The sequence below is a fragment of the Hymenobacter sp. BT188 genome, from assembly GCF_014333585.1.
Classification (GTDB): Bacteria; Bacteroidota; Bacteroidia; order Cytophagales; family Hymenobacteraceae; genus Hymenobacter.
Genome location: NZ_JACSCW010000003.1, coordinates 345136 through 460478 on the forward strand (window position 1 = coordinate 345136; position 115343 = coordinate 460478).

Genomic DNA, 115343 nt, shown 5'->3' on the forward strand with positions numbered 1-115343 from the left:
TTGGCTTTGAGATGAAGAATAGCGAACGACATAGCTGCAAAAGACCGAGAAATGGTGCATGAAGTTACGGGCTGCACCACCCAACACTGCTACCTACCCCGACCCTATACCTATTGCGAGTGCTGCGCCCCGGCTTCTGGGGGCAATTTTATTCGTCCACCACATATTCCTATTCCAAAGTCGCCATGAATGCTCCCCAACCTGCATCGCGAGGCTTGAGCCCCGCCTACTTTACCGCCGACCGAGAAGTAGCTACTTCCATTAAGGAGCTGGAAACCTTCATTCAGGACAATCCCGGCTGGTCTATTTCCGACATCACGGACCAGCAGGGCCATCAATACGTGGACTTGGTGATGGAGGGCGGTGGCATGCTGGGCATTGCGCTGGTCGGCTATGTGTATGCGCTGGAGAAGGCTGGAATTCGGTTTTTGCGGCTGGGAGGCACCTCGGCAGGTTCCATTAATGCGCTGCTAATGGCGGCAGCCGGACCACGCGACGAAGCCAGTACCGATTGGATTATCCGGCAGCTGGCCAACAAGAACTTTTATGACTTTGTGGATGGTGATATCGACGCCAAACGCTTTATTGCCGACCTGTTTGCCCGTGCCAAAACCCGCCTCGGCAATGGCCCTGGCGCGTGGTTGCGCAACCGTGTCGATTTAGCGAAGCTGGGCGCCAGCGGCTTGCAGGTAATCGACAATCTGCGCGACCACAAAGGACTGAACCCCGGCGACCATTTTCTGGACTGGATAGCCGAGTTGCTGGATGAAAAGCAAGTGTCCAGTATTGCGGCCCTTAAAGCGCTGCGCCGAAAATTGCCCCCCGGTGGCTTGTGGCAGCGTGCCGAGAACGGCGGGCCTAGTAGTGAGTATAATCCGCCGTCGTTGGAGCGCATAGCCATTGTAGCCGCTGATATTAGCACGCAAACCAAGGCGATATTTCCGGAGATGGCCGAGCTGTACTGGCATCATCCGGACCAGACCCACCCCGCCAATCTGGTGCGGGCGTCCATGTCGATTCCGTTTTTCTTCGAGCCGTTTGAGATCAAAAATATACCCGGCTCCAAGCCCGCCCAAACCTCAGCGGCCGAGCTCGACCGATACCAGCAAGCCTGGCGGAGCCATGGCTATATGGGCCCTATTCCGAAGCAGGTGCTGTTCATCGACGGGGGCATCATGTCCAACTTCCCGATCAACCTCTTTCATAATACCCACAGCATGCCCGAAGCGCCTACCTTCGGGGTGAAGCTGGGGCTTGACCGCAATGATGTGCAGCCTACCAAGTCGTTTTTGCAGCTGCTAGGGGCCATTTTTGATACCGCACGTACCCAATACGACTTCGACTTCATTCACCTGAACGCCGACTATAGGCACTTGGTGTATTGCCTCGATGTGAAGGGCTTTAATTGGCTCGACTTCGATATGAAACCCGAAGAAATGCGGGCTCTCTTTCGGATTGGCGTGCGCGGAGCCGTAGCTTTTTTGCAGGATTTTCAGTGGGATGACTACAAAGAGCTGCGGCGCAAAAAGCTGGAAGTGGTGGAACAGTCGGAGAAAATGGAGAGCAAGCATCACCACACGCCGTCTTCGCTTGCGGTGCCCGTGGCCATCTAAAGCTTAGCCCGCTCCGGCGTTGCAAACGCGTATGATGTGCGGGCTCTAGGCGGGCGCGTTATATGCGTCGTACACGTTCCAGGCCCATATCAGGAACGGCACAATCAGCGTCCAGGCCAGCAAGAAGCCGACTACACCACCAAGTGCCCAGATAAGAAACGCCTTTAGAATCTGGCCTTTAATGAGTTGGCCTAAGCCGGGAATGAAGAAGGAAAAGATTGCGGGTACGCCGTAGGTCGGTTTCATGGGAAAAAAGGAGAGGGTGAAAGACGAAAGATAAACAGCGCTTACTTATCAGCAACAGTCTCAATTGAACGCCCGCCACTCATGCGCGTCTGCCCAAACGGACACTGGTCCAGCACCACGCAGCGCTGGCAGGCGGGCGCGGTGAAGTAGCAGCATTTCTGCCCATGAAACATTAGGGCTTCGTGGTGGTCGTACACCTCCTGCGCCGACCAGTCGGGGGGCAAAAGTTCGGATAGTAAAGCATGCGCCGCCTCCGTTCCCACTTTGGGACCGATAAGCGCCAGCCGCTGCGCTACGCGGTGATGGTGGCTGTCGACGGGCATAGCCGGTAAGCGCAAGGTGCTGAAGAGCAGCGTGGCGGCGCTGGTTTTGGGTCCCACCCCCGGAATGGACTCCAGCCACGCCCGCGCTTCCGTAACTGGCACTTCAGCTAAGAAATCTAGGTCGCAGGGTCCGTCGCAGCGCGTACTGACTTCGCGGAGCACCGCTTGAATCCGGGGGGCTTTTTGCTCGGGCCAAGTGCATGGGCTGATGGCCGCCTGTACTTCCTCCGTGGGAGCATCGCGCACTTCTTCCCAGGTCGGAAACTGGGCCACCAACTGCTGGTAAGCCTTATGCGACTCCTGGTTGCGGGTACGATGCGAAAGCAAGGCGCTGATCAGCTCGCTGAGCGGGTCTTTGGAGCTGAAAAAGCGGAAGGGCGCCCCATATTCGGCGCACAGGCGCTCGTGTACCAGTAAGGCTTTCGTCTGGCGAGCGGCAAAGTCGGGGGGCAAATTGGGGGCGAGGGTTTCCACAAGTACTGCCTACGCAAGCCATACCAGCCGAGGTTGCCGCCGCTTAGTTATTCCCCCGATTATAAAGCGAAATAGCCTGGCGAATATTGCGCTGCTGCTTGCCCTGCATAATAAGCGGCACAATGAACAGCGGCATGCCCGCATATACCAGCGGCGACACGCTGGGCCGCCCACTCGAGGCATTGTTAAACGAGGCAAACAAGCCTACTGCTACCAGTCCTCCCGCCGCCACGTAGCTTAGCGTACTGTAGGTCTGGTACTTGCGCGCCTGCTCCAGCAAGCCCCGACTAGCGGCGAAGTCAGACGTAGCAATGCTGAGGTTGCGCAGATTAAGGTCTTCAATCGGACCGTTGTCTTTGCTGAAGTACTCGGTTTTGGTAGTGCGATACATTGGGCCGCCAAAGCCACCCATACCGCCGTAGCCGTAGCGCCCGAAGCCGTAGGGGCTATAGCCATAAGGCGAGTTGCCGGCGTATTGGGTATTGGTAATGGAATACAGACTGATGCGGCCCACCCGGTCGCGGCGCAGCGTGGTCTCGCGGGTAGAGCGGCCCGGCAGTACCGTGCGCACATAGTGGCCGGTTTCGTCGTCGTAGTAGCTGACGGTGTTCAGGTCGAAGCGCTGCTGTCCATCCAACAGCAAAAAAGGCTTCCCGAAGATGGGCTGCTTGGTTTCGACATCATACGCCTGAAATACGCGGCCATCCTTGAGGCCCACCGCAAAGCGTGTGGTTTCGACGGGCGGCGCAACATGGCGGCGCCGCTGCTGTTCGGCCCGCACCGAGTCGGGGAGTACCGGGGGCCTGTTGACCGTAGAGGGAGGATTGGTGCGAGTGGGCGCGGTGGTTGGCGCCGTGGGCTGCGGAAGCGTGTTCAACTCGCGCGGGGCATCCTGCGCCAGCGCAGGCACCGAACACAATACTAAGAAGGGGAAAGCCAGAAGAAAAAAGCGGCTGGACATGCAGGCAAAAGGCGGTAAGGTGAACAGCAGGATAGGCTCACAAAACTATAGAAGAAGTCGGTTTAGTATGCCGAAAAGCCCCCACCAAACATATTCATTCCCCGGCCAGCATAGCCGAAGCTACCTGCTAAAATGCGCGTTGAATGAATGCTGGGGGGCTTTTATACACAAGAGTCACAAAAGCGCCCCGGCGTTGCGTTGTGGTACCGCACAACTACCATTTATTTTAACCCGACGCTGCTGTGCACCTCATTGCTATGACACAGCTTGCACTCCACATCCAGAGTCCTGCGCCGTCAGTTTTACTTCAGCAGCTTTTCCAGCAAGCTCAGGCTATCAACCATATCGGTAGACGTTTCGAAGTCGATGGGCTTCAAGATATAGCCGGCTACGCCCAAGTTCTGGGCAGTTAGCCTGTCCACGTCCATGGCTGAGGTGGTAGTGATGAATACGGGAATATCGCGCAGCTTGGGCTGACTGCGCAGCTCCTCCAGAAACTCGTGCCCATTCATTTTGGGCATGTTCAAATCCAGCAAAATCACCTCCGGCAACGGCTCCATTGTCTCCTGTCCATTGCGTCCGAGCAGCATATCCAGCGCTTCGATGCCGTTAAAGGCGGTGTAGAGCTTGTGTTGCACACTGAATTTGGCGAAGGACTTCTCCACAATCATTGTATCAAAGAAGTCGTCTTCGACAAGAAGAATAGAACGCATAACTGCTTGCTAAACAAATACTAAAATAGAACAGTAGCTGGTGTGATTACCTGAGAAACAGGTGCCAGCGCTTTGGGCCACGTAAATACAAAGGTAGCACCCTGACCCGGTACCGATTGTACACGAATGCTGCCTTTATGTTCTTCGATGATCTTGCGCACAATACTGAGCCCGATTCCGGTGCTCTCCGCCGTATTCCGGTCGCGCAGGGTCTGGAAGATCTGGAAGATTTTTTCGTGGTACTCCGGCGCAATGCCGGGACCATCGTCGGTTACGCTGACCTCATATTCCTTTTTCAACTCCTGAACTCCGATACTCAGGTGACCTTGGCCGCTGTGGTGGTGCTTAACGGCGTTGCTGAGCAGGTTCGTAAACACCTGTTGCAGACTAAGCCGGTCGGTGAGGAAGGGAGGGAGGCTGGGGGGCAAATCGACAGTAAATCCGTGCGGCACGACCATTTCGGCCACTTCCGCTACCAGCTCGCGTACATCTACTTCCTCTGGTAGCGGCTGGGTCCGGCCGGCGCGGGCATAGGCCAGCAGGCCGTTGATGAGGTCATCGAGGCGGGTGAGGCGGCCCTTCAACATATTCAGATACTCGTGCATCTGCGCCGACAACTCGTGCGACAATTCCTCTTCCATCCATTTAACCAGGGCCCCAATACCGCGCAATGGCGCTTTCAGGTCGTGGGAAGCTACGTAGGCAAACTGGTCCAGCTCCAGATTACGCTTATTTAAGGCCTCAAAGGTATTATCGAGAGTTTGGGTCATGCGGTTGAGAGAGCCAGCCAGCTTGCCGAGGCTATCCTGCTCTTTATCACGGATTTTTACTTTGTAATCACCGAGAACCACCTGTTCAGCCAAGTTTTCAATAAGCTGAATGCGCTGAGTTGTGGTACGATTCACGTCGGCCAGTTCAGCCTGTAGGCTTTCTTTCTCCTTAAGCTCTTGCACGATGCGGCTAAATAGCCAGAGTACTATCAAAATAGCCAACACCGCCGACCCGATAATGGCCATCGGAGCCATACGCTCCCATATGTCGCGGTCGCGTGTACGCTCGCGAAGCAATAGGTCCTCTGAGTTTTTAATTCGCGCAATGATTGCCCGAATCTCCTCCAACTGGCGGCGGTCGCTACGTACTAGGTCGCGGGCAGCGTAGATGGTAGGTGGGCGTTGGCGCCAGCTATCCAGCAACAGAATTTCTTGGGTTAGAAGCGTGCCAAGCGTATCTAAGCGCCGCTGGTGGGAAGGATTGTCAAAAGTAAGATGACGTAGGCTTTGATAGCTGGCGTGCACACTCGTGGTCAAACCATCATAATTGTTCAGGTAAGACTTGTCGGTCAGCAGTAAGTAGCCACGAATGGCAGCTTGGGCATCGCGAATCTGCGTGCGCAATTCGGTGGCGTGCTGCAATACTTTGTATGTATGCTCCACCCGATTAGTGTAATACGCCACCTGCTGAATGCTTATATAAGCCAGCAAGGAGGTGAGCAACAGCACGATGAGCGCAATGCCAAAGCCCAGCCTGATTTTAGTATTCAGATTTAGCCGCACTTGATGTCAATTAAAACGAGGAGGGAAGAAGCACCGGTGACGATGGTAAAAGGTAAAGTTCGCACTTTTATAGGCGTGGCGGTCAAACGCGATGCGAATGGCTCGCCCGCTTTTGCGTCTACCTTTGTGTGCCGCCCGGCTTTATAGCATTGCTTTTATCTCTTCGGAAAAATGCCCCCCGACCCGATTACCAGCCCCCAGAATCCGCGCATCAAGAACCTGTTGCGCTTGCAGCAAAAGCCCGCTGAGCGTCGGCAGCAAAACCTGACCATCATTGAGGGCTACCGCGAGCTGACTATTGCCCAGCAAGCCGGCGTGGAGGTAACCACTTTGTTTGTGTGTCCGGAGCTGGCTGAGCCGGAGCGACAGCGGGAACTAGAGACATTATTTGCCCCCCGACCCGAGTATTTTACCGTGTCGAAAGCGGTGTTTGAGAAAGTGGCTTACCGCGAAGGCTCCGATGGCATACTTGCCCTGGCCCGTCCGCCGCGCCGCGCCCTCTCCGACCTGAAATTGCCCCCCAGCCCGCTCCTGATTATTCTGGAGGCAGTGGAAAAGCCCGGCAACCTGGGCGCCGTACTCCGCACCGCCGACGCGGCCCGTGTAGATGTCGTCATCGTGTGCGATCCGCGCACCGACCTGTACAATCCCAACGTGATTCGGGCCAGCATTGGGTGCGTGTTTACTAACCAAGTGGTAGCCGCCCCCACCGCCGAAGTAGTTGCCTGGCTGCGCCAACATGGTATTCGCAGCTACGCCACTACGCCCGCCGCCACAGAGTTGTATACCAACATGGATTTTAGCGGTCCCAGCGCCATTGTAATGGGCACTGAAGCCACCGGCCTCAGCGACGAATGGCTTGCGGCCGCCGATGCCCAAATCAAGATTCCGATGGCCGGCTATATCGACTCGCTAAACGTGAGCACCTGCACGGCCATCATGACGTTTGAGGCCGTACGCCAGCGTGGGGGGCAAAATTAAGGCTTACATAGCCGTTAGCGAATAACTTCAACCCAACCTTTCAGCGTGAGCGCACACTGAGGCTGACGTACCTGGTAATAATAGACGCCGGCGGGTTGGCCTTCGGCTTGCCACTCGTTGCGGTAAGCCGCGCTCTGGTATACCTCCTGTCCCCAACGGTTAAAAATGCGCAGCTCCGGGATACCAAGCTCCGAGGGAAGCACAAAAGTGTCGTTGCGCCGGTCGCCGTTGGGCGTAATGACGTTGAATATATTCCGCTCGCCAGCGGGCTGGATGGTAAAGGCAATTGTAGTAGGGCAGGGGGCATTTGTGGTCACATTTACCCGATAGATACCGGCAGTCTTCACGATGATTGACCGCGTCGTTTCCCCCGTCGACCACTCATACTTGTTGCTCGCAATACCAGCGTCCAGCGTGAGTTGGGCGCGGCAGTCCAGGGAGTCGACGCGTTCCACTAGCACCGGCGGGTCCTGCACGACAATGCTGCGTCGGATGGTTTCCTGCTTGTTGCCGCACACATTTGTGAGGCTCACCGTGAGCTGCACTTGGTAGGTGCCCGCGCGGGGAAAGCGGTGCAGCGGCTTTTCCGAAGTTTCCAGCGGGCTGCCATCCCCAAAATTCCACTGGTAACGCATTGCCCCCACACCAGTGCTCACAAACTCCACGGGAGTAGTCACGCAGACTGCGGTAGGTGCCTGAAAGTCCGCCACGAGCGCCGGCGCTGGTGGGTCGACGACAACTATGGTTTCGCTAACGCTGCGTTGAGTGCCGCAAGGGCTGGCTTGCTCAGCCGTAAGCCGCACCACATATCGGCCGGGCATGGTAAATCGATGCTGGGGGGCAATTCCAGTCTCTACGCTGCCGTCGCCAAAGTTCCACTCGTAGCGAACAGGGCCGGTACTGGTGCTGGTATTCTGGAACTGAACCGTGTAAGGGGCGCAACCCGCCGGCACAGCCGCCACCGCTGCTACCAAAGGTGCCGCCGGGCCGCTAACACTTACTGTTGTTGTGGTCGTGAGGCGTTGCGGACCACAGCCGCCCGTGCGCGTTACCGTCAGCCGAACCTGATACGTGCCTGGGCGCTCGAAACGGTGGGCTGGCGTGGCCGAGGTTTCCAGCGGGCTACCGTCGCCAAAGTCCCACTCGTAGGTTTCGGCGCCACTGCCGGCATTGCTGAACTGAACGGTGTAGGGCGCGCAACCTGTCGGTACCGGCGGTAGCGCGGCCGTCAGCGTTGGCAGCGAAGCCCCCGTAGGCAGCATATTAAACTTGAATGCCGCTCCGCTATTGGTGCTTATAGTTTTAGTGGGAGAGTAAGTGCCCGGCGTCGTGGTGAAGCTTGTAGTAGTGGTGCATTCAATATGATACAGCACTCCCTGCTTCGTAATCTCATTGGAGGCCGCCGCGTGTAAGTGCGTTCCTCCATTAACAGGCCCACCGAAATAAGTGCCGTACTCCAGGCGCCGAGCTCCAGGGCTCAAAACAGCTAAATAAATGCTGCGCTGTGCACTGGAAAAAGCATCTGGGGTGACGGGGGAACTGTTGGTGCTGCCGTAAGCACAGAAGTAGATGCGGTTGCAGGCGTCGAGGTTGAAGGCCGTTATCAGCGTAGAAGAAACTATGGAGCCGCTGATGGCGGTGGAAATCTGTGTGGAGAAAATAGTGCTGGTCAGAGCGGGATTAAAGCAGTGTATAAAAACCTTTTCCGTATTCAGAGCCTGCAAAGTGTAAGCGCCATCCGTAACGGGGTAGCTCCCGGCAGTAGCACCCGCCACGAGTACCTGTCCATCAGCATCAAAGTCGATAAAGCGGGCCAGATCGGTGGCCACTGTACCCAGGAAAGTGCCCCCCAGCAAGTTATTACCCGTAGCACTAAGGTGTAGCAGAAAGCCATCCAGCTGTCCTCCCCGATACGTACGGTTCAGCCCAGTGCCCACCGAAAAATCGGCGCTAGCGGTCTGACCACAGACGTAGATACTACCATCGGGAGCTACTTTGATATCGTGTACCTGATCTTCGCCGGTGCCACCTAAGTAAGTAGACCATTGCAGCGTCGACAATGCTTCATTGAGGCACGTCACAAACCCATCATTACCAGACTGAAAACCAGATGTACTGCTATTCTTAAGGGTAGACTGCAACGCATTACGTACGGGAAAATTAAGGGAGTTCGTATTCCCGCCTATCAGTACGTCGCCGGTGGGAGTGCTGGTAACGGTTGCCGGCCGAGACGAAAGCGAGCCCCCTTCATAGCCTGAGCCACCTAAATAGGTGGAAGCCAAAAGGGAAGAGCCATCGGCACTCAACCGGGAAATAACGTAGTCCTGGCCGCCATTGAACGTGTTGTCATACGTGGTGGCAGTAACCGGGTAATTGGTGGAGCCTGAAAGAGCCAGCACAATCAGCTCGTTTTTGGCCGTGATAGTCATGTCCAACGGATACTCTGTGCTGTTGCCTCCCAAATAAGTAGCAAACAGCACGGTTCGGCCCGTCGGGTCCAGCTTGGAAATACCCATGTTCTGGCCTCGTTGCTGACTTTGGTAAGCGCCAATGGTCACCGGATACGTCGAATCTTGCGTGTAGCCCGCTGTGTACATATTGCCGTACTCATCGCCCGCCGCCGAGTTGGCCGACAAAAACGTGGAGTTGGTGGTATAAGTACTGAATACGAGGGCCGGATCAATAATCAGCGGCAATTTGGTGTCGTACTTTTCTGTCAGCTCAAAGCGCACTTCTTTGTCATACAAGCGGAAACGACAGGCTACAGGGCGCCGCTGCCCATTGGCCAGCACCTGATACGCTACGGGTGCTTGCTCCGCTTGCACGCCCAATTGAGTATGGAGCTGAAGCTGCCCGTCATGCAATTCCATTTTGTCGAGACCTTCGTAGCGCATCCGAATCTGGCTGGGGTCGGCGCCGGCTGCTACTTCGTAATCGTATTTCAGTTGCCCATCCACGGAGTGCCACACCATGTCTACGCCGGCGTACACTTGCTCGTACCGCACTACGGCAAATAGCGGCACCTTGGAAGCCCATTTCTTAGGATCGGAGCCCAGGAAGTAATTATGATAGGTCGACTGTCGCTCTTGACCCAGCGTCTTAGGCTTCAGTTGAGCACCTACCAGCCGCATCCGAAAGGCGTGGCCTTGCACTGCTTTGGCCGTGCTGATAGCTGAGTGGCCGTACTCGGCTGGCAGAGCCTGGAGGTTGTAGGTAAACTGGCTGTTTTCTAAAAATAAATGCCCCCCAGGCACTGCTGTAGCAAATTGTACCTGAGAGGGCCATTGTCCGGCGTTGGCAACAAACTGAAATGCCGATGTTGCGGGAGCGTTAGCAAAGCTGGTCAGAATAGTGAAAACGCTCAGTAAAGCTGTAAAAGTCAGCCGCATAAATTAGAATAAACAACGGGTAAAGAAGACGCTTCCGGCCACGTCAATAATTTGAAGCCAGACCTGTGAAATCTAGGGCTAAATAAGGCTATAATTTAGACAGTTAGCGTCGCAAGCGAAGCAAATATGTCAATTTTATATACTAGCTGTTAATGTGCCCAATTCGGGCATAAGCTGCGTAGCGGAAGGCGTTATAATGGTAGATAATTAAACGCCTGCGTACGCCACAAAAAAGCCCCCCAGCTTCGCTAAGGATGGTCTTCGATGGTGACTTCCGTTAGCCGAAGCGTATGGTCGAGGGTATAGCGCACCGTGCGTTGGCCGCCGGAAGGTAGTGTTGGTGAGTCGGTGAGTCGGTAAACGGGAAAAGTGCGCATCAAATAGTTGTCAGCTATCCTAAACAGATCAAAACCTTGGTAGCCATCTGCCGCTTCTGGAGGCAAAGTAGGTAGTTGGAAGCGCTCCCACTCCTGTTCCGCAAACTCAAATCCATATACTTGTCCGAGAGGGTTGGCACCAACGCCGCGCACAAATATCAAGATTTCAGGTAGCTCATTCTGATTCAAATCAGTAATTACAGCCTCCGTAACTACACCCGACACTGAATCACGAATTTCGGCTATTTTTCTCTCTGCACGGCGAGCAGTTAGGTTCAGAGTGCCTGGGGTAGTTGACGTGATGTCAGCCGTAAAATTATCGTTACTCAGTGTTTTATTGAAGGTAGGTTGTGCCGCCGGGCTCGGTACCAGAGGAGTCGTCACGTTCTCACTCTGGCGAGGTTCCCCTCGTTGCTCTTGCACTGCGGAGCTGCAACCCGATACAATAAGTAAAAATAGGCTAGCAGTAAAGGGTACGTAGTTCATACTGCAAGCTACTATTGTATGATTATATATTATTCGGCCTAACTTAAAAGTTATATCGCAGAGAATCTACTGGGAGGCAAAATGACCTGCTTTTATACCCGTTTGAACTCCTGCACCCACACATCCAAAGTATCGGCGGCATACAGGAGTGGCTCACCACTAGGCGTTGGCAAGCCATGGCTTTCGACTAAGTTGGAATCCCATTCTCTCAGGCTGGCTTCCCGTAGCGTCCACGGCTCATGGAATAATTTTCCGCGCCAAAGATCGTTGCCGCGCACCGCTTGCATCAGATTCGGGCCGGCAGTATAGAGATGGTAACGCTCAGTGAGGAAGTGCTGCAAAGTGCCCGGCTGCGACGTGGGCAAAGTTTCACCCAACTTCCACGTGGCCGCAAAAGTTGCAGGGGCAATGCCTTGGTGCGTTCGTTTAGCTGTGGCGCGCAACGTGTCACCCGTTTGTGTCAGGCTCATGCGGGCGTGCAGATAGGGAAGCTGGAAAAACGTGCGCGCCGCCCACACGCCCAGCGCCAGCGACGCATCCAGGGACAAAAACCAGACGCCCGGCACACCATCAAGGCGCGCATAGGTTCGGACATTCAGCTCATGCAGATGATGGAGTCCCGGCACCGCCGGCAAGCCCAGTGGCCGAATATGGCTCATAGTAAACGGCACCACGCCCAGCCACGCTTGTCCCTCGAACAAGTCCAGTTCTAGTCGCGCCGGTAAGTAAGGACGCAGCAGCGCTGGATCTAGCGCCCAATGCGCGAAGAGCAATTGGCTCCACCGCTGCTGCATCAGGGGCAAACCTGGGGGGCTTTTTATCACTGGTTTTGAGAAGGTAGTGGAAGATATAGCAGCGGGTATGGTCTCATAACAAGCGGAGTGAGCAAAGTGCCTAGTATGACTCCCTAAAATGACAGAAGGGCGCAACCACTGGCTGCGCCCTTCTTAGGGAGAGATAATTATTCGTACTAGTCTACTTTCTTGGCAGAGCGCAAACGCTCATTCTCGTCCAACAGAATCTTACGCATCCGTACTGACTTTGGCGTTACCTCTAGATACTCATCTTTCTGGATGTATTCCATTGCCTCTTCCAGCGAGAACTGACGCTTCGGAACAATCTTAGCGTTTTCGTCCGAGCCAGAAGCACGCATGTTCGTGAGCTTCTTGCCTTTCTGGATGTTGATGGTCAAGTCGTTGGGGCGGGTGTGCTCGCCGATAACCTGGCCAGCATATACTTCCTCACCTGGATCAACGAAGAACTCACCGCGGTCCTGCATCTTGTCGATGGTGTACGCGGTGCCAGCACCCGTATCCATCGAAATCAGCGAACCAGCAATACGACCAGGAATTACACCTTTATAAGGCTCGTAGCTCTGGAAGCGGTGGTTCATGATAGCCTCACCAGCTGTAGCAGTCAGTACGTTGTTACGCAGACCAATCAGGCCACGGGCCGGAATGTTAAACTCCAAGTGCTGTAAGTCGCCTTTCGGCTCCATGATGGTCAGGTCGCCCTTACGCATCGTCACTAGCTCGATAACCTTACCAGCAGTTTCTTCTGGTACGTCAACTACCAAGTGCTCGATTGGCTCTAAGCGGTTGCCGTTGTCATCCTCTTTGAACAGCACCTGGGGCTGACCCACCTGCAATTCAAAGCCTTCGCGACGCATCGTTTCAATCAGTACCGACAGGTGAAGAATACCACGGCCGTACACCAAGAATGTATCTTCCTTATCAGTTTCCTTTACGCGTAGCGCAAGGTTTTTCTCAGTCTCTTTAAACAGACGATCACGCAGGTGACGCGAGGTCACGAACTTACCTTCCTTACCGAAGAACGGCGAGTTGTTGATGGTGAACAACATGTTCATCGTCGGCTCGTCGATGCTGATAACTGCCAATCCTTCTGGATTGTCGGCATCGGCCAGCGTGTCGCCAATGTCGAAGCCTTCGATACCCGTTACGGCGCAAATTTCGCCCGAGCTAACTTCCGCTACCTTGTTCCGGCCGAGGCCTTCGAACACGTGAAGCTCTTTGATTTTTACTTTCTTAATAGTACCATCACGCTTCACCAAGCTCATGTTGGAGCCTTCTTTCAGCGTGCCACGGTGTACACGACCAATAGCAATACGGCCCACGAACGACGAGTAGTCGAGCGAAGTAACCTGCATCTGGGGCGTGCCGTCCAGGGTAGGAGCGGGAGGAATGGAAGCCACAACCGCGTCGAGCAGCGGAATAATGTTGTCGGTCTTCACTTTCCAGTCGGTGCTCATCCAGCCTTGCTTGCTGGAACCGTACAGGGTCACGAAGTCAAGCTGGTCTTCCGAAGCGCCGAGGTTGAACATAAGGTCGAAAACCTGCTCGTGCACCTCGTCGGGGCGGCAGTTTTCCTTGTCCACTTTGTTTACTACCACGATAGGCTTCAAACCCAGGTCAATGGCTTTGCCCAAAACGAAGCGAGTCTGGGGCATGGCGCCTTCGAAGGCATCCACGAGCAGCAACACGCCATCGGCCATCTTCAGTACGCGCTCTACCTCACCGCCAAAGTCGGCGTGACCAGGGGTATCGATAATGTTGATCTTAACGTCCTTATAACGAACGGATACGTTCTTGGAAACGATGGTAATGCCCCGCTCGCGCTCCAGATCGTTGTTGTCCAGGATCAGGTCGTCGAAGTGCTGGTGCTCATCGAATAGCTTAGAGGCGTGAATGATTTTGTCCACGAGCGTCGTCTTGCCGTGGTCAACGTGCGCAATAATTGCGATATTCCGAATGTTCTGCATACAAAGGTTTTTGCGGGCGCAAAGGTACGCAATTGTCAGCGGATAAATGAGAGACAGGAAAATGTTAACTGTTTGAAACTGAAATAGCACCCGCCTCCGCGAACCGAACCCAAGCCCGGCCGCGTATGTTGTGCCAGTAGCTGCCGCCGTGGCGCGCTGCTCATCTGTTTCATTTACACTTCCTTCATTTTTACCGCGATGCGTAAATACGCCCTTGTTCTGGCACTTTCTTTTTTGACCTTGGGCACTGCTTGCTCGCAGAAAAAAGACGGGCTGGCAACCGCTAAGGCCCAGGCGGCTACCACACTTGGTGGCGCTGCCAAGGCCTATCCTATGGCTCAGCCCATGACCAACAAAGCCGACGAATTTGCAGTTCGCAAAACGGAGGCTGAATGGCGCAAACAGCTTACGCCAGAGCAGTTTAAGGTGTTGCGCGAGCAAGGCACCGAGCGGCCATTTGCCAATAAATACAACGATAACCACGAAAAGGGTGTGTATTACTGCGCTGCCTGCGACAATAAATTATTTGACTCAGCGACCAAGTTTGAGTCGGGCACTGGCTGGCCCAGCTTCTTCGCTCCAGCCACCGCTACCAGCCTGAAAGTGCAGAAAGACAACAGCTTCGGCATGAGCCGCGACGAGATTGTATGCGCCAAATGTGGCGGTCACATTGGTCACGTATTCGACGACGGTCCTAAGCCTACAGGGCAGCGGTATTGCATGAATTCGGCGGCTATGACTTTCAAGAAGCAATAGGCCATTCTAAAAAAGCCCCCCGGCGCGGTCCACTTGCTATTGAGGCAGGTGGGCCGTTGCTTTTTGTTATAGATGCTCAGACATTTTGCCCCTCAGCGTGTTTTAGCGGTACAATCCGCATAGTGAACCTCAACGTTCCGTAAAGCATCCGCTCAATCACTCCTGATTTTACTATGTGTGCCGCTCGCCAGCACCCAAAGCTTCTTTCCTCATATGCCTTCTATCAATTCTATTGCTGATTTGCAGCAGCAGCTAACTCCGGCCCGCGAGCAGCTCGTGGCCCACAACGTGTACCGGAGCCTGCATTCCCTGGAGGATGTACGCCTGTTTATGGAGCACCATGTATTTGCCGTCTGGGATTTCATGTCCTTGCTCAAAGCGCTGCAGCGTGACCTCACGTGTGTAAAAGTGCCGTGGGTACCCGAGGGAAATCCTGTTACCCGCCGGCTTATCAACGAGATTGTGCTGGAGGAAGAAAGCGACGTCGATCAGGATGGGAATCCGGCCAGTCACTTTGAGATGTACCTGCGGGCCATGGAAGAGTGTGGAGCTGATATGCAACCAATTAATCGTCTGCTTGCCGCTCTTGACGCGGGCGAAACGGTAGCTTCGGCCCTTACCATTGCGCAGGTGCCCGCATCAGTACGGCAGTTTGTGCTGGCTACGTTTGAGATTATCGACTCGAAAAAAACGCACGCTATCGCGGCAGCCTTCACCTTTGGCCGCGAAGATGTAATTCCGGCCATGTTCCGCCACTTGGTTGGCGACCTGCGCCAACGCTTTCCCGGCAAGTTTGATACGCTCACATATTACTTCGACCGCCATATTCAACTCGACGAGGAAGTGCATACGCCGTTGGCCCAGCAAATGGTGCGCGAGCTGTGCCAGGATAGCTCCCGGCGCTGGCAGGAGTGCCATGACGTGGCCGTGCAGTGCATGACGGCCCGCTTAATGCTTTGGGACGGGATTCGAAAGGCTTTAGCCACCACTGCAGCTACGGCAACCCGCTAAACCAACCTCTGCTACCGTGTTGCGTTGTAGATGCAGGCTCGCCGCTGAACCTGCATTAAGCCATCCAACTTATGTCTACCTATCGTACTGGCCTTCCTACGCACGCATTCTGGCTTGCCGGCTTACTATTTATGGCGGGCGCCTGCACGGCCACCCAGGAGCAGGCAGCTGAAGTTGACCGCGCCCCGCTGCCCACTGAAATTCGGACGGATGCTGACCGGCAGGCGGCTTACAACAGCGGAACCGGCACTCGTGCCGCTGTGCCTGATGCGACGCCTGGCCGGGTGGAACTAGGCGAGCAGGCTGCCGGAACCAACTCCCGTCAGCGGATTGAAAACGTGAACACCAACAACCCCAACACTAGCACGCCCGAAACGCGTCTGCGCCGCTTGCGTGGTGCCCCCGCCGATACCATTCGTCGGCCGGGCTTCTAAAATAATTGTAAAGCATAAAAAAAGTCCCCCAGCCAAGTAGAATACTCGCTGGGGGACTTTTTCATTCGATATTAATTGGGGCAGTAGAACTAGCTGGCACCGTTGGTGTCGGCGCTCGGAACCGGAGTTTCGGCGGCTGGCTTGCGACTGGCTTTGGCAGCAGTGGCTGCTGGCTTGCGCGTGCTGGCGCTGGGGCGGCGTGAGGTGGGTGAGGGTTTGCCATTAGATGAAGTAGCTGCTGCGCTGCCTGAGCCTTGTGAAGTGGCGCGGCTTTTACGGGGGCTGCCATCCTTGTTCGTTGTTACTGTCGCCTTGGGCGCTGGCTTGCGGCTACGGGCAGCAGTCGTACGAGCCGCTGCGGGGGCAACCGGGGTGTCGGTTGTCGTGTCGGCTGAGTCGTAATGACGTACTATCGTGTGCAGCGCTTCCTCAAACATGCGCTCCGTATCCTGATCCAGGCGTCTTGTAGCTTCTTTTACTACTTCTTTCAGCTTAGCTTTCGTTTCTTTGCGAATGCGTTTTACTACATCGCTTACCCGCTTATCCAGTTCTTTCTGAAGTTGCTTGGCCGCCGATTTGAGCGCCTTTTTCTGACTGGCTTTCTCAATGGTGTGGTCGTCGCTTAGCGCCTTAGTGGCTTGCGCCGTTGATTTTGCCGCTTTACGTTCCGCCTTTGATTCTTTTGGCGCTGGCTCTTTTTTAGCCTTTTTAGCGGATTTCTCCTGTTCTGATTTTTTCATAATGGAAGCAGGTGAGGGTTAGATAGGTTGCCTGTAATTTCCTTAAAATTATTCGACCTATTCAATCAAATATAGACGTATTTACTAGGTCCAATACATTATTGTTTTATTAAGCTGATTTATCCTTGTTTTTAAACTTTTATTTGCGTCCAAATGCTACCTGAGTACAACATTTTTACTTTTCACTTTCGAATCCTTTTTTGGTTAAGTTTCTACTTATGTCTTCTGACTTTCAACGTTATACCGTAACTGCCGCTTTGCCATATGCCAATGGTCCGGTGCATATTGGCCACTTGGCAGGTGTGTATTTGCCAGCCGATATTTATGTGCGCTACCTGCGCAGTTCGGGCCGCGATGTAAAGTTTATTTGCGGCTCCGACGAACACGGCGTACCTATTACTATTCGGGCGCAAAAAGAAGGCGTCACGCCGCAGCAAGTAGTAGATAAATATCATGCATTAATCCGTGATTCTTTCCTCCATTTTGGTGTGTCTTTCGATATTTATTCGCGCACTTCTTCGGCTACGCATCGGGATGTTTCGAGCGGATTTTTTCGGAAGCTCTACGAAGAGGGAAAGTTCATTGAGCAGACCTCGCAGCAGTATTATGATGAGCAGGCTAACCAGTTTCTGGCTGACCGTTACATCGTAGGCACCTGTCCTAATTGTGGCAACGAAAATGCCTACGGCGACCAATGCGAGCGGTGTGGTACGTCTCTTAGTCCCACTGAGCTAATTAATCCGCGCAGTATGCTCAGCGGCAACAACCCCGTGCTACGCGAAACAAAGCACTGGTATTTGCCCCTCGATCAATACGAGCCCTGGTTGCGCGAATGGATTGTGGAAGGCCATAAAAACGATTGGAAAGCTAACGTCTACGGGCAGTGCAAATCCTGGATTGATCAAGGCCTGCACCCGCGCGCCGTTACCCGCGACCTTGATTGGGGCGTACCCGTGCCTGTAGAAGGCGCCGAAGGTAAGGTGCTGTACGTGTGGTTTGATGCGCCCATCGGCTACATTTCCGCCACCAAAGACTTATTGCCCGATACCTGGGAAACTTACTGGAAAGACAGCGGCTCGAAGCTGGTGCACTTTATCGGAAAGGATAATATCGTGTTTCACTGCATCATATTTCCGGCCATGCTCAAGGCTCACGGCGACTATATTCTGCCCGATAACGTGCCGGCCAATGAATTCCTGAATCTCGAAGGCGATAAGATTTCTACCTCGCGCAACTGGGCTGTGTGGCTGCACGAATACTTGCAGGATTTCGAGGGCCGGGCCGATATATTGCGCTACGTATTATGCGCCAATGCACCTGAAAATAAAGACAACGATTTCACCTGGAAAGATTTTCAGGCACGCAATAACAACGAGCTTTTAGCTACGCTCGGCAACTTCGTAAATCGCGCTGTAGTGCTCACACACAAGTACTTTGGGGGGCAAATTCCGGCGCGAAATGAGCTTACTGACTTCGACCAGGACGTGCTCCAGCAATTAGCTGATTTTCCGGCGCGTATTGGTCAGCTGATCGAAAATTATCGTTTCCGCGACGCGCTGAATGAGCTGATGAATCTGGCCCGTTTGGGTAATAAATATCTGGCGGATACCGAGCCTTGGAAGCTCATAAAAACGGATGAGGCGCGGGTAGCTACCATCCTCAATATTGCTCTGCAAATTACAGCCAGCCTAACCACGCTCATGGAGCCTTTTCTGCCCAACACGGCTGTCCGGCTGAGTGGTATGCTGAACACCGAAAAAACCTCCTGGACGGCTGCTGGCAACGCTAATGCTTTGCAAGTTGGACATCAATTGAACGAAGCGTTTCTACTTTTTGAAAAAATAGAAGATGCTACGGTAGAGGCACAAGTGCAAAAGCTGCTCAATACCAAAAAGGCCAACGAATTAGCAAACGCTGTCACGGCTCCCGCCAAGGAAAACGTGTCGTTTGATGAGTTCAGCCGCATGGATTTGCGCGTGGGCACCATCACTGCGGCTGAGAAAGTTGCCAAGACTAAAAAGCTCCTCAAACTCACGGTGGATACTGGGCTGGAGCAGCGCACTATCGTGAGCGGAATTGCCGAATCCTTTATTCCGGAAGCGCTAGTGGGACAACAGGTGCTGGTGTTGCTAAATTTGGCCCCCAGAGAGATAAAAGGTATTCAGTCGCAGGGCATGCTGCTGCTGGCCGAAAACGCCGACGGCTCATTGGCCCTCATGCAGCCCGGCCATCAAGTGCGGCCCGGTAGCGGCGTGATGTAGACGTGCCATTTGCATTAATTCTCTCAACTTAAAACCCGTAAAAAGCCCCCTAGCATATATGCTAGGGGGCTTTTTCGTTCTAAATTCTCAAAGTTAACTAACTTATAAAAATATCAGTCGCGTCTGCTAATGCCTTATTTCACATTGACCACGTTCATAGCGCGCTCAATACCTAGCGTACCGAACGCCAGCACAGCCTCGGCGGTTTTTTCAATGCGCAGCGGCAAGTCGATTTGCTCATCGGCCGAAAATGGATTGAGTACATAATCGACTTGCCGGCCTTTAGGAAAGTTAGCGTCAACCCCAAAACGCAGGCGGGCGTATTCGTCCGTGCCCAACGTTTCCTGAATGGATTTTAAGCCATTATGCCCCCCAGCCGAGCCTTTTCCTTTTAGGCGCAACTTGCCATACGGCAACGCTAAATCGTCCGTCACGACCAGCATTTGCTCTTTTTCAAGCTTCAAACTGGTCAGATAATGGGCCGCTGCTTTGCCACTCAGGTTCATGTACGTCGTGGGCTTTACCAGCACGAAGGTTTTGCCTTTGTGTTTGATTTCCGTCACAAACGCGTGTCGATTTATTTCAAACCGCGCCTCGTGTTTTTGCGCCAGATAATCGACCACCATAAATCCGATGTTATGACGCGTGTCGGCGTATTCCGGCCCAATATTGCCGAGGCCTAAAACCAGGTATTTCATTGAATCGTGGATTAAATCGGATATATCGGATCGCGCAGAATTGATGAATGACCAATCTGATTTCGGTGCTCAAATTATCTAAAGAAAAGCCCCCCAGAATATTTCTGGGGGGCTTTTCTTTAGATAATCGAACGGATTACAAAATCCGTGGCGTGGGCTTACTTGTCGCCGCCAGCCATTGCACCTTTCAGCGCACGTGGGATAGCCACGGTAGCGATAGGAGCGAGGGGGTTAGTAAGAATAGTGTAGTTGGTAGGCTGCACTTTGCTTACTTTGATAGACTTACCTAGCTCGAGGTCCGAAATGTTTACCTCTACATAATCAGGCAGGTTTTCGGGCAGTGCCTTCACCTTTACCTTACGCAGCTTCGAGATCAACTTGCCACCTTGCTGTACGCCGGGCGAAGTGCCGATGTATTTCACAGGGATGTCCATTTTTACCTCTTTGCCATCCTGCAATTGCAGGAAGTCAACGTGTAGCAACATCTCGTTCACGGGGTGAAACTGAGCGTCCTGCACGATAGCACGGTAAAGAGTGCCTTCTACGTTCAAATCAACGATGTGTACTTCAGGCGTGTACAGCAATTCGCGGAAGAGAATGGCAGGAGCCGAGAAGTGTACCTGCTCTCCTGCACCGTACATTACGCACGGAACATAAGAATCAAGACGCAACTGCTTTGCCTCTTTCTTGCCGAGATTCGCTCTTTTAAACCCTACAATCTCTAAGCTTTTCATAAAAAGAGTGTTTTTGGAAAAAGTATTTTCAGACTCCATCAATTAATGGGCCCGCAAAGATACAGTTTAAGTCCGTTAACTAAAAAGGACTTGTTATATACTATGTGAAAGGCCGCGCTGCTAGAAGGAATCAGTGCAGCACAGCCCTAGTATTCTTAGGTAAACAGTGAGCTGATCGACTCGTGCGTCACCACATTGCGAATAGCGTGGGCAAACAGATCAGCCAAGGATATCACCCGAATTTTTGGATTCTCCTGCCGTAACGGAATTGTGTCGGATACCACGAGCTCTTCCAGCACAGAGTTGCGAATGCGGTCGTGAGCCGGGCCGCTGAGCACAGGATGCGTAATGACAGCCCGCACTGAGCGTGCCCCACGCTCCAGCAACAATTCAGCCGCCTTGCAGATGGTACCAGCCGTATCCACAATATCATCGACCAGAACGACGTCTTGGCCGGTCACGTCGCCAATGACCTGCATAGAGGCAATTTCATTGGCCCGCAGACGTGTCTTGTCGCACACCACGATTTCGGCCCCGAATCGCTTGGCAAAAGCGCGGGTCCGCACCACACCACCTACGTCAGGGGAGGCGAAAATGAGATTTTCCAGATTCAGCGACTTGATGTAGGGCACGAACATGGCCGAGCCATCGAGGTGGTCAACAGGAATATCAAAAAAACCTTGAATCTGGCCGGCGTGCAAGTCGCACGTCATCAGGCGGTCGGTGCCTACGCTTTGGATGAAGTCGGCTACCACTTTGGCCCCAATGCTCACCCGCGGCTTGTCCTTGCGGTCTTGACGAGCGTAGCCATAATAGGGCATTACAATGGTAACAGAAGCGGCAGAGGCTCGCTTCGCGGCGTCTACCATCAGCATGAGTTCCATCAAGTTTTCAGCCGGCGGAAACGTGCTCTGAATCAGAAACACAGCACAACCCCGGACGCTTTCATTGAAGCTTGGTCCCAATTCAGTATCGGCGAAGCGCTGAAGGCTCAGATCACCGAGCTGGGTGCCATAAGCGGCGGCAATTTTCTCACCGAGTTCGTGCGAGGCGTTGCCTGCGAAAAGTTTAACCTGCTGGGACATGAGTTTAATTCAGTTGGGAATCAGCGGAGTGTGCAAAGGTAAACAGGAGACGCTATATGGCTGAGCTAATCAGAAGTGATTGGGAAGTAAAACCAACCGAATTTAAAGCGAAAAGGCCGATAAGGCTAAACTAAAAAGCGAAAGGCGCTGATTCCTCCCGGGGGAAGTATCAGCGCCTTTCGCGTTACAAGTAGTTGTCCGACCAGGGCTCGAACCTGGACTTTCTTGAATCAAAATCAAGCGTGTTGCCAGTTACACCATCGGACAAATTTCCCATCAGCAATGCCGTTTGGGTGTGCAAATGTACGAGGCGAATAATTCGGGGCAAATTCTAATCGAATATTTTTTTAAAATTTTTCTGGGACTGGGCGGCAAATATTGGGTTTAAAGCCTGCTGAGTGCCTGATTGTCAATGCGCCAGAGTTGCACAAACTTTCCGCTGGCAGGAGCTTTGGCAAAGCGGGGATTAAGCCGTAGTTTTGCGGCCTGAAAACGTTGCCACCCATCTATATAAAGACCTACAATGGCGAATAACGGCAAAATCACCCAAGTAATTGGTCCCGTAGTGGACGTAAGCTTCGCCGGTGATGACACGCGCCTCCCCAACATTCTCGATGCGCTCGAAGTCATAAAAGACAACGGCCAGATTGTTATCCTCGAATGCCAGCAGCACTTAGGCGAAGACCGGGTGCGCACCATCGCCATGGACTCGACTGAGGGTCTGACCCGCGGTGCTATCGTGCGTGACTTGGGTTCGCCCATCTCGATGCCGACTGGTGAAGGCGTAAAAGGCCGCTTGTTCAATGTAATTGGCCAAGCCATTGACGGTATTCGTCAGCCTGATAGCGACGGCCCGATGTCGATTCACCGCTCGGCTCCTCCTTTTGAGGATCTGGCTACGACTTCGGAAGTATTCTTCACTGGTATCAAAGTAATCGACCTGTTAGCTCCTTATGTAAAGGGTGGCAAAATTGGTTTGTTCGGTGGTGCTGGCGTAGGTAAAACTGTATTGATTCAGGAGCTGATCAACAACATCGCGAAGGCTTATTCGGGCCTGTCGGTGTTTGCTGGTGTAGGTGAGCGTACCCGTGAGGGAAATGACTTGCTGCGTGAATTTATTGAGTCGGACATCATCCGCTACGGCGCTGAGTTCAAGCACTCGATGGAAGAAGGTGGCTGGGATCTGTCGAAAGTTGACGAGGTAGAACTGGCTAAGTCGCAGGCTACACTCGTGTTCGGTCAGATGAACGAGCCGCCCGGAGCTCGGGCTCGTGTTGCTCTGTCAGGTCTTACTATCGCTGAAAGCTTCCGCGATGGTGACGGTACTGGTTCAGGCCGCGACATCCTGTTCTTCATTGACAATATCTTCCGCTTTACCCAGGCTGGTTCGGAAGTATCGGCTCTTCTGGGTCGTATGCCTTCAGCCGTAGGTTACCAGCCTACGCTGGCTACCGAAATGGGTGCCATGCAGGAGCGCATTACTTCTACCAAGCGTGGCTCTATCACGTCGGTACAGGCGGTATATGTACCTGCCGATGACTTGACTGACCCAGCGCCGGCTAACACCTTCGCTCACTTGGACGCTACAACAGTATTGTCGCGTAAGATTGCTGAGCTTGGCATTTACCCTGCTGTGGACCCACTAGACTCTACCTCACGCATTCTGTCGGTTGAGGTGCTCGGTGAGGAGCACTACAACACCGCACAGCGTGTGAAAGAAATTCTGCAGCGCTACAAAGAACTGCAGGACATCATCGCCATCCTTGGTATGGATGAGCTGTCGGAGGAAGATAAGCAGGTCGTAAACCGCGCTCGTCGTGTGCAGCGCTTCCTGTCGCAGCCTTTCTTCGTAGCTGAGCAGTTCACTGGCTTGAAGGGTGTGTTGGTTGATATCAAAGACACCATCCGTGGCTTCAACGAAATCATCGACGGCAAGCACGACCACCTACCTGAAGCAGCTTTCAACCTCGTTGGTACTATCGAGGATGCCGTTGTGAAAGGTGAGCGTCTGATTGCTGAAGCCAAGTAATTCAACGAATATGCATTTAGAAATCATCACGCCAGACCGGAAAGTATTCGCGGGTGAGGTCACTTCGGCTCAGTTTCCAGGGGCTGATGGACTTTTTGAAGTGCTTAATAACCACGCCCCGCTTATCAGTGCTTTGCAAGCGGGTAGCATCAACGTGAACAGCGCTACGGGCCGCGAATCCTTCCGCATTGAAGGTGGCGTGGTAGAAGTGCTGCGCAACAATGTTATCGTGCTGGCTGAAGGCGTAGTTGCCTAAGCTAGTTTATGTAGTAATAAAAAGCCTTTCCTTTGCTGGGAAAGGCTTTTTTGTTTTTGGCTGGTCCTGCTTCGTTTCACAATTCGCGAGGAAGAGCCACTAGCACAAGACTGATCTAATTTGCCCCCCACAGTCCCTTTATCCTGAGATTCGGCAACATCATTCTATATGTATATCCTTCCCAAAATCACTCCCATCTATCAAACGTCGGTTTTCAAATTTGAGGATCTGGATGGCATAGCACAGTATTTCGATGAGCCTGGCAGCCGCTACATGTATTCACGGAATGGCAACCCCAACTCCGATGAACTGGCTGAGGCGGTAAACCGACTGGAAAGTGGGCAGGGGGCAATTGCAACGGGCTCCGGCATGGCGGCTATCTTGGCGGCCATTTTAGCATACTGCGAAGCCGGCGACCATGTGCTCTGCGCTGCCGATATCTACGGTGGATCAGCGGTCCTGCTGAATCTGGAACTAAGTCGCCTGGGAATTTCGGTGAGTTATGTGCCTTTCGAGGAGCTTTACGACCTAAAGCCGCATCTGCAATCCCGCACCCGCCTATTGCTGGCCGAAACCATGAGCAACCCGTTGTTGCGTGTGGTAGATCTGAAGGCTCTGGCCGAAGAGTGCCACCAGCATGGCGTAAAGCTGGTTATTGATAATACATTTGCTACGCCCCTGCTCACCCGCCCTATTGAGTATGGTGCTGATATTACGCTGCACAGCGTAACCAAATATTTGGCTGGCCATTCCGACGTAACGGCTGGGGTTGTAGTTGCCGCCACCACCGAAACAGTTGCTCGCCTCCGCCAGATTGGAATGACTCTGGGCTTAACCCTAAGCCCGATGGAGAGTTGGCTGGCAGTGCGAGGGCTCAAAACACTGCGCTTGCGTGTGAAGGAGCACAGCTCTAATGCGCAAGCTATAGCTGAGATGCTTGACCGCCATCCAGTTGTACAAGAAGTCAATTATCCGGGTTTACCAAGCCATGCAGAGCACCAGCTTGCCGCTCGTCAAGGCGGGACGCAGTTTGGAGGCATGCTTTCCTTTCGTTTGCCTGATGATGAGAACCTAGTGAATCAATTTATGCGCCGCTCATTGCGCTTTCCGTTTGCACCATCGCTGGCAGGAGTTGATTCGTCACTTTCACATCCACTCAGTACCTCGCACCGGTCCCTCAGCCCTGAGCAGCAGCAGCGACTAGGTATCACTGTGGGCTTAGTGCGCTTGTCAGTGGGGATTGAGTTGAAAGAAGAGTTAATAGCTGATTTGGAGCAGGCATTGGAGCAAGGGTAAAGTGACTACACGTTTTCAGGCGTCAAAACTGTCTCTGCGCTGCTGGATACTAATTACGAACTAGGTGGCTAAACCTAGGGAGTTTAGAGTGCTGGTCAGCAGCTCTTCAACGAATGTTTAGAAGGAGGCCTTAGAGATTAAGAATAAGTAGCAAAGGTTCGTATAACTATAATTGCCCTTCTCGGACAGCGATAAGCCTGCTCGGAGAACCTTTTTCGCACTAGTTTGATACTTGGCATACTACGGTAAAACGGGCCCTGATCAAACCCTCTCCGAAAGACGGTGGCAGCTCACCACACTGTTTATCTGAACAAATAGCTGTGGTGTTAAGCAGTGTCGTTTTTCTTCACCTACGGTACGTTCAAGGATTGTCCACTTGCTCTCATTTTCTTAGAGCACTCCCTTCGCACGGGTCTGTCTTGGAAAGCTGTAGTCCAGTAGCGGCTCCAAGCTGGCCAGGTGCCATATGCAATAGTTCCAGCGGCAGGTCATGTAGGGGCATCAGTGCCGAAGGCAGGTAGCGCTTGTGGAAACACGACCAACTCAAAGAGTTTGTTCGCTTTGATTAAGGCATCCACGATGAGCATCGTGTTGTAAGGGGGTACGTTATTGTTCATCAGGCCCTGGGGCTGGCAAGAGCCTGCCTTTGAGGATTTTGGCCATGGGCGCGTTGGTATACGGCGTGAGGTGCCCAATATGTCTTTCCCCCAACCATCATAATAGCTACGCTGGTTGGTAGTTGCCCGACTCGGAGATGCCCCTTTTGTAGAAATCAGGGTAACTAAACATAACCGTTGCCTGAATGGCCTAAAATACCGACCCGCTTCAGATCGAACTAAGGATAGCGCATCAAAAAACGTGAGCCAGTGGCGCTCATTATGCCCTCGTATGCCTATCCGGCGCAGCCCCTTCACTAGTCGCTTAACCTGACTGCCCCACGCGCTCTTAGAATCGCTCACGCCTTAGCCAGCTATAGGTTCAGGGCATTGGTTCGAAATCGTAGATCTTATTTATATGTCGTATTTTCTTATTTATATACCTTAATCCTATATCTTCCCTCCAAGAACCTAACCTGAATCTTATGAGAAGACATCTATTCTTGGTTTTTCTGTTCTTCAGCGTCTGCCGCCTGGCACTAGCCCAAGACAAAGAAATTACAGGCACTGTTGTTTCCAAGGAGGACAACTCCCCGATGCCGGGCGTCACGCTGGTGATCGAAGGCACGACCCGAGGCACCCAAACCGACGTGGGGGGCAAATTTAACTTGCAGGCCCCCGAGGGCGCCACGCTGGTTGTTTCCTTCATTGGCTTCCTGACGCAGAAAATACCCGTCACGAAGCAGAGTGTGTACAACATATCCATTGCCCAGGACTCGAAGCTGCTCAACGAAGTGGTGGTTACTTCCTTCGGCATTGAACGGGACAAGAAATCGCTGGGGTACGGGGTGAGTGGGGTCAGCGCCGAGCAGATCACCAAAGCTCCCGTAGCCGATGTAACGAATGCGTTGGCGGGCAAGGTGGCCGGGGTGCAGATCTCCGGTACCGGGGGGGGGCTTGCTAGTTCCAACATCACGATCCGGGGCTTCTCCAGTATCACGGGCAGCAATCAGCCCTTGTTCGTGATTGATGGCGTGCCCATTGATAACAGCGGGGGTGCCAATAGTGTAAACTCCGGGGTAGCGACCTCCAACCGGGCGGCGGATATCAATCCCGACGATATCGAAAGCATCAGTGTGCTGAAAGGCGCCGCGGCCACCGTGCTCTACGGGTCGCGGGCAGCCTCCGGCGTTATCCTCATTACCACCAAAAAAGGGAAGGCGGGTACCAAGAACTTGATTACTTTTTCCTCCAACTACGGGGCAGGGAGGATAAACCGGTTTCCTGACTTTCAGAATGAGTACGCCCAGGGCAACAACGGCACATACGCCAACAATGTCCCCGGTTCGTGGGGGCCGCGCATCACCGGGCAGACCGTCACCAACTGGTTTGGGGAAGAAGAGGTGCTGCAAGCCTACCCGAATAATGTGCGCGACATTCTGCAGACCTCGGCCTTTCTCCAGAATAACCTGAGCTTTTCCGGGGCGAGCGATAAAAGCAACTACCGCATATCCTACGGCAATACCTATGAGACGGGGCTGGTACCGGGCAATGAGTTGAAGAGAAACTCTTTCAACATCAATCTGGGCACGAGCTTAACGGATAAGCTGACGGTCAACACATCCATCAACTACATCAACAACCGCTCGGAGCGCACCCAGGCCGGCAACCAGGGCTCCAATCCCCTCTGGCGAGGCATCTATACGCCCCGAAGCTATAACCTGTCGGGCTTGCCCTACCAGAATGAGCTAGGAAGCCAGCTTTGGTTTGCCGCCGAGGACCAGCCTTACTGGGCCATCGAGCACGTGACCTACTCGGACGAGACGAACCGAGTATTTGGTAACGTGAACCTGGCTTATGACTTTACGGACTGGCTGCGGGCCGACTTCCGCATTGGGGGTGACGTGTTTTCTACGCGCAGCAAAGGCTTTGACGACAAAGGCATCCGAAGCAACGGCAATACCAACTCGGCCGGCGCCGGCGGCATACGGGACGCCGAGCTCTTTTCCCGCGACATTAACTCCTACCTCACGGTAACGGGCAACCGCAACCTCGGGCCCGACTTCCGCCTCACTGCCACCTTGGGCAACGAGGTGATATCCAACTACAGCAGTACGATAAACGCCGTTGGTCTGGGTATCGTGGTGCCGGGGTTTGATAACCTAAAGAACTTCCTGTCTTATAACCCTTCCGGCAGCATCACGGAGCGCCGGCTGATGGGATTCTTCGGCGACTTTATTCTCGATTACAAAAACTTCCTCACCCTAAACATCAAAGGCCGAAACGACTTTTCCTCGACCCTGACCAAGGGCAACCGGTCTATCTTCTATCCCGCGGTAGCGGTGAGCTTTGTGCCCACCGATGCCTTTCCCCAGTTGAAAGGAAACATCCTGTCTTCGGCGAAGATTCGGGCCAACGTGGGAGAAGTAGGCAAGGGGGCCGCCGTGTACAGCACCAGCACCTACTGGGGCCAGGCGAGTGCCGCCGATGGCTGGGGCTCTACCACAGTTAACTTTCCCTTTAATGGCTTAGCGGGCTTTACCTACAACAACTCCGCCGGCAATCCGAACCTCAAGCCGGAGTTTACGCGGGAGATAGAACTCGGCACGGAGCTGAGCTTCTTTAAGGACCGCTTGTACCTCGATGCCTCGGTGTACCGCAGAGACACCCGCAACCTGATTTTCGCGGTGCCAGTGCCGGCGACCTCCGGTTTTACCAGCTCGATCACCAACGCTGGCAAGCTGTCCACCAAAGGGCTGGAGGTACTGCTGTCGGGCAGCCCGATTAAAACCGCGAATTTCCGCTGGGAGTCTATTCTCAACTTCACCACCTTCCGGACTGTTGTCGAGGAGCTAGCCCCGGGCGTGGAAAGACTGACCATTGGGGGCTTTACTTCCCCGAACACCCAGGCCGTGGCCGGCCAGCAGTACGGCCTGATCTACTCGACCAACTACCTTAAGGATGAGCAGGGCAGACTCCGGATCGGGGCTAACGGGCTGCCGCTGACGGCGCCCGGCGTATCGGCCATTGGTAACCCGAATGCGCGGTTTACCATGGGCCTGACCAATACCTTCACCTACAAAGGCTTGAGTTTATCCTTGCTGCTGGACTGGAAGTACAAGGGCGATATTCTCTCCCGCACGGTGGGTGATTTACGGATTCAGGGCGTGGCGGCGGAAACGGCCGAGTTCCCCCGCTTTAACCCGGATGGTACCCTGAACAAGCCTTACCTATTCGAGGGGGTGTTGGCCGATGGCCGCCCCAACGACGTGTACGTGACGGCCCAGGACTACTGGGGCCTGCGCGGCAAGTATGTCGCCTGGGCTGGCTACGTCCACGATGCCTCATTTGTGAAGCTGCGCGAGGCGAACCTGAGCTATAGTCTGCCCCAGCCGATGCTGGCCAAAGTAGGCTTTATCGACGCGCTGCAGGTATCGCTGTATGGCCGCAACCTATTCGTGCATGCGCCGAACTACCCGCACCTCGATCCGGAGCAGAACCTGCAAGGAGTGAGCAACTCCCGCGGGCTGGAGTTTGGTATTCAGCCCGTAGCCCGGACAGTCGGGGCCAGCTTACGGGCTACCTTCTAACTTTTCCTTTCCTGCAGTTACCGCACACTCATGAAATACCCTAAACTCCTATCCATCGCACTGGTGTCGGCCGGGTTGATTTTCCCCTCGTGTGACAGCTTTTTCGATGTAAACGATGATCCGAACAACATCACCGTAGCCCGCGCTACCGAGATTCTGCCAGCCGCCACTACCAATCTTGGCTTCATGGGGGTAAGCGATTTGATGCGCTACAGCAACCTGATCATGCAGCAGTTTTCTGCGCAGGGGCCGGTATTAAATAACACCTTCACCAACTACGAGCGCTACTCCATCAGCGACTCGGATGTAAACAATACGTGGAACTCTATTTTTGCGGGTATTCTCGCCGATCTGGAGCAGTTGATTAAAGTATCCACGGAGAATGGCAGCCCCCACTACACCGGGGTTGCCAAAATTCTAAAGGCTTATACCTACCAAGTAACGGTGGATGCCTGGGGCGATGTGCCGTACACCGAAGGGCTTAAATTTGGGGAGCTCCAATACCCGAAGTACGATGATGACGCCGCCATTTACCCGCAACTCATTGCCCTGCTGGATGAGGGTATCGCGGATCTGAATGCGCCAACCTCCCTGCTGGAGCCCAACAGCTTTACCACCATCTATGCCGCTCCGACCTGGGCCGCGTCCAAAGTAAAATGGGAGCGGCTGGCCAATACGCTCAAGCTGCGAATGTTTTTGCACTACAGTGAGTCTGATCCGGCCTTTGCCTCTCAGCAGATCAGGGCCCTTATCAGCAGTGGCGCGGAGTTCATGAAGGCCAATGACGACAACTTCCAGATGATGTTCCTCAACCAGGCACAGCGGCAAAATCCGCTGGCCAGCATTGAGGGGGGGCAGTTCAGAGATCAGTTTTTCCCCAACCGCTTTCTGGTGGACCTGATGAACACCAAGGAAGACCCCCGGCGGACGGCCTACTTTATCCCCTTCCCGTTCAACTCCACCTCGTATAAGGGCTCGACCATTCTGGACCCCACGCCGTCGGCGCTGTATTCGCGGCTGCACAGCTACCTCAAGGGCACCGCTTCGGCCGTTAATCCCGCGGGCGTGCTCGCGAACGGAAGCATACAGGGCACGGCCATCACCTACGGCGGCGACGCGCCCTCCAGGCTGCTGCTGTACTCCGAGTATAACTTTATCCGCGCCGAAGCCGCGTTACGCTTCGGGGCCCCCGGCGATGCCGAAACATTCTTCCGCGAAGGTATCCGGGCCTCCCTGAGTAACGCCAACGCAACCCCAGCCGCCATTACAACTTACCTGGGGGCACATGGCACCCTAACCGGCACACCAGCGGCGAGGCTTGAGCAGATCATCAACCAGAAATACATTGCCAATTTCGGCGTGGTGATGGAAAACTGGACGGACTGGCGCCGAACCGGCTATCCCAACATCAAGCCCATCCCGACCCCAATTGCCGTGTGGAATGGCGTGCCCAGGTCGCTGTTCTATCCCTTCAACGAAATAAGCAGCAACCCCAATATCAAGCAGAAAGCAACCTTGCTGGAAAGAGTATTCTGGGACACGCGGCCCTAGCGGGGGCGGCGCGTCTCACCTTCTCTCCTGTAAGGTGCGCCGGAGGGCACCCTTTTATAAACGCCTCTGCTAGTTTTTGCACCTCGAGTAGCTACCGCCAGTTCCCCTACTACGTTCGCCGCGCGCGGCGAACGTAGTAGAATTTGCCCCCCAGTTGGTTGGCCAACGCGCCGCCATGCATCATTATTCAAGACGGCACGGACTAGAGGATAAACAATAGCGCGGGCCACGAAACGACGGACGACGAAAACGTCTACTGAGTGCTACCCTGATCCTGCTCCTTATCTCAGGCTTAACGACTACCACATGAAACGACTCTACCTCTTCTTCCTTCTCCTCTCCGTTGCTTTGCCCCCCGTAGAGGCGCAGAAGCTTTCCCTGGCCCTGGACTCAACGGTACGCACCAAACACGAGGTCACGGTAAAAGGGAAACGTATTCCCTACACCGCCACCGCCGGCACCCAACCCGTTTGGGATGAGAAGGGCAAGCCGGTAGCCGGACTTTTCTACACCTACTACGAGCGTTCAGATGTCAAGGATAAGGCCAACCGCCCCCTGATCATTTCCTTCAACGGCGGTCCGGGTTCCGCGTCGGTGTGGATGCACATTGCCTATACCGGGCCCCGGCTGCTGAACATTGACAAGGAAGGCTACCCCTTGCAGCCCTACGGGATAAAGGAGAACCCACACTCCATTCTAGATGTAGCCGACATCGTGTATGTCAACCCGGTAAACACAGGTCTTTCCCGAGCGGTCGATACGCTGAAGGCCGAGGCGGTCGCCAAACGATTTTTTGGCGTGAATGCCGACATCAAGTACTTGGCCGGCTGGATAAACACCTTCGTCGGCCGCCAGAAACGGTGGGCGTCACCCAAGTACCTGATCGGCGAGAGCTATGGCACCACCCGGGTGTCGGGCCTGGCCCTGGAGCTGCAGAATGCACACTGGATGTACCTGAACGGGGTGATTCTGGTGTCGCCCACGGAGCTCGGCATCAAGCGCGAAGGCCCGGTCGCCGCCGCCAGCATGCTGCCATATTACGCCGCCACGGCCTGGCATCATAAGCTCTTAGCGTCAGACCTGCAGCAAAAAGATTTGACGGCTATGCTGCCCGAAGTAGAGGAGTTCACGATTAACGAGCTGATTCCGGCTATTACCAGAGGGTGGAGCCTCGGGGACCAGAAGAAAAAAGAAATTGCCGGCAAGATGGCCCACTACTCCGGCTTATCAGCAGAGGTAATTCTACAGCAAAATCTGAACGTGCCGCCAGCTTTTTTCTGGAAAGAGTTGCTGCGTAAGGAAGGCTACACCATTGGCCGACTCGACTCCCGCTATATTGGAATTGATAAGCAGGAGGTAGGCTTGCAGCCGGATTATGCGCCGGAGCTTACTTCGTGGCTGCACTCATTTACCCCCGCCATTAACATGTACATAAGCGAGGAGCTGAAATACAAGACCGACATAAAGTACAATATGTTTGGGCCGGTGCGCCCCTGGGACAACAGCGACGATAACACCGGTGACAACCTGCGGCAGGCCATGGCCCAAAACCCAAACTTGCACCTGATGGTACAGTCGGGTTACTACGATGGCGCCTGCGACTACTTCAATGCGAAATACAACATGTGGCAAATGGACCCCAGCGGTAAAATGAAGGATCGTATGAGCTTCAAAGGCTACCGCAGCGGGCACATGATGTACCTGCGCAGCGAGGATCTGGCCACCTCCAACGAGGATATCCGGGAGTTTATCCGGGCTTCTTTACCGAAGTCCGGCCAGCCGGCCCAGTATACCCGCAAGAAAGTGGAGGGAGGAAAGCCAACAGGGCAAACGAACAGATAACCGGCTGCACATTGCGCTACCTATCCGTTTTGATTTACGCTAGCCAGAACCTTAGCCACATTATCACCCCATTCGAAGCTCTGTTTCCGCTAGGAGGCAGAGCTTTGTAGTAAAAGTTACATCCGTATGCAGTTTCACAAAACACTTTTTCTGCTCCTGTGCCTGCTGGCTCAATTACGCCTAGCCGCGCAGCCGCAGCCCGCGGCGGTGCCCAACCGGCAGGAGGGAGAAGGACCGTGGCCGCAGCTTATCATCAGGGGTGTTATTCTTATCAACAGCACCGGTTCGCCGCCCCTGGGTCCGGTAGATATTGTGGTGGAAAACAACCGCATTACCGATGTCCGGATGGTGGGCACTACGGCGCTGCCCATAGATGCCACAAAACGCCCCTCACTGAAACCAGGCGGCAAGGAGCTGGACGCAACGGGTATGTACCTGCTGCCGGGCTTCGTGGATACTCATGCCCATATTGGCAACAACAATGGATCCGATGCCAGCTATGTCTATAAGCTTTGGATGGCGCACGGCGTGACTACCATTCGGGAGCCCTCGGCGGGCAATGGACTGGTCTGGACGCTGGAGCAGAAAAAGAAAAGCGCCCAGAACACAATTACCGCCCCCCGCATACGAGCCTATACCCGGTTTGGCATGGGCAGCAAACAACCCATTTCCACGCCCCAGCAGGCCCGCGACTGGGTCAGGCAGAATGCCAAAGCTGGGGCCGATGGAATCAAGTTTTTCGGGGCCGCACCTGAAATCATGCAGGCTGCCGCCGCGGAAAACAAGAAGCTGGGCCTAAAATCGGCTATCCACCATTCTCAGACGGATGTAGGCCGTTGGAATGCCATGCACAGTGCCCAAGCTGGCATCAGCTCGTTAGAGCACTGGTATGGCCTGCCCGAAGCCATGTTTACGGACCGTACGGTGCAGCATTACGACCTGGACTACAACTACACCAACGAACAAAACCGTTTCGAGGGCGCCGGCACCTTGTGGAAACAAACCGCCGCGCCTTTCTCGCCGAAATGGAATAAGGTGATGAATGAGTTGATCGCGCTGGACTTTACCCTGTGCCCAACTTTTAATATTTACGAGGCCAACCGCGACCTAATGAGAGCTCGCACCGCAGAGTGGCACCAGGATTACACCATGCCCGAACTCTGGAAGTTTTACACCCCCAGTTGGAATGCGCATGGCTCGTACTGGCACTCCTGGGGCACGGAGCAGGAGGTGCAGTGGAGAGAAAACTTCAGGCTGTGGATGGCTTTTATCAATGAATATAAAAACCGAGGTGGCAGGGTTACAGTAGGTACTGATTCGGGTTTTATTTACGAGCTTTTTGGTTTTGCATATCCGCGCGAGATGGAACTGCTACGGGAGGCAGGATTTCACCCGCTGGAGGTTATAAAAGCGGCCACCCTGAACGGGGCAGAACTGCTGGGAATGGAAAAGGAAATTGGTAGTGTCGAGATTGGTAAGCTGGCTGATTTTGTCATTGTGGAGGAGAATCCTCTCAAAGACTTCAAAGTTTTATATGGCACCGGGGCCATCAGGCTGGCAGAAAATAATCAGGTGAGTAGGGTAGGGGGAGTGAAGTATACCATCAAAGATGGCATCATCTACGATGCAAAGGAGTTACTTGCTCAGGTGAAAAAAATGGTTGAAAAAGAGAAAGCTAAAACAGGCTTTCAGATTACTCAACCCGGTGTAGCGCCTCACAAACACTGACTTGAATCAAGCCTTAAAACGGAATATGGCCCCGCTCAATGTTGCGCGCTATTCGCCAGCAGCTACTTCTGTTCGCTCGTCTTCGTCGGACTCTTTTTGACCAAAGGTGTTTTTCAGCCTATCGTTTCATGGCAGGCTCTACGCCCGGCGAAAGTGAATGGCTGTCAGCAAGCCGTTCATCACATAAAGCAATCTTTTCGATTAAACATCTGCTCGCACTCTTTGCCCAGTTGTGCGGCTGTCGGGTGGGAAGTAGGTAAAAGCTAGGAGTGGCGGCTCCTTATACGTTGGACGCTCTCCCCGGAGAAATTGCTTAGCGTAATCGAATCTATAACTGCCAGCTTTAAAAATCGAGCAATCTTTCTTCTGTAATTACCCCTGCTTTTTAAAGCTCTACTAGGTTGGTTACCAATCATTAAGATATGCTAACCAATACCAGCCGCCTCCCGCACGGCTCCTGCCACGCGGCGCAAATCCTCGTCCGTCATAGCGGAGCCGGAGGGTAGGCATAGGCCCCGGTCAAACAGCTCCTCGCAGACGCTGCCACCGTAATGGGGGGCATTTTGGAAGAGGGGCTGTAGATGCAGGGGTTTCCAGAGCGGGCGGGCTTCGATATTGCGCGTTTCGAGGTGGAGACGCACCTGCTCAGGTGTAATGCTGGTGTGAGCGGGGTCGAGGAGGATGGTGGTGAGCCAGCGGTTGGAGCGGCTGCCAGCGGGCTCCTGGGGGGCAAATTGCAGGACCGGCAAGTCGGTGAGGTGACGCTGGTACCAGCCGTAGATTTCGCGACGCTTTTTTACGCGGTCGTCCAACAGCTCCATCTGGCCCCGGCCGATGCCCGCGAGTATATTGCTGAGACGGTAGTTATAGCCCGTGGCGGAGTGCTGGTAGTGCGGGGCCGGGTCTTTGGCCTGGGTAGCTAAAAAACGAGCTTGCTGAGCTAAATCCGCGTTATTGGTAACAAGCGCGCCGCCGCCGCTGGTAGTCAGAATCTTATTGCCGTTAAACGAAAAGACACCCAATGCTCCAAATGTGCCCAGCGCTTGCTTGTTGTAGCAGGAGCCTAAGGCTTCGGCAGCGTCTTCGAGTACTGGGATGTTAAACTCGTCGGCTATAGCCAGAATCTCGCGCAGTTGGGCTGGCATGCCATATAAGTGAACCAGCAACAGAGCTTTGGGCTTTTTACCTTTTCGCAGACGGTCTTCAATGGCTTCCCGCAAGCGCACCGGACACATATTCCAGGTTTGCAACTCACTATCAATGAATACTGGCGTGGCCCCCAGGTATACAATAGGGTTGGCCGTAGCTACGAAAGTGAAAGAGGAGCAGAGCACTTCATCGCCGACGCCCACACCTAACAAAATTAACCCCAAATGAATAGCGGCAGTGCCCGAGTTGAGCGCGACGCAATGGGAGGCGCCGGTGAATTGGCAGATATCAGCCTCAAAGCCCGTAATGTTGGGGCCGGCAGGGGCTACCCAATTATCCTCAATAGCCTTGTGCACATAATTCAGTTCGTGACGACCAAGGTGGGGCGGGGAAAGAAAAATACGGTCGTGATCCTGGCTGCGCATAAAGTGGGATAATGTATGCCAAGCGTTCTTGCACAGCCGGAGCTTCCAGTGCAGATGAATACGTTGTTTCTTAGCAATGTTTTGCTAGCTTATATAGTGCCAGTCGTAGAACGGTAGGGCGTGAATTTGCAGCCGTTTATAGTAAACATAGACCTCGTTGGAGCTGTTTGAAATAGTCAAGAAGCTGGCTGTCAGATGACAAGTAGTTGCCTAAAAACACTAGCTGGCGTGATGTTTTATCACGGTGGCCGGAACACCGACGGCAGTGCAGCTGGGGGGCAAATCGCGGACGGCAACGGCTCCGGCCCCTACAATGGCGTGGGCACCAACGCGCACCCGATCAATAACGGTGGCATTGGTACCCAAATACACGCCGGTTTCCAAGTGAGCTGCGCCCCCAATATTTGCGTGCGGCATTAAGGAGCAAAAATCGCCCAATACTGCATCGTGACCGATGGTGCAGCCGAGGTTGAGAAGGACATGCTTGCCCAATACAATATCGCAGGTCAGGATGCACCCTTGGCTGATAATGCAACCTACGCCCAATTCTACCTGCTGATAAGGCGCGCAAGCTACGGCCGGGTGAATGAGCGTAGCGAAAGAGAGCTGCGGCGACGTAAGTTTATCAACCACGTTGGCCCGGCTCCGGCTATTGCCCACCGCTACCGTTACGTGGAATGGCTCGGTTACAGCATTCAGGTCGGCGGCAGTACCTAAGTAGGGCACGCCATGAATAGAGTCTGCCTCAGGGCGCACGTCGTCATAGAAACCAGTGATATGCCAGGTGGGCTCGTATTCGTTGATCTGCTGAATCAGCATGAGCACTTCACGACCAAGTCCGCCAGCCCCAAAAATGGCCAACGGACGGGTGATAGGAGGCTGGTCGGCTTCTTCGTACTCAGAGAAAAAAAGCTTGGTCATGAGGGTGAGTTGTCGGCAATGGTGGGGGCGGGGGAGCCGCGAAAGACTTCGGTGGTGGCTTGGCCGGGGGTAGTAATGCCTTGAGCACCAAGCACCCGCCGCACGGTACGGGCTAAAATGAGCAGGTCGAGGCGCCAAGATACGCGTTCAACGTACCAGACATCGTAAACGAATTTCTGCTCCCAGCTAATGGCGTTGCGCCCATTTACCTGTGCCCAGCCCGTCAGGCCGGGGCGTACGCTGTGGCGGCGGGCCTGCTCGGGGGAATACAACGGCAGATACTCTGGCAACAACGGCCGCGGGCCTACTAGGCTCAGGTCGCCGCGCAGCACGTTCCAAAGTTGCGGTAGCTCATCGATGGAAGTAGCGCGCAGCCAGCGACCCAGGCGCGGCAGTCGCGCCGCATCGGGCAAAAGCTGACCATGAGCATCGCGCTGGCTGGTCATGGTTTGCAGTTTATACAGCCAAAAAAGCCCCCCATGAAGGCCGGGCCGCTGCTGCCGAAACAGAAATTGCCCCCCGTTCTGCACCGCCAAAAAGCCCCCTGCCAGCAGCAGGACCGGCAGCGTGGCCACCAGCAGCGGCCCGGCCAGCACCACATCGAGCAGGCGCTTGCCCCAGGCTTGGTACCAATCGGTAGGCGGCGGTTGAGACATGAAACAATAGATTGAGTTGAGGCAAATTTATCGTTTTCTGAGGCGTTCGTAGCGCAAGCTTTCGTGGTTTGCGCTAGGTTTGGGCTTTGGGTGATTTATAACAGGAACAGGGAAGCAGGAAATCTGCCCCTGCCACCTCCTAAACCCAACAGACAACGCCTACGCTACTTTCTATGCTCGTTTTTCCGAATGCTAAGCTCAACCTTGGCCTGTACATCACTGGCCTGCGGCCTGATGGCTTTCGCAACCTCGAATCGGTGTTCGTGCCGCTGCCGTGGAGCGATGCGTTGGAAGTGCTGCCCGCCGATTCGGATTCCCTCGCCCTGACGGGTATTCCGATTCCTGGCGAGCCCAGCACGAACTTATGTTGGCGAGCATACGAGCTGCTGCGGACCGACTTTAATTTGCCCCCCGTGCAGATGCATTTGCATAAAATAGTGCCCATCGGCGCTGGCTTGGGTGGGGGCTCTGCTGATGCGGCCTTCGCGCTGCGGGCGTTGAACGAACTGTTTGAGCTAAAACTATCCCCCGAAATACTGGAGACTTACGCCCGCCGCTTAGGTAGCGACTGTGCGTTCTTCATTCAGAATAAGCCCGTATTTGCCCACGAAAAAGGCGACGTATTTGCGCCAATTGACCTTAATCTGACAGGAGTTGCCTGCAAGGTTATCTACCCCAATCTGCACATTAGCACAGGCGAGGCTTATTCTCGCGTAGCGCCTCGAACGCCGCGCCACGATTTGCGCGCGAGTCTGGCGCAGCCGATAGAAACGTGGCGCAATACGGTGAGCAACGATTTTGAAGAAGCCTTGACGCCGCATTATCCGGTGCTGGGCGAGCTGAAGGCTGCGTTATATGCAGCTGGTGCTGCTTATGCTAGCTTATCAGGCTCGGGCTCAGCGGTGTATGGGCTGTTTCCGGGCCGCGAAATGCCCCCCAACGTGCCTGTTGCAGCCGATTATTTGGTGTGGAGCGGCGTGTTGTAATCCGTGGGACTTATACAACGGTGACGGGCCGTTGGCGGCGCTGATTCCACTGATCGAGCACCGGATGAATGAGGACGCTGAATAGAATGACAAGCGTGCCCAAGTAGAAGCCTAACGACATTTTTTCTTCCGACCCAAAAATAAGAACCGCCAGCACAATGCCGTACACAGGCTCCAGGTTGGTAGTCAGGTTGATAACGAAAGCCGACAGACGCTTCATCAATTCAATCGAGGCCGAGAAAGCGTAGACCGTGCATACGCCGGCCAGCATTAGCAGCCATAGCCAATCCCAGGAAACAAGAGCCAGATGTAAGCCTGCGCCTTCCGTAAAATACAGGCTGTAAACCGGGAAGAACAGCACGATAGATAAGCAGGCACCCATCATCTCGTAAAACGTCAGGCGCAGGGGCGAGTGCTGCTTCACCAGCTTGACATTGAGCACACTAAACAGCGCTGACAAACCCGCCGAGAGAATGGCAACAGCCAGCCCCAGCAGTTGGTCAAACTCGGCCTGCGACACTAGGTAAAGCCCCACCATCGTTAGCAAACCCAGAAAAACCTCGTAGCCCCGTATCCGGCGCCACAGCAAGAGGGGCTCCAGCAGCGAGGTCCAGAGAGCCAGCGTTGCCATACCGGCTAGGCACACGCTCACGGACGAAAGGCGGGCGGCGAGGAAGAAGGTAATCCAGTGCACAGCCACCAAGGAGCCCACACTGAGCAAGCGCACCGCCTGGCCGAGTGGTATGCGCACGCTTTGCTTTTTGAGGGTCAACAGTAGGCCCAAGCCGGTAGTGGCCAGCAGCGTCCGCCAGAACACTAGCTCTACCGGCGGCACCGAAATAAGCTTTCCTAGAATAGCCGTGAAGCCCCACAGCAAAACAATAAAGTGTAGGCGTAGGTAGTCTTTGAGCATATCTCGGGGGGCTTTTTTATTCGTGATGGGGTAGGTGAGGCCTGTTTATTTCGGCACCAACCTATACAGGACTAGCCCAATGACGGAGAACACCATACTGGGAATCCAAGCTGCCAGCAGAGGCGACAGCGACCCGACAGCAGCCAAGTTGCGGCTCAGAATCACGAAGATGATAAAGATGAAAGCCAGCACGAAGCCCAGCGCAATTTTGCCCCCCACGCCACTGCGCGACTTGCCCGCGCTCAAAATAACGCCGATGACAGTCAGAATAAGGATGGCAAACGGGTAGGCGTAGCGCTCGTACTTCTCGCTCAAATACGTTTGGGTATCGCTGGCGCCGCGGTCGATTTTCTGCTGAATAAATCGGTTCAACTCGGGCAACGTGAGCGTTTCGGCCAGGCGATAGGTGCTGGCAAAGTCCTTAGGATACAGGTTGAGCGTGGTGTCGCGGGCCGGGTAGGACTTTAGGCTTTCGTTCTGCCCGTCGAAGGTGCGCACTAGTTGGGGTGAGAGACGCCAGGCCCGTTTTACCGAGTCCCATGTAATGGCGTCGGCGGTGAGGCGGCGCTTGAGCGTAGTGCCCTCAATGTCCTCCAGTGCGAAGCGGTAACCGATATTATTCGTGTTATCGTAGCTCTCCATGTAGGCGTAGCTGCGTGGCCCCACTTTAATATGCACGTTGCGCTGATCGAAGCGAAACTGCCGCTTGGTGTATTTGCGCTCGAACTCCACCCGCGTTTTACTGGTAATCGGAATTACCCAACCAATAAGGCCAAATGTGGCCACGCCGATAATAACGCCCCCCATTACATACGGCACCAAGAGCCGTGGAAAACTAATCCCACTGGCCAGAATCGCCACAATTTCAGTACGCGAGGCGAGCTGCGCCGTTACGAAAACGACGGCAATAAATACCGTAATGGGCGAGAGCAGATTGGCGAAATAGGGGAACAGATTGACGTAATAATCAAGGATAATCGTCTTAGCAGCCAGGTTATGCTTGATAAAATCGTCGTTCTTCTCTGTGAAGTCGATCACACAAATTACAGCCACCAACATCACAACCGTGAACAGAAACGCGGTCAGGAATTTTTTGAGGATGTACTTATCGAGAAGCTTCACTTCGAGTTGCGTTAATGTGTTTTCGTGGATGATCAGCTAGGTATTCCTACTCAGCACGAGCAACGAAATACAAACTTATAATCGGGTCATTACCTGTTTCACCATGTTCTCCTTCCACTCTCGGAAGGTGCCGGCGATGATGTGGGCGCGCGCTTGCTTTACCAGCCAGAGGTAAAAAGTGAGGTTGTGAATAGAGGCAATCTGCGGGCCGAGCATTTCCTGGCTCTGGAATAAATGCCGAACGTAGGCCCGCGTATAAAACGTACTCACGTAGCCACCAAGTTCAGCATCAATCGGCTCAAAGTCAGTCGCCCATTTCTTATTGGTGATGTTGATGATGCCTTGCGTGGTGAACAGCATGCCATTGCGGGCATTGCGTGTGGGCATCACACAGTCGAACATATCCACGCCGAGCGCGATGTTTTCCAGGATATTAGCCGGCGTACCCACACCCATGAGGTAGCGGGGCTTGTCGGGGGGCAAAATATCGCATACCAGCTCGGTCATCTCGTACATCAACTCGGCGGGCTCACCCACGCTCAGGCCGCCGATGGCGTTGCCTTCGCGCTGCTGCTCGGCTATAAACTCGGCTGATTTAATGCGCAGATCTTTGAAGGTGCTGCCCTGTACAATGGGGAAAAGCGTTTGCTCGTAACCGTAGTGACCCTCCGTGTTGTCGAAGCGCTGAATGCAGCGTGTGAGCCAGCGGTGCGTCATATCCAAGGAGCGGCGGGCGTAGTCGTACTCACAGGGCCACGGCGTGCACTCATCGAAAGCCATGATAATATCGGCCCCGATAGTGCGCTGAATATCCATCACGCCCTCCGGCGAAAACAAATGCTGGGAGCCATCAATATGGGAGCGAAACTTGACGCCTTCCTCCTTGATCTTGCGGGTGTTACTTAAAGAGTACACTTGGTAGCCTCCGCTGTCAGTCAGAATCGGATGGTCCCAGCCGTTGAATTTGTGTAGGCCGCCAGCTTGGCGCAGAATGTCGAGGCCGGGCCGCAGATACAGATGGTAGGTATTGCCGAGGATAATCTGGGCTTGTACGTCGTTGGTGAGGTCGCGCTGCTGCACGGCTTTCACGGTGCCAGCTGTGCCAACGGGCATAAAAATGGGCGTCTCGATGGCGCCGTGGGCGGTATGCACCACGCCGGCGCGGGCTTTGGTCTGCGGATCGTGGGCTACTAAATCGAAGGTCATCTAATCACTAAGAGGGGTTTCCGGCGAGCGTTGGCGGGAAACGACGGTAGAATCTGCAAAGGTAGCCCGCTGCCCGTGATTAATACCTAATTTTGCCCCCCACTGACCCTCCGCGCCTTGTCCCTGCCTTTTTCGCCCGCGGTCTGGCTGTTGCTGGCGTGCGTGCTAGTTCAGCTCTACTACGCCGGCTATTATTTTCTATCCTTTATTAGTCGCCCCATTTCGGCTGCGCCTGATGAAGCTGCGGCGGAGCCCGTTTCAGTGGTAGTGTGTGCTCATAATGAGCTGGAAAACCTACGGCGGTTGCTGCCACTATTAATACAGCAAGATTACCCAGCAGGCTTCGAGGTAATTCTGGTTGACGACCGCTCGACTGATGGCACTGCCAGCTTCATTCAGCAATTCACCCAGATTTACCCGCACGTACGCTTAGTATCCGTATTAAATACGCCAGCCGAGCTTTCGCCGAAGAAGTATGCCCTTACATTGGGTATAAAAGCCGCCCGATACGAGCAGTTGCTCTTTACCGATGCTGACTGCTGCCCTGCTGCAAATCAGTGGATCAAATCCATGCAAAGTGGCTTTGCGCAGCCCGCCGATATTGTGCTTGGTTACTCAGGATACGCGTCAGGCCCAGGGTTTTTGAATAAGCTGATTCGGTTTGAAACCTTGCTGACCGGAGCACAGTATCTGTCGTTCGCGTGGCGTGGTAATCCCTATATGGGAGTGGGGCGAAATCTGGCTTATACCAAAAGCTGTTTTCAAGCTACCAAAGGCTTTGCTTCTCACTTGCGGCGCTTGGGCGGCGACGACGACCTGCTGGTGCAGGATGCCGTAGCGCAAGGGCAGCGAGTGGCCGTTCAGGCGCATCCAGCCGCTCAAACCGTGAGTTGGCCGGCTCTAACCTGGGCGGCGTGGTGGCGGCAAAAGCGGCGTCATTTATCGGCCGGACCGCGCTACTCTTGGAAAGATCAGGTCCGAATTGGAACGTTTATTGGTACTAATCTACTTTTTTATTTCACAGCAACTTTGCTCGTATTTTCCCGGCCCGATTGGATACCTTTGGCCGTCATATGGGCAGTTCGCACGGGGGCGATGAGCGCAACCCACGCTCGGCTCGGCCGTCATTTAGCCGACCGTCTGCCTTTTTGGCTGTTACCAGTCCTCGACGCAGTTTATTTTTTTAATTATTTCGCTCTGGGAATTTCACTGTTCCTCTACCGCACCCTCCGATGGAAGTAAACAACCAGGAAATACAGAAACAATTCTCCGCCAAAGCTAAGCATGACTTCAAGCTAATTCGGGCCGCCGTTGAGCAGGGCGACGAAAAAGCCTACGCCGAGCTGATGCAGATTTACAAGAAGCCGGTGTACCATGTTGTGCTCAAAATGGTGCGCAACCCCGACGACGCCGAGGACTTAACCATTGAGGCATTTGCCAAAGCATTCCGCAACCTGCACAAGTTCAACCCCGAGTACGCCTTCAGCACCTGGCTGTTTCGCATAGCCACCAACAACTGCATCGACTTTATTCGCAAGAATAAGATCAAGACGATGTCGATTGACTCGGCTATCAAGATTGACAACGGTGACGAAATCACGATTGACTTCCGCGACCAGAACCTAAATCCGCAGGAGTCGGCCATCAAGAACCAGAAGATCGAAATCATGCAGCACGTCGTATCCCGGCTGCCCGATAAGTACCAGCGCTTGGTTACGCTGCGCTACTTCGACGAGTTGAGCTACGAAGAAATTGCCACCGAGCTAAAAGCCCCGCTTGGCACCGTTAAAGCCCAGCTGCACCGCGCCCGCGAGTTGCTCTATGACATGGTGAAGAACAAGAAGCACATCATCTAAAAAAAGCCCCCCAGATATTTTCTGGGGGGCTTTTTTGGTTATAAACATGTGGTGCCACGACAAAAAGTGATAGTACTACATAAGCAAGCATCGTAGTTTTGTTCTCATGGACCTGATTCACCATTACTTCCCGCACCTTACCGACCAGCAGCGTCAGCGTTTTCAGCAACTCGAGGTAGAGTTTAAAAGCTGGAATGAGCGCCTGAATCTTGTGGCGCGAACCGATGTCGAAAACTTAGTGGAGCGCCACTTTCTGCACTCCTTGGGCATTGCGAAGGTGGTAGAATTTACGTCTGGCAGTTCGGTTCTGGATGTAGGCACAGGTGGTGGCCTGCCGGGCTTGCCGCTGGCTATTCTGTTTCCCGAAGTGAAATTTCACCTCGTTGATAGTATCGGCAAAAAGATTCATGCAGTGCAGGAAATGGCGTTAGCCCTTCATCTCACTAACGTCACGGCTGAGCAGACGCGCGCCGAACAGGTTCGCCATAAGTTTGACTACATAGTGAGCCGTGCTGTGGCGCGCTTAGCCACCTTTCATACCTGGATTGCCCAGCGCTACAAGCGCACCGGCGACGCTACCAGCGGCTTGTACTATTTGAAAGGCGGCGATTTAACGGAAGAAATAGCCGAAGCAGGCCTGCCTGCCACTTTATTTGACCTAAGCGACTATTTCAAGGAAGAGTTTTTCGAGACGAAGAAAGTCGTCTTCGTGCCCGCAACTACTGTATAGCGCTTCATCTTGCTTACGCTGGCACTTCCGCAGTTAGAAATTCAATAGCGCGGCGCTCCGAATAGTAATTGCCATCCGGAGTACCCTCGGGGAACCCTACGTGTCCGCCTTCACGGGGCGTTTCCAAAAACACGAATTGACTATTTGCGGCCGCGTCGCGGGGGAAGCAGGCGGGGGGCAAAAATGGGTCGTTTTCGGCATTCACAATGAGGGTAGGTACCCGAATATGCTCGATATAGCGGCCTGAACTGGAATGCTCGTAGTAATCGTCGGCCGACTTGAAGCCGTGCATGGGAGCCGTAAAGCGGTCATCAAACTGCACGAAGTCGCGCAACTCCTCCAAGTTTTCAATATCCACTTGCCCCGGCAGTAATTCAGCCTTTTGGCGCATCTTAGCTCGTAGCGTTTTTAAAAATCGGTTCAGATACACTCGGTTTTCGGGGCGGGCGATATGCTGAGAGCTAGACTTCAGATCAGTTGGTACCGAAAACACAGCAGCGCGCTGTACCTGAGCAGGCACACGATCAGCCTTTTCCCCAAGATATTTTAGGGTCACGTTACCACCAGCAGAAAAGCCAGTGAGAAACAGGCGACGGTAATGGCCTGCACCCATTGCATAGCGCACCACAAAATCCAAGTCATCGGTGTCGCCGAGATGGTAGGAGCGGAGCAAGCGGTTCATTTCGCCACTGCAGCTGCGGTAGTTCCACGCCAAGGCATCGAATCCAGCGCGGTTAATAGCTCGTACCATACCACGCACATACGGTCGGCTGGCGTCGCCCTCCAGCCCGTGCGAGACGATAGTCAACGTGTCAGCTGCTTTCCCTTCCGCTACTCTCGACCAGTCAAGGTCCAAGAAGTCACCATCGTCGGTTTCCACCCGTTCGCGTTGATAGCGTACATCGGGTACCGTGCGCCACAGGCTGGGCACAATGGTCTGCAAATGGCCGTTAAACATGTAAAACGGCGGCTGATAGCGCGAGTGTTGAATAAGCGGCATGACCAAAAGGTATAGAATGGTGTTTGCCCGGCGGTGTTACTCTAAAATAGACAAAAATCACTTCCTAAAGTATAAACGCAGAAAAAAGTTCGTCATGCATACCAATACTGTCGGGTTAGACAAAGCTTTAAAAAGAGGCGCGCTATTAGTTAACTGCTCCAACATGAAGCGAAAGTGAGAGGAAGCTATTTGGTATTTCCGTCCAAAGCCTTACCTTTGCCACCCGAACTGAAATTTAAATCGAGCAGAACGTCACTATTTCCATACCATGGCGAATCATAAATCGGCCCTCAAGCGCATCCGTTCCAACGAAGCCAAGCGCGTGTTGAACCGTTACCAGGCCAAATCTACCCGCACCGCTATCAAGAAGCTGCGTGCTGCCACCGATGCTACCGAAGCGCAAGAGCTGCTGAAGAAAGTATCGTCGATGCTGGATCGTCTGGCCAAAAAGAACATCATTCACAAGAATAAGGCGGCTAACAACAAGTCGAGCCTGACCAAGTTCGTGAACTCGCTGGCTACCGCTTAATTATTTAAGAGGTTTTCTGCTCTATCATAGAAAAGGCCCTGCGCGTAAGTGCAGGGCCTTTTCATGTTTCTATTAATCCAAGCAATAAACAGAAGCTGAGTGAATCAACTCAGCTTCTGTTTATTGCTTGGAATATTTACGCCACGCTCACCTTTACCATATTCGTCTTGCCTTTCTCGTTGATAGGCATAGAAGCAGTATTGATGAATACGTCTCCCGGCTTGAGGTTACCGGTAGTGGTAAGGACGTACTTAATGTCAGAAACGGTATTATCGGTGCTCACCATACGGTCATAGTAGAAAGCCCGTACGCCCCACACTAAGCTTAATACTGTCAGTAGGTTGCGTGTGTCGGTGAAGACGAAAATATCGGCTTTAGGACGGTATTTGGCGATTTGGAAAGCCGTGTAGCCGCGGTGCGTCAAGCCAGTGATGGCGCTGGCTTTCGTATTACGAGCTAAGTGAACAGCCGCAGATAGTACACTGTCGACCATAAAAGATGGTGCGGCTGGATCGATGGGATGGAAGCGGTGGAAAATATTGTTCGCGTGGGTTTCAACACTGCGCACGGTATTTACCATGGAGCGAATTACCTCCACTGGATACTCACCAACGGCCGTTTCAGCGGATAGCATGAGCGCATCGGCACCATCGAGCACGGCATTGGCTACGTCGTTGGTTTCGGCGCGCGTTGGACGTGGGTTTGTAATCATACTCTCCATCATCTGGGTAGCGACGATCACCGGCTTGCCGAGCTTATTGCACTTCTCAATAATCATCTTCTGCGCCAGTGGCACCTCACCACCGTTGATTTCCACACCCAAGTCACCACGGGCCACCATAACCGCATCCGTTAGTGCAATAATCTCGTCAATGTTGCGGAGGGCTTCTGGCGTTTCAATTTTGGCTACTACGCGCGTCTGCTTGCCACTTTCTGCAATCAAAGACTTAATGAATCGGATATCTTCAGCCCGGCGAGCAAAGGAAAGGGCAACCCAATCCACATCGTGTTCCAGACCAAATTTAAGATCCTCGATATCTTTCTCGGTCATCGAAGGGGCTGATACATCCGAGTCCGGCAGGTTAATGCCTTTGCGGGGCTTCACCAGGCCTCCGTATACAACTTCCACGTCTACTTCTTGCTCACGGTCAGTGGCTAGCACCCGCAGCTCAATTTTGCCGTCGTCAATCAGAATCATGTCGCCAGCCTTCACATCGCGGGCCAGACCCATGTAAATGGTGCTTAAGCGCGTCGCTGTGCTAATTTCTTTTTCCCCGCACACAAGCTTAATCTTATCGCCGGGCTTAATCTCAACGCCGCCGCCTTCAACATCGCCAAGGCGAATTTTTGGCCCCTGCAAGTCTTGTAGTAAGCCTACATTGGTGCGAAGATCTTTGTTCAGGCGGCGTACATTGTTGATTACCGCCAGATGATCCTCATAAGCGCCGTGCGAGAAATTGAGGCGAAACACATCGACACCCTCGCGGATGAGCGTACCCAAGCGTTCGTAGGAACTAGAGGCGGGGCCAACGGTGGCCACAATTTTGGTTTTATTGAAATGGGGACGAGGTTCCATAAGCAGGTAGCACCAAGCTCCAGCTTGGTGAATCGTTAAACGAGTAAGTTGGGGGGCAATTTGGATGAGGTTTATGAGTAAGACACCAAGCTGGAGCTTGGTGTTACTTAATCAAAACAGCAGATTTTCTTTAAATTTTAATTCATTAGGATCGAATTGACATACGTACTGCACCGCGGGTAGGGCAGTAAGTTGTTCTATCAATTCGCTGGCTGCCAAGGCACCCGAACCATTGCTAACCTGGAGCAGATAGTCGTACTCCTTTATATCGGGAGCAAGAAAAGGCTTTTTCAATGGCGATGGGTCCACGGAGCGGTTACGCAACAGGCGCAAAGTAAGCGTTTCAGTGGCGTACAAATAATTGCTGATAACTAAACGACCTTTTGTTAGCAGGTCATATATCAGGTCTTGCTGCTTCACCAAGCGCAACCGTAGGGCCTGATTCAGCGTCCAAGCCAGGGTGTGTTCCCGGCTTGATGAAACGAGGCCAAACAGTTCAAAATCACAGTCATACTCAACATCCAGCGTTAGCATTTTCATAGGGTGCTTGCGGGCTTAATCAGTACAAAACAACGGACCGCAGGAGCCAACGGGAACTGGCTCGGCCGTAATCTTGTACCTGCAAGATTAGGGGTGGTTGGTTTGACAATGTTAGGGAAGTTAGTGTTATTTGTGCCGAGTTTTCTCTAAACCCCCACGGAAATGTCTGAAATTGCAGAAAAAGTAAAAGCCATTATCATTGACAAGCTTGGCGTTGAAGCCTCGGAAGTAACTCCAGAAGCTAGCTTCACCAACGATCTGGGCGCTGATTCGCTCGATACTGTCGAATTGATTATGGAGTTCGAAAAAGAATTCAACGTGTCTATCCCCGACGATCAGGCAGAGAACATCGCCACCGTGGGTCAAGCTATCAGCTACCTCGAGGAGCACGCCAAATAACCTAACGGCTTTGTAGCCGTTACCCGTTCTATTGCTTACCGGCCGGCCCGCCGCCGGCCGTTTTGCTTTCTAATTTCTCCCGTTAGCCTATGTCTCTTCGGAGAGTTGTTGTGACCGGCCTTGGTGCCCTTACGCCTCTTGGCAAAACCGTCACCGAGTATTGGGATGGTTTGTCGAGGGGCGTAAGCGGTGCCGCGCCCATCACGCGCTTTGACGCCAGCAAGTTCAAAACCCGTTTCGCCTGCGAGATAAAGGGGTACAACCCCGATGACTACTTCGAGCGCAAGGAAGGCCGCAAAATGGACTTCTTCACGCAGTTTGCCATCATTGCCAGCGACGAAGCTATCAAGGATGCCGGCTTGCTGGAAGGTGTGGACCGTGACCGGGTAGGGGTAATCTGGGGCTCCGGTATCGGCGGCCTTAAGACCTTTCAGGAGGAGTGCTTCAGCTTTGCGAAAGGTGACGGTACACCCCGCTACAACCCCTTCTTCATTCCGAAGATGATTGCCGACAGTTCGTCGGGCAATATTTCCATTCGCCACAAGTTCCGGGGGCCAAATTTTGTGACCACCTCGGCTTGCGCGTCGTCGTCCGATTCTATTGTCGCTGCTTACAACTACATCCGCCTCAATCTGGCCGATGTAATGGTAACAGGTGGCTCGGAAGCGGCTATTACGGAAGCTGGCGTAGGTGGATTCAACGCTCTCAAGGCCATGAGTGAGCGCAACGACGCGCCTGAGCAGGCTTCTCGCCCCTACGATAAGGAGCGTGACGGCTTTGTGCTGGGCGAAGGTGGTGGCGCTATCATTCTCGAAGCGTATGAGCACGCAGTAGCTCGGGGGGCAAAAATATACGCTGAGATTATCGGCGGCGGTATGTCTTCGGATGCTTACCACATCACGGCTCCTGACCCTGAGGGTAACGGCGTAGTGCTGGTAATGCAAAATGCCCTGCGCGACGCTGGTATTGGTCCAGAAGATGTAGATTACATTAATACCCACGGTACCAGCACGCCTCTGGGCGATGGTGCTGAAGTGAAAGCCATCGAGAAGGTATTTGGTGAGCACGCTTACAACCTGAACATTAGCTCTACCAAAAGCATGACTGGCCACTTGCTGGGCGGTGCTGGTGGTATTGAGGCCATTGCGTGTATTTTGGCCTTGCAGCACGGCATAATTCCGCCTACCATCAACCACTTTACTGCAGACCCAGAACTAGACCCGCGCCTGAACTTTACTTTCAACGAAGCTCAGAAGAGAGATATAAACGTGACGCTAAGCAACACCTTTGGCTTTGGTGGACACAATACGTCGGTTCTGTTTCGCAAATTTCGAGGCTAATGACGCGGCCGGGGCAGCCACTTCCACTGTTCGGATTCTTCCGGCGGTTGCTGGGGCAGGATAAGGCTTTCCGCCAAGCCATTGCCACAGTCACTGGTCGTGCGCCGGATAACATTCGGCTGTACCAATTGGCGTTTACGCACTCATCACTGGTGCGCCAACAGAATGATAAGAGTCGTACGCAAAGCAACGAGCGCTTGGAGTTTCTGGGCGATGCCGTGTTGGGAACGGTAGTAGCCGAATATCTATTTCGCAAGTACCCCTACGAGCAAGAAGGGTTTCTCACCGAAATGCGCTCTCGCATTGTTAATCGTGAAAGCCTGAATGCGCTGGCGTTGAAAATTGGGTTGGATAAGCTAGTACAGCTAGATCCAACCCAAGGCCGTGCTGCTCGCTCGCGGTCTGTAAACGGTAATGCACTAGAGGCTTTAGTAGGGGCTGTGTATCTGGATCAGGGCTACAAAGCAGCTCGTAAATTTGTGCTGGCGCGCTTGATTAAGCCTTACGTAGACGTAAAGTCGCTCACCACAACGACTGCCAACTTCAAAAGTAAGCTTATTGAGTGGGCGCAGCGTCAGGGAAAGCATTTGCGCTATGAGTTGGCCGGCGAACCCCAAACGGGTGGCGTAATGGAATTTTCAGCGACCGTATTTGTGGATGATGAACCCGTAGCCACAGGTATGGGCCTCTCCAAGAAACAAGCTGAACAGACGGCAGCAGAGCGTGCGCTTACAGCCCTAGGCGTATAGCTGCTCTACCTGTCTACTTCGGAGCTTTTGAGCGGCTAGGACAACTCTGGGGGGCAAAAAGTAGTTGTTGGCTAAACTATTCTCTCTTTCCATGCGATTAGCTGGCGCTGCCCTCAACCAGATTCCATTTGATTGGCACCATAACCTACGCACCATTCGCGAAGCTATTGAGCAGGCGAAGGCAGCCGGTGTCGATTTGCTATGCCTACCGGAGCTAAGCCTTACCGGCTACGGGTGCGAAGACCTGTTTCTAAGCGACTGGCTTTCGGCCTCGGCACTGGAATATCTACAGCAGATTCGGCCCTGGACGGCGGGTATTCTGGTTTGCGTGGGCTTGCCCGTGCGTATTGACGGGAGGACTTATAATACCGCCGCCGTGCTGCGCGACGGCGAAATACTGGGCTTCGCGGCCAAGCAGTTTCTCGCCAACGACGGCGTACATTACGAGCCGCGCTTCTTTAACTCCTGGCGGGCGGGCGAAACCACTACCATCGAGTGGCAAGGCGAGAAATGGCCCTTGGGTGACTTGATTTTTGAGCACCAGGGCGTACGCTTTGGCTTCGAGATATGCGAGGATGCGTGGCGCCCAACCGCTGATCGGCCCGCGGGCCGACTGATGGAGCGGGGCGTGCAGCTTATTGTGAATCCATCGGCCAGCCATTTTGCCATGAGCAAGACCGATGTGCGCTACCAGCTCGTATTGCAGGCTTCGCGCAAGTACAATTGCACTTACCTCTATGCCAATCTGCTCGGCAATGAAGCGGGGCGAATTATTTACGACGGCGAAATACTGGTGGCGCGCAATGGCCATTTGCTGCTCCGTAATCAGCTCTTAAGTTTCAAAGAAGTAGATCTGGAGTGTACAGACGTTGATTTTGACGCTGATTTGCCCCCCACGGATGTGGTGCCCCTGCCAGCGCCCGATGAGTACCGCGAGCTGAATCAAGCTCTTAGCTTGGCCCTGTTTGATTACATGCGGAAGGCTCGCAGTCGCGGGTTCGTGCTTTCCCTCAGCGGTGGTGCCGATTCCTGCATGTGCGCCGTAGCCGTAGCCGAAATGGTGCGCTTGGGTACAGCAGAGCTGGGCACGGCCGAGTTCATGCGTCGCGCTGGTTGTTTTACCGCTGAAGAAATAGCGACACTAGCTGGCCCTGTTGCGCCTGTACCCGACCAGAATGCACCCGGTCCAAAGGATGCCTCCCTCAGCCTCCTTAACCAGGAGCAAAAATCAATCAATCAAAAGTTAACCCGCCGTCTGCTCACTACTGCCTACCAAGGTACAGTCAACTCGTCCGATGACACGTTTCAGTCGGCTAAGGAGCTGGCTGATGAACTGGGGGGCATTTTCTTTGACTGGACCATCGATGAGGAAGTAGAAGGGTATGTTGCCAAAATTGAGCACGCCCTGAACCGGCCGCTGACGTGGCAAACCGATGATTTGGCTTTGCAGAACATTCAGGCGCGGGTACGGGCGCCCGGCATTTGGCTATTGGCCAACGTGCAAAACTGCCTGCTACTCACCACGTCCAACCGATCCGAAGCTTCCGTGGGGTACTGCACGATGGATGGCGACACGGCCGGCAGCATTTCGCCCATTGCCGGCGTCGATAAGGATTTTGTGAAGAAATGGCTGCGCTGGGCTGAGAAAGAACTTGGCTATCAAGCTTTGCGCCACGTGAATGCTTTGCAGCCCACGGCTGAGCTACGGCCCTTAGAAGACAAGCAAACCGACGAGCGCGACCTCATGCCTTACGTGCTGCTCAACCGTATTGAGCGTCTGGCTTTCTACGACCGCCTCAGCCCGCGCCAGGTGTTGGCAACGTTGGTGCACGAAGAAGCGGCCACTGATGCGGAGCAACTGAAAACCTACGTTAAGCGCTTCTATTCGCTGTGGGCGCGTAACCAATGGAAGCGCGAACGCTACGCGCCCGCTTTCCACCTCGACGACTATAATGTCGATCCGCGTTCCTGGCTGCGCTTCCCCATTCTGAGCGGTGGCTTCACGCAGGAATTGGCTTCGCTATAATTTCAAAGTGGTGCTATCGTTTGTTTTGCTCTGAATGAAGCGCAATTTCGAGTTGCTTTCTTGCCAACGCTGAATTCCTACCTTTGCCACTGTACCTCTCTTCCGCCTTCGCATGACCTCGCTGCTCGCTTACATTACCTGGGACGTTGCGCCCGAAATCGTTAAGATTGGACCGCTCACGCTGCGTTGGTACGGCCTGCTCTTTATGTCCGGCTTTGTGCTGGGCACCTTCGTGCTCTCGCATATCTACCGCTCCGAGCGCGTATCGCCGCAGTGGGTCGATGTCATTACGATTTATATGCTGGTGGGCACCATTGTCGGCGCCCGACTCGGACATTGCTTGTTTTATGATCCCGGCTATTACTTGGCCCATCCGCTCGATATTCTCAAGATATGGGAGGGAGGACTGGCTAGCCATGGTGCTACGTTGGGCATCTTGTTGGCTGTGTGGCTCTTCAGTCGCAATAATAAGTTCGATTACCTCTGGACCCTCGACCGGATTGTGATTGTGGTGGCGCTTGGCGGGGCGCTCATCCGCTTGGGTAATCTTTTCAACTCCGAGATTTTTGGCCACGAAACCACAGTGCCTTGGGCCTTCAAGTTTGTGCGCGACACGGAACACCTAGTGAATGGCGTAGCTGTTCCGCGTCATCCAACCCAGATTTATGAGTCGCTGTTCTGCGTGTTTCTGCTGGTGCTGCTGTATTTGATGTGGAACCGCACGAAAGAAAAAACGCCCAGGGGGCAATTGTTTGGTCTGTTCGTAGTACTGTTGTTTACCTTCCGCTTTCTGGTGGAGTTTCTCAAGGAAGATCAGTCCGACTTTGAAAGCAGCATGGTGCTGAATATGGGTCAGATTCTAAGTATTCCGCTGATTTTCATGGGTTTATGGGTGCTGCTGCGCGCCGGCAAATGGCCTAATAACCCCTTCGGATTTGCCCCCCGAGATCTGGAAGCAAGGGCCGCCGCCGAGCAAGCCCAAAAAATGGTCAAATCGAAGTAACCCGTTCTTAAACTCACAAAAAAGCCCTCCAGAGCAACTCTGGGGGGCTTTTTTGTAAGCTTAGATAGCAGATTATTGGGCTCCAACATTTGCTCCAGCGTTCGATTGACCCTGTAGTGAGTATTGATAAATAGAGCCTTCTTCTGTACTGATAACCAACGTTTGGTTATCTGTGAAAACAACGCCCTCCGTTTGCCCCGCGCCCGTTAATGCGATGCGGCGGGGTGTGGCCTTAAGCAGAGACTCAAACGAGTTGCCTTCATACAAAAACAACTCTTCCTTACCCATTAAAGCCAAGCGTTTGCCATCAGGACTCAAGTCAGCATCCGTTACTTCCCCGTCGAGAGATAGGCTGGTAAGGAGGCGGGCGGTTTGCTGGCCAGGCTTATCTGGTACAGCATAAACCTTGCTGGTTGTTTGATTTGCGCGGTCGCGGGTGAAGAGGTAAACCATGCCATCGTGCCAGAGTGCAGCTTCGCAGTCAAAGTTTCGTTCACCTTTAGCGGGCGGAAATTCGCGCTGATCCGCATAAGTGAAGCGGATGGCACCTATTTGTTTGGGGCTGGCCGGGTTGAGGCGATAAATAGCCAGGTCCTGGCGGCTATTGTTGTTATTGCCCGCATCTACCACGAATATGTTGCCGCGGTTGTCCTGCGCCAGGCTTTCCCAGTCCTGGTTCGGCACCGTAAGTCTGGTTTCGCTTAGGAGCTTGCCCGTCGCGTCGATCTTGTACAGGATAGGGGAGTTGCCGGCGTCGCCGTGCGTGTAAAAGGTGCCTGACTTGTCGGCGCGGGCCAGACCGGAGCTTTCGGGCACCGCTTTATTGAGCGAGCCCATGCGGCGCAAGCCTGGCACTGAGCTTTCAATAAGACGATTCTCTAGGCTTTCCTTCTTATCCTTCTTTTTGTCCTTCTTGCCGCTCGGTGCTTCATCGGACTGAGCCTGCGAACAGCCACAGCCAAGCAAAGCGCTGATTGACAGTGTGATTATGGGGATTAAACGCATGATTTGAGAGTATATAAACAGAAAAACGTTGCCTGACCTTAGGAGGCACAAGCAACGAGCATGGGTAGCTATACGCAGGATTCGGCTTAGGGTACGGGATCGTAGCCATGTCCGCCCCACGGATGGCAGCGCCCAATACGGCGTAGCGCCAGCCAGCCACCGCGCCAGGGGCCAAATTTGCCGATAGCTTCAGCGGCATAGGCCGAACAGGTAGGCTGATATCGGCAGCTGGCTGGTGTGAGCGGCGAAATAAAGTGCCGGTACACCCAGATTAGAGCAAGAAAAAAGCGCCGAAACAGGTAGGCCATGGCTGAGGTTATGCAAAAAGCAACGGCAAGTTACTTTTTGTGTTTATTCTCTTGAGCAACAAACAAAAAGGAAGAATTGGTTTAGTGAGTAGAGAAGCCTTATGCAGTTTGTCGATTGAGAATTATAAGGCAAGGCTTCATAAAAACTGCCCACTACTCGCCTCACCTGAGTAAGTTTAACCTTTGCTTTACCTAAGCACTTTTCTTACACGCTCACTCCTCTTTTTCATTCCCATTACCCACCCCTTATGCTGAAAAAAATATGGGCAAATGCGCTGCTTCTGGCGCTCTTGCTACCGATGGCTGCTCGTGCCGACGAAGGAATGTGGCTGCCGATGCTTGTGAAGCGCCTCAACTACGCGGACATGCAGAAGAAAGGCCTGCAACTGACGGCCGAAGAGATCTACGACATCAATAACGCCAGCCTCAAAGATGCCGTGGTGCAGCTGGGGGGCTTTTGTACGGGCGAATTTGTGAGCGGGCAGGGCTTGCTGCTCACCAACCATCACTGCGGCTATGATGCCATTCAGAGCCACAGCACGCCCGAGAAAAACCTGCTCGCCGACGGCTTTTTCGCCGCTAATAAAAGCGAGGAAAAGCCCAATCCAGGTTTGTTCGTGGATATTCTGGTGCGGATGGAAGACGTAACTGGTAAGGTGCTGGAAGGCATCACGCCCCAAACGCCGGAGCAGGAGCGCGCCGCGCTGGTGCAGCAGCGGCAGAAGCAGCTGGCCGATGCTGCCAAAGAGAATGGCCAATACGTAGCCTACGTGCGCGATTTCTTTGCCGGCAATGAGTACTATATGTTCGTGTATCAGCGCTTTGGCGATGTGCGGCTGGTAGGCGCGCCACCCGAATCGGTGGGTAAGTTTGGCGGCGACACTGATAACTGGATGTGGCCCCGCCACACCGGCGACTTCTCCATGTTTCGGGTGTACGCCAGCAAAGACAACAAGCCCACCACCGGCTACGTGGCCGACAATGTGCCCTACGTACCCAAAAAGCACTTGCCTGTGAGTCTGCAAGGCGTGAGCGAAGGCGACTTCGCCATGGTGTTCGGCTTTCCGGGCCGCACGCAGCGCTTTTTGCCCGCAGCTGGCCTTCAGCTAACCCTAGACCAGAGCAATCCTGCCCGCATTAAGCTGCGCGACACCCGCCTGAAACTGTGGAAAGAAGACATGGATGCTGACCCAGCTCTACGCCTAAAGTACGCCTCTAAGTACGCCAGCATTGCCAACTATTGGAAGTACTTCATCGGGCAAAATGAGGGCATGAAGCGCTTGAAAACAGTGGACAAGAAGAAAGCCGAAGAGGCCCAGTTTGCCCAGTGGATTGCGGCCGATCCGGCTCGCCAGCAGCTTTACGGCAGCGCGTTGCAGGATATTAATCAGAATTACACGGCCCTGCGTGAGTTCAACCTAAGCAATGTTTACCTGAATGAAGCCGCATTTGGTACCGAAATCATGACGTTCGCGGCTCGGATGCTGCCTTTGCATTCATTGCTGAAAGACCCAAACGCCGACAAGGCTGCCATACAAAAGGCTACAGCCGATTTGAAGGAGCCGGCCGCCGAATTCTTTAAAGATTACAGCGCTACCACGGATAAGAAGGTGTTTGCGGCCTTAATGGGCCTCTATTACACCGATGTACCTAAATCGCAGCATCCGGAGGTATTTCAGACGGTAGCCAAGCAGTATGGCGGCTCCATGAAGAAGTACGCCGACTACGTGTTCGGCAACACCTTCCTGACTTCTCCCACTAAGCTGAATGCTTTTCTGGCGGCGCCTACGTTGGCCAAGCTGGAAGCAGATCCGGCGTTCAAGACGATGAACTCGGTGTATACGAACTACGTGCAGAAGATTGCCCCCCAGCTTCAGGCCAGCCAGGCCACTATGAGCCGGGCTAATCGTCAGTATGTAGCGGGCTTGCGGGCCAAGAACACCGATAGAGTATACTCACCTGATGCTAACTCGACGTTGCGCCTAAGCTACGGCACCGTGCGCCCCTACGAAGGCCGTGATGCTGTGAGCTACGACTACCAGACTACGGGCAAGGGAATTTTGGAAAAAGAAGATCCAACAAACCCTGAATTTGTGGTACCGGCCAAGCAGGTGGCGCTTCTGAAATCCAAAGACTTCGGCCCTTATGCCAATAAGGACGGACAACTGCCCGTAGCCTTTATCACAGATAACGACATTACGGGGGGCAATTCCGGCTCGCCCGTAATCAACGGGCGAGGCGAGTTGATCGGATTAGCCTTCGATGGCAACTGGGAAGCCATGACTGGCGACCTAGCCTACGACCCCGATCTGAAGCGCTGCATCAACGTGGACATCCGCTACGTGTTATTTTGCGTGGATAAGCTTGGTGGCGCTAAGCACCTTGTTGACGAAATGACGGTAGTTAATAAGGGCCCTAATCCGGGCGTAGGCACTAGTGCCTACGCTACGTCCAGCCAAGTCAATGGCACTGATGAAGCCGGCAAAATGAAAACGAAGTCGCCAGCGGCTGGTAAGGTTAAAATCAAGAAGAAAAAGAACAAAGAGAAAGCTGAGGCTAACGCAGAGATGTAGGGTCACAACTTGAATGCCCTAAAAAAAGCCCCCCAGATTTTATCTGGGGGGCTTTTTTTAGGGCGTTGATCTAAGGTAATAGTAACCTCTCCATACATGGGAGAGCAACGATACTAAACGTTTACATAGCTATTTAATATATGTCACTTCATTGACCAACAATGCTTTATGAAGTATTATCGATTATAGGAAGCTAGGCACAACTGTTGTTTTTACTCTGATCGTTGCACGCTGGCATCTAGGATTATATTTAGTTGATAACGCCCATATAAAAACATGGCCAGCTTGTTTTTATAATATAAAAAATAGGTAATATACAGTATTTATCTATTAAAGGGAAATATTAGAAGATGATTTACGGATGACCCCATATCTAAATATTTAATTTAAAACAATGTATAATATAAAATTTACAGGAATTTTTCAGATAAACACAATTAATAATTTATTTAATATAACTTTTCCGAGTTATGTTGAATTATATAAATATTTAAAATTTTTGTTGCATTTTATTTGCAAATAAGTATTTGCCCAGTTATTTTTGGAAGACGTTTAAAGACAACAAAATAAAGGAATATCTCAATATCAAGTACTATATCCTTGTTAAGCTTTCTCATTTCAGCATTTAGTTTATTGCCCCGCCCTCTTACCTCTGCAACTTTTTTTATATGTATCGAATTTTTACACCCCGGCCGTTAAGTCCCCAGCAACGGTATGCTTTATTAAAGCGCGTATTTGACCTCACGTTCTCACTTCTAGTGGTGGTGCTCGTACTCAGCTGGCTGGTGCCGGTGCTGGGCCTGTTGCTCAAGCTCGAGAGTCGAGGACCCGTCTTCTTTAAGCAGCTGCGTACGGGCAAGAACGGTAAACCTTTCTACTGCCTCAAGTTTCGGAGCATGCGCCTGAGCAGTGATGCCGACTCGCGCCAGGCCAGCCGAGGCGATAACCGTATTACTCGTATAGGGGCGTTCATCCGCAAAACCAGCATTGACGAGCTGCCTCAGTTCATCAACGTGCTGCGCGGGGATATGTCCGTGGTGGGGCCCCGCCCTCACATGCTTCAGCACACACACGAGTACGCCCAGCGCATCGCCGGCTTTATGGACCGGCACGCCGTCACGCCCGGCATCACGGGCTGGGCTCAAGTGAAGGGCTACCGTGGGGAGACACGCGAGCTACAGGCCATGGAAAAGCGCGTGCAGGCCGACATCTGGTACTTGCGCAATTCCTCCTTTCAACTCGATGTGCAGATCGTAGGCCTCACGATTGTGCAAGCCCTACGCGGCCACGAAAACGCCTTTTGAAATTTTAAGACTAGATTATACGAACACTACATCTACTAGACACACAACATAAACATAATTAGGTGACAACTCTTTAGCGCACCTTATAGGCTTTTTGGAGTTCCTTCATCTGCACTGCTAAACCATCAATTTGTTGGACTAATGCCTTTGCTTTCTGTCCGTAAGCGGCTTGCTTATCTGTCCACGTTAGGAACTGCTTGAGCTCCTCCTTTGCATAGCGTAAAAGAGTGGCTGCGTTCTCCAAAAATTCTTCTTCTGGGTCCATGATGTGGTGTTTAAGAATCAGCCAATATACTCAGTAAGCTAAAAAAGCTCATTCCAGTAGCCATTTCTGAGTATAACAGAAGATGCCTATTCTATAGAAAGGTTGCAAAATTTATGCGATTTGGACAGCATAAGTAATTGATATATTTCTACCTACACACAGATAAGCTGTATCGAAGAATACAGCTTATCTGCTATAAAGCTTCTGCCTTAATTTAACAGCAGCTTCTATTGTAACGATTTAGATAGAGCGTATTCTGTAATCGTTCTTATTCCGAATAAGTGAGTTCGCATATTTGCCGCGAAATTTGCTGAAGGGCGAAGAAGCCAGTTTAGGCTTCTTATCTCCTTATTATGCTAAACGGGTACTTAGCGTTAGTAACCTTACTCATATCTGTTTCTACTGTAAGTGCTGGCAACGGCCCCGGCGTGCGTGGGGCACGAGCAGCGGCGTTGGGCAATGCGTCTGTTACAATTACTGATGTGTGGGCTGTTGGCAACAACGTAGCCGGGCTCGGGCAGGTAAGCCAAACTAGTGTTGGCTTTTATGCTGAAAACCGTTATTTAAGCTCCGCATTCAATACAGTGGCGCTTGTGGCTGCTACGCCGATTGGTTCTGTAAGCTCAGAAAAGCCCCCCAGTCGTGGTGTAATAGGCTTTGAAGCGCAGCGTTTTGGCACTAATCTGTACGCTGAGCAGCGTCTAGGTTTGGGCTATGGGTACCGGGGCGGACAGATCAGCGTGGGTGGCCGTGTGGATGTGTTGCAGGTCAGTATTCAAGGTTTGGGTAGTAAAAGAGTGGTGGCTGCTTCGCTGGGTGGACAGGCCGAGCTAATCCCAGATCGGCTGGTTTTCGGGGGATATTTATATAACCTGAACCAGACGCGCTTAGCTGCTTATGAGAATGAGCGCGTTCCTACTGTGCTCAAAGCCGGCCTCTCGTACCGCCCCACAAGTAAGCTAATGCTGAACGTGGAAACGGAAAAAGACGTGGAGCAGAATGCTGATTTTAAGGCGGGTATCGAGTACCAGCTGCTGGAGGTGCTGGCGCTTCGAGCCGGCTTTGCTTCGCTCGTGGAGCAAACTACGGCCGGCGTAGGCTTTAAAGCCGGCCGATTTCAGATAGACTATGCCGCGGCTTGGCAGTCAGCGCTGGGCTTGAGTCAGCATGTGGGGGTGAGTTTGCAGTGGGCAAAAAAGTGAGAACTGCTTACCAAAAAGCCCCCCAGTATATGCCGATGCTGCGTGGCGCACACAACAAAACCTCTACGCACGCAACTGCCAGCAAACGTAGTTGGTGGCGCGCTGTAGTGCTCACTTGTGGGCTCCTGTGCTTGGTTTGGCCTTTTAGCCTCCAGGCGCAGGACTACGTGCGCCCCGCCGCCGATCTGGACCGGCTGGTGCAGGAGCTGTTTGCCGAAATACAGAGCGATGAGGTAGCTTTTGAAGATGTGTATGAAACGCTTCTGCTATACTATCAGACGCCACTAAACCTGAATACGGCCAGCCGCGAGGAACTGCGAGGCTTGCTGTTGCTCTCAGAAACGCAGATTTCGGCCTTGCTGGATCATCGGCAGCAACTTGGTCCACTTCTGAGCTTATATGAGCTGCAAAGCATTTCTGGCTTTGAGCAAGTGCGTAGTATTTATCGGGTGGCGCCCTTCGTAACGGTGCAGTCCGGGAACCTGAATGCTGCTCGGGGCCCGCTCTGGCAGCGCATGCTACACGAAGACAACAATGCTTTGTTTCTGCGCTATGAACGAGGTCTGCAGGCTCGTCGTGGCTATGCCTCTGCCGATACCACCAGCACCGGCCGACCACTCAGCCGCTACCTCGGCTCACCCGATAAGCTTTTGTTGCGCTACCGCGTCAGCCACACCCGCGATTTCAGCCTAGGCTTTACCGCTGAAAAAGATGCAGGTGAGCCCCTGGTATGGCAACCTGGAAAAGGACGAATAGGAGCCGATTTTTACTCCGCGCACTTTGTGGTGCAGGAGCAAGGCCGACTCAAAACATTGGCTTTAGGTGATTACCAACTGCAATTCGGCCAGGGCTTATTGCTCTCATCTGGTTTGCAGGTAGGCAAGGGAGCTGAAACCATAACTACCCTGCGGCGCAGCAGCTTAGGTGTCAGGCCCTATTCTTCGGTGCTGGAAACGTCCTTTTTTCGTGGAGCGGCGGTAACAGTGAGCTTACACAAGACCGTGCGGGCAACAGCATTTTTCTCGGCCAAGAAAGTAGATGCAAATCAACAGTTTGCTACCGATTCTCTGGCCCAGTTTGATTCATTTTCATCTGGTATCAGCACCAGCGGCTTGCACCGCACCACTACCGAACTAGCTAACCGCAAGCGTCTGCACGAAGCTATAGCTGGCGGCAACGTGACCTATACAAGTCTGGGGGGCAATTTTGCGGCCGGCGCTACGGTGGTGGGTACACGCTACGACATGGCTTTGCAGCGCCGCCCCGAGCCATATAATCAGTTTGAGTTTCGGGGTAAAGACAATGTGGCGCTGGGAGTTCACTATAGCTATGTGCTGGGCAATGCGCTCTTTTTCGGTGAAACAGCGCGCTCCAGCAGCGGTGGCTTAGGTACCGTAAATGGCCTGTTGGCCAGCTTGGCTACCAATGTAGAGGCCTCCGTCCTGTACCGTCGCTACGACCGAAACTTTCACACCTTTTACGGGCAGGCATTAGGCGAAAACACGCGTAATATCAACGAAAGCGGCGTATACCTGGGCCTGAAAGTGCGTCCGGCGGCGCGTTGGGAAATCACAGGCTATTATGATCAATTCTGGTGTCCGTGGTTGAAATATCGCGTTGATGCTCCCTCACGGGGCCACGATTATTTGCTGCGCTTATCATTCGCGCCCACCAAAACCAGCCAGCTCTACGTGCAGGTTCGCTCTCGTACCAAGGACCAGAACGCCGATCTGACGCCAACGCGCCCTGTACCCCAGCCAGTACCCACCGCGCGCCGCAGCCTGCTGCTTTTTTACGATGCCGCGCCTTCATCCATCATCAGTTTGCGTACGCGCCTGCAAGGCACGCATTACCGTGAAGACGGCGCCACTCCGCACACGGGATTCTTATTGGCCCAGGATGCCACCGTGCGCCTCAACCGCTACCTGCGCCTCAGTGCCCGCTACGCCCTCTTCGATACCGACGACTACGATACCCGCCAGTATGCCTTCGAGCAGGATGTGCTATACGCGTTTTCGGTGCCCGCACTCTCCGGCCGCGGTACGCGCACCTATGCATTGGCGGAGGTAAAATGTACGCGTCATCTTACCTTGTGGCTGCGCTATGCCGCCACCCAATACCGCCACCAGCAAGTAATTAGCTCCGGCTTGGAAGAAATCGAAGGCTCGCTCCGCTCCGATGTTAAAGCGCAGGCTCGATACACTTTCTAGCAGCGCTAATCTGCCTTGATGAGCTATTTTCTCACCAACCTTCTGATGCTGGTACCTTGGGCACTGGTAAGGCGCAGGTGGTAGATGCCCCGGCTAACTGTGCTCAAATCGAGACGGTAGGAGAGATGGTCAGCCATTTTGGGGAGCGTCTCCGAGCGAATGGTGCGGCCAATGGCATCCGTGATAAGCATCGTGACTGGGCCTCTTTGATTGTTATTCAGATTCACCTCAAAAATGCCCTCGCTGGGATTCGGGAACACTTCAAGATCAGCAGGAACGGCACTGACTACTGTGTTGCTTAGCACAGTAGGAATGGTGCAAAGCTCTAGCGCCCAGCCTGTCAGAGTTGCCTGCCCGGTGCTTTGATTGCGAATGGCGAGAGTCCAGTCGCCGGCGGCTAGGTCGTTTATCAGGTTTGCTAATGGTGACACTGGACGGACGGCTACACCTGACTCTGGGGGGCAAATTAGGGCAGCGGCCTGGTCGTCGAAGCTGGTATTCAGGTTGGCAGTACCAGCGCAGGCCCGCGCCAATAACGTAGCCTGTCGACCGCTTGGGCTCGTTAAAGTGAGTATCAAACCGTCTGCATTCGGAGCGGTAATTACCACGTTGCGAACCCGAATATTGCTTACCCGCTCCGTGCTGGATATATTGATAACGGCGGCCGCTTCCGCATTTGGACCAGCCGAAATAGAAACGGGTACTCGGGTAGCCACAATGCTTTGGCACACGCTTGGGCTGGTCTGAAACAGAATCGGTATGGAGTAAGGGCCCACACCACAGACGCTACGACCCCGCACGCGCCAAAAATACCGAGCCCCAGCCGCTAGCTCCTGTGTTGGCGTGAAAGTAGGATCGGACAGGTTGATTTGGGAAGCTACGATGTTCAGGAAAGTAACATCAGTGGCAATTTGCACCTCATAGGCCATAGCACCGGGCAAATTATTCCATCCAAAACGAGGTCGCTGGCTGGTTTGAAGCGTAGCATCCGGGCTTGTAGGCTGGGGCACCTGGGTTATGACCTGCTCAATCACCAAACTCACCCGTTGCTCCTGAACCAGACTGCCGCTTGTGCCTTTTATCAACAGAGAATAAGTTCCGGGCGTAGCCGCTGTGCCAACTGCTATACTCACGGCCGTAGTGCTACCGACCGCCACCGAGCTAGGCGCAAAATTGACTGTAACACCTGCTGGCACATCAGCAGCGCTTAGCGCAACATCACCCGCAAACCCGCCTGTTTGACCAATATTTAGGCCCAGCGTAGTGGAGGTGCCTGGGCAGAGCGCCAAAATGCCCCCCGGCAAGCAAGATGGCGTTAGATAAAAGGTTGGTGCCGTAATGGCTTGAATAGAGAAGTTCTGCGGGGAAATCGCAAAAAATATGTTTTCCGTGGCCTGTACTTTAATGCGTGCCGTGGTCGTATTCAGGCTAGCCGGAACGCTTATGATCTGGCAGCCATCGTTGGGAGTGGCGGCGGCAAGTGTGATGGGAAATGTAAGGCCGCCGTCTGTGGAAAGCAGAATATCTACTTGTGTGGCGTTGATAGGAGCCTGATCGGTAGCGGCCACAGCCCAGTTGACTTGCTGGTCGGTGTCAGCTTGCCAGCTAGCACCAACAGGGGCCACCGTGAATGGACCAGCAGTGCCTATCACGGCTACGCTGGTAGTATCGTAATCGGTGCCCCCGGCCGGCCGTTGCTGGTCGCGGGCTACCAGGCGAAAGTGCAGACGCCGGGCGTAGGTAGGTAGTAGCTCGCCGGGCGGCAATGTGGTAGCCGAAAGCAAGCTGGCTAAGTCCGGGAAAGTGCGGCTGGTAGAGGCGCTTGGGGGCAAAAAACGGAACAACGGCGCGTCACCAGCCGGAGTAGTCGGGTTGCCGGCGGGCCCCATGTCGTTCTGCTCCCAGATATAGGACACCGCGTCGCCGTTGGGGTCAGAGCCGGTGCCGGTAAGGGTAAAAGGTGTACGGGCTGGAATGCTAAAATTGCCCCCCGCATCCACTACCGGTGGCAGATTGCCGCTGCCGGTTATCTGAGCGCAGGTACCAAATGCCGTAACATAATCCAGGATCTGGTCACGACTGCGTGAGTGAAAATAAGGAAAGCTGCTCGGCTGAATATTCTGAGGTGCACAAAGGCCCGCATAACTCATGATCGAGCCTCCGCTGCCCGGCTCATACGCCCAACTAGCCGCGCGGCTACTGGTACAAAAACCAGTGGTGCCGTTGAAAGTGTGGTCGGCCCCAAACTGGTGGCCTAGCTCATGCGCCACAAAATCTACAGCAAAGGCATCGCCGCTGGGATCGGCCTGGCCCGTGGTGCCACCCGCTTTGAACGAGGCATTGCATACGGTTCCCACATAAGCCAAACCGCCTACTCGCGTACCAAATACATGTCCCAGGTCATAGTTAGCCGAGCCAATCAGCGCATCCGTGGTGCGCTGGTTTTCGGTGAGCAAATCAGAGGCGTTGGTATTGGTGTAAGGATCGGTGGCGGGATCCAGGAAAATCAGGGCCTCGTTGGTAGGCACCATTTGCAGCTGAATAGCCAGTTCCTGCTCATAAATTCCATTCACCCGGTTTATAGTCGTTACGATGCCAGCCAGAGCAGCGGCCTTCGTACCGCCTTTGGTAATCGCATATTCACCCGTACAAGCCACAGCCAAGCGGTAGGTTCGAAGCTGAGCGCCATTGGCCCGAAGCTGATTTGTGGTGGGGGGCAATTTGCGCTTCACATCAGTGGTAAGACAGGCCGCCCCGCCCTGGCGCATTGCCGAACGATAAAATACCCGATGGTTTACGGTATCACCCGGCGCGGCGGGGTCGATGTAAACGGTAGTGGCACCCGTCAGTATCTGCGCGTGAAAACCCGTCGGAGTCAGGTCGAGGTGAGCCGTAGTTGTCGGGTCATCCAGGCTTTGCGCAGAGTATGTTTTAATGCGCGGGTAAAGCGCGGCCAGCCGAGGGTGCAGCACAGCAGTTTCGGTTACTTGAAAGCGCTGGCTAGAGCCATCGGGTAAAGGAAGTGATAGCACTATGCCCTGATTAATCTTCGCACCTTTACGAGGAGCCGAAGCAGCTTGCAGCGCCGTGCGCATGGCTAATGTTTGGAAGCGAACCGCCCGAAACTGAGTTAGTCCGGAAACCGAAACCCGAGCGGCGGCAGAGGCCGGCGCAGCATCTATCCATGTAGTTTTAGGCGTCTGCGCAACCGCCGCAACCGTACTCAATAGCAAAAATAAAAGCAGCCAGCGCCCCGCAGGGCGGCCAGCCCAGAGAAAGGTTGAGGGCATATCGTGTCCAGAAACAACTATTGGCAAACAAGTTACGCGTCTACCCGAGAAAGGTGGCCTACCAGCAGTCAGGGCACTTGGATAATGTTTTTAAGCAACGTTAATAATTAACTTTCAAGCGCACCAGCCACTTAACAATTTGCCCCCCAAACATAAAAAAAGCCGGCTTGAAGCCGGCTTTTTTTAACACAAGGTTTTCTACGCTTCATTCTTCAACAACACCAGCTGCGCCTTATCAGCGGCGCTGATTTTACGACGAAACTCGACGTAGGCCGGATAATCGGTGCGGGGAAAGCGAGTACGGGGCATGTGCAAGCGGCGCACATATTGTAAAGTGCCGTCGGGTAAAGTTTGAATTTGGCTGGAATATGTCCCGAAGGCGGTTGTAAGCTGCACCGGGCTGGGTAAGGTTTCCGCCTGGAAGCCGGCTGGCACGTGAATGCGCACCGTATCGGCGTGCGAAAAGGCGTGATCAAGCCAGATATCGGCTCGGCGCTCACCTACAGGCGCAGCTAGGGCCGGCAGGCGACTGAGGAGATTGGGGGTAAGAAAAGCACGTTTGCCGCTCGGGGGGGCAAAATTAGGCAAGGTTAGACCAAGCGTTTCTACCACAGCCGGCAAAGCGGTACGTCGGTCGGAGGTGAGGTTAAACTTTGTGATGCTGAAGTTGGGTAACGGCAACGATTCAGCAATTCGCTTTTTCTGATCGGCATGGGAGAAGCCGTGAAGCAGCTGACTTTGGTCATCTTGCTCCTGCCCCGTCCGCACCGTCCGAATGCTGACAGTGGCCGTGCCCTGAGCATCAAGGTAAAGGTCTACACGCCGCTCACGCCGGTTTTCGACGGCGCCATAACGAGGCGTACGCACAATTTTGCCCCCCGTGGGCGTGAGCAGCAACGCGTGACGGTTGCCGGTAAAGCTGCCCATGTATCCGAACGCCTCATTCTGACTCGTGCATTCCAGCCACACCGTATCTGCCTTGGCCGCTTTCAGTGGTACGCACAGCACAACATGGTTGAACTGATTGCTCGGAAACTCCATCCGGATATCCGCTTCATCGGCCCGCACCAAGGCGCAGTAGGCCGTTACGTCAGCGGCTTTGAGCAAAGCCATGCAATAGTTCGTCAGGGCTTTGCAGTCGCCGTAGCCGGTAGCACTTACAGCGCTGGCCGGAAAGGTTTGCCAACCGCCTAATCCCAGTTGAATAGAGATGTAGCGCGTATTTGCCTGCAAATACTCATACACCTTGCGGATACGCGCCCGCTCGTCGGGCACATCTTTCACTAGCGCCGCGATGCGCGCTTTTACATCGGCGGGCAACATGTCGCGGCCCGCATTCAGGTCGTAATTCCACTGACCTAGCGTCTGCCAGGAGGTAAGTGCGCCCCGATGACCCTGTACCTCAAAGGCGGTGGGCGCAGTCAGGACGGCAGGCACCAACTCTTCCAGGGGCGGACCGGCTGGTTCTTGTTCCAGCGCCACCAAATTGGCTACCTGCCATTGGTATACATCCAGCGCGCCCTGCTTACTGCGAGCAACAGCCGAACTGCCGGGCAAGTGGCGCTCCTGGTAGCGTAGGGGCAGCTCGGCGGGCGTTATCACCCGAAATGAAGCGTGCTCTACCGCTATGTGCTCACCAGCCTGCGGGTGCCACGATGAATAAAACAGCGGATTGTCCGAAGTGACTTCATACTCAAATTCGACCGTGTACGGGTAACTGGCCTGACTTAAATCGGCCAAGCGGCCACGATTGTCGTTTGCAAGGCTGATGCCATCGGCGAGGCTGTAATCTTTTACATCCGAGGCTTTTAGTTGCCGAATAAGTCGCCCATTTGCATCATACACAGCACCGCGCAGGTAATTCACCGTGTTTAGCTGATCGTAAGAAACTAGCTCACCCGCCCAATGCTTACCATTGTCGTCGAGAATAGTAGCTGCCCGGCGCACCGTTTGCACCGTGCGCCCTACCGATTTTACCAGCAAAGTCTCCTCGTACTCGCGCACCACGGCATGAGCATTTTCAAGCAAGCTGGAGGGCAAATCTGACATTGCATATTTCGGTGGCTGCCCTCCGGCCCAGGCCGAAGAGGCAACCAAGCCGCTCAATGCCAAACCGAAGCCGGCCCGGCGTAGGGTGTGTAGAAAGCAGCTCATGATTTCTTCTTCAATACAATCTGCTCAGCGTGCTTGGCCAGCATGCGGCTATAAAATTCGCGCAGGTAGGTGTATTCTTCTGCCGAGTACACGGCCCGGCGCAACGTCATGCGGCTCATAATTTGAATAGAGCCCGTTGAAGCAGCCGCCTGATAAGTGAATACGCCGCCATCCTCGGGTAGCTTTACGGCCGTTGGCTTAGGCATTTCCTCCGGCTCGTATCCGGCGGGTAGAGTAATGTTGAGCTGTACTGTCTCATCAAAAGGAGCCGCGAAATCAACTGGGAAGCGACGCTCTTCGTGCACGAAAGGATTGCGCTCCGCACTGAAATGCCGTAGCAGGTTCAGATAAAGGGTAGGAGCAGGGGCATCGGCACCGGGTGCAGTAAACTCGTAATCTAGGGTGAGGGGCTTGTGCAGGGTTTCGCGCTCTTTGAAGGCATAGGTAGGAATGGTCCAGCCCTCATGAGTTTTGGCCATATCTTCCATGAATTTCTTCTCGCCCTTTTTTACCAGATTTTCACGCTGGTCCAACGCCGCATAGCCACCGTTTTCCTGGTGTACTTTGCCCTTCATACCCCCACGCTCATCCATCGTGAGGTGCACCTGATGATAGTTTACGTAGCGTTGCGTGGGCGTGAGGCTCACCCAGCGCGACTTGCCAGTGCCCGGCATCAATAAGCGACCGGTACCACTTAGGCAGCGCGTCGGGAGCATTCCAAAAGGGAGTAAGGCATCAGTAGCGTCGGCCATCAGCTCTTGGTTGCCAGGCAAAGCTACATGGGCGACCACGTAGTTGAAGCTCGACATCAAGGGCATCGTTTCCGTCAGGCGACCGTGGCTACGGGTGCTAAGAACCACTGGATTAGCCTCTAGGCCAGCGTCGCGCAAAGCTGCGATGAGCATTAGGTTTACGTCGGCCGAATTGCCTGTGTGTTGGTCGTAGATGTGCTTGAGCGAGCCGGTGCTCAGCATCCAGTCGGTGCCGTTGTGCTTCACGGCTTTGCGCACCATTGCGTGTACCGCCACAGCGCGGGCCGCCGGGTCGGAGTGCTGGGCAGTGATGGCCGCCAACTCCGCTTTCAGAAACCCGCCGCGCTTAAGCTGAGACCCTAGACTCTCGTGATTAAGCAACTCGTCGTCAATTTTTTGCCAGGAACCGGCCACGCTTTCGTAGGCCTGCCCAGGCCATTGTACACCCGCCAACTCAAAATCTACGCGAGCCACGTAATCCTTGGAAGTCGTCATGAAAGGCTCATCGCGAAAGCCGGGAACCTGCTTCATTGCCCAACGGTAATTGGTAACCCGAGGCGTAACAGTGGTGGACGAGGGTCCGATGCGGGCGTTGCTACCCCACGAAGCACTAGCGCCTTCAATGAAGGACCCGCCTTGGCTAAAGCTAAACTGCGTTATGCCCTCGTTGCGCTCCTGCACAGCCAAAGGCTCATAGCCCTGAAATAGCTGCTTATAATCGAAATATTCCGGAATAGCAGCCCGGTACTCGCTCCAGCGTACGGGGATGTAATACTGAAACTGCCAGTCCTGGAAGTTGAACAGAAAATCGGAGTTTACGGTGTAGGTATACTCAATTACGGAGCCTTCACGTACGTTGGGCAGCGTGAACTTGCGAATGAAGTTGTTAGTGGTCTGCTGCTCCATGAACGTCGCGTCGGAGGCCATTTTCTCCTTCACTAGCTGCCCGTTTACCATATTATAAGTGAAGCCGCGCAAGGCCGAAATCTTTTCCTCGTTGGAGCCTTTCTTATACAAAGGCACTTTCACCGTGGCCCAATCGTACCCCGATTTTTTGAGGATTTTGATACGGGTGACGCGCTCAAACACCAGCTTAAAGTCGCCGCTGCCAGTTTCGAAGCGCGTACGGCCGAAGTCGCAGAGCACGACGGCCTCAGCAGCACTGTCGGCTATAAAGTTTTTGGCGTCAAAGTCGGCCAAGTCGGGCTTACCAAACTTAATCGGGTCAGCCTGACCTAGGGCGGGAAGTTGGGATGCGCTCGTCAGTAGCAATAAAGTTAGAGCGCTACGATGGAGTAAGGTTTTCGGCATAAAGTATTGCTATTGAGTTAGGTTAAGATTATTCAGAGGAAGAAAAATGCTTCGAGGGATTACTAGGCAAAATCAAATTTTACAACCTGGAAGTTGACGATATTCTCTTGGCTCATGCCGTCAAAAAATACAATCGGCTCAAATATTAGATAAGTGATATATATTATAAATTCTTTGCTACTTGTGTTTTAACACAATTGACTCGGCATGCTTAGCTACCACGCGACTGTACAGCTCACGGAGTGCAGTGTATTCCTGAGCTGAGTATTCAGTTTTGCGCAGCTGAAGGCGGCTGGTGATGTGCAGCGTATTTTGCTGCGGCGTGATATTGAACTGAAAACGCCCCCCATCATTGGGTAGGCTCAGCAATAGGTTGGCAGGCAACTCCTGCACTTCATACCCGGCCGGCAACGTTAGTGCAATGGTCTGGGTATAGTCGCGTAGCATTCCAAAATCGACAGGAAATTGTCGGTCTTCTTGGCGGAACGGGTTTTGGCCTTCTCCTAAGTGGCGTAAAGGCTGTACATATAGCGTAGTAGCCGCCGCCTCACCCCCTGGTATTTTTACGCCAACTTCTACACTAAATGGTTGCTGCGAAGCGGCAACATTATTAAATACCGGGGCTGTTAAAGTCCACTCCGGCCAGCGTTGCTGCAAATTTTTGATAAATTGTTTCTCCGTGCTGCCCGCCAGAAGCTCCCGGGCTTCTGAGCCAGCATAGCCCGTGTGCTCCAGCTTAATTTTGCCCCCCAGCGCACCTTGTTCAGTCATTTCTAATTGAGCTGTAGTGTAGCGCATATAGCGTTGGGTAGGTACTAGTGACACCCAGCGCCCGCCTGTCTTGTCCATAAGCCGACCCTGACCATTGAGGCAGCGCTCTGGCAACGTGCCGGCCATGATGAGCGGCTCTGTAGCATCTACCAACACTTCTTTATTGTCGGGTAGTGTAACGAGGGCGGCTACGTAGTTGAACTGACTGAGCACGGGCAAATCAGTCTGGATGCGACCATGGTCGCGGGTACTAATCAGCAGCGGTTCCGCCGTAAGTCCAGCTGCACGCAGCGTGTTGATGAGAAGCAGATTTAGCTCGGCAGCATTACCGGTACCCTGTTCGCAGATTCGTCGTAAGGTAGCCGTAGTATACAATCTCCCTTGTCCATTATAGCGGACTGTGCGCTGCACCAGTGCCAACGCTGCATTCAGGCGCTCAGTAGAGTTAGGATATTGTGCAACAAATGCTGTTGCAGGGTTTGTGAGCGGTGTCGTCTTGCTCAGTGCTAAGCCAAATTGCTCATTATTTAGCAAGTCAGAGGCTATTTTGTCCCAAGTGCTCGTTATTTGTTGATACTCCTGCCCTGGATATTGAATGCCATCTAGTTCAAAGTCTAAGCTACTAAGGTAGTCGCGAGCCGTAGTCATGTAAGGTTCCTCGCGAAAAGCGGGCACATCCTTCATCGCCCAGCGCAGCTGAAGTGCTTGTCCAGTGATCATTTCCCTCCGGGTGATACTACTAGCTAAGCTACGGCCATCAAAATCCTTAGGGGCCCATTGAATAATTGTGCTGTACGAAACTGCTTGCTTCTCTTTTATGTCGAAAGGGAAGTAGCTGCGCTCAGTTGTCTTGTAGCGGAAAAACTCAGGTAAAACCGCTCTGTACTCACTCCAGCGCACCGGAATAGTGTGCTGAAATTGCCAGTCTTGTAGGTTAAACAGGAAGTCCGATTTGATGACGTAGGTGTACTCTATGATGGAGCCCTCACGCACATTGGGTAAGGTAAAAGCGCAGCGCACACGATTCGCGTCTACCTTTTCTTCGAATATGGCCTCCTTGTTCAGCTTTTCTTTCACTACCTGGCCATTCACCAGATTATAAGTAAAGCCTTTCAGACCACTCAGTTCTTCTTTCTGTCCGTCCTTGTGGTAAAGCGGCACCTGCACGGTGGCCCAGGTATAGCCGGCTTTGCGATGAATGCGCAAACGCGTGGTACGCTCAAACACCAACTCAAACCCTTCGTCGCCACCCCTGATCTTCGACTGACCAAAGTCGCAGAGAATTTCGGCCGCCGCTGTGATATCCGCTTTGGCCTGGGGGGCAAAATCAGCGGCCTTTACATCGCCAAATTGAATGGGTACTTGCTGGGCGCTGCAAAAATGCCCCCCAGCAAAAAATAGCATAGCTAGGGCTACGGCGCGGCCTAAAGGCGAAAGCATAAGGAAACGATAAAGGAGATAAGAATAGTCTAGGCTCCTTCATCCATAGCTCCTTAAAATAAGCTAAAATAACCGTGTAGGAAAGAGGCCGGTAATCCGGCAACCAAAAGTGCAAGATTGGTGCTTCTCTTCCAAGTTTTTCTGCTATATAGATTTATGTATACGTTAAGCGGTAGCGCGCACGCGCTCTTCCGCCCGTACACCCCATAGCAGATAAGCCAGCGCGGCAAGCGTAGCAATGGCTCCAAGCGCGTGTACGTAAGGCAAATGACTGGCAATGTTGCCGTACAGCCAGCCCGACAAAAGCGCACCCAGCCCAATGCCAGCCTCCAGCGCGATGTACATAGTGGCCACAGCCCGACCGCGCCGCTGCTCATGGCTCAGGTCGATGGTCCAGGCGTAAAGGGTAGGGGAGTTGAGACCCGCAGCCAATCCAAAGATTACGGCGGCGGCGAGGAATATTGGGACGGAGTTCGCCACAATCAGCAGGATCATGGAGAAGGCCAGTAGGGCAGCCGAAGCCCGCAGAATCGGGACACGGCCGTAAGTATCGGAGGCGCGCCCAGCCACCAGGCGAACCAGCAAGGACGCGGTGGTGAAGAAAGTGAAAAAAAGCCCTTTGTTAGCAATGCCCAGCAGCTGGCTTTGGTCGGGAATAACGGTGAGCACAATGCCGAAAGGAAACAGGCACAGCAGCGTAACAATAGCCGGCGCACGCACCTGAGGTTCCAGTACCTCATTCCACTCCAAACGCAGCAGACGCCAGCTAAACCGTTCGCGCTGGGCTTGCGGCAAGGTTTCGGTCATGGTGCCCTGCACAGCCAACGACAGTAGCGCCGCCCCCGACGAGCAATAGAACATCGTTTCCAGCGAAAACTGGTTGGTAATCAGACTGCCCACCACTGGTCCGGCTGCCATGCCCAAGCTGCCCGCCACGCCCAGCAGGCCCATCGCCTCGCCCCGCCGCTGGAGCGGAATAATATCGGCAATAAACGCGGCCGTGCCCGTGGGCTTGAATCCTGTACTAAACCCGTGGAGCAAACGCAGCAGCAGAAACCCCGCAACTGTGGTGACCCAGGGATAAAAGAACCCGCACAGAAAGCACACCAGCGAGCCAAATACCATCACCGGAATACGGCCTACGGTATCAGCCAGCTTGCCGCTGAACGGTCGCGAAATGCCCGCCGTGAGCGTAAAAAGCGCGATAATAAATCCTTTGTAATCGGCCCCACCCAGCCGCGTGAGATAATCGGGTAGCTCCGGCAGGAGCATATTGAAGCTGATGAAAAACAGGAATGAACTCAGGCACATTAGCCAAAAGCCAGCCGAGTAAATACTGTTCTTAAAGAAGCGCATAGGCGTAAAGGTACGCCTCCGAACGCCAGTTGGTTAAAGTTTTTGCCCCCCACAGGCAAGCAGCAGCGTAAGCAGAAACTCGAGGCCGGGTGAGCTCACTTTTACTTGCTCAGATAGGCTCATTGTCTGTTTTTACGGTAGAATCGTTACGCCATACTTCGCGCAGATTTGCGTAACGCCCGCAAAATCTGGCGGGCCGGGCGGAAGTTGGTTTATCTCCTCAAACATGCGCTCTATACCAGCCGGAAAGATGGATAAATGAACCTTGGCTTTTGTATCGCCAACTACCGTGAAGCGGTGCGCCACACCGCGCGGCACGTACGTTAGCTCGCCCGCTTTTAAGGTTTGTACCGTGTCTTCTACCTGAAACTCGACCGTGCCTTCCAGCACGTGAAACACCTCATCTTCATTAGCATGCACGTGCTTCGGAACGCCTACTCCGGGGTCGTTCCATTGCTCAATCAGCGTGAACTGATTGTTGGTGTCCTTCCCACTTAGCATAATACGCTGATGATCGCCCAGCACATTTAGCCGAGTTCCATCTTCCTGCTTCAGAATTTTAGCTTCTGCACTCATATTTGTCTGGCATTTATCGTGTTAAGGAAGATATTAAATATATCAGATATATACCATGGCTGAGCTAGTCCTCTTCAACTGCCGCCAGCTTTTTTAGCGCTTTTGCAGTTCAAGAAATTACTGCTTTCTATGCCTTAAGAGTATGTAGAGGAGATAAGACGAACCGCATTTTTAGGAAGTATGTATGTCAAAACGGCTGTCTCCGTAGTTCGGCGCGAAGTGTGTCGGTGCCATTTCCTATGCCTTGGTTCTCTGACTTTTTCGATAAAATTTCCGCTAAACGCCCCCGCCCCGATGGTAAGCCTGCTCTTACAGTGCGCGAGCGGTTTTCGGCACTAAAAAACATTCCGGCTTTCCTGAAGCTCATATGGGAAACTAGCCCCAGCCTCACGCTCGGCAATATTGGTCTGCGCTTGCTGCGAGCGGCTTTGCCGGTGGCTATGCTGTATGTGGGCCAGCTTATTCTAGACTCCGTGGTGAGTTTGGCGCGTTCGGGAGGCAATTCTGGTACCTCGTTGGGACCGCTGCTGAGCTTAGTGGCGCTGGAGTTTGGACTAGCCATTTTGTCGGATACGCTGGGACGCGGCGTAGCCTTGCTCGATAGTCTGCTGGGCGATTTATTCGCCAACCGCTCCTCCGTGCGCCTCATGGAACACGCCGCCGAACTCGACCTCGATCAGTTCGAGGACAGTACATTTTACGATAAGCTCGAACGCGCCCGCCGCCAAACTCTTTCGCGCACCGTGCTCATGGCACAGGTGCTTAGCCAGGCCCAGGACGCCATTACGATGGCGTTTCTGGCCATCGGGCTGGTTGCCTTCAATCCGTGGTTGCTACTGCTATTGTTGGTGGCCGTTATTCCAGCTTTTCTGGGCGAGTCGCACTTCAATGAGCGCAGTTACTCACTAGTCCACGGTTGGACGCCGGAGCGCCGCGAGCTGGACTACCTGCGCCAGACCGGCGCCAGCGACGAAACCGCCAAAGAAGTCAAAATCTTCGGCTTGTCGGGCTTTCTGATTGATCGATTCAAGTTGCTGTCGGATCAATTTTATCAGCAGAACAAAGCGCTAGTGTTGCGGAGAGCGGGCTGGGGGGCTTTTTTCGCGGCGGTGGGCGCGGCTGGCTACTACGCGGCCTACGTGTATATCATTTCGCAGGCCGTCAGGGGGCAAATTTCGATTGGTCAGCTCACGTTTCTGGCCGGCTCATTTGCTAGGATGCGCGGCTTGCTGGAAGGCATTCTGAGTCGATTTAGCAGCGTGGCCGAAGGCGCGTTGTATCTACAGGACTTCTTCGATTTCTTCCGCATTCAACCTCGCATTATTCGCGACGAAGCCCACGTTGTGCGGCCTTTCCCGCGGCCGATTCGGGTGGGGTTTCAGTTTGAAAATGTGGGCTTCAAATACCGGAACGCCGGCAAATGGGCCATTCGCAATCTGAGTTTCACCCTGCAAGCGGGCGAAAAGCTGGCGTTGGTAGGCGAGAACGGCGCCGGTAAAACAACTTTGGTCAAGCTGTTGGCCCGCCTCTACGACCCCACGGAAGGCCGCATTCTGCTCGACGGCCACGATTTGCGCGAGTACGACCCGGCCGAACTACGCCAGGAAATCGGTGTCATCTTCCAGGATTTCGTGCGCTTCCAGTTATCAGCTGGTCAGAATCTGGCCGTGGGCCGGATTGAGGAAAAAGAAAACCAGGACCGGATTCAGGCCGCAGCAGCTCAAAGCCTGGCCGATACGGTGGTGCAAAAGCTGCCCGCTGGCTACGATCAAATTATCGGGCGTCGCTTTGCTGGCGGCGTAGACCTAAGCGGGGGCGAATGGCAGAAAATTGCGTTGGGCCGGGCCTACATGCGCGATGCCCAACTCCTTATTCTGGATGAGCCCACCGCTGCCCTCGATGCCCGCGCCGAGCACGAAGTTTTTCAGCGCTTCGCCGACCTGACCAAAGGCAAAACCGCCGTGCTGATTTCGCACCGTTTCAGTACTGTACGTATGGCCGACCGAATCCTAGTAATTGAGAATGGTGAATTCGTCGAAATTGGCTCGCACCCGGAGTTGCTGGCCCGTGGGGGGCGTTATGCTGAGCTGTTTGCCCTACAGGCCGCAGGGTATAGATAGAGGTATGGTTTGGCGCTGAGGCCTGCCAGAATAACGGGAAAGCACGAACCAGCCGCATCAATGGCGTTAACCAATTTTTTTGCCCCTTTTCCACTGATTATCAAACCGTAAACAAAATCCATTTCGTATCTTGGGTATAGGTATCACCAATAGCCAACACCCATGAAACTATCGTTTACGCTGCTCCTTACTTTGCTGACACTAGCAATGACAGGCTGCTTCGCCTCACGTGAGGCCCGAGTCGAATCGGACTATAGCTACACTGGCAATTTTCGCCGTTATCGGACCTATGATTTCATTACCGGCCAAGGCTTAGCCGCCGATACCAGTCGCTTGGGCGAAGTACTCCGCGAGGCTATTCGGACCCGTATGCGGGTGCAGGGCTATAGGCCAGCACGCAGCCGCGCCGACCTGCTAGTCAACTTCCGCGTGTTTGAAGGTGATATGCGTTTTCGCGGCTATGCTCAGGAGGACCTCACGCGCTGGGTGACTACTGGCATCGTAGAAGACGACGAGACTCCTAAAGAGGAGCGGCAGGGCTACAAGCCAGTAAAGCTGCTGCTCACTGAAGGCACTTTGCTGGTCACGCTTATTGATAATAAAACCAACCGCGCTGTTTGGAACGGCTACGCTTCGGGCGTGACGGTGCCTCCAGGCGCGCAGGGCGAACAGGTGTTAAAGCGCTCGGTGCGTTCCATTTTCGACCGCTACCAGATCTTTACGGAAGGCTATCTGGAGAATAACCGGCAATAGCCCGTTTCCAGAGAGTTATCCGATCTGTCGCTATGCTTTGCGAGGCTGTTGTTCCGTGGTTTCGGCCCACCGTGGATTATAACGAACAAAGCCGAACAAATACAGCATCAGCGCCCGCGAATAGCGAAATACCAGCGGCATAGTGAGTACCGTGGCTACGGCTACGGTCAGCACGTACACCCACACGGCTGGGTCGCCGGCCAGATAGTAGAGACCGACGCCGCTGAGTGCAAAAATCGCTACTGAGAAGCCGTAGCTCACAAACATTGCCCCCCAGTAAAAGCCAGGCTCCGGCTCGTAGGCTTGTCCGCAAACCGGACAGGAATCCAGCATTTGGGAGAACTTGGTGACGCGATACGTGGGGTACTTAAACAATGGGCCTTGATGGCAGCGCGGACAGCGAAGGGCCAGCATTGCGAGGAAAGAAGAACGAATTGGCTTCATTGGTTAAGCTAAAAATTGCCCCCCAGACTGGTTTGATGCGGGCTGGGAACGGCAAGCCGTAAGCATACGGTGCTGTCTTACGTATGCTTACGGCTTAAGAGACAAAGAAGCTGCGTCTGGAAGCGTATTGCTGCTCCGCTGAGGAGTTAGCGGCGGCTGCCAGGTATGCGAAATTGCAGGCCGATAGAAGGCACAATAGTTACTCCCTTCAAGGTCGTGGAGCGATTATTCAGTAGCTGATACGTGCCGTAGTTTTGATAAAACACCGATACAGCCGGAATAATGTAGGCGTAGCGGTAGCCGATTTTGGCATTGATAAAACCGCCATAGGAGCCAAAATTCTGCTTCTGGCTTAAACCCGCTAATAAGTTATTGGTGCCGATCTGATATACCTTATTGGAATCGAAGCCATAGCGGACGAAGGTGTGCGTGTACACCACGCCAAACGACAACGCGCCAACTTCCTCTTCGGGGCCAAACGATTTGCTGAACACCAGCGGCACAATCAGGTCGTTGCGGTTGGCCCGAAAGCTGAGAACATCCGCAATATTATCAAGGAAGGGCAGGTTGGGCAGCTTGGCGCGCTGCGTGGCAAACTGCAACCCTATGCTGCCGTACATGGCACCCGCCTGGCCACCAGGACTTTCCGGTGTGCCCGTTGGACCCATAAACTGATACATGGCGTCAAAAACGTGCGAGCCGAAAGCGTACTTGTAGCCAGCATCTACGCGGTCGGTGACACCATAGCGCACGTATAGGTCGGCGGTGGGCTGCACTGGGTCGAGGACGTAGGCCAGAGCCGCCGCCTGTAGTCGGTCGACGGCAGCGCTATACTGCACGGTGTCTTTGCGGGCGGCCGCCGAAGCAGCGTCTTTCAGCGTAGAGCCAGCCTGGTCGAGGGTGGAGGTGGCCACATTGAAGGCCGTGTTGCCGCCTACCCGAAACTCGCCGCGGGGCGTGACCTTGCCCGAGCTAGTGAAGGTGCGCGGCGCGGTGCAAGCCGTGGCCAGCAGCGCCAGCAGGGGTAGATAGCGAAGGAGGGGCAGGCGGTGAATAGTCATGGAAGGAGAAGTAAAGCGGGGCGAAGTTGGTGAAAAAGCCCCCCAGCGCCAAAATCAGGCCGGAAGCCTAACTAATCGAATCAGAGTACCATAATGGTCCTGCATTCATCTGATTTGGGAGCACTTGCTGGTTTATCACCGCATCCTGGCATATTTGCCCCCCATGTTGACTCTATTGCTTTCCTGGCTCATAATGGCTGCCGTAACGACGGTGGTGGGACGGGCTGCGTGGAGTTGGTTGCGGAGCAAGGGTTTGCCTGACACCGAGCAAACCTTGCCGCTGGAGTGGCTCAGTTTGTTGGGCTTGTGTGTGCTGGCGCCTATCGTGGGGGGCATTTCGCTGAGCTGGGCTATCAGCGCGAATATTCAGCTGGTGATTGCAGTCAGTGCGCTGGCGCTAATGGTAACGCAACGAAAAGAAATAGCCGCTAATTTCCGACAAGGCTGGCAAGCATTTATTCACCCTGGCAACCGCTACTTACTACTTGCCGGCTTTGCCATACTGGGTGTGCTCGGCATTCGACTGCTCCATCAAAGCACGTTGGCTCCCGCTAATTTCGACTCAGGGCTGTATCATTTCCAGACCTTAAAATGGCTGAATGAATACCCAACAGTGCCGGGCCTGGGCAATCTGCACGGGCGGCTGGCCTTCAATTCCAGCTGGTTTCCGCTGCTGTCCTTGTTTCGCTATGGCAGCCCGGTGGGGCCAATATATGGGCTGGGGGGCTTTTTGTATTTGTTGTTGCTAGGGGCGTTGGTGCGGGCAGCGGTAGGAGCGGGGCGCGGCTCGCGCGCGGCCTGGGCGCTGCCGCTGCTATTCTTTTTACTGCTCTGGAGCTTTCAGATTTGGCTGTCGTCGCCAACTCCCGACTACGTGCTGCCCGTGCTGTTGATTTTTGCTTTTCTGCGCTATGCCCGCAAGTGGGAGCTGGGCAACGGTCGTCGCTTCGACGCTGATACTGTCCTGGTTGGGCTGGTCATTCTGCTGGCCGTTACGATAAAGCTTTCGGCGCTGCCGGCGTTGCTGCTGCCCTTGCACAGCCTGTGGGCCAGCCGAGGCGCCATGGCCCGTCGCCACTGGCTACTGGGGGCGGGGCTCGTATTTTGTATGCTCACGCCCTGGCTGGTGCGCGGCATTCTCTTATCGGGCTACCTCATCTATCCCGCCGCCGCCCTCGACTGGATTAATGTTGACTGGAAAATTCCGCTGGCCTCGGTTCAAAAGGAGCAGTACATGATTACAAACGTGGGGCAGTGGACAACGCATCCCACCTGTTTGCCGCCCCACCAGACGTTGGGTCAGTGGGTGCCACATTGGTGGCTTACGCAAAGCAACTTCATGCGGGGCGTTATGCTGCTGGCCGCCGGTTCGGTGGTGCCAGCAATAATACGCTGGCGCAAATTTCCTTCCCACGAAATAGGCTGGGCAATTGGCTGGCTAACCGCTTGGCTGGGGGGCTTTTTTTGGTTCTGGGCCGCGCCTGATTACCGCTTTGGGGTTGGGTTTTTGCTGATAGCTGGTTTTTGGCCCTGGTTGAATCTTGCTCCGACGCGGCCGCACAGCGGAGTCGTAGCGTGGTTGCCGATATTGCTGACATTGGCCTGGGGGCTTCATTCCCTGCGTGATCCACTGTACCAAATCCGTACGCAGCCCCAGGCTTTCGCGCACCGCCTGCTGTGGCCCGCCTCGGCCCCAACTGTGCCTACACTGCCCCTAAAACCAAGCAAAAACTTAGTAGTGCGCGTGCCACAGGTTGGTATTCAGTGCTGGAATGCCCCGTTGCCGTGCGCCACCTGCCCGCAAATTGAGGTAGAAATGCGCGGGACTACGTTGAGCCAGGGTTTTCGGCCGCCACCTGCCCCAACTGGCCGCATGTGCTGCCTGGAAGCACCTGAGTAGTTACAATCAACACCTGGCGGTCAGAAATAAACCGCTGCTGGCGAACCTTCCGTTTGCCAACGGACTATTACTAGCAATGAGTCGAATAGCTCAGTTTCTAAATGCGCATTTTAAGCTAAAGCCGTATGATTCGTGATAAATGGAGGCTAATACAACTGCTTGCTTATGTGTGCGTTGTCATAATTACGCTGCCAGCATTTAGTCAGAGCTCAGAGAGGAGCCCGAAGCTGGTGGCCACGGTGTATGTATTTCTGGCCGAAACCTGCCCAATCAGCCAACAGGCCACGTTGGCGCTGCGCAACCTGTATACAACCTACGCTTCCCGCGGCGTGCAGTTTGTTGGCTTATTTCCCGATCAGCAAACATCTGCGGCCGATATTGCCGCGTTTGGTCGAACGTTTAAAGTGCCTTTTCCACTGAGGCTGGACAGCAAAAAGCAACTTGCACGGCGTTTTCAGGCCAGTATTACCCCGGAGGTAGTAGTGGCGGCGGCCGATGGCCGTACCGTACTCTACCAAGGCCGCATTGATAATAGCTACGCGCGCCTCGGCCAGCGCCGCACCGTCGTTACCCAACATGAGTTGCGTGATGCGCTGGCTGCTATCACGGCTGGTAAGCCGGTGGCCAAGGCACGTACCGAAGCCGTGGGCTGCTTTATTGCAGAATAAAGAAATGAAGGGTGGCACCAACGCAGTGGAAAGCGTTATTTAGAAGTGTACATGTTTCACTAGCAATGGCTTAGCGCACACACTAGCGTCAGCATCATATTTTGGCTATTTTGGCCAACGATGACCCACTCACCCTTCCTTTCCCGCCTTACCAAACTGCTCGCTTTTGGCTGCCTGAGCTGTTGGCTGGGAGCCTGTACCACGCCGCGCACCAGCGCACCAGGTACTATCTCTGCTGCTTCCATCAATAAATTTACGGCCGACTCAGCCCTGCGACGAATTGCTACCGCGCAGGATGGTCGCCAAACGGCCTTGCTGCTGCCATACCTCAGTCGGCCCGAAGCTACCTACCGGCGCGAAGCTGCCTTGGCCTTCGCCTCAGTACAGGATAAAGCTGCCACATCAGCCTTGCTCATCTGCCTCAGCGACACCGACCCAGGTGTGCGGCGGGCGGCGGCCTATGCCCTCGGTCAGACTGCCGACAGCACCGCTGCTCCGGTACTGCATCAACGCATGGGTGCGGAGCCCAACCCCGCCGCGCGACGCGCCGTTCTCGAAGCACTCGGCCAATGCCTCACCCGCGGCGAGTTGACCAACCTGTTGCGTTTGCCCCCCAGCCTTGCCTCCGACACTGCTACCCTTACGGGGCAAGCCTGGGGATTATATCGGGCTGGCTTGCGAGGCATAACATCTGACGCGGCTGTGGCGCGGCTTATGCAATTGCTGGCACTCCCAAATCCGCATGGTGCGCGCTTGGCCGCTGCCAATGCCTTAGCACGCACCCGCGGCCTCGATCTGGCCACGTATGCCGTTGCCCTCGCCAAAGTAGCCCAGGCCGACCCGGCTTATGCCGTGCGCAGCGCCGCTACTTCTGCATTAAGCAAGGCAGCCGAAGCGCCTTCTGTGCCCGGCGTATTAGCCGCTATTACGCGCCGCGACCCCGAATATCAGGTGCGCGTGAGTGCGTTACGGGCCATGAATGCGACGATGTATGTACCCGTAAAAGAAGCAGCCTGGGCGGCCTTGACCGACAAGAATGATCAGGTGGCCCTTACCGCCGCAGAGTTCTTTCTGACGCATGCCGCTGAGGAGCCGGGTACCTTATTTCTGGAAAAAGCCAACAAGATCCAACAGTGGCGGGTGCGTGCGACGTTGTTAGCTGCAGCTCTCAAACAGCGGGGAGAAGGCCGTGAAGCGATTCGCGGGGCTGTGCAGGAGCGCTACACTGCCGCCACCGATCCGTATGAAAAGGGCTATTTGCTCAAGGCTTTGGGCGAAGACCCCAACGCGTACAAATTCGTTTCGACGGCCACATTTGCCCCCCAGAAGTCAGTTGTAATCGGGACATATGGTATGGAGGCGCTGGTAGCCATGCGGCGCCTGCCCGACTTTCCAGAAGCCCAATATCCCGCTTTTACCTTGCTGTTGCAGCGCGCTGTGGGCAGCGGCGACGTGGCCGTTATAGGTATTGCCGCCGAAGCTATCCGCGACCCCAAGCTAAACGTGCAGCCCCTGCTGACTTCCACCGACTTCCTGACTCAAGCCCGCGACAAGCTCGCAATGCCCCGCGACCTCGAAGCCTGGCAATCCTTGCAGCAGACGATTAATTACCTGAATAAAAAGCCCCCCACGCCGCTGGTAACCTCTTCTATAGTTTCACATACGATAAATTGGGCAACGGTAAATAAAATCCCAACCGGGCAGCGGGCAACGGTGCACACTAGTAAAGGCAATATCGTCTTTCAGTTGCTGGTAGAAGCGGCGCCGGGCTCAGTGGCTAATTTTGTTGAGCTGGTTGAACAAGGGTTTTACAATGGGAAGAACTTCCATCGGGTAGTGCCCAACTTCGTGGCCCAGGGTGGCTGCCCGCGGGGCGATGGTTGGGGCAGCACCGATTACAACCTGCGCTCCGAATTTGCCGATCTGCGCTATGGCGCGGGTGCCGTTGGGCTAGCCTCGGCTGGCAAAGACACCGAAAGCTGTCAGTGGTTTATCACTCACGCCCCCACGCCCCACCTCGATGGCCGCTACACCATTTTTGCGCAGGTTGTCAGTGGGCTTGATGTAGTAAGCCGCCTAGACATCGGCGACAAAATTGACCGCATTGAGCTGGTACGCTAGCTTATAAAAAAGCCCCCCAGTCGGCTTACAATAATCTGTAGGCCGACTGGGGGGCTTTTTTGTGGCGAAGAAAGCGCAGTTCTACGCCTGCTTGTCTTCGCGGCCATGCACCTGATATGGAGGAGTGGTGGCTTCTACGGCAGTAAAGGCTTCCAGAATTTTGTAGGTATGCGAGGCGCCTTTAGGCACTACCCACGAGTTGCCGGGCTCCAATATAACCACCTGACCTTCGGAGTGTAGCTCGGCGCGGCCGCTGATTACGTAGCCTACCGTTTCGTAGGGCCGCGATACGGGCTCTTTATCGTCGCTGGGTTGCTCATTTTCCCAGAGGCGCATCGATATATTTTTGCCTGAGGCGAGGTACTTTTCTCCATCATTGCCTTTGGGCGAGTGATGAGAGTCAACTTTAATGACAGTGGAATCGGACATAAAAGGGGCGTTTTGGAGTGAAATGTCAGGGATTGTGCTTTCATAACGAGCAAGACAGCGCTACGGTTGTCTGCGTAGAGTTGTCCCAAACCTTCGCCGTTGCCGATTGTTGCTGCTACTTCGAATGACGTTATCTTAGGCCCAGTAGGCCCGTAGGCTGCACCAGAAATAGGCTTATAGCGCCTTTACGCATACCCTTTATGTCCGAAGAATTTGTTCAGACGCTGGCTGTAGCGCATCAGCAAGCCACCGTTCCGTTGCCGGCGCACGCATTTTGCCATTTGGCTGATCAGCTACTGTCTTTACTATTCCCCGAGCGTGCCGATCGTCAGTTATCCAGCGCTGATGCCGTTGCTGCCACCTTGAGCCACCTGCGAGCCGAGCTAACAGCCTTGCTTCGCCCTGTTCTGTTGCTGGAGTCCCCCGAGGCCGTAGTAGCTGCGTTGGCTGCGCAGCTTCCCCACCTTCGTCAGTTGTTGCTGCTTGATGCGAATGCCATTGTGGCCGCCGACCCCGCCGCCCAGGGCGTAGCGGAGGTTGTGTCTACGTATCCGGGTTTTTACGCTATTGCAATGCACCGGCTGGCCCACGCGTTGCACCAGTTAGCCGTTCCTCGCGTGCCTCGTCTACTTAGTGAATACGCCCACGCCCGCACCGGCATCGATATTCACCCAGGAGCCCGCATTGGTTCTTCCTTCTGCATCGACCACGGTACTGGCATTGTGATAGGCGAAACAGCAGTTATTGGAGCCTATGTCAAAATATTTCAGGGTGTTACGCTTGGTGCTTTAAGCGTGGCTAAACATCTGCAAGGCATCAAGCGCCATCCAACTATTGAGGATAACGTAGTCATTTATGCCAACGCGACCATCTTAGGTGGCAGTACGGTAGTGGGCAGCCACAGCATTATTGGGGGCAACGTCTGGCTGACGGATAGCGTCCCTTCGCATTCCCGCGTTTACCACAAAGCGCAGCTCCACGTTACGCGCACCGAAGATCCCAACGCGGATATTTCCTTTTCTATTTAAGTCAAAAATAACTATCCAGACGGTCATGCTAATAGGAGGTCATGCTGACAATAGGAAGCATCTCGCTTGTTTAGCCGGAGTACTAATCCAACGGTGCGAGCGACATGCCTCGCTCTGCTCTGCATGACGTTCTTCTTTGTAAATCCATTCAATCATATACCCCAATGAAAGCAAATACCATTCTCGACACCATTGGCAATACTCCCTTGCTGCGCATCAATCGCCTGTTCGCCGACCGCCCTGACGTGGAGGTCTGGATGAAAGCGGAGCGCGCTAATCCAGGCGGCAGCATCAAAGACCGCATTGCCTTATCTATGATTGAGCAAGCCGAAAAGGACGGCTTACTCGGTCCCGATAGTCTGATTGTGGAGCCAACTTCCGGCAATACTGGCGTTGGTTTGGCCATGGTGGCTGCCGTAAAAGGCTATAAGCTCACTTTGGTAATGCCCGAATCGATGTCGATTGAGCGCCGCCGTCTGATGACAGCCTATGGCGCCAATCTGGAGCTGACGCCACGGGAGAAAGGCATGAAAGGCGCTATTGAAAAAGCAAATGAGATCAGGCAGAACACGCCCGGTGCCTGGATTCCTATGCAGTTTGATAACCCCGCCAACATTAAAGTTCACGCCGAAACAACCGCCCAGGAAATTCTGCGCGACGCGCCCGAAGGCTTCGATTATCACATTACGGGGGTTGGCACTGGGGGACATATTACCGCCGTTACGGAGGTGCTTAAGCCATTATTCCCGAAGATGCTGACCTTCGCTGTCGAGCCCGAATTGTCGCCGGTTATCAGCGGCGGCGCGCCTGGCCCGCACCCTATCCAAGGCATCGGCGCGGGCTTCATTCCTAGTAATCTGCACACCAATATTCTGGACGGTACCATTCAGGTAAGCCAGCAAGCCGCCTTCGATATGGCCCGGCGTGCGGCACGTGAGGAAGGAATTTTTGTGGGTGTTTCGTCTGGAGCTTCTCTCGCCGCCGTAGCTCAGAAGCTCCCTGAAATGCCCCAGGGCAGCCGTGTGCTCACGTTCTGCTACGATACCGGCGAGCGGTATCTGTCCGTAGAAGGTTTATTCGTTTAAATCACGAGAACCAGTAAAGAAAAAGCCCCCCAGAAAGAATCTAGGGGGCTTTTTCTTTACTTAATGCTTAATAAACAGCAACGCTCTGTTGCTTACGGAATCTAAAGTCCAAACAAAAGGCCCGGCTTATCCAGCCGGGCCTTTTGTTTGAGTGGAGAATATCGGAGTCGAACCGATGACCTCTTGCATGCCATGCAAGCGCTCTAGCCAGCTGAGCTAATCCCCCGTTTAGTTTACCAGCCACCTTTCGTGTTTGATGGGACAAAAGTACGGCGCGTTTCGGATTCTGCAAGGCTGGGAGGCTTTTTTTGGGAAATCTTTTCCATCAGCACCCAAAAAAAGCGGCCGGAGAATTTCTCCGGCCGCTTTCAGAATCAAGCAATAGCTTGGCTTAGTTGAAGATGTAGCGCAAGCCAAACTGCATGTAGTAGGTCGACGCTAGGGAGTTATTATTTCTGTAAGTAGAAGTAATAGGCTGACCGCGGTCTGTAGCAAGACGGAAAGTAGGACGGGTAGTGCCGCCTGGGTTAACCGTAGTGTTATTAGTTGTAACGTTAGTTGGTACCAGAATAGATGCGTTGTTGAACGACCGTACAATGCCCCAGTTTTCGTTGAGCAGGTTGCCAGCATTAAAGATGTCAAGAGTGAACTGTAGCGTATTACGCTTGTCGCCAAGGTTCAAGAAAAGGTCTTGGGCAAGCTTTACGTCTACTTGATGACGCCATGGCTGCAAAGCACCATTACGCTCAGCGTACTGACCTTTACGGCTTCGCAAGTAATCATCTTGCTCAATGTATTGGAAGAATAAGTCTTCCTGCCGGGCTGCGCTTACAATATTAGGCGCAGCGGTCGTGCCGTAGTTGAAATCGCTAAAATCGATTTCTGACCCATCTTTAGGTACATAAATCAAATCATTACTCTGTCCGTCACGGTTGAAGTCGCCACCGTATATGTAAGAGAAACGACCCTGGCTAGAACCGTCGTAGAACAGCGAAATAGTAGTGCCGAGGTGGCCAAAATATTCCTTGCGGTAAGACAAGGAAGCAACTACACGGTCTGGAACTACATAGCTAGCGTAGCTCAGTTCTGGGCTGTTTGAGTTGTTAACAATTGGGGTACTTGACCAAGTGTTGAGCAACTGGTCGCCACCGCCATCGAATAACACCTCAGCATTGCTGCGTACATAAGCTAGCGAAGCAAATAAACCACCCTCGAAGCGCTTCTCCAGCTTACCAGCTATCGACCAGTAATAGCCTTTATGAGCATTGTCGAGAACAACGGTATTAAAAGGCTGTGTACCTTGAGTGTTGCCTGTCGCTACTGGCTGGTTAGGGCCAGGGCTAGTAGCACTCGTAGGAGCATTAGCTGGAGTCAGCGGGTTGATAAACTTGTTGAAAACGGCGTTTGGATATATCGGCCGGTTATCTGGGTAGCCGGCAACATTCAGTGGCTGAGCTTCCACTAAGTTAGGGTTCCGACCAAGTGCTATTGTCAAGTCTTTATTGTAGATACCTTCCAAGCTACCTACGATGCCTAAAGGCAACTGCGCATCAACAGCTAAAGTGCTCTTCCACGTCTGTGGGTTTTTAAAATCACGAGCAGTGGCGCTAAGCGTGCCTGGTACTTGGGTTCCAGCAACTGGAGGGGTGTCAGGGCGGTAGGCAGCTGGGTCTGGATTGAATGGTCCAGGAGTGCTAGCACCCGACGAAGTAGTAGTGAACTGAATCAAGCCCGCATCGCCAGACTGTGATACAATCCATACGGTAGGAACACGACCAGCGAAAATGCCGCTGCCACCACGTACTTGTAGTGTACGGTCACCTTTCACATCATAATTAAAGCCTAAGCGTGGTGACCACAACACCCGGTTCTTTGGGAGTACACCCGTATCAATCTGTTCACCATTAGCGAAGGCCAGATTAGCTACTAAAGGATGTGTTTGAATCTCTTTTACATCCAAATAAGCATTTAGCTCAGCTCGCAAGCCAGCAGTTACCCGCAGCTTATCAGTAACGTTGATTTCGTCCTGGGCATATACAGAGCCCTGTGCTGTTTTGAAGCGAGGGAAAGCCTGCTCAAAACCAGGTAACAACGAATAAGTCAGAGCAAAATCACGAGGCTTTGCTCCGCTCTTGAATTCATCCCAAGAGTTAAACGTGTAGTAACTGGTAGCAAAACGTTGGAAACCGTTTCTGGTGTTTTGCAAGTCGAATTGTACACCAGCGGTGATGTTGTGAATTCCGGTCGTGAAGTTCACATAATCAACGGCCGAATAGGTCTCAACCTCGCGTAGGTTACCAAAAGTAAAAGGCTCGTAACCAAAAGAAGTAATTGGGTTCACACCAGGCGTGATAACACCAGTGGTAGGATTAACGCTACCATCAAGGATATCTACGAATGGAAATTCCTGGCTATCAGAGCTGCGAGGATCGTTCTGCTTAGTGTATGTGGCCCGTAAGGTGTTGAAAAATTTACCTGCGAAGGTTGAGTTTACTTCACCTGCAAACGAATAGAAATTGCCCTCTTGGTAATAGTTTGAATTCTTGAAAGGAAGAGCAAAGTTGCTTGTCCGGGCATTAGGGAAGGCTTGGAATGGGGTACGTGAGCCGCTCACTGAGATTGGAGTTTTGCTCTCTACCTGATTATACCGAAGGGTTACCCGGTGGTTGGGGTTGATGTTCCAGTCTAGACGGCCCAGCATGGTAGTACGGTCAGTCTGGAAAGGATAAGCTCCGTAGCCGCCGGTTTCATAGTTATAGGTGTCACGCAGATAATTGCTAACCTCGTCAAGAAACGCTGCAGTAGGCCGTACAATATTCGAAGGGCTATTAGGCCCGCCAAATGGCAACTCTGGGGTAGAAGCTAAGTTCTGCTGGCCAGGAGAAGTCCGCTTGCTTTGTTCAGCGTTAACAAAGAAGAATAGCTTGTCTTTGATGATGGGCCCACCTAAGCGAAAGCCGTATTGATTTTCGTCTAATTCCTGTTTTGGGAATGTTTCATCACCTACTTTATTTCCCTGTTGCTTATCACCTCTCCAGAAGGTATAAACCGAACCAGAAAAGTCGTTGGTGCCGGAGCGGGTTACAGCGTTGATGGCGCTACCAATAAAGTTTGATTGGCGCACGTCAAAAGGGGTAATATTTACTGTAATCTCCTGCACTGCGTCCAATGAGATAGGGTTACCGCCAGCAGGCAGGTTGCCACCTATACCGAAGTTGTTGTTGAAGTCAGAACCGTCGATAGTAATGTTATTCTGACGATTGTTACCTCCACCAATAGAAGGGCCTTGCGCAGTCGTACCAGTAGATGCCTGAGGTGTAAGACGAGTGAAATCATTTAGGCTGCGGCTAATAGTAGGCAGACGCTCAATTTCTTGGGTGCTTACGTTGGTGGTAGAACCAGCTCGGCCAGCGCTTAGTACAGAACGGGAATCTTCGCCTGTAACAACTACATTACCTAACTGAGTAGTGGCTTCACTGAGGTTTACGTCTAAACGCAACACCTGACCCAGAGTCAATGTAATGTTCTCCCGTACAGCTTCTTGATAGCCAATAAACGTGACGCGCACGTTGTAAGGACCACCTACACGCATATTCTGTAGGTTGAAGCGTCCTTCAGCGTTAGTAGGAGCTACATACTGCGTGTTGGTCGGAATATGAACGGCAATAACTGTAGCTCCAGGTAATCCAGCACCAGTCTGATCGGTAATAATACCAGTCATGGCTGATGTAGTAGTGCCCTGTGCCCATCCCAGCCGCGCCGTACAGACGCTAAGCAGAAACAACAGCAAGTAGCGTAAACGTAACTGTTTCATAGAGAGAAAAAAAGGTGAAAAAAGAAGAAGCCAGACGACGGCGCTACAAAAGTACTGATGACTTTGTAGCTATGCATTATCAAATCATTAACTATTCTAACAAAAGTTAATGACCTCAATTTGCGGCCGCAAAGGTAGAAGGCGAACTCACAATCTCGGTCGTACAGCCTTAATAAATCTACTGAGGTAGTAGTCGGTATCCAAACTGTTCTCGGTGACTCCTAAAGAGCTGGAAGCGTGGATAAACTGCACGCTTTCGGCCGTGGCTTCTGTTACTAAGCCTACATGCGTAATGCGATTGCTACCCGGTGAAGCACCAAAAAATACTAAATCACCTACCTGCAGTTCTTGAGAGCGAACCGGGGTACCCCATTCTGCCTGCTCATTAGAAGAACGCGGGATTTCTACGTTAATAGCACTAAACGAAGTGGCGAGAAGCCCTGAGCAATCCATGCCTAGGCGGGTCGTGCCACCCCATTTATAGGGAGTACCCTCGTAGGAGCGTGCTGTTTGAATAACAGTGGCTAACTCCCGGCTGATATTGGCAGGCAATGGCCGGCGAGCTCCACGTTTTGAAACTATCTTGGTTTTACCTCGTGATGATGCGTATTTGCCTTTTGTTTTAGAGCCTCCTTTGCGCCGTTCCGCCGCTTTAATGCGGGCCATTTCCCGGGCCGAATAATAGCGTCCGTTGCGGTAGTTTACTTTTTTTGCGCCACCGCAGCTAGCCAGCCACGCCAGTGTTATTAGTAGCAGCATAGCAATCAGACGGCTATACTGTCTCGAAACATGTACCTTCGTAGGGTGTTTCTGCATTGGCGCAAAGATACTCGAATCAGTCATTTGCTTTCAAATTTCGATGAATTTTCAACCGCTCACCCCCGAATTGCTGGTGGCTTTTGAGGCCATCGTGGGCCCCACACACCTTTTCACGGCTAAACGCGCTGAAGCCGCTGCTACTGCTGATGCCTACGCCGACTATGGCCGCGACCACACGGAGGATCTGCATTTTGCTCCTGATGTGGTCTTACGTCCGGCTAACGCTGAAGAGATCAGCCAGATTGTTCGTTTGTGCCACCAGCACCACATTCCTGTCACGCCACGCGGTGCAGGTACTGGATTGAGTGGGGGCGCCTTGCCGATACACCACGGCGTAGTGCTAAGCACGGAGCGGCTCAACAAAATCATTGAAATTGACGAGCGCAACCTACAGGCTACTGTCGAGCCGGGTGTCATCAACCAAGTATTTCAGGAGGCAGTACAAGCAAAGGGCTTATTCTATCCGCCGGATCCGGCCAGTAAGGGTAGTTGCTTTCTGGGGGGCAATTTGAGTCAAAGCAGCGGCGGTCCGAAGGCCGTTAAGTATGGCGTAACCAAAGACTACGTGCTAAATTTGCAGGTGGTGCTGCCTACTGGTGACATTATCTGGACGGGGGCTAATGTTTTGAAAAACGCCACTGGCTATAACCTGACTCAGCTGATGGTGGGGTCGGAAGGGACGCTGGGCATTATCACGCGCGTCGTCTTTCGGCTGATTCCACACCCCAAGCAGGATATTGTGTTGCTCGTGCCTTTCCGCGACCAGACGCAGGCGGCGGCGGCGGTATCAGAAATATTTCGGGCTGGCATAGTGCCCTCCGGGATGGAGTTTATGGAGCGGGAGGCCATTGAGTGGTCGGCGCGCTACCTCAATATTCCGCTCAATTTGCCCCCCGACATTACCGCTCACTTACTTATTGAGTTGGATGGCAATGAGCTAGAACAGCTGTATAAAGACGCTGAGCTAGTGTATGGCGTGCTTGAGAAGTACGACATCGGCGAAATACTGCTCGCTGACACTGCCGCTCAGAAAGAGGAGTTGTGGAAAATACGTCGCAACGTGGGTAATGCCGTTCGCTACAACTCCGTGTATAAGGAGGAAGATACCGTGGTGCCCCGTGCCGAATTGCCGACCTTATTAAGAGGCGTCAAAGAAATTGGTCAGCGCTACGGATTTACTTCCGTGTGTTACGGCCACGCCGGCGATGGCAATCTGCACGTAAACATCATTCGGGGCGACTTAGATGATACGATGTGGCACGAAGGACTGGCCGTGCCAATCCGTGAGATATTTCAGCTTTGTGTGAAGCTGGGAGGTACTATTTCCGGTGAGCACGGCATTGGGCTGGTGCAAAAACCATATATCGGCATTGCGCTAGGGGAAGCACAACTGAACCTGATGCGTGGCATCAAAAGCGTATTTGACCCGCACGGTATCATGAACCCTGGCAAGATTTTCTAAAGTACCCGCCAAAAAAAGCCCCCCAGAACGAATCTGGGGGGCTTTTTTAGTGAAGTTTTATTAAGGTAGCTAATTATCAAGCTCATCAGCTTGTAGCTCAAGGCTTTAAACAGGCTCTTGGTCGCCCTTTAGTTTGTCTTCGCCGCCATACGGAGCTCCAGCAGTAATATCACCGCGCAAGCCACCCGTAGAAACACCAGGGCCTGTGCCAGGCTGTTGGGAAGGAGTAGTATTCTCAGAGCTCACCTGCGAGCCGGCTGCTGGCTGACCTGCCCCCGTAGTAACAGAGTCTTGCTCGCCAATCGGTCCAGCTATTTTATTCACCTTGTCGATGTATTGACGTTTCGCATCGTCCTCGCTTACGCCTTTGAACTTGCTCCATGAGTCCCACTGAGCCTGCGACATTCCAGGCGTGCCGCTAGGATTATCGGGACTATCGTCGCCAACTACTTCACCTTTGGTATCGTGGTCGCCCTCGGTGGCTTGTTTATACAAGCCATAAAGCTCCGTCATATGTGGCGCGGCTTGGTCGCCGGGTAGATTATCTACGCGCGAGACGGCGGCTTCGAATTGTTGCTGTAAGTCCATTTGCTGCTGAAGGTTCATGGCAAAAATGAGTGGGAAAAAGCAGTAAGCTAAGCTGTGTACTACCGTGGCACGGCTTTGGTTGCAGATGCTTGCGGCTACTTTTTTGGGCACACGTCTTTATAGTTTGTACTTTTGCCCGCCAATTATGTGTGGAATTACTGGAATATTCGCTTTCTCTGACGCTGGTCGCAATTCGCTTGCCGCATTGCCTGCTTCAACCGACGCCATTATCAGCCGTGGGCCTGATTCTCAAGGGCATTATGTGTACGACAACGTAGGCCTCGGCTTTCGTCGCCTGGCTATTCTTGACCTTTCCTGCGACGGCAACCAACCGATGACCGATGAGTCGGGGCGGTACACGATTGTCTTCAATGGTGAGATATTCAACTTTCGCGAGCTACGGCAACGCCTTGTCCGCAAGGGACATCAGTTTCATTCCCAAACTGATACTGAGGTTATTCTACGACTTTACATAACTGAAGGTCGCAATTGTTTGAAAAAGCTCAACGGCTTTTTCGCCCTGGCTATTTACGATAAAGAGGAGGACTCGCTGTTCATCGCTCGCGACCGAATGGGGGTGAAGCCCTTACTGGTCTACCGTGACGAGGACAAGCTATTCTTTGCCTCCGAAATGAAGTCGTTGCTGGCTTTAGGAGTGCCTCGCAAGATGGATTATGTAGCCTTGAGTCACTATCTACAGCTCAACTACATTCCTGGACCTGCCACCATTTTCAAGGGAGTTAAGAAATTACTCCCCGGCCATTATTTGTATGTCAAAGGCCAGAAGGTAGTCGGCAAAGCGTGGTATCGTATTCCCTACGATGCTAAAAAGACGCAAAAGAATAAGCTCAGCTACGAGCAACAGCAAAAGAAACTGCTCGAATTAATGGATGACGCCGTGGCGCGGCGCCTGGTTGCCGATGTTCCATTGGGCTCATTCCTGAGCGGTGGCATCGATTCTTCGGCTATTACTGCCCTCGCCGCCCGTCATACTCCTCACCTGAACACCTTTAGTATAGGCTTTCGGGACGAGCCCTTTTTCGATGAGACGAAATATGCTAATCTGGTAGCCAAAATGCACCAGACGAATCATACAGTCTTTTCTCTGACAAATCAGGACCTGTACGATCACATTTTTGATGTGCTGGAATATATAGATGAGCCCTTCGCCGATTCATCAGCGTTGGCTGTATACATTCTGAGCAAGCGCACGCGCGAAAAAGTAACCGTTGCGCTATCTGGCGATGGTGCTGATGAGCTGTTTGCTGGCTACAACAAGCACATGGGAGAGTTTCAGATACGGCAAGGCGGCTTCAAAGCCGAAGCTGTGGCTGGTCTCGACTTCCTGTGGGATATTTTGCCTAAGTCGCGTAATTCGTTTTTTGGCAATCGTATTCGCCAGTTTCAACGGTTTTCCCGTGGTATGCTCAGCGGCCCGAAAGACCGTTACTGGGACTGGGCTTCTTTCGTAAGCGAGCGTGACGCCCGCAACTTGCTGAGCCTAGCCTCCCGGCGTAAAGTAGGTAAGAAGCTGGCCGAAAAGCGCCGGCGCGACATCTTGCAGCACTTGCATGCAGATGGCGACCTGAACGAAGTGCTGCTCACCGACATGAACCTGGTGCTTCCCAACGACATGCTCACTAAAGTGGACATGATGAGCATGGCGAACTCCTTGGAAGTGCGGACGCCGTTTCTGGATTATAACGTCGTCAATTTTGCTTTCTCGTTACCAGTAGAAAGTAAAATCAATGCGAATATGAAAAAGCGCATTGTCCAGGATGCATTCCGTCCTATGCTGCCGGAAGAGCTGTATAAGCGTCCAAAGCATGGTTTTGAGGTCCCGTTGCTCAAATGGTTTCGCAACGAATTGCGCCCCTTAATTACCGATGATCTACTTTCTGACGATTTTATTGAATCCCAAGGCGTTTTTGACGTAGAAGCCGTGCGGGCGCTTAAGGCACAACTGTTTTCCAATAACCCTGGCGATATTCATGCTCGTATCTGGGCCCTCATCGTTTTCCAGCATTGGTGGAAAAAATGGATGATGGGCTAATTTGCCCCCCAGTAACAATTTAAAACATAAACTCAGTAGTTTCTTACGCTTTCAATAGACTATGAAAATCGCAGTAGTAGGCACCGGTTACGTTGGTCTGGTTACAGGCACATGCTTCGCCGAAGTTGGTATTGATGTAACCTGCATTGATATCGACCAGAAAAAGATCGATAACCTCAAGCAAGGTATTTTACCCATTTACGAGCCTGGCTTGGAAGAAATGGTGTCGCGAAACGTAGAGAAGGGTCGCCTGCACTTTTCCACTAGTCTTGCTGAAAGCATTCACGATGCTGACGTGGCTTTTATTGCGGTAGGAACGCCCCCCGGCGAAGATGGCTCAGCTGACCTGAAGTATGTGCTGGCGGTAGCTCGTGGTATTGGCGAGCACATGAACAGCTATGGTGTTATCGTCACTAAAAGCACCGTGCCCGTAGGTACGGCTGCAAAAGTGCGTGCCGAGATCGAAAAAGCTCTTGAGAAGCGCGGTGAGAACATCGACTTTGACGTTGCGTCCAACCCTGAGTTCCTGAAGGAAGGTGCCGCCATTGATGACTTCCTCAAGCCAGATCGTATTGTAGTTGGCGTGGCATCAGAGCGTGCCGAAGAGGTAATGACCAAACTGTATAAGCCTTTCCTGCTTAATGGTCATCCTATTATCTTCATGGATATCCCTTCGGCTGAGATGACGAAATACGCAGCTAACTCTATGCTAGCGACCAAAATTTCGTTTATGAACGATATCGCCAACCTATGTGAGATAATGGGTGCTGATGTGAATAAAGTTCGCCAAGGCATTGGCTCTGACGCTCGCATCGGTACTAAGTTTATCTATCCTGGTATAGGCTACGGCGGCTCCTGCTTTCCCAAAGATGTAAAAGCACTTATCAAAACGGCCGCCGAAAATGGCTATGATATGCAGGTGCTCAAAGCAGTGGAAAATGTAAATGAGGCGCAGAAGTCTGTGCTGTTCGACAAAGTGAATAAGCACTTCGGCAGCGATCTGCAGGGCAAGAAGATGGCCATTTGGGGCCTTTCTTTTAAGCCTAAGACTGATGATATGCGTGAGGCTCCCTCTTTAGTTATTATTGAGCGCTTACTGGAGGCTGGTTGCACCGTATCGGCTTACGACCCGGTTGCTATCAAGGAAGCTAAGCACACGTTGGGCGACCGGATCACTTATGCCAAGGATCAGTTTGAGGCCCTAATTGATGCTGATGCATTACTTATCGTAACGGAGTGGCCTGAATTCCGCTCACCTAACTTTGAAGTTCTGGGCCGCTTGATGAAGCAAAAAGCCATATTCGATGGTCGTAACATCTACGATTCGAAAGAGCTAAGCGAAGTAGGCTTCACTTACCATTGCATCGGTATTCGGGCCAACCACAAGGAACCAGTGGTTCAGGCTTAATACCCATCAAAACACATTCTTAAGCACTTTATTATTTAGCACGTATGTCCGATAAGAAACGCATACTCATTACCGGTGGTGCCGGTTTCCTAGGTTCTCACCTTTGCGACCGGTTTCTGGCCGAAGGTTACCACGTTATCGCCATGGATAATCTCATCACTGGTGACTTATCCAATATCGAGCATTTGTTCGGGCAGGAAGCTTTCGAGTTTCATCATCACGATGTGTCCAAGTATGTGTTTGTGCCAGGCAAGCTGGATTACATTCTGCACTTCGCCTCGCCTGCCTCACCTATCGATTATCTCAAGATTCCTATCCAAACCCTAAAGGTTGGATCATTGGGGACACATAATCTCTTAGGATTGGCACGTGTTAAAAATGCACGCATCCTGATTGCCAGCACATCCGAAGTGTATGGTGATCCAGAGGTGCATCCGCAAGTAGAGGAGTACTTCGGCAACGTAAACCCCGTTGGCCCGCGTGGTTGCTACGATGAAGCCAAGCGTTTCCAGGAAGCTATTACCATGGCTTACCATACTCATCATGGTTTGGAGACGCGTATTATTCGCATCTTCAATACCTATGGACCGCGTATGAGACTCAATGATGGCCGCGTACTGCCAGCGTTCCTCTCGCAAGCGCTAAGAGGCGAGAACCTGACTGTTTTTGGCGATGGCTCGCAGACGCGTTCTTTCTGCTACGTCGATGATTTGGTAGAAGGCATTTATCGCTTGCTGCTTTCTGATTATCCCTTGCCCGTAAATATTGGCAACCCATCAGAGATTACGATTAAGGAGTTTGGGGAAGAAATTGCAAAGTTGACTGGTGTAGAGTTTAAGCCTACCTACCAAGCCTTACCCGAAAATGATCCTATGAAGCGAAAGCCTGACATTACAAAAGCAAAAGAGATATTAGGCTGGGAACCCAAAATAGATAGAGCAGAGGGTTTGCGTCGGACGCTGGAGTATTTCAAAGACAAGGTTTAGCTCTGGATGACACAGCCTTATCTTATCGAATTTCCTAAGTTAGGCGATTCCAGTATTGGGTTTATATCTGTAACGGAGCAGCTAAAGAACATTCCTTTTGAAGTAAAGCGTACTTTCTGGACGTACTATACTCCAGAAAGTATTGTTCGGGGAAGGCATGCCCATTACCAAACAGAACAAGTGCTGGTAGCAGTAGCTGGGCGTATTATCGTTACAACCGAGATGCCTGATGGTACTACAAATGTACATCGGTTAGAGGATCCTCACATGGGGCTTTATGTTCCACCGCATGCCTGGCATACTATGCAGTATTCACATTCGGCTGTGCAAGTCGTTTTTGCCTCTCATGCCTATGACGAGCATGACTACATACGACAGTACGATCAATTCAGGGAAATATGGAAAGCGTAAATACCGCACTTCTCGCTCAACGAGCTACGGTATTAGCATTCTACTCTCCCTATAATTTTTTGAGAGACGTAGTCTCTCATCAGCTTCAACAAGAGTTGTTTGGCGCAGGCAGAATAGCAAAGTTTGGGGTTGAGTCTTCACATGATACAATTTTCACCCACAAAGCAGGTCAGCTATTATACTCTGCATTACCTTGGGACTCTAACTTTTTCAGCACACCAACCTATCGACTTTTGACAGGGCTTTTCGAAGCAAAATGCCCCCCCGCATCCCGAATAGAAGCTGTAAAGTCTTTTGAGGAAAGCTTGGCGGCGAGAGGTGATTACTATTGTTTTAGTGAAGTGCCGTGCGAAGATGTTGTAATGCTTCAAACATTAACCGCTAGCGGTTGGAGGCTTGTTGAAACAAGGCTGCTCTATTACAGGGATAATCTAGATGATTTTAATCACCCACGATATCCAGTGCGCATAGCTGGTCCAGAAGAAGAAGAACAAATCGCTCAAATATCGGCTTCGGCACGTAACGAGTATGATCGTTTTCATGCTGATCCTTGGTTTGGGGCATCTCGGGCTGATGCTTTTCTTGCTAAGTATGCTAGTGCTGCAGTGCAAGGATATTGCGATGCTGTGCTTGTCCCAAATGAACCCCATCTGCCGGTCGATTCATTTCTAGCAATCAGTGACCTGCAAGAAGATTCCGATGCATTGGGTGTTAAGCTATCTAGAATAGCACTTACGGCTGTCGGACCGCAAAATCGGGGCTGGCATGCACGTCTGGTATCTGAAACTGTACATAGGGCTCGCACGAGGGGCGCAAAGGCAGTGTTAATGACTACTCAGTCTACAAATCGCGCTGTGTTTCGCACAAGTGAGAAACTGGGATTCAAATTAGGAGGGAGCAGCCACATATTGGCTTGTCATGGTAACTCATCTGTTAGATAAATTCTCCTTTTAAATATCTGATGCCTAAGCTTTCAGTTATTGTTCCTTGCTATTACAACGAGGAAAATATCCCCGTAACGGTAAGGGAGTTAGTTGCCAACGAAGCTCGTTTTCCCGATCAAGTTGAATTTGAGTATGTATTCGTCGACGACGGTTCGCGGGATCAGACCTTAAAAGTTCTTCTATCAGCTCAGGCTCAATACCCAGACCGTATTCGAGTTGTGGAGTTGGTCGGAAATGTAGGTTCTTATAACGCAATAGTGGCTGGCATCGCGCATGCTACTGGCGACTGTATGGCCGTTATTACTGCCGATATGCAAGATCCTCCGGAGCTAATGGTCCAGATGTATGACTATTGGTTTAAGGGATTTAAACTGGTTATTGGTAATCGCCAAGATCGCGAGGAAACCGGATTGGCTAAGCGGTTCGCTGAAACATTTCATTGGTTAATGAAGCACCTAGCCTTAAGCAATATTCCTGATGGAGGCTTTGATTTTGTATTTTTTGATAAGCAAGTAGCCGACGAAGTAACCAAAATGCATGAGCGTAACAGCAATGTATTTTACTTAATGGTGTGGTTAGGTTACACTTATATAAATATTCCTTATGTGCGCCGTAAGCGTGAAATAGGCAAATCACGCTGGACAATACAGAAGAAAATAAAGCTATTTATTGATTCGCTACTTTCCTTCTCATATTTTCCAATCAGAGCTATTTCTGTAGTTGGATTATTGTTAGGCTTAGTAGCGTTACTTTATGGTTTGTATGTTATCGGTTTAAACATATTTGCCCCCCAAGCACCAACAGGCTGGACAACATTGATGGTAGTTGTTTTATTCGTTTCAGCCTTCCAAATGATTGCACTCGGTGTAATAGGTGAATATGTCTGGCGTGGCATGGACGCCTCTCGCAATCGTCCGTTGTATGTAGTAAAAAATATTCATGATACTAACCGTTGATAGTATCAGGAATTTATTGCCTGACAACCTGTACCTGTGAATTTTACCTAAATTTTACTTTTAGTAATGTTGCTTCTCTTTGAACTGTTTTCTATTACAATTATCACCGTTATTGTTTGCTACTGTATTGGATTTAGCGTGTTTAAAATTTTAAACATAACGCCTCTTGAATATTTTTTCTCTTTATTTTTATCATTAGTTATAGGTCTAAGTTGTATTGTAAGTGTATATGCTTTATTGTGTACTCATGGTAGTACTGTTCATGCTTTAATGATTCCTCTGCTTTTTTTAATGGGGTATGGAATAAGAAAGAGAAATACTGTTTCCGATCATTTATTTATTAAATATGATCGTAGTAGTTTTTTTAGTAAGGAACTACTAATGCTGCTGGTTCTTAGTGCAGGCGTAGTTCTTGTTCAATATTCATTGCTGTACGATTTAGAGTCCGAATACCTACAAACTCCATTTCAAGATTATGTATATTATAGTCGTCTAACTCTCTCTTTGAGTTATTTAGGGGTTGAAACTAACGCATTAGAGGTAATGTATCCTCAATTCGTCACTGAACAACCATACCATTATATGGAATTATGGCTCAACTCTTTACTAGTATCTATTACTAAATTGCCCTCTGTATGGGTATATTTTGTTAGTTCCTCAGCTGTATTTATAACTATTATATGTGCTGGGTTTATGGCTATTTTTGCCCATTTCAAAATTAAGTATATATACATCTTTATCTTAAGCTTCTTGTTTTTATTTGTTACAGGAATGCGATGGTTGTTTTTGCAAGATTATTTATTTGTTCAAAATGGTGCCCTGTTGTCAAGTTTGATTCTGTGCTTAAATCCCAAATTGGCACCTATATATGTATTCTTATTGCTTACAGCGCTATTGTTGTTAAATCGTTATTACCTTTTGGTGGGCTTCGCACTAGCATTATTGCCTATTGTATATATTTCTACAACTCCTGTTGCTGGATTCGCTTTAGTATCTTTAGTTGCTTATTTGAGTTTAAGCAAGAAAGTAACTATGACTGAATCATTTTATATGTTATTGCCAATGGCTGTAGTTTGTGTATATATTATATTGTTCTATACTTTGCAACCTGAGTCATATCAATTCCCGGATACTGGCCGAAATTTTGCACTTAAATCTATTATACCAGAGTTAAAAGAGATAAAAACTTTAATTAATATTACACTAGGGGTATTTGTAAATTATAGTATTTATTTTGGGGTTTATGGCTTGCTGTTTTCTTTGATTTGGTTGTTTCGTCGCACAAAGCAAGGATTTTCAAAGGTTATAGTTCCTGAAACTATATGGGTATGGTTTGGAGCATGCCTGTTCATGGCTGCGGCTATGAGAGCTTTCAGTACGCACTATCTCGATAGCTTTCAATTCTTTTCTAATACTATAGTTCCACTGACTCCTGTAGTTCTAGCTATATTGTTTGCCTATATTTTACAGCAGGCATCAAAGCAAATTTATGCCATTATAATAACTAGTCTAATTTTATTAATTGTTGTAAATTTTTCTGCTGTTGGAACAGGAAATACACGTTATTCACCTGCTTTTATGCATCAAGTAGAAAAGGTAGCTCCATATATTGGCTCACGCGGAGGTTACGTGTTAGCAGATGAGGATTACGAAAATGCTTATATGCTATCTTCTGATTCGTATACTACTGGTAATTATATTTCAAATTTTAAAAACAACTACGCTTTTATGTCACTTTCCGCTCTTGATCCTGATAGTCTGATAACCGATTCACGTTTTCAACGTGATTCGGCACAAGCTGAGCAGATAATAAGGAAATCGACTTTTTATCGCTTTGCTAAGTTTCAAGCATTGCATAATAGCAATTTGTCACTCGATAGTACTAAATATAAGTTTATTATTCATAGTAATATTGGTTTTATATGTGTATCTAAACGTGCAAAATTGCCTTTAATACTAAAATCCCTCGTTGATACATCTTATACAGATTCACTTTCTGGTGAGAAGCTCTTTGTATTAAAAAAATAGATAGAATGAGTAGCGTGTTTAAAGCTTGTTAAGGTTTTTTTATCAGAAATATCTGCTTTTAACTTATAATAAGTTATTTTATTTAAGTCATGCTTAGAAATTCTATTGCTTGATTGCTGAAGTTGCATCTATCACGTACTACTCAAAGATTTAATATTTTCCTCATTAGCTACTCTTTTTAGTACGAAGATGCATAATGCATATCTTTGTCCATTGAATAAGAACTTGCACCTTCCCTTATGAATATTCCTTTTCTCTCTTTTGCTCCACAGCATGATCCTATTCGAGAAAATGTGCTAGCTGCTATTGCTGCTGTGTATGATAAGCAATGGTATGTTTTAGGAGATCAAGTAAAAGCATTTGAAGCTGCTTATGCTGATTTCAATCAAGTTAAACATTGCATAGGCGTTGCCAATGGACTTGATGCGCTACATTTAGCTTTGGAGGCATTGAACGTTGGCCCTGATGATGAAGTGCTCGTACCTAGCAATACCTATATCGCTACTTGGCTGGCTATATCCTATGTGGGAGCTACTCCAGTACCAGTTGAGCCAAGCTTGAGCACCTATAACATTGACCCTACGAAAATAGAGGCTGCTATCACACCTCGAACCAAGGGTATTATGCCTGTACATCTCTACGGTCAAGCTTGTGAGATGGGACCAATTATGGAGATAGCCCAGCGTCATGGTCTTTGGGTGGTAGAAGATAATGCACAAGCACAAGGAGCTACGTGGCAAGGGGGTATTACTGGTAGCTTTGGTGATGTAAACGGTACGAGCTTCTATCCAGGTAAAAACCTTGGCGCTCTTGGCGATGCTGGGGCCATTACTACTAATGATGCCGAGCTGGGGGGCAAAATACGTACACTACGTAATTACGGATCTCAGAAAAAGTACTACAACGAAGTGATAGGGTATAACTCTCGGCTAGATGAGTTACAAGCTGCTGTTTTAAGCGTTAAACTACCGCATCTCATAGAGTGGACACAGCAGCGTCAAGCAGTAGCTGCCCTGTATGATCAGCACTTGAAGGGTTTAGGTGACCTGATTCTTCCGCTCGTAGCTCAGGGAGCGACACATGTATATCATCTTTACGTTGTGCGTAGCAAACATCGAGAGGCTCTGCAGCAGCACTTGCAGGAACAAGGTGTTGGGACACTTATTCATTATCCAGTTCCTCCACATTTGCAGCAAGCCTACGCACATATGAGTATCCCGGAGGGCACTTATCCTATTGCTGAGGAGTTAGCACACACCGCACTGAGTTTACCCATGTGGCCTGGAATGCAAGAGAAAGAAGTAATTGCAGTCGCCGCTGCTGTGCGCAACTTTTTTGAGAGAGCATAAGCATCTTGTCTCTCATATAAATTAGTACTGTCTTTATGCCCACTCCGTCACTAATTGATTTTTCAAAAATAGGCTCCCCTAGTCTAGGCTATATCTCGGTGGCTCAAAACAGTAAGCTACCATTTGAAATTAAAAGAGTTTACTGGACATATTTCACTCCCGATTCCGTTATCCGAGGTCATCATGCTCACCACGAGCTGGAGCAAATCATTTTCGCTACTAGTGGTCGAATTGAGTTTACACTTGAGGATATATATGGGGAGAAGCAGCATTTTGTGCTTGATTCGCCAAATAGGGGCTTATATGTTCCTCGTCTATACTGGCGAACTATTAAGTTCTCACACAATGCTGTTCTATTGTGCTTGGCTTCGATGGAGTACAGCGAAGATGATTATATCCGAGACTTTGATGAATTCAAGCAGTTAGCAGCTGATCAAAACAAGTAATTTGACTGATGACAGAGGGTACAGGAGGCTATTACAAACATCCGCATTCATTGGTTGAGACCAATCAAATAGGAGCAGGTACGACGATTTGGGCCTTTGTGCATATTTTACCTGACGTTATAATAGGCGAGAACTGCAATATCTGTGACCACTGCTTTGTCGAGGGAGGAGTGAAGATTGGAAATAATGTCACCCTTAAATGTGGTATATACCTCTGGAATGGGGTTACATTGCATGATAATGTGTTTCTAGGACCTAATGTGGTGTTTACTAATGACTTGCGCCCGCGAAGCCGGCAGCATGATTACACGCTCACAGAGACGCATGTTCATTTTGGTGCCTCGGTAGGCGCTAATTCCACAGTGCTAGCTGGAGTACGTATTGGGCGTTTTGCTATGAGTGGGGTCGGGGCAGTCATTACCCGCGATGTGAAGGATTACGCATTAGTCTATGGGAATCCGGCCCGCCAGCACGGTTGGGTAGACGAAAGAGGTGATAAGCTAGTAGCAGATGGCCCAGGGCAGTGGCGCTCCAATAGCGGAGTTCTTTTTATTGAGGGGGATAATGGTCTCACTAGAAAAGTTGATAAGTAATGAGGCTGTTATAAACGTGCCTAACGACTATCAACATTTGTTTTTATGACTACAACTCCTCTTGTAAGCATTGGTGTCGCTTCTTTCAATAACTCACCATACATTCGAGAGACACTCGATAGTATTCGAGCATTAGATTATCCTCAAGTTGAGTTGATTATTATCGATGATTTGTCAACTGATGATTCTGTATCAGTTATAGAAAAATGGTTGCTTGAGCACACTGATTTCAACGCCCGCTTAATTCGCCATACTCAAAATCAAGGTGTCTGTCGGGTATGTAACCGCTTTATTGAGGAGTCGAGGGGTAAATACCTCTGCTTAATTGGGTCAGACGATAATTACCTGCCTGACAAGCTAACTGTTCAGGTTATGATGTTGGAAGCTGCTCCGCCCGATGTAGGTGTTGTGTTTAGTGACGTGAGCAAGATAGATTCGGCTGGCAACATAATTGTGCCCTCCGTGTACGCTACTGGTCAGATATCGCCTTCTTCAGGCGATGTCTGGTTATCAATGTTGCGTACCAACTTCATTGGAGCCATGACTACACTGGTGCGTCGGAGCTGTTTTGAAGTGGTAGGTCCATACGATGAGTCGTTGGCTTATGAGGACTGGGATATGTGGATACGCTTAGCACGTAAATTTCACTTCATATACCAACCCCAGGTAACCGCTCATTATCGAATCCATGGTTCTTCTGCCATGTTCCGTCGCCGGGCTCAGATAGCAGAAACTAATTTGCGAATAGTTAGCAAGCATTTGGGGGTAAGTGCTGAAGGTGACGCTATCATTCACGAACACATTGCAGCTTTTTCTGAACAGCTCTATTTGTTGGGTGGGGAAAATAGGGTATACTGGCTACAACAGCGCTGGCGTCAGAAAAGGGACTTGCGGGGATTAGCCCTACTGACACTGGCTCGGATGGGCGTGTCGGCCCAGCATGTAGCACGGACTTACGATTTGATAAAAAGAGTGAGAGGCACAGAAACTATTGCCGGGTAAGGATATATCTCTTAAGGAGCGAAATTCTTAATGCCTTTGTTCGATAAATATCAATTGGGGCTTCGAATACTTGGCCGTGCTAACCATTTTGGGGACAGATGGTTGTTTTAGCGTAACGTTGAGCTTTTTTCAAGTGGATTTAGCTTGCGAACAGCCGCTGTTCTGAGTAGTGCCATAAGCAACACAGCACCAGTCACGATTGTAGGCACTCAAATTGCAGCAATTTGCTTAAGAAAAAGCATCACAGGAGTTGAGTACAGCGCTAAGATGAAACTGAGCTCAAATATCAGTAGGATGATACTCAATTCTGAACGGCATTTGCTCTTAAAAGGCAAAATATGCGAAATCAGTACTTTTATCTAAGGTGTGATTCGTTTCGAAAGTCAATGTGCTAATTTATAAGTTCTAGTTAATGCCAACTATTAGAGGAGTTCGCTACCGCTTATCGCAAGTATTACACGATACAGCCGACCAACTCTTTATGCCTCCCGGTGGCGGTTCCATTCGGAATATTGGCCAAGACCATTTGGGGTCCTCAGCCAAACGTGCGCTTATTGTGTATGTAATGCACGTTATTCCATATTATGTGACGGGAAAGATTGACAGCGCGCCCATGCTTAATGAACACTCAATGTACTGGGAAACCGTAGAAATGGTGCGTCAGTTGAATGAGCGGGGATATGTTGTGGATTTTTATGATGTAGCCTGCCCTGAACCCATTGATTGGGATATATATGAGGTAGCATTTGTTCAGAGCGACCGCTTGGCTGAATGCCCGCCAGCTGCCCGGGTCAAAAAAGTATTTTATTGCACTGAGAACTATTGGGCCTTTCAAAATCTGGCTGAGTTAAATCGATTACGTGAGTTTCACCGTCGGACTGGTATCTGGGCTCGGCCTGAACGCCAGACACGAGTTAGCTTCTCCGATGAGCACGCCGACGTGATGACGCTCTATGGTACTCCATTTCAACAACAGCTCTACGACCCACGACCTGAGCGGCATTACTTAAATATTTCCGTAGCTAAACAACCCGTAGCAGTACCCAAAAGAATTGCCTCTGCCCGTACTAACTTTCTGTGGCTAGGCAGCGGGGGGGCTATTTTGAAAGGATTGGATCTGACGGTGGAAGCATTTGCCCGCATGCCCGAAGCTCACCTGTACATAGCAGGAAATATTGAGCGGGAAACGCGGCTTTGGGCCTGGCTAAAAGGTATGCTCAGCCGGCACCCAAACCTTCATTATCTAGGGTGGGTTGATGTCGCTTCTACGTCCTTTGCTAAAGTGGCGAACAACTGCATCGGTCAAGTGTACCCAAGCGCATCGGAGGGAGGGGGAGGGTCGGTTGCTCAACTCTTACATTTTGGGCTAATTCCAGTAGTAACGCAGACTGCAACCGTCTGGGGGGCATTCATAGGCTTCGAAATCGAGTCGCAGGAGCCTAGTGTTATTATAACGAGCATCCGGGAGCATGTACGGACGTTATTGGCTATGCCTGATACAGAACTGCTCAAGCGTTCGGAGGAGGCTCGCGAATTTGCAGCACAGAAGCATACCCGCCCTGCGTACGCCGCTAGCTTTGCGGCCTTGCTCGACCGGTTAGCGTTGTAGCGTAAGGTTGGGTGAATGGTAGGTAGGCAAAAAGCTCGTACCTTCGCGCCGCCAAATTAATGGCATTGGTGTATTGCGTGTGTTGATGGCGTTCGTTTTAGATGCTGTCCCTTGCGCATTTCCATTCTACCTCACTTACAGCGTATGTCGTCTTCGAAGCCTACCATTGTTATTACCTCCATTTTCGCCCCTACAAAGGCAGTTAATAAATTCGCTACGTTAATTGATTACCAACTAGTAGTGGCCGGCGACAAAAAATCGCCTGCGCAGTGGGAAGCCGATAATGTAGTGTATCTGTCAGTACAGGACCAGGAGGCAATGGGCATGGGTATGTCGTCCAAGCTGCCGTACAACCATTATGGCCGCAAAATGATGGGGTATCTGTATGCTATGCAGCAAGGTGCCCAGGTCATTATAGATACTGACGACGATAATATTCCTTACGATGGTTGGGAGTTCCCGGCTATGGAGGGCGAATTCCTGACTTCGCCCGGCGGTAAAGGCTTTATCAACATCTACAAAACATTTACCGAGCAGCACATCTGGCCCCGTGGCTTACCGCTAGACCTGATTAAATCTAAAGAGCATGTGCTGCGTGAAGAAGACTTGCAGAACCAATCGGTTAAAATAGGCGTGTGGCAGGGATTAGCCGACGGCGACCCGGACGTAGACGCTATCTACCGTTTAGTTGACAACACCGAATGCTACTTCAACGACCATGCGCCGGTAGTGCTAGCAGAAGGCACGCTTTGCCCCTTCAACTCACAGAATACTGCGTTTCGGCAAGAGCTATTTCCTCTGTTGTATCTGCCCGCCTACGTCACCTTCCGCTTCACCGACATTCTGCGTGGTCTTGTAGCCCAGCCCATCATGTGGCTGTACGGTTACCAGCTGGGCTTCACGAAGGCTACAGTAGTGCAAGAACGGAATCCGCACGATTATGTAAAGGACTTTGAGTCGGAAATTCCATGCTATCTGCATCCTAACCGGGTAATTGCTGCTGTACAGCGCAGCCTTGATGCTTCCCTAACAGTCAGTGAGAACTTGCTGCGCGCTTACCAGGCGTTGGAGCAGGAGCAGATTGTAACCAGCCAAGAGGTAGAACTATTGCAACTGTGGCTTGCCGACGTAGCAGCACTGACTGCAGCTAAATAACTTCTGTCGGATGCAACAGTTTCCTTCGCTTTCTATCGTCATTCCCTCTTGGAACCAGGGCCGCTTCATTGAGCGCACGCTATTGAGCATTCTGCGTCAAGATTATCCAGGCTCCGTGCAGGTAATCGTATCGGACGGCGGCTCAACGGACGAAACCGTGGAGGTGCTCAAAAAATATGAGGACCGCATTACCTGGTGGTCGGCTCGCGACAAAGGCTTCGTGGATGCCGTCACTAAAGGATTGGCGGAGGTGACAGGTGAGATTATTGCTATTCAGAGCAGCGACGACTATTACCTGCCGGGCGCATTTCGGCGCATGGCTGAGGGCTTCCAGCACCATCCTGAGGCGGGCTTTATATCGGGGGGCGAATACGGGATTGATCTGCAGAATAATGTAGAGTACGCCAACTCGTTTACTGGGCCTATCACACCCCATTCTATCCTGTTTCAATTTGTGCCGCCTCAGCACGCTACCTTCGTGCGGCGGGAGGTGTTGGAAAGAACCGGTGGAATGCGCGTAGAGGTGGATATGTGCGCCGATATCGACCTGTGGTACAGGGTAGCTCACTTTGCGCCCGGCCACTCTATACCGGATATGCTGGCCGCTTACCAGTTACACCCCGATCAGCGCACGGCCACCTCACCCAAATGGTTTCCTAATCTGGTGAAAATGGTGGAGAGCTGTGAACAAAATCCAGTGTATGGGGGGCAATTTAAACTTACTGAAGAAGAGCGCCGCAACCTGTATACCTATTGGGAAATCAACTGGACCGCTAAGCGCAGTCCCGCAGAAGCCCGGCCCATTGCTTTGCGTAAGTTGCCCAACCTGCTAAGCTATAGCCCCCGCACCCGCCGCTCCATTCTGGGAGTTACAGTGAATCCGTTTGTGAAGGAGTTGGTGCCGACAGCTCTGCTACAACGGTTGCGGCTAGCTACGGCTACTCCCCCAATTTTGCCCCCCGGAGTGGACTTAAACTGGTGGAAATCATAATCTGACTTTTCTGAATCAATGCCGTGCATACGGCTTATGTATTTATGGAGCAAAACGCTAAAATATATATTGCTGGTCACCGCGGCATGGTTGGCTCAGCCATCATGCGCCGCCTAGAGAAAGCAGGCTACCACAACTTCATAACTCGCACCTCCCGCGAGCTGGATCTGCGCGACCAGGCCGCGGTGGCCTCGTTCTTTGCCGCCGAAAAGCCAGACTACGTGATACTGGCCGCAGCCAAGGTGGGGGGCATTAATGCCAATAATATCTACCGGGCCGAATTTCTCTACGATAACCTGATGATTCAAAACAATGTGATTCATCAAAGCCACCTGCAGGGCGTAAAGAAGCTGCTATTTTTGGGCTCTTCGTGCATCTACCCCAAAATGGCACCCCAGCCTCTCAAAGAGGAGGCCCTGCTGACTGGAGAGTTGGAAAGCACCAACGAGCCCTACGCCATTGCCAAAATCGCGGGCATCAAAATGTGCGACGCTTACCGGAGCCAGTATGGCAGCCACTTTATCTCGGCTATGCCAACTAACCTATATGGCCCCCACGACAATTACGACCTGAAAAACTCGCACGTGCTGCCCGCCCTGATTCGTAAGTTTCACGAAGCCAAAATTAGTGGCGCGCCCGAAGTAGAAGTGTGGGGCACGGGTACGCCGCGCCGCGAATTCCTCCACGTTGATGACCTGGCAGATGCCTGTTTCTATCTGCTCCTGAACTTCGACGAGCCCGGCCTGGTTAATATCGGCACCGGTGAAGATCTGAGTATCCGTGAGTTGGCTGAGCTGGTACAACACACCGTTGGTTACCAAGGGGCGATTCGATTTAACACGGATTACCCCGACGGTACCCCGCGCAAGCTGATGGATGTAAGTAAGCTCGCGGCCAAAGGCTGGCGTTACTCAATCGGGCTGAAAGAAGGAATCCGGGCGGTATACGAAGACTTCGTGCAGCACGAGCAGAAGAACATGAGCTCCGTCTCGGCCTGACGCTTCGTAGCTGCCTTTCATACAGGGCAGAAAGTAAAGATTACCCGGTAACTGCCCTGAATACCCCCGACCAAACCCTATGCAAACAGTAGATGTGATAAAAGCGCCCAGCTCCGTAGTAGCGAACGAGGATGAGGAGTGGACTGAGATAATTGCCCCCCGAACCCGTCTGCTCGACCTCGGCTTGCGCGACGTGTGGCGCTACCGCGACTTGATAATGTTGTTCGTACGCCGCGACTTCATTTCTACTTATAAGCAGACGATCCTCGGGCCTATCTGGTTTTTTATCCAGCCCCTGCTCACCACCCTTACCTTCATTATCGTGTTTGGCCGGGTGGCAAAGCTGTCCACCGACGGGCAGCCCCAAGTAGTTTTCTATTTAGCTGGCGTTACGGTCTGGAGCTACTTTGCCCAAACCCTGACGGCTACTTCTACGGTGTTTATTGCCAACGCGGCAATTTTTGGTAAAGTTTATTTCCCCCGGCTCACCATGCCGGTGTCTATCGTTATTTCCAATATTGTTCGCTTCTTTATTCAGTTTGGGCTTTTTCTGGCTGTCTGGCTGTATTACGTGGTGACTGATGACTCGCTTCGGCCCAACTGGCTGATTGCGCTTACACCGGCTCTGTTGTTGTTAATGGGGCTGATGTCGCTGGGGCTAGGCATGATATTCAGCTCCCTGACCACCAAGTACCGCGACCTTTCCATGCTCCTGACCTTCGGTGTGCAGTTGTTGATGTATGCTACGCCCGTTATCTACCCTTTATCTAGTATTACAGATCCTACCTATCGTTTGCTTATTCTGGCTAACCCAATGGCTTCCGTAGTGGAAACATTCCGCTATGCATATCTGGGCTCCGGTTCTTTTCATTGGGCCTATTTGGGCTACAGTGTATTATTCACGGTAGTTATCCTGTTCATCGGTACTATCATCTTCAACAAAGTAGAAAAGAGCTTCACCGATACGGTATAAGCTCGCTCACCTAGTGCAGTTCATTACCCATGAGTGACATAGCCATCAAAGTAGAGGAATTAGGTAAGCTTTACCGCCTGGGCGAAATTGGCACCGGCACGCTTAGCCATGACCTGAATCGGTGGTGGGCCCGCATGCGGGGCAAAGAAGACCCCTTTGCTAAAATTGGGGAAACCAATGACCGTACGACGAAAGGAAGCAGCGAATACGTCTGGTCCTTAAAAGACGTCAACTTTGAGGTCAAGCAGGGAGAAGTGCTAGGTATCATTGGCCGCAATGGAGCCGGTAAATCCACCCTGCTCAAGATTCTCTCTAAAGTTACTGCTCCTACCACTGGCCAGATTAAGATCAAGGGGCGCATTGCTTCCCTCCTAGAAGTTGGCACTGGCTTCCATCCCGAGCTGACAGGACGGGAGAATATCTTCCTCAATGGTGCCATCCTGGGGATGACCAAAAGCGAGATTCGGGCTAAATTCGATGAGATAGTTGATTTCTCAGGTGTAGAGCGCTACATAGATACGCCAGTTAAGCGATATAGTAGTGGCATGTACGTGCGGCTAGCCTTTGCCATTGCAGCATTCTTAGAGCCTGAGATTTTAATTGTAGACGAGGTATTGGCCGTAGGCGACGCTGAATTTCAAAAAAAGTGTTTAGGTCGCATGAAAGATGTGAGCGTTAATGATGGTAGAACGGTTCTATTTGTAAGTCATCACTTACCATCAGTAAGAAGCTTATGTGAAACAGGTCTTTTATTGGAAAAGGGTGGTATAAAGCTATTTGATAGTGTAGGTGCAGTATTAGAGAAATATCAAAATTCAGATCATTCTAAGCACGATGGTAGCCGTAGTGTACTACCTGTTCAGTGCCCCATATACTTTACAAAGTGGTCTCTGCGAAGAACAGGTGTTACTAGTCTAGATAACCACTCTGCATATTCAAAAGACTTAGTAACATTTGAATTAAGTGTATTGTGTGAGCATAATTTAGACAAAGTGGAGTTTGGTTTTATTTTACGTGACCATGACAGCAATATAATAGTAGGTATCAATAGTAGAGATAATGATAGGGATTTTATCTCATTTGCAGAAGGTATACATACTGTACTATTTGAAATGGTATTACCTATAAAGCCTGGTAAATATGAGGTTGATTTAGCAATCGCGGCTAGTGGTAATATAGTAGATCACTGGGTTAGTGATACTAAACTTAGTTTGCTAAATCCTTATGACACAGTTCTTGATGACAAATGGTCAGGGTTAGTTAACGTCGATTTTAACTTTGACGCCTATGCTTAATTCAATTAGAAGAAGTGTTCATGAATTTGTTTTTAGAAAGATTGATCAATATTATAATCAAAAGTTTTCTACAAAGAATAAATGGGGAATAAATATTTCTGATACATCTTGGTTTGATCTGCCCCTGGAAATTTCGGGAGGTAATAATGTTTCGATTGGTAGATTTTCCTCAATAGGCAAATATGCTTGGATAGGCGCTTTTGAAAAATACCTTGCGCACGATGAATTTCACCCAAGAATTGAAATTGGTGATAACGTTAGAATAGGTAATTATGCATGCATTGTAAGCATAAACTCTATTAAGATAAAAGATGGAGTACTTATAAGTGAGTACTTCTATGTGTCTGATCATTCTCATGGATATAGTATTGAAGCAAATATTCCGCCGGCGTATCAACCTCTTGAAGCTAAGGGTGAAGGAGTGGTTATTGGTGAAAATTCTTTCATTGGATATAGAGTGACTATTTTACCAGGAGTTAGCATCGGTAGGAACTGTATAATAGGAAGTCATTCCGTTGTAACAAAATCTTTTCCTGATTACAGCATGATCGCTGGTGTGCCGGCAAAATTGATAAAGAAATATGATTTTGCTTTAAAAGAGTGGGTTACAATCAAAAGCGATAAATATGACTAATATAAAAAGCATTCTCCATAAGCAAACACTTGTAAGGTTTAAATATTCGAAGTCTGTTCGATTTACTGGTGTCACTTTTGATGAGTACTGTGCTTATGCGTATCGTGATTTTGGAGGTGGAGAGCATATTAGACAGTCAGTTCTATTTGGTAAAACCATAAAAAGAAATAATACATTTTGGTTTGTCCAAAACATTGAAGAAGTATTTGTTGACGAAGTTTATAAATTTAATAGTAAATCTAAATCTCCATTAATTTTAGATTGTGGCTCAAATATCGGACTAAGTCTTATCTATTTTAAACGAAATCATCCTAATGCTAAAATAATTGGGTTTGAACCAGACTCTGTGATATACGCAGCTTGTAAAGACAATTTAAATTCATTTGATTACAATGATGTAGAGGTGGTTAATGCAGCTATTTGGAAGCAAGATGGGTTTATTAGTTTTTTGCCTGATAATTGTTTAGGTGGGAAAATAGTTGAAGATATTAATGATCCGTCTATCAGTAAAGTAAAATCAGTAAGATTAAAAAACTATTTGAATCAAAAAGTTGACTTCTTAAAAATAGATATAGAGGGTGCTGAGCTTGATGTTCTCTTAGACTGCAAGGATGAGTTAAGTATGGTTGATAATTTATTTGTGGAATATCATAGTAAAGGTAATAGGCCACAAGATTTACAGGAGCTATTAATAATAATTACTGATGCTGGTTTTAGGTATTATATAGAATCTGCTTGGAAAACTATGTCTCATCCATATGTGGATCATTTTAAACATGACCCTTCATTCTATGATTTGCAATTGAATATATTCGCTTATAGAAATTAGTTTTTGTAACAGCTCTGGCTTACTGAAATCATGATGTCGTACGCTAAATGGAATGTTGAAGAAATAGAGCACACGCGAATTCAACTTAATAATCTTCAGCAACAGCTTGAAAAGTATACAAGCACTAAAAAACTTGGATTAGCCTTCGTTCAAGCGGTTCTATGGGGGGTTAAACGTAAATTTTCTAGCTTTACTACTTCAGATGCCTCTCAAAGTGAGCCTGCAACTGATTTTTTTGCAAAAAATCCCGACTTCAAGTCTTACCAAATTAAATTAAAAACACCATTATCTACACATGTACCTAAAATATTGCATGTGATTCCCTACTTTATTACGGGTGGATCTCAGCAGCTAGTTGTAGATTTAATAGAAGGCCTTAGTGACCAATATGTGCACGAGGTAGTTTTACTAGCCAAGCATTCTGAGCAAGGTTACGTAGGGGTAACTACACACGACTGTTCTACAGTACGTGATCCGCAGGACTTTACTGCCCTCCTGAATACAATCAAGCCTAATATTGTACATGTACATTATTATGGAAGATATGTTGAATTGCGAGGAGGAATAAAATGGCCTTACGCGTTTTGGCAATGGTATCATGCTATTTTTCAGGGAACCAAAGCGTATGGATGCCCCATTATTGAAAACTGCAATATTCCATTCATGCCTTACTTCGACGCTGGAATTACGCGTTATGTATATGTAAGCAAGTACGCTCAGGATACTTATGGGGTGCGTGATATGCCAAACCAGGTTGTCTACCCAGGATCTAATTTTTCATTCTTTCAGCGTAATGGAATTCAGCCTGATCCTGATACCATCGGTATGGTATACCGGTTAGATCACGATAAACTGAATGAGCGAGCTATTGAGCCATTTATAAGAACTGTTGAAAAAAGGCCTACAACTAAAGTCTTGATTGTAGGTGGGGGTGAATTTTTAGAATTATTCCGAAATAAAGTGACCACTGCAAACCTACAAAGCCAATTTACTTTTACGGGTTATGTAGCATACGAAAAGTTAGTTGAGTTGTACCAAAAAATGGCTGTGTTTGTAGCCCCAGTTCATAGTGAAAGCTTTGGTCAGGTTACTCCTTTTGCTATGAATATGGGCATTGCTGTGGCAGCCTATAATATAGGTGCATTGGAAGAAATGCTTGTAATGCCAGAAGTATTGGCCCCAGGCGATGATGCCGAAGAGTTGTCGGATATAATTGTCAATCTTCTAAATGATTCTTCAAAGCGTGAAAAAATAGGTGCTTTTAACGCATCTCGTGCCGCAGAGCTTTTTACGGTGGAGACTATGGTGAAAGCTTATCGAGAGATATATCAATCTCTTGTTTTGTAAGTCCAACTACACGCTTTTCTAGTTACACAACGCATGGCTACTATTCTTTTTGTAGGACACGAAGCTTCTCGATCTGGAGCCCCTTTTACTCAATTACATCTAATGAGATGGATTAAAGAGAACACCTCGCATAAGATGGTGCTTGCTCTATTAGAAGGAGGAGACTTAGTGCCTGAATTTGAGAAATTGGCAGATGTGTACATAGTAAACACTCCTAAGTTTGCGCTTCATGCTCGTGTATGGTCCAAGCTAAACCGTATGAGCGGAATTGATCACAGCAATACAATAAACAAAATTGCTGAGTATTTACCAGATGTGATATTTGCTAATTCGCTTATTGCTATCAATTATGCTGTTAAATTAAAAGAAAAGTTAGGTGTCAAAGTGATTTGCAATATTCATGAGCTAGAGTCTGCTTTCTATTACATGGCCCACGCTAATTATCCTGCAGCATTAGTGAAAGCTGATTGGTTAATGATGGGTTCGTATGCTGTTAAAAACTATTACATGAACAACTTTCCTATTGACAAAAATAAAGCTTCTGTTATTTATGATTTTATTGGTGATGAGGATGTTTCGCGTCGCACTCTAACCGATATTAAAAGTTTGCACAACATTCCTTTAAGCGCAAAAATAGTGGGAGCAATGGGAAGCTTGAATTGGCGTAAAGGTCATGATATCTTTTCCTATGTTGCTCGAGAGGTAATCAAACATTCTCCTGATACTTACTTTATCTGGGTCGGCGGTAAAAAGGAATCTGCTGATTATAAATTGCTGGTTCGTGAAGTGAAATTGTTGGGCTTAGCTGATAGAGTGATCTTAGTTGGTGAGCAGGCTGATATACAAAGTTATTACGAAGCTTTTGACGTCTTTTTACTGACTTCGCGCGAGGACCCTTT

The 115343-nt window shown here is 51.7% G+C and carries 95 protein-coding genes and 2 tRNA genes (2 of these 97 only partly in view); 56 read left to right on the plus strand and 41 right to left on the minus strand.

The genetic code is table 11. The features are described from left to right. Positions 1-32, minus strand: the 5' portion of a protein-coding gene (locus H8B13_RS09595) for a DUF167 domain-containing protein (protein WP_187310583.1). It extends 244 nt beyond the left edge of the window; only the first 32 of its 276 coding nucleotides appear in the window; it begins with the start codon at positions 30-32; the stop codon falls past the left edge of the window. A 153-nt stretch (positions 33-185) separates the two neighbouring features. Here H8B13_RS09595 and H8B13_RS09600 point away from each other — a divergent pair, with 153 nt between their 5' ends. Then, positions 186-1613, plus strand: coding sequence for a patatin-like phospholipase family protein (locus H8B13_RS09600; RefSeq protein WP_187310584.1), 1428 nt, complete (start codon positions 186-188; stop codon positions 1611-1613). A 45-nt stretch (positions 1614-1658) separates the two neighbouring features. On the opposite strand, the gene H8B13_RS09605 is transcribed toward H8B13_RS09600, so the two are convergent. The 5 genes from H8B13_RS09605 to H8B13_RS09625 form a co-directional block, all read right to left on the minus strand. Beyond that, positions 1659-1859, minus strand: coding sequence for a hypothetical protein (locus H8B13_RS09605; protein ID WP_187310585.1), 201 nt, complete (start codon positions 1857-1859; stop codon positions 1659-1661). A gap of 41 nt (positions 1860-1900) precedes the next feature. Further along, positions 1901-2656, minus strand: a complete 756-nt coding sequence (gene nth / locus H8B13_RS09610; RefSeq protein WP_315985120.1) for a Fe-S cluster assembly protein HesB — start codon at positions 2654-2656, stop codon at positions 1901-1903. Between the two features lie 43 nt (positions 2657-2699). Beyond that, the gene (locus tag H8B13_RS09615; protein WP_187310586.1) at positions 2700-3617 is read right to left on the minus strand and encodes a hypothetical protein; all 918 of its coding nucleotides are present in this window, start codon (positions 3615-3617) and stop codon (positions 2700-2702) included. 302 nt (positions 3618-3919) lie between these two features. Beyond that, a complete protein-coding gene (locus H8B13_RS09620; RefSeq protein WP_187310587.1) occupies positions 3920-4330 on the minus strand; it encodes a response regulator in 411 nt (136 codons plus the stop codon). A gap of 20 nt (positions 4331-4350) precedes the next feature. Further along, complete coding sequence (locus tag H8B13_RS09625) at positions 4351-5883, minus strand: sensor histidine kinase (protein ID WP_187310588.1); 1533 nt, start codon at positions 5881-5883, stop codon at positions 4351-4353. Between the two features lie 171 nt (positions 5884-6054). Between H8B13_RS09625 and H8B13_RS09630 the strand changes: the two genes are divergently transcribed. Next, a complete protein-coding gene (locus H8B13_RS09630; RefSeq protein WP_187310589.1) occupies positions 6055-6864 on the plus strand; it encodes a TrmH family RNA methyltransferase in 810 nt (269 codons plus the stop codon). Between the two features lie 14 nt (positions 6865-6878). Here the strand turns inward: H8B13_RS09630 and H8B13_RS09635 are convergent, their stop codons facing one another. The 4 genes from H8B13_RS09635 to typA all read right to left on the minus strand — a co-directional run bounded on the left by H8B13_RS09635 (position 6879) and on the right by typA (position 13895). Continuing rightward, a complete protein-coding gene (locus H8B13_RS09635) occupies positions 6879-10253 on the minus strand; it encodes a PKD domain-containing protein (protein WP_187310590.1) in 3375 nt (1124 codons plus the stop codon). A 248-nt stretch (positions 10254-10501) separates the two neighbouring features. Beyond that, positions 10502-11116: a hypothetical protein gene (locus H8B13_RS09640; protein WP_187310591.1), complete on the minus strand. Its 615-nt coding sequence runs from the start codon at positions 11114-11116 to the stop codon at positions 10502-10504. A gap of 92 nt (positions 11117-11208) precedes the next feature. Then, positions 11209-11940 carry a YqjF family protein gene (locus tag H8B13_RS09645; RefSeq protein WP_187310592.1) on the minus strand — a complete coding sequence of 244 codons (732 nt, stop codon included), beginning with the start codon at positions 11938-11940 and terminating at the stop codon, positions 11209-11211. Between the two features lie 146 nt (positions 11941-12086). Then, positions 12087-13895, minus strand: a complete 1809-nt coding sequence (typA, locus tag H8B13_RS09650) for a translational GTPase TypA (RefSeq protein ID WP_187310593.1) — start codon at positions 13893-13895, stop codon at positions 12087-12089. A 198-nt stretch (positions 13896-14093) separates the two neighbouring features. Between typA and msrB the strand changes: the two genes are divergently transcribed. From msrB to H8B13_RS09665, 3 genes are all read left to right on the plus strand, one after another. Then, positions 14094-14651, plus strand: coding sequence for a peptide-methionine (R)-S-oxide reductase MsrB (gene msrB / locus H8B13_RS09655; protein ID WP_187310594.1), 558 nt, complete (start codon positions 14094-14096; stop codon positions 14649-14651). A 213-nt stretch (positions 14652-14864) separates the two neighbouring features. Next, entirely contained in the window at positions 14865-15662 is a 798-nt protein-coding gene (locus tag H8B13_RS09660; RefSeq protein ID WP_187310595.1) for a DUF3050 domain-containing protein, read from the plus strand. 71 nt (positions 15663-15733) lie between these two features. Further along, entirely contained in the window at positions 15734-16096 is a 363-nt protein-coding gene (locus H8B13_RS09665) for a hypothetical protein (RefSeq protein ID WP_187310596.1), read from the plus strand. Positions 16097-16185: 89 nt separating this feature from the next. Here the strand turns inward: H8B13_RS09665 and H8B13_RS09670 are convergent, their stop codons facing one another. Beyond that, on the minus strand, positions 16186-16836 hold the full coding sequence (locus H8B13_RS09670) for a hypothetical protein (protein WP_187310597.1): 651 nt from the start codon (positions 16834-16836) through the stop codon (positions 16186-16188). Positions 16837-17054: 218 nt separating this feature from the next. Here H8B13_RS09670 and metG point away from each other — a divergent pair, with 218 nt between their 5' ends. Continuing rightward, the gene (gene metG, locus H8B13_RS09675; RefSeq protein ID WP_187310598.1) at positions 17055-19097 is read left to right on the plus strand and encodes a methionine--tRNA ligase; all 2043 of its coding nucleotides are present in this window, start codon (positions 17055-17057) and stop codon (positions 19095-19097) included. Positions 19098-19231: 134 nt separating this feature from the next. Here the strand turns inward: metG and pth are convergent, their stop codons facing one another. The 4 genes from pth to H8B13_RS09695 form a co-directional block, all read right to left on the minus strand. After that, complete coding sequence (pth, locus tag H8B13_RS09680) at positions 19232-19795, minus strand: aminoacyl-tRNA hydrolase (RefSeq protein ID WP_187310599.1); 564 nt, start codon at positions 19793-19795, stop codon at positions 19232-19234. A gap of 158 nt (positions 19796-19953) precedes the next feature. Then, entirely contained in the window at positions 19954-20529 is a 576-nt protein-coding gene (locus tag H8B13_RS09685) for a 50S ribosomal protein L25/general stress protein Ctc (protein ID WP_187310600.1), read from the minus strand. A gap of 155 nt (positions 20530-20684) precedes the next feature. Next, entirely contained in the window at positions 20685-21614 is a 930-nt protein-coding gene (locus tag H8B13_RS09690) for a ribose-phosphate pyrophosphokinase (RefSeq protein WP_187310601.1), read from the minus strand. A gap of 194 nt (positions 21615-21808) precedes the next feature. Further along, positions 21809-21881 (minus strand) — tRNA-Gln (locus H8B13_RS09695). 256 nt (positions 21882-22137) lie between these two features. Between H8B13_RS09695 and atpD the strand changes: the two genes are divergently transcribed. The 3 genes from atpD (at position 22138) to H8B13_RS09710 (ending at position 25195) form a co-directional block, all read left to right on the plus strand. Beyond that, complete coding sequence (gene atpD, locus H8B13_RS09700) at positions 22138-23643, plus strand: F0F1 ATP synthase subunit beta (protein WP_187310602.1); 1506 nt, start codon at positions 22138-22140, stop codon at positions 23641-23643. 10 nt (positions 23644-23653) lie between these two features. Beyond that, a complete protein-coding gene (gene atpC, locus H8B13_RS09705; protein ID WP_187310603.1) occupies positions 23654-23899 on the plus strand; it encodes an ATP synthase F1 subunit epsilon in 246 nt (81 codons plus the stop codon). Between the two features lie 168 nt (positions 23900-24067). Beyond that, entirely contained in the window at positions 24068-25195 is a 1128-nt protein-coding gene (locus H8B13_RS09710; protein WP_187310604.1) for a trans-sulfuration enzyme family protein, read from the plus strand. A 488-nt stretch (positions 25196-25683) separates the two neighbouring features. Here the strand turns inward: H8B13_RS09710 and H8B13_RS21035 are convergent, their stop codons facing one another. Then, positions 25684-25812, minus strand: coding sequence for a S9 family peptidase (locus tag H8B13_RS21035; protein ID WP_222841393.1), 129 nt, complete (start codon positions 25810-25812; stop codon positions 25684-25686). A gap of 464 nt (positions 25813-26276) precedes the next feature. Between H8B13_RS21035 and H8B13_RS09715 the strand changes: the two genes are divergently transcribed. The 4 genes from H8B13_RS09715 (at position 26277) to H8B13_RS09730 (ending at position 34502) form a co-directional block, all read left to right on the plus strand. Next, the gene (locus H8B13_RS09715; protein WP_187310605.1) at positions 26277-29381 is read left to right on the plus strand and encodes a SusC/RagA family TonB-linked outer membrane protein; all 3105 of its coding nucleotides are present in this window, start codon (positions 26277-26279) and stop codon (positions 29379-29381) included. A 30-nt stretch (positions 29382-29411) separates the two neighbouring features. After that, positions 29412-30932 (plus strand): SusD/RagB family nutrient-binding outer membrane lipoprotein, encoded by a 1521-nt coding sequence (locus H8B13_RS09720; protein ID WP_187310606.1) that lies wholly within the window; start codon positions 29412-29414, stop codon positions 30930-30932. 306 nt (positions 30933-31238) lie between these two features. After that, the gene (locus H8B13_RS09725; RefSeq protein ID WP_187310607.1) at positions 31239-32774 is read left to right on the plus strand and encodes a S10 family peptidase; all 1536 of its coding nucleotides are present in this window, start codon (positions 31239-31241) and stop codon (positions 32772-32774) included. Positions 32775-32900: 126 nt separating this feature from the next. Continuing rightward, a complete protein-coding gene (locus H8B13_RS09730) occupies positions 32901-34502 on the plus strand; it encodes an amidohydrolase family protein (RefSeq protein WP_187310608.1) in 1602 nt (533 codons plus the stop codon). A gap of 425 nt (positions 34503-34927) precedes the next feature. On the opposite strand, the gene H8B13_RS09735 is transcribed toward H8B13_RS09730, so the two are convergent. From H8B13_RS09735 to H8B13_RS09745, 3 genes are all read right to left on the minus strand, one after another. After that, positions 34928-36076, minus strand: coding sequence for a DegT/DnrJ/EryC1/StrS family aminotransferase (locus H8B13_RS09735; protein WP_187310609.1), 1149 nt, complete (start codon positions 36074-36076; stop codon positions 34928-34930). 219 nt (positions 36077-36295) lie between these two features. Further along, positions 36296-36997: an acetyltransferase gene (locus tag H8B13_RS09740; RefSeq protein ID WP_187310610.1), complete on the minus strand. Its 702-nt coding sequence runs from the start codon at positions 36995-36997 to the stop codon at positions 36296-36298. Next, on the minus strand, positions 36994-37653 hold the full coding sequence (locus H8B13_RS09745) for a sugar transferase (RefSeq protein ID WP_187310611.1): 660 nt from the start codon (positions 37651-37653) through the stop codon (positions 36994-36996). The genes H8B13_RS09740 and H8B13_RS09745 overlap by 4 nt, the downstream gene beginning before the upstream one ends. Before the next feature lie 173 nt (positions 37654-37826). Here H8B13_RS09745 and ispE point away from each other — a divergent pair, with 173 nt between their 5' ends. Beyond that, positions 37827-38639: a 4-(cytidine 5'-diphospho)-2-C-methyl-D-erythritol kinase gene (gene ispE / locus H8B13_RS09750; protein ID WP_187310612.1), complete on the plus strand. Its 813-nt coding sequence runs from the start codon at positions 37827-37829 to the stop codon at positions 38637-38639. A gap of 10 nt (positions 38640-38649) precedes the next feature. Here ispE and H8B13_RS09755 read toward each other — a convergent pair whose 3' ends face one another. From H8B13_RS09755 to tgt, 3 genes are all read right to left on the minus strand, one after another. Next, positions 38650-39552 carry a DMT family transporter gene (locus tag H8B13_RS09755; protein WP_187310613.1) on the minus strand — a complete coding sequence of 301 codons (903 nt, stop codon included), beginning with the start codon at positions 39550-39552 and terminating at the stop codon, positions 38650-38652. 45 nt (positions 39553-39597) lie between these two features. Continuing rightward, positions 39598-40674: an LptF/LptG family permease gene (locus H8B13_RS09760; RefSeq protein ID WP_166074378.1), complete on the minus strand. Its 1077-nt coding sequence runs from the start codon at positions 40672-40674 to the stop codon at positions 39598-39600. A 75-nt stretch (positions 40675-40749) separates the two neighbouring features. Further along, a complete protein-coding gene (gene tgt / locus H8B13_RS09765) occupies positions 40750-41880 on the minus strand; it encodes a tRNA guanosine(34) transglycosylase Tgt (protein ID WP_187310614.1) in 1131 nt (376 codons plus the stop codon). Between the two features lie 117 nt (positions 41881-41997). Between tgt and H8B13_RS09770 the strand changes: the two genes are divergently transcribed. The 3 genes from H8B13_RS09770 (at position 41998) to rsmG (ending at position 44466) form a co-directional block, all read left to right on the plus strand. After that, positions 41998-43122 (plus strand): glycosyltransferase, encoded by a 1125-nt coding sequence (locus tag H8B13_RS09770; RefSeq protein ID WP_187310615.1) that lies wholly within the window; start codon positions 41998-42000, stop codon positions 43120-43122. Next, positions 43113-43736, plus strand: coding sequence for an RNA polymerase sigma factor (locus tag H8B13_RS09775; RefSeq protein WP_084444334.1), 624 nt, complete (start codon positions 43113-43115; stop codon positions 43734-43736). The genes H8B13_RS09770 and H8B13_RS09775 overlap by 10 nt, the downstream gene beginning before the upstream one ends. Before the next feature lie 106 nt (positions 43737-43842). Then, positions 43843-44466 carry a 16S rRNA (guanine(527)-N(7))-methyltransferase RsmG gene (gene rsmG, locus H8B13_RS09780; RefSeq protein WP_187310616.1) on the plus strand — a complete coding sequence of 208 codons (624 nt, stop codon included), beginning with the start codon at positions 43843-43845 and terminating at the stop codon, positions 44464-44466. Between the two features lie 13 nt (positions 44467-44479). Here the strand turns inward: rsmG and H8B13_RS09785 are convergent, their stop codons facing one another. Beyond that, positions 44480-45466: a YheT family hydrolase gene (locus H8B13_RS09785; RefSeq protein ID WP_187310617.1), complete on the minus strand. Its 987-nt coding sequence runs from the start codon at positions 45464-45466 to the stop codon at positions 44480-44482. A gap of 268 nt (positions 45467-45734) precedes the next feature. Here H8B13_RS09785 and rpsT point away from each other — a divergent pair, with 268 nt between their 5' ends. Then, positions 45735-45995, plus strand: a complete 261-nt coding sequence (gene rpsT, locus H8B13_RS09790) for a 30S ribosomal protein S20 (protein WP_187310618.1) — start codon at positions 45735-45737, stop codon at positions 45993-45995. A 136-nt stretch (positions 45996-46131) separates the two neighbouring features. On the opposite strand, the gene pyk is transcribed toward rpsT, so the two are convergent. After that, the gene (pyk, locus tag H8B13_RS09795) at positions 46132-47571 is read right to left on the minus strand and encodes a pyruvate kinase (protein WP_187310619.1); all 1440 of its coding nucleotides are present in this window, start codon (positions 47569-47571) and stop codon (positions 46132-46134) included. Between the two features lie 111 nt (positions 47572-47682). Then, positions 47683-48111 (minus strand): IPExxxVDY family protein, encoded by a 429-nt coding sequence (locus H8B13_RS09800; RefSeq protein ID WP_187310620.1) that lies wholly within the window; start codon positions 48109-48111, stop codon positions 47683-47685. Between the two features lie 162 nt (positions 48112-48273). Between H8B13_RS09800 and H8B13_RS09805 the strand changes: the two genes are divergently transcribed. The 5 genes from H8B13_RS09805 (at position 48274) to lgt (ending at position 53628) form a co-directional block, all read left to right on the plus strand. Then, positions 48274-48510 carry an acyl carrier protein gene (locus H8B13_RS09805; RefSeq protein ID WP_073109216.1) on the plus strand — a complete coding sequence of 79 codons (237 nt, stop codon included), beginning with the start codon at positions 48274-48276 and terminating at the stop codon, positions 48508-48510. 89 nt (positions 48511-48599) lie between these two features. Continuing rightward, positions 48600-49850 (plus strand): beta-ketoacyl-ACP synthase II, encoded by a 1251-nt coding sequence (gene fabF, locus H8B13_RS09810; protein ID WP_187310621.1) that lies wholly within the window; start codon positions 48600-48602, stop codon positions 49848-49850. Then, on the plus strand, positions 49850-50599 hold the full coding sequence (rnc, locus tag H8B13_RS09815) for a ribonuclease III (protein ID WP_187310622.1): 750 nt from the start codon (positions 49850-49852) through the stop codon (positions 50597-50599). The genes fabF and rnc overlap by 1 nt, the downstream gene beginning before the upstream one ends. Before the next feature lie 91 nt (positions 50600-50690). Beyond that, positions 50691-52625, plus strand: coding sequence for an NAD(+) synthase (gene nadE / locus H8B13_RS09820; protein WP_187310623.1), 1935 nt, complete (start codon positions 50691-50693; stop codon positions 52623-52625). Between the two features lie 112 nt (positions 52626-52737). After that, positions 52738-53628, plus strand: a complete 891-nt coding sequence (lgt, locus tag H8B13_RS09825) for a prolipoprotein diacylglyceryl transferase (protein WP_187310624.1) — start codon at positions 52738-52740, stop codon at positions 53626-53628. 72 nt (positions 53629-53700) lie between these two features. Here lgt and H8B13_RS09830 read toward each other — a convergent pair whose 3' ends face one another. Both H8B13_RS09830 and yidD read right to left on the minus strand, forming a co-directional pair. Next, positions 53701-54633: a hypothetical protein gene (locus H8B13_RS09830; RefSeq protein ID WP_187310625.1), complete on the minus strand. Its 933-nt coding sequence runs from the start codon at positions 54631-54633 to the stop codon at positions 53701-53703. A gap of 86 nt (positions 54634-54719) precedes the next feature. After that, positions 54720-54941, minus strand: coding sequence for a membrane protein insertion efficiency factor YidD (gene yidD / locus H8B13_RS09835; RefSeq protein WP_187310626.1), 222 nt, complete (start codon positions 54939-54941; stop codon positions 54720-54722). 248 nt (positions 54942-55189) lie between these two features. On the opposite strand from yidD, the gene H8B13_RS09840 reads away from it, so the two are divergent. Both H8B13_RS09840 and H8B13_RS09845 read left to right on the plus strand, forming a co-directional pair. Further along, entirely contained in the window at positions 55190-57514 is a 2325-nt protein-coding gene (locus tag H8B13_RS09840) for a S46 family peptidase (RefSeq protein WP_187310627.1), read from the plus strand. 668 nt (positions 57515-58182) lie between these two features. Further along, the gene (locus tag H8B13_RS09845) at positions 58183-58818 is read left to right on the plus strand and encodes a sugar transferase (RefSeq protein ID WP_187310628.1); all 636 of its coding nucleotides are present in this window, start codon (positions 58183-58185) and stop codon (positions 58816-58818) included. A 73-nt stretch (positions 58819-58891) separates the two neighbouring features. Here the strand turns inward: H8B13_RS09845 and H8B13_RS09850 are convergent, their stop codons facing one another. Beyond that, positions 58892-59083, minus strand: coding sequence for a hypothetical protein (locus H8B13_RS09850; protein ID WP_187310629.1), 192 nt, complete (start codon positions 59081-59083; stop codon positions 58892-58894). Between the two features lie 353 nt (positions 59084-59436). Between H8B13_RS09850 and H8B13_RS09855 the strand changes: the two genes are divergently transcribed. Both H8B13_RS09855 and H8B13_RS09860 read left to right on the plus strand, forming a co-directional pair. After that, positions 59437-60285 (plus strand): hypothetical protein, encoded by an 849-nt coding sequence (locus tag H8B13_RS09855; protein ID WP_187310630.1) that lies wholly within the window; start codon positions 59437-59439, stop codon positions 60283-60285. Beyond that, the gene (locus tag H8B13_RS09860) at positions 60282-62495 is read left to right on the plus strand and encodes a helix-hairpin-helix domain-containing protein (RefSeq protein WP_315985121.1); all 2214 of its coding nucleotides are present in this window, start codon (positions 60282-60284) and stop codon (positions 62493-62495) included. The genes H8B13_RS09855 and H8B13_RS09860 overlap by 4 nt, the downstream gene beginning before the upstream one ends. Before the next feature lie 23 nt (positions 62496-62518). Here H8B13_RS09860 and H8B13_RS09865 read toward each other — a convergent pair whose 3' ends face one another. The 6 genes from H8B13_RS09865 to H8B13_RS09890 form a co-directional block, all read right to left on the minus strand. Next, positions 62519-65785, minus strand: coding sequence for a reprolysin-like metallopeptidase (locus H8B13_RS09865; protein WP_187310631.1), 3267 nt, complete (start codon positions 65783-65785; stop codon positions 62519-62521). Between the two features lie 198 nt (positions 65786-65983). Further along, the gene (locus H8B13_RS09870; RefSeq protein ID WP_187310632.1) at positions 65984-67939 is read right to left on the minus strand and encodes a DUF3857 domain-containing protein; all 1956 of its coding nucleotides are present in this window, start codon (positions 67937-67939) and stop codon (positions 65984-65986) included. Beyond that, positions 67936-70002: a DUF3857 domain-containing protein gene (locus H8B13_RS09875; RefSeq protein ID WP_187310633.1), complete on the minus strand. Its 2067-nt coding sequence runs from the start codon at positions 70000-70002 to the stop codon at positions 67936-67938. The genes H8B13_RS09870 and H8B13_RS09875 overlap by 4 nt, the downstream gene beginning before the upstream one ends. A gap of 177 nt (positions 70003-70179) precedes the next feature. Beyond that, positions 70180-72213: a DUF3858 domain-containing protein gene (locus H8B13_RS09880; protein ID WP_187310634.1), complete on the minus strand. Its 2034-nt coding sequence runs from the start codon at positions 72211-72213 to the stop codon at positions 70180-70182. Positions 72214-72378: 165 nt separating this feature from the next. After that, positions 72379-73569 (minus strand): MFS transporter, encoded by a 1191-nt coding sequence (locus H8B13_RS09885; protein WP_187310635.1) that lies wholly within the window; start codon positions 73567-73569, stop codon positions 72379-72381. 132 nt (positions 73570-73701) lie between these two features. Then, positions 73702-74145 carry a cupin domain-containing protein gene (locus tag H8B13_RS09890; protein ID WP_187310636.1) on the minus strand — a complete coding sequence of 148 codons (444 nt, stop codon included), beginning with the start codon at positions 74143-74145 and terminating at the stop codon, positions 73702-73704. 239 nt (positions 74146-74384) lie between these two features. Between H8B13_RS09890 and H8B13_RS09895 the strand changes: the two genes are divergently transcribed. Then, on the plus strand, positions 74385-76265 hold the full coding sequence (locus H8B13_RS09895; protein WP_187310637.1) for an ABC transporter ATP-binding protein: 1881 nt from the start codon (positions 74385-74387) through the stop codon (positions 76263-76265). A 162-nt stretch (positions 76266-76427) separates the two neighbouring features. Beyond that, entirely contained in the window at positions 76428-77018 is a 591-nt protein-coding gene (locus H8B13_RS09900) for a DUF4136 domain-containing protein (protein ID WP_187310638.1), read from the plus strand. 30 nt (positions 77019-77048) lie between these two features. On the opposite strand, the gene H8B13_RS09905 is transcribed toward H8B13_RS09900, so the two are convergent. Next, complete coding sequence (locus H8B13_RS09905) at positions 77049-77432, minus strand: DUF983 domain-containing protein (protein WP_261990304.1); 384 nt, start codon at positions 77430-77432, stop codon at positions 77049-77051. A gap of 176 nt (positions 77433-77608) precedes the next feature. Then, positions 77609-78523 (minus strand): hypothetical protein, encoded by a 915-nt coding sequence (locus H8B13_RS09910; RefSeq protein WP_187310639.1) that lies wholly within the window; start codon positions 78521-78523, stop codon positions 77609-77611. Positions 78524-78686: 163 nt separating this feature from the next. Between H8B13_RS09910 and H8B13_RS09915 the strand changes: the two genes are divergently transcribed. From H8B13_RS09915 to H8B13_RS09925, 3 genes are all read left to right on the plus strand, one after another. After that, the gene (locus tag H8B13_RS09915) at positions 78687-80423 is read left to right on the plus strand and encodes an LIC_10190 family membrane protein (protein ID WP_187310640.1); all 1737 of its coding nucleotides are present in this window, start codon (positions 78687-78689) and stop codon (positions 80421-80423) included. A gap of 167 nt (positions 80424-80590) precedes the next feature. After that, entirely contained in the window at positions 80591-81091 is a 501-nt protein-coding gene (locus H8B13_RS09920; RefSeq protein ID WP_187310641.1) for a redoxin domain-containing protein, read from the plus strand. A gap of 120 nt (positions 81092-81211) precedes the next feature. Next, the gene (locus H8B13_RS09925; RefSeq protein ID WP_187310642.1) at positions 81212-83212 is read left to right on the plus strand and encodes a peptidylprolyl isomerase; all 2001 of its coding nucleotides are present in this window, start codon (positions 81212-81214) and stop codon (positions 83210-83212) included. A gap of 81 nt (positions 83213-83293) precedes the next feature. Here H8B13_RS09925 and H8B13_RS09930 read toward each other — a convergent pair whose 3' ends face one another. Then, positions 83294-83641 carry a cupin domain-containing protein gene (locus H8B13_RS09930; protein ID WP_187310643.1) on the minus strand — a complete coding sequence of 116 codons (348 nt, stop codon included), beginning with the start codon at positions 83639-83641 and terminating at the stop codon, positions 83294-83296. A 200-nt stretch (positions 83642-83841) separates the two neighbouring features. Here H8B13_RS09930 and H8B13_RS09935 point away from each other — a divergent pair, with 200 nt between their 5' ends. Beyond that, positions 83842-84669: a serine O-acetyltransferase gene (locus H8B13_RS09935; protein ID WP_187310644.1), complete on the plus strand. Its 828-nt coding sequence runs from the start codon at positions 83842-83844 to the stop codon at positions 84667-84669. A 164-nt stretch (positions 84670-84833) separates the two neighbouring features. Beyond that, positions 84834-85754, plus strand: coding sequence for a cysteine synthase A (cysK, locus tag H8B13_RS09940; protein ID WP_187310645.1), 921 nt, complete (start codon positions 84834-84836; stop codon positions 85752-85754). 152 nt (positions 85755-85906) lie between these two features. Here cysK and H8B13_RS09945 read toward each other — a convergent pair. From H8B13_RS09945 to H8B13_RS09955, 3 genes are all read right to left on the minus strand, one after another. Further along, a tRNA-Ala gene (locus H8B13_RS09945) sits at positions 85907-85980 on the minus strand. A gap of 165 nt (positions 85981-86145) precedes the next feature. Continuing rightward, complete coding sequence (locus tag H8B13_RS09950; RefSeq protein WP_187310646.1) at positions 86146-89568, minus strand: TonB-dependent receptor; 3423 nt, start codon at positions 89566-89568, stop codon at positions 86146-86148. Positions 89569-89715: 147 nt separating this feature from the next. Then, entirely contained in the window at positions 89716-90384 is a 669-nt protein-coding gene (locus H8B13_RS09955) for a C40 family peptidase (RefSeq protein WP_261990306.1), read from the minus strand. A 43-nt stretch (positions 90385-90427) separates the two neighbouring features. Here H8B13_RS09955 and H8B13_RS09960 point away from each other — a divergent pair, with 43 nt between their 5' ends. Then, a complete protein-coding gene (locus H8B13_RS09960) occupies positions 90428-91849 on the plus strand; it encodes an FAD-binding oxidoreductase (RefSeq protein WP_187310647.1) in 1422 nt (473 codons plus the stop codon). 105 nt (positions 91850-91954) lie between these two features. Here the strand turns inward: H8B13_RS09960 and H8B13_RS09965 are convergent, their stop codons facing one another. Beyond that, positions 91955-92455, minus strand: coding sequence for an acyl-CoA-binding protein (locus H8B13_RS09965; RefSeq protein WP_187310648.1), 501 nt, complete (start codon positions 92453-92455; stop codon positions 91955-91957). 127 nt (positions 92456-92582) lie between these two features. Between H8B13_RS09965 and asnB the strand changes: the two genes are divergently transcribed. From asnB to H8B13_RS10070, 21 genes are all read left to right on the plus strand, one after another. Further along, on the plus strand, positions 92583-94490 hold the full coding sequence (gene asnB / locus H8B13_RS09970) for an asparagine synthase (glutamine-hydrolyzing) (RefSeq protein ID WP_187310649.1): 1908 nt from the start codon (positions 92583-92585) through the stop codon (positions 94488-94490). Between the two features lie 61 nt (positions 94491-94551). Next, on the plus strand, positions 94552-95898 hold the full coding sequence (locus H8B13_RS09975; protein WP_187310650.1) for a UDP-glucose dehydrogenase family protein: 1347 nt from the start codon (positions 94552-94554) through the stop codon (positions 95896-95898). Between the two features lie 44 nt (positions 95899-95942). Next, entirely contained in the window at positions 95943-96884 is a 942-nt protein-coding gene (locus tag H8B13_RS09980; protein WP_187310651.1) for a UDP-glucuronic acid decarboxylase family protein, read from the plus strand. 6 nt (positions 96885-96890) lie between these two features. Next, a complete protein-coding gene (locus H8B13_RS09985) occupies positions 96891-97295 on the plus strand; it encodes a sugar 3,4-ketoisomerase (RefSeq protein WP_187310652.1) in 405 nt (134 codons plus the stop codon). Further along, positions 97283-98236, plus strand: coding sequence for a hypothetical protein (locus H8B13_RS09990; RefSeq protein ID WP_187310653.1), 954 nt, complete (start codon positions 97283-97285; stop codon positions 98234-98236). The genes H8B13_RS09985 and H8B13_RS09990 overlap by 13 nt, the downstream gene beginning before the upstream one ends. 20 nt (positions 98237-98256) lie before the next feature. Beyond that, the gene (locus H8B13_RS09995; protein WP_187310654.1) at positions 98257-99195 is read left to right on the plus strand and encodes a glycosyltransferase family 2 protein; all 939 of its coding nucleotides are present in this window, start codon (positions 98257-98259) and stop codon (positions 99193-99195) included. Between the two features lie 66 nt (positions 99196-99261). Further along, a complete protein-coding gene (locus H8B13_RS10000) occupies positions 99262-101223 on the plus strand; it encodes a hypothetical protein (RefSeq protein WP_187310655.1) in 1962 nt (653 codons plus the stop codon). A gap of 239 nt (positions 101224-101462) precedes the next feature. After that, positions 101463-102572 (plus strand): DegT/DnrJ/EryC1/StrS family aminotransferase, encoded by a 1110-nt coding sequence (locus tag H8B13_RS10005; RefSeq protein WP_187310656.1) that lies wholly within the window; start codon positions 101463-101465, stop codon positions 102570-102572. Between the two features lie 35 nt (positions 102573-102607). Beyond that, positions 102608-103018: a sugar 3,4-ketoisomerase gene (locus H8B13_RS10010; RefSeq protein ID WP_187310657.1), complete on the plus strand. Its 411-nt coding sequence runs from the start codon at positions 102608-102610 to the stop codon at positions 103016-103018. 50 nt (positions 103019-103068) lie between these two features. Then, positions 103069-103611, plus strand: coding sequence for an acyltransferase (locus tag H8B13_RS10015; protein WP_222841394.1), 543 nt, complete (start codon positions 103069-103071; stop codon positions 103609-103611). Positions 103612-103656: 45 nt separating this feature from the next. Beyond that, the gene (locus tag H8B13_RS10020) at positions 103657-104613 is read left to right on the plus strand and encodes a glycosyltransferase (RefSeq protein ID WP_187310659.1); all 957 of its coding nucleotides are present in this window, start codon (positions 103657-103659) and stop codon (positions 104611-104613) included. Positions 104614-105025: 412 nt separating this feature from the next. Continuing rightward, positions 105026-106222, plus strand: coding sequence for a glycosyltransferase (locus H8B13_RS10025; protein WP_187310660.1), 1197 nt, complete (start codon positions 105026-105028; stop codon positions 106220-106222). Between the two features lie 144 nt (positions 106223-106366). Beyond that, a complete protein-coding gene (locus tag H8B13_RS10030; protein WP_187310661.1) occupies positions 106367-107377 on the plus strand; it encodes an STELLO glycosyltransferase family protein in 1011 nt (336 codons plus the stop codon). A 10-nt stretch (positions 107378-107387) separates the two neighbouring features. Continuing rightward, positions 107388-108368 carry a glycosyltransferase family 2 protein gene (locus tag H8B13_RS10035; RefSeq protein ID WP_187310662.1) on the plus strand — a complete coding sequence of 327 codons (981 nt, stop codon included), beginning with the start codon at positions 107388-107390 and terminating at the stop codon, positions 108366-108368. Between the two features lie 44 nt (positions 108369-108412). Beyond that, positions 108413-109366 carry a GDP-L-fucose synthase family protein gene (locus H8B13_RS10040; protein WP_187310975.1) on the plus strand — a complete coding sequence of 318 codons (954 nt, stop codon included), beginning with the start codon at positions 108413-108415 and terminating at the stop codon, positions 109364-109366. 79 nt (positions 109367-109445) lie between these two features. Further along, positions 109446-110339, plus strand: a complete 894-nt coding sequence (locus tag H8B13_RS10045) for an ABC transporter permease (RefSeq protein WP_187310663.1) — start codon at positions 109446-109448, stop codon at positions 110337-110339. A gap of 29 nt (positions 110340-110368) precedes the next feature. Further along, the gene (locus tag H8B13_RS10050) at positions 110369-111634 is read left to right on the plus strand and encodes an ABC transporter ATP-binding protein (RefSeq protein ID WP_187310664.1); all 1266 of its coding nucleotides are present in this window, start codon (positions 110369-110371) and stop codon (positions 111632-111634) included. Further along, the gene (locus tag H8B13_RS10055) at positions 111627-112268 is read left to right on the plus strand and encodes an acyltransferase (protein ID WP_187310665.1); all 642 of its coding nucleotides are present in this window, start codon (positions 111627-111629) and stop codon (positions 112266-112268) included. Before H8B13_RS10050 ends, H8B13_RS10055 begins: the two co-directional genes overlap by 8 nt. After that, complete coding sequence (locus tag H8B13_RS10060) at positions 112261-113097, plus strand: FkbM family methyltransferase (RefSeq protein ID WP_187310666.1); 837 nt, start codon at positions 112261-112263, stop codon at positions 113095-113097. Before H8B13_RS10055 ends, H8B13_RS10060 begins: the two co-directional genes overlap by 8 nt. 30 nt (positions 113098-113127) lie before the next feature. Beyond that, positions 113128-114444, plus strand: a complete 1317-nt coding sequence (locus H8B13_RS10065; protein ID WP_187310667.1) for a glycosyltransferase family 4 protein — start codon at positions 113128-113130, stop codon at positions 114442-114444. A gap of 33 nt (positions 114445-114477) precedes the next feature. Beyond that, positions 114478-115343: the 5' portion of a glycosyltransferase family 4 protein gene (locus H8B13_RS10070; protein WP_187310668.1), read on the plus strand. It continues 271 nt past the right edge of the window; only the first 866 of its 1137 coding nucleotides appear in the window; the start codon lies at positions 114478-114480; its stop codon lies beyond the right edge, outside the window.

Bases quoted from the DNA above. Each gene is read 5' to 3' on its own strand.
- H8B13_RS09690 (WP_187310601.1), bottom strand. From the start codon at position 21,614: ATGTCCCAGCAGGTTAAACTTTTCGCAGGCAACGCCTCGCACGAACTC.
- H8B13_RS09980 (WP_187310651.1), top strand. From the start codon at position 95,943: ATGTCCGATAAGAAACGCATACTCATTACCGGTGGTGCCGGTTTCCTA.
- H8B13_RS09785 (WP_187310617.1), bottom strand. From the start codon at position 45,466: ATGCCGCTTATTCAACACTCGCGCTATCAGCCGCCGTTTTACATGTTT.
- H8B13_RS09895 (WP_187310637.1), top strand. From the start codon at position 74,385: ATGCCTTGGTTCTCTGACTTTTTCGATAAAATTTCCGCTAAACGCCCC.
- H8B13_RS09800 (WP_187310620.1), bottom strand. From the start codon at position 48,111: ATGAAAATGCTAACGCTGGATGTTGAGTATGACTGTGATTTTGAACTG.
- H8B13_RS09630 (WP_187310589.1), top strand. From the start codon at position 6,055: ATGCCCCCCGACCCGATTACCAGCCCCCAGAATCCGCGCATCAAGAAC.
- H8B13_RS09715 (WP_187310605.1), top strand. From the start codon at position 26,277: ATGAGAAGACATCTATTCTTGGTTTTTCTGTTCTTCAGCGTCTGCCGC.
- yidD (WP_187310626.1), bottom strand. From the start codon at position 54,941: ATGGCCTACCTGTTTCGGCGCTTTTTTCTTGCTCTAATCTGGGTGTAC.
- H8B13_RS09890 (WP_187310636.1), bottom strand. From the start codon at position 74,145: ATGAGTGCAGAAGCTAAAATTCTGAAGCAGGAAGATGGAACTCGGCTA.
- H8B13_RS09635 (WP_187310590.1), bottom strand. From the start codon at position 10,253: ATGCGGCTGACTTTTACAGCTTTACTGAGCGTTTTCACTATTCTGACC.
- H8B13_RS09855 (WP_187310630.1), top strand. From the start codon at position 59,437: ATGCTAAACGGGTACTTAGCGTTAGTAACCTTACTCATATCTGTTTCT.
- H8B13_RS09845 (WP_187310628.1), top strand. From the start codon at position 58,183: ATGTATCGAATTTTTACACCCCGGCCGTTAAGTCCCCAGCAACGGTAT.
- H8B13_RS09935 (WP_187310644.1), top strand. From the start codon at position 83,842: ATGTCCGAAGAATTTGTTCAGACGCTGGCTGTAGCGCATCAGCAAGCC.
- H8B13_RS09685 (WP_187310600.1), bottom strand. From the start codon at position 20,529: ATGAAAAGCTTAGAGATTGTAGGGTTTAAAAGAGCGAATCTCGGCAAG.
- H8B13_RS09985 (WP_187310652.1), top strand. From the start codon at position 96,891: ATGACACAGCCTTATCTTATCGAATTTCCTAAGTTAGGCGATTCCAGT.
- rsmG (WP_187310616.1), top strand. From the start codon at position 43,843: ATGGACCTGATTCACCATTACTTCCCGCACCTTACCGACCAGCAGCGT.
- fabF (WP_187310621.1), top strand. From the start codon at position 48,600: ATGTCTCTTCGGAGAGTTGTTGTGACCGGCCTTGGTGCCCTTACGCCT.
- lgt (WP_187310624.1), top strand. From the start codon at position 52,738: ATGACCTCGCTGCTCGCTTACATTACCTGGGACGTTGCGCCCGAAATC.
- H8B13_RS21035 (WP_222841393.1), bottom strand. From the start codon at position 25,812: ATGAACAATAACGTACCCCCTTACAACACGATGCTCATCGTGGATGCC.
- H8B13_RS10060 (WP_187310666.1), top strand. From the start codon at position 112,261: ATGACTAATATAAAAAGCATTCTCCATAAGCAAACACTTGTAAGGTTT.
- H8B13_RS09915 (WP_187310640.1), top strand. From the start codon at position 78,687: ATGTTGACTCTATTGCTTTCCTGGCTCATAATGGCTGCCGTAACGACG.
- atpC (WP_187310603.1), top strand. From the start codon at position 23,654: ATGCATTTAGAAATCATCACGCCAGACCGGAAAGTATTCGCGGGTGAG.
- H8B13_RS09745 (WP_187310611.1), bottom strand. From the start codon at position 37,653: ATGTCTCAACCGCCGCCTACCGATTGGTACCAAGCCTGGGGCAAGCGC.
- H8B13_RS10020 (WP_187310659.1), top strand. From the start codon at position 103,657: ATGACTACAACTCCTCTTGTAAGCATTGGTGTCGCTTCTTTCAATAAC.
- H8B13_RS10005 (WP_187310656.1), top strand. From the start codon at position 101,463: ATGAATATTCCTTTTCTCTCTTTTGCTCCACAGCATGATCCTATTCGA.
- H8B13_RS09830 (WP_187310625.1), bottom strand. From the start codon at position 54,633: ATGCGTTTAATCCCCATAATCACACTGTCAATCAGCGCTTTGCTTGGC.
- H8B13_RS09965 (WP_187310648.1), bottom strand. From the start codon at position 92,455: ATGAACCTTCAGCAGCAAATGGACTTACAGCAACAATTCGAAGCCGCC.
- pyk (WP_187310619.1), bottom strand. From the start codon at position 47,571: ATGGAACCTCGTCCCCATTTCAATAAAACCAAAATTGTGGCCACCGTT.
- H8B13_RS09955 (WP_261990306.1), bottom strand. From the start codon at position 90,384: ATGCAGAAACACCCTACGAAGGTACATGTTTCGAGACAGTATAGCCGT.
- rpsT (WP_187310618.1), top strand. From the start codon at position 45,735: ATGGCGAATCATAAATCGGCCCTCAAGCGCATCCGTTCCAACGAAGCC.
- H8B13_RS09725 (WP_187310607.1), top strand. From the start codon at position 31,239: ATGAAACGACTCTACCTCTTCTTCCTTCTCCTCTCCGTTGCTTTGCCC.
- H8B13_RS10055 (WP_187310665.1), top strand. From the start codon at position 111,627: ATGCTTAATTCAATTAGAAGAAGTGTTCATGAATTTGTTTTTAGAAAG.
- H8B13_RS09930 (WP_187310643.1), bottom strand. From the start codon at position 83,641: ATGTCCGATTCCACTGTCATTAAAGTTGACTCTCATCACTCGCCCAAA.
- H8B13_RS10010 (WP_187310657.1), top strand. From the start codon at position 102,608: ATGCCCACTCCGTCACTAATTGATTTTTCAAAAATAGGCTCCCCTAGT.
- H8B13_RS09950 (WP_187310646.1), bottom strand. From the start codon at position 89,568: ATGAAACAGTTACGTTTACGCTACTTGCTGTTGTTTCTGCTTAGCGTC.
- H8B13_RS09960 (WP_187310647.1), top strand. From the start codon at position 90,428: ATGAATTTTCAACCGCTCACCCCCGAATTGCTGGTGGCTTTTGAGGCC.
- H8B13_RS09605 (WP_187310585.1), bottom strand. From the start codon at position 1,859: ATGAAACCGACCTACGGCGTACCCGCAATCTTTTCCTTCTTCATTCCC.
- typA (WP_187310593.1), bottom strand. From the start codon at position 13,895: ATGCAGAACATTCGGAATATCGCAATTATTGCGCACGTTGACCACGGC.
- H8B13_RS09975 (WP_187310650.1), top strand. From the start codon at position 94,552: ATGAAAATCGCAGTAGTAGGCACCGGTTACGTTGGTCTGGTTACAGGC.
- msrB (WP_187310594.1), top strand. From the start codon at position 14,094: ATGCGTAAATACGCCCTTGTTCTGGCACTTTCTTTTTTGACCTTGGGC.
- H8B13_RS09775 (WP_084444334.1), top strand. From the start codon at position 43,113: ATGGAAGTAAACAACCAGGAAATACAGAAACAATTCTCCGCCAAAGCT.
- H8B13_RS10040 (WP_187310975.1), top strand. From the start codon at position 108,413: ATGGAGCAAAACGCTAAAATATATATTGCTGGTCACCGCGGCATGGTT.
- H8B13_RS09600 (WP_187310584.1), top strand. From the start codon at position 186: ATGAATGCTCCCCAACCTGCATCGCGAGGCTTGAGCCCCGCCTACTTT.
- cysK (WP_187310645.1), top strand. From the start codon at position 84,834: ATGAAAGCAAATACCATTCTCGACACCATTGGCAATACTCCCTTGCTG.
- H8B13_RS09805 (WP_073109216.1), top strand. From the start codon at position 48,274: ATGTCTGAAATTGCAGAAAAAGTAAAAGCCATTATCATTGACAAGCTT.
- tgt (WP_187310614.1), bottom strand. From the start codon at position 41,880: ATGACCTTCGATTTAGTAGCCCACGATCCGCAGACCAAAGCCCGCGCC.
- H8B13_RS09735 (WP_187310609.1), bottom strand. From the start codon at position 36,076: ATGCGCAGCCAGGATCACGACCGTATTTTTCTTTCCCCGCCCCACCTT.
- H8B13_RS09660 (WP_187310595.1), top strand. From the start codon at position 14,865: ATGCCTTCTATCAATTCTATTGCTGATTTGCAGCAGCAGCTAACTCCG.
- atpD (WP_187310602.1), top strand. From the start codon at position 22,138: ATGGCGAATAACGGCAAAATCACCCAAGTAATTGGTCCCGTAGTGGAC.
- rnc (WP_187310622.1), top strand. From the start codon at position 49,850: ATGACGCGGCCGGGGCAGCCACTTCCACTGTTCGGATTCTTCCGGCGG.
- H8B13_RS09900 (WP_187310638.1), top strand. From the start codon at position 76,428: ATGAAACTATCGTTTACGCTGCTCCTTACTTTGCTGACACTAGCAATG.
- H8B13_RS10065 (WP_187310667.1), top strand. From the start codon at position 113,128: ATGATGTCGTACGCTAAATGGAATGTTGAAGAAATAGAGCACACGCGA.
- H8B13_RS09615 (WP_187310586.1), bottom strand. From the start codon at position 3,617: ATGTCCAGCCGCTTTTTTCTTCTGGCTTTCCCCTTCTTAGTATTGTGT.
- H8B13_RS09710 (WP_187310604.1), top strand. From the start codon at position 24,068: ATGTATATCCTTCCCAAAATCACTCCCATCTATCAAACGTCGGTTTTC.
- H8B13_RS10025 (WP_187310660.1), top strand. From the start codon at position 105,026: ATGCCAACTATTAGAGGAGTTCGCTACCGCTTATCGCAAGTATTACAC.
- H8B13_RS09995 (WP_187310654.1), top strand. From the start codon at position 98,257: ATGCCTAAGCTTTCAGTTATTGTTCCTTGCTATTACAACGAGGAAAAT.
- H8B13_RS10030 (WP_187310661.1), top strand. From the start codon at position 106,367: ATGTCGTCTTCGAAGCCTACCATTGTTATTACCTCCATTTTCGCCCCT.
- asnB (WP_187310649.1), top strand. From the start codon at position 92,583: ATGTGTGGAATTACTGGAATATTCGCTTTCTCTGACGCTGGTCGCAAT.
- metG (WP_187310598.1), top strand. From the start codon at position 17,055: ATGTCTTCTGACTTTCAACGTTATACCGTAACTGCCGCTTTGCCATAT.
- nadE (WP_187310623.1), top strand. From the start codon at position 50,691: ATGCGATTAGCTGGCGCTGCCCTCAACCAGATTCCATTTGATTGGCAC.
- H8B13_RS10045 (WP_187310663.1), top strand. From the start codon at position 109,446: ATGCAAACAGTAGATGTGATAAAAGCGCCCAGCTCCGTAGTAGCGAAC.
- H8B13_RS09905 (WP_261990304.1), bottom strand. From the start codon at position 77,432: ATGCTGGCCCTTCGCTGTCCGCGCTGCCATCAAGGCCCATTGTTTAAG.
- H8B13_RS09720 (WP_187310606.1), top strand. From the start codon at position 29,412: ATGAAATACCCTAAACTCCTATCCATCGCACTGGTGTCGGCCGGGTTG.
- H8B13_RS09670 (WP_187310597.1), bottom strand. From the start codon at position 16,836: ATGAAAAAATCAGAACAGGAGAAATCCGCTAAAAAGGCTAAAAAAGAG.
- H8B13_RS10050 (WP_187310664.1), top strand. From the start codon at position 110,369: ATGAGTGACATAGCCATCAAAGTAGAGGAATTAGGTAAGCTTTACCGC.
- H8B13_RS09730 (WP_187310608.1), top strand. From the start codon at position 32,901: ATGCAGTTTCACAAAACACTTTTTCTGCTCCTGTGCCTGCTGGCTCAA.
- H8B13_RS10035 (WP_187310662.1), top strand. From the start codon at position 107,388: ATGCAACAGTTTCCTTCGCTTTCTATCGTCATTCCCTCTTGGAACCAG.
- H8B13_RS09875 (WP_187310633.1), bottom strand. From the start codon at position 70,002: ATGCCGAAAACCTTACTCCATCGTAGCGCTCTAACTTTATTGCTACTG.
- H8B13_RS09910 (WP_187310639.1), bottom strand. From the start codon at position 78,523: ATGACTATTCACCGCCTGCCCCTCCTTCGCTATCTACCCCTGCTGGCG.
- H8B13_RS09865 (WP_187310631.1), bottom strand. From the start codon at position 65,785: ATGCCCTCAACCTTTCTCTGGGCTGGCCGCCCTGCGGGGCGCTGGCTG.
- ispE (WP_187310612.1), top strand. From the start codon at position 37,827: ATGCTCGTTTTTCCGAATGCTAAGCTCAACCTTGGCCTGTACATCACT.
- H8B13_RS09850 (WP_187310629.1), bottom strand. From the start codon at position 59,083: ATGGACCCAGAAGAAGAATTTTTGGAGAACGCAGCCACTCTTTTACGC.
- H8B13_RS10000 (WP_187310655.1), top strand. From the start codon at position 99,262: ATGTTGCTTCTCTTTGAACTGTTTTCTATTACAATTATCACCGTTATT.
- H8B13_RS09880 (WP_187310634.1), bottom strand. From the start codon at position 72,213: ATGCTTTCGCCTTTAGGCCGCGCCGTAGCCCTAGCTATGCTATTTTTT.
- H8B13_RS09740 (WP_187310610.1), bottom strand. From the start codon at position 36,997: ATGACCAAGCTTTTTTTCTCTGAGTACGAAGAAGCCGACCAGCCTCCT.
- H8B13_RS09870 (WP_187310632.1), bottom strand. From the start codon at position 67,939: ATGAGCTGCTTTCTACACACCCTACGCCGGGCCGGCTTCGGTTTGGCA.
- H8B13_RS09665 (WP_187310596.1), top strand. From the start codon at position 15,734: ATGTCTACCTATCGTACTGGCCTTCCTACGCACGCATTCTGGCTTGCC.
- H8B13_RS09925 (WP_187310642.1), top strand. From the start codon at position 81,212: ATGACCCACTCACCCTTCCTTTCCCGCCTTACCAAACTGCTCGCTTTT.
- H8B13_RS09640 (WP_187310591.1), bottom strand. From the start codon at position 11,116: ATGAACTACGTACCCTTTACTGCTAGCCTATTTTTACTTATTGTATCG.
- H8B13_RS09840 (WP_187310627.1), top strand. From the start codon at position 55,190: ATGCTGAAAAAAATATGGGCAAATGCGCTGCTTCTGGCGCTCTTGCTA.
- H8B13_RS09755 (WP_187310613.1), bottom strand. From the start codon at position 39,552: ATGCTCAAAGACTACCTACGCCTACACTTTATTGTTTTGCTGTGGGGC.
- pth (WP_187310599.1), bottom strand. From the start codon at position 19,795: ATGAAATACCTGGTTTTAGGCCTCGGCAATATTGGGCCGGAATACGCC.
- H8B13_RS09885 (WP_187310635.1), bottom strand. From the start codon at position 73,569: ATGCGCTTCTTTAAGAACAGTATTTACTCGGCTGGCTTTTGGCTAATG.
- H8B13_RS09620 (WP_187310587.1), bottom strand. From the start codon at position 4,330: ATGCGTTCTATTCTTCTTGTCGAAGACGACTTCTTTGATACAATGATT.
- H8B13_RS09990 (WP_187310653.1), top strand. From the start codon at position 97,283: ATGGAAAGCGTAAATACCGCACTTCTCGCTCAACGAGCTACGGTATTA.